This is a genomic window from Caulobacter sp. SRI_008, from assembly GCF_057586355.1.
In genome coordinates, this window is sequence record NZ_JBYCZS010000022.1 from 1 (window position 1) to 108,414 (window position 108,414).

Here is a 108,414-nt window from a genome sequence, read left to right on the forward strand (position 1 = left end):
GCGTTCACCGGCAGGTTCTTGTGGCCCAGGATCACGCCCGGCAGGGTCTCGACCTCGACGTCTTTCAGGCTATCGCGCTGGATCTGGGCGAAGTTCCTGACCTGGGTCTGGGCGAACTCGATGTCCTTCAGGTCGCGATCCGACAGCTGGTCGAGGCAGCCTTGAATCTCGGCCGGCGACAGGCGGTAGCTCTCGCGGTCCCAGCCGTCGAACTTCGTCGACAGCTCGCGCACCGCCGCATCGCCCCGCGCCGCCACGTCGGCGAGGATCCCCTCCACCGTCTCGCGCACCGCACGGTCCGCCGCCGCCACAACACCCGCGTCCGCACCGCTCTTCAACCACTTCGCCATGGCGTGTTCCTCGTCCTAGTTCTCTTGGTCGGCCAAGCCGTTGACGATGCTGGTAGGACCCGCCGGAGCCGGCGGCAAAACGTCTTTATCGTGGGCAGGTATCGCCCCCGCCGTCAGCCGCCGAAGACCCCATCGACGCCGGCGTTTCCCGCCGCGGCGTCGATCGGCGCCAGGGCGGTCACCGTGATCGGCCAGGCCAGCAGCGGAACGATGTCGCGCCGATAATCGGCGAAATAGCCGGCCGCCCGATGGGCCTCCAGCGCGGCCTGATCGTCATAGACCTCGTGCAGCAGGAAGCCGGCCTCGGTGCGGAAGAGGTCGTAGCGGCGGCAACCCGGCTCGGCCCGCGTGAAGCCGACCATGCGTCGCAGCACGGTCTCGACTTGCGCCTCCTGGCCGGGCAGCGGCGCGAAGGCCGCCTGGATCGCAACACGGGTCTCCATTGGGCTCATGACGCGCCGATCCCGCGCAGGGCGGCGGCGACGAAGGCCTCGGTCGAACCGTCGTGGGCGAAGCCGGTGGCCTGAGCGGCGGCGGCGGTCAGCGGCGGCAGGCGGCCGAACTGAGCCTCCAGGGGCGCGTCGGGAACATAGGTCACCAGCGCCGGGTCGGCCCCGGTGCGCGCGACAATGGCGTCGACCATCTCGCCGAAGACCAGGCGCAGGGCCGGCAGGGTCACGGCCCGGGTGGTCGGCATGGCCGCGCCGTCCAGGCCGGCGGCGTGGACGAGATTGGCCGCGCAGCGCTCGACCGACATCGCCCAGATCGTCGCCTCGCGGGACACCGGAACCGTGAACGGCTTGCCGGCGGCCAGGGCGTGGAACACCTCGCTCATGAAGGCCGACTTCATGCCGCTGGGGCCGAGGGGTCGGGCGAGGATCCCCGGCAGGCGCACGCTGACGGCGTCGAGCGCGCCGCGTCGGGTCAGGTCGGCCAGGGCGATCTCGACCATCAGCTTGTGGGCGCCGTAGGTCATGGCCGGCGACAGCGGGGTGCCGTCGTCGACCTGGTCGGGCAAGGGCGCGCCGAACACGGCGATGGTGCTGGTGAAGACCACGCGGGGAACGTTGCCGTCCGCCGCCACGGCCTCGATCAGGTCGAGCGTGGCGTCGAGATTGATCCGCCGCGACAGGGCCGGATCCTGCTCGGCCGTTCCGCCCATGACCCCGGCCAGGTGGAAGAGGACATCCGCCCCCTGCCCCGTCGCCCGGGCGCGGATGGACGGATCGGCAAGGTCGCCCTCGACGAGTTCGGCGTCCGGGCCAGCGAGGCCGGGCGGCAACCGCGCATCCAGCAGGACGAGACGGTCGAAGCGGCCCTGGGCTCGCAGCTGCCTGACGAGTTCCTGGCCGACGAAGCCGCCGGCCCCGGTGATGATCGCTCTCATGCCGCCCTCACCAGTAGATCAGCGGCTGACCCGCGACGGGGCTGCGGAAGAACGGGATGGTCGAGCCGCGCAGGGAGCCCAGATAGACCGTCTTCAGGTCGTGGCCGCCGAAGGTCAGACTGGCCATCCACGGCGCCAGGGTCCCGGTCGCGCCGGCCATCAGCTCGGGCGTCACCCGCCCCTCCTCCCAGGCCTTGTCGAGCGCCGCCGTCCCGACCGGATCGCCGTCGTCGAGCAGGGTGACGAGGTCACCCTCCGGCGTGATGGCGATCAGGCGATCGGCCATGATCAGGGTGCTCCAGAGATTGCCGTAGGCGTCGAAGGCGATCCCGTCGCAGAAGCCGCCGACATTGCTGGGGCCGAAGGTCTCGCGATGGCTCAGCGCGCCGTCGGCCTCGACCTTGAAGCGGGTGATCTTGCGGGCCGTGGTCTCGGCGACGTAGAGCCACTCCTCCTTCGGATCGAAGCGCAGCTCGTTGGTCCCGCACAGGCCGTCGGCGACGATGCGCACGCCGCGCTCGTCGATCAGGGCGATGTAGCCGTCGGTGCTCATGGTCTCGACGTGACGGGTCCAGGGCACCATCTGGGTCGTCACGGTCAGCCACAGACGCCCCTTGCTGTCGCGGGTGACGAAGTTGGCCTTGCCCAGCGGCCGGCCCTCGATGTTGTCGAGGATGACGCTGCTCTTGCCGTCACGGGTCATCCGCTCCAGGCGGTCGGTTCCGAAGTTGGCGATCAGGAAGTCGCCGTTCGTATCGAAAGTCAGGCCGTTGGGCAGTGAGCCCTGGGTGTTGACGAACCGATCCTCGAACGAGCCGCCGCCCAGCTCCTCGGGCTGCGCCTGGGAGATGATGGTCTGGGCGCCGTCGGGATCGATGCGCACCACCCCGCCGCGGGCGTCGGCCGACCACAGGGTCCCGTCGCGTTCGGCCAGGATGCATTCGGGCCGTTGCAGGTCCTTGCCGACGAAGCCGATGGCGGCGCGATCGACGCGCCAGTCGCGAAGGGGATTGTCGGGACGCAAGGCGAACTCCTGAAGCTTGGGCGCAAGGCCGCGGACGGCGCGAGCATAGGCGCGCCGTTGCGGACGGCTCGGCGTTTGTGTGGATAGGTCCTATCGGCGCGGCGCGCTCAGGCGCCGGCGATCTCGTCCTCGGGTAGCGCCAAGGCCGGACGCTCCAGCGACGGATGGCCCGCGTGACGCTTGAGCTGTTCGATCAGCCAGCGCAGGGCCAGATCCTGGCTGCTGGAACGGTGCCACTGGATCGACTGACGGATCGGCGGGATGTCGACCGGCGACTCGTGGATCACCAGCGGCAGGTGCTTGGCGGCCTGTTCGGCGAGGCGCCGCTGCACCGTGGCGATGCGGTTGGTGCCGACCACCAGGCCGGGCACGGCCGTGAACGACGGCGCGACGATCTCGATCCGGCGACGCACCTGCTGGGTCTGGAGGAAGTATTCCTCGAAGGCCGGCAGGCGGGCCTTGCCGAACTGCACCGACACGTGGCCGAGCCCGAAGTAGAGCGTGCGGTCGAGCTTTTCCTTGATCTCGGTGTTGCCGCTCCAGGCGACGACCACATAGTCATCCTCGAAGAACCGGCTCTTGGGATGGTTCTCGCTGAGGGCGTGGTCGAGGGTGATCAGGAGATCGATCTCCCGACGCTCCAGGTGCTCGCCCGGCCGGTCATCGAGCTGGACGAGTTCGACGGTGATGTCCGGCGCCTGCTGCGAGATCGCCTGCAAGGCGCCCGACAGCATCACCGCCAGGGCGTAGTCAGAGGCCGTGACGGTGAACTTGCGGTCGGAGGTGGCCGGATCGAAGCTCGGCTTGGTGGTGATGGTCGACTTGATCTGCAACAGCACGCCGCGCACCGGCTCGGCCAGGGCCTCGCCGCGCGGGGTGAGCACCATCTTGCGGCCGGTGTTGACCAGCAGTTCGTCGCCGAAGAAGTCGCGAAGACGCCCGAGCGCGCCGCTCATCGCCGACTGGGACAGGCACAGGCGCTCGGCGGCGGCCGAGACGTTGCGCTCGTCCAGCAGGGCGTCCAGGGCCACGAGGAGGTTGAGGTCGAGCCGCTCGAAACGCATCAGGCCGCCTCGTCTTCGCTGGCTTCGGGACTGAAGCGCACCGGCACGAACCAGTGGTCGTAGGCGATCGGATAGATCATCGCGGATACGGACGCTGTGTCCGTCGCGGGAACGGGCGCGGCCAGCATGGCCAGGGCGCGCCAGATGAACTGCGCCATATGATGTTCCTCCCTAAGCCGGTCTGTCGCCAGCTTTGGTATCGACGCTATCGATACCCCCTCCATCGCCCAAATCGAAAGAACGGATTTCAGCTATCGGCGCCACCGATAGCCTTTGCCGCGCCGTAACATCGATCAGCCGCGCGGCGGCGAGCTATCGGCCAAATGGCTTTGCCGGCGCCCACGCCCTTCGCGCAGGTTCGCTCCAGCCTGACAACGACAAGAGGGGAAACACCAGGATGGCTTCCGCTTCGCTGCGCCGCGTTCCGCGCGCCTTGACCCATGTTCTGCTGGCCGGGGCGGCCCTGCTGGCGATCTCGACGGCCCCCGTCGCGGCGCTGGCCAGGGTCGATGCGCCGCCCGCCGCGCAGCTCACCGCCGACGACTACCGGCTGCTGCATCCGGGGGTCTATACCGACCGCGAGGCCCCGCTGGTCGCCAAGTACTTCGCCGACAATCAGGCCCTGAAGGATCGCGGCCCGATCGACGTCAAGGCGCTGGTCGCCGGGACCCTGCCCAAGGACACGCCGGGCCTGGGCCCCGTGATCAAGGTCACCGAGGACTGGGTCCGCTACAACAACAGGAAGTACGACCCCGACAGCGCGCTGCGCAACGACGCGGCCTATGCGCGCTCGCTGGGCTACGAGGACATCCTGGCCTATCCGACCTTCGGCGCGCACGACGACAGCTACATGGCGCCGTGGCCGCCCGGCGCGCGCGACAAGCTGCTGGTCAGCGAGCTGAACCACAGCGTCACCAACCTGGCCCCGATCTATCCGGGCGACACGCTGTACCTAGTCATGAACGAGCGGACGGTGCTGGACCTGACGCCGCAGCAGGGCTCGATCACCCGCAACATCGTCATCCAGACCAAGGGCGAGGTCTTCAACCAGAAGGGCGTGAAGGTCAGCGACGTGATCTTCCGCGTCACCGAGAACGTGAAGGTGGCCAAGCCGGGCAAGGAGCCCAAGGACCGCTCGTTCCCGGTGATCTGGCAGGCCCCGGATTGGTTCAGGCGGCCGGCCCACGTCTACACCGACCAGGACTGGGCCTTCATCAAGGACGTCTGGTCCAAGGAGACGCGTCGCGGGGCCGCGCCGCTGTACTGGGACGACGTCAAGGTGGGCGACAAGCCGGCCTGGACGCTGGACGGGCCGATCGAGGTCTCGGTCGCGCCGATCCCGCCGTGGGGCATGGGCGCGGGCGGCAGCCGCACCCTCAAGCGCGAGATCATGGACCCGAAGCTCGCCAAGGGCCTGATCCGCGGCGAGAAGGACGGCATCTGGCGCCTGCCCAACCGCGCCGACTACGTGCCCGTCCCGCCGCCGAGCCCAGTGATCCCCGGCGCTCCGACGCTGGACGGCGGCATCGACACCACCAACATCCACAAGGAAGGCGCCAAGCGCGCGCCGCTGGTCAACTATCTGGGCCGAGACCTGGCCATCCGGGCGCTGACCAACTGGGCCGGCGACCGGGCGTGGCTGGAGAACATCCGCTGGACCATCATGGACCCGCGCGGCATGGCCGATGTCGGCGACCCCGTCCCGTCCGATCCGCTGGCCGAGCACTTCCTCGACCGCGTGCCGTCGATGAAGGGCCGTTACGTCAACACCCACGGCCTGACCCAGGACGTGGCGATCGTGAAGTCGGAAGTGGTCGGCAAGTACGTCAAGGACGGCAAGCCGATGGTCGACCTCGTCTGGTGGGTCGAGACCATCGACGGCTACATCTTCGAGGAAGGCATGGCGACCTACCGGCTGGCCCTGAAGCCCTAATCGCTTTTTCAGGCATGACGACTGGCGGCGGCGGTCCCTGACGGGGCCGCCGCCGTCTTCGTTTGGCCCCGCCGATAGCAGGTATTCTCCCTACGGCTTTCACAGAACGACGTGCGTCGAGTTAGCGTCGCCGCAGGCTCGCCATGCCGCCCCTCGGGCGAACTGGAACGAAGCCCAAGGAGCGCCGGATCGACGGCGCCATCGGGAGGAACAATCGAAATGCGACCCTGCACCGGCCAGGGGAGAGCGCTGCTGCTCGCCTCGACGACCGCCCTCGCCCTCATGTCGGCCAGTCCGCTGATGGCCCAGACCGCCAAGCCGTCCGCCGCCGACGAACAGCCCGTCCAGCTGGACGACATCATCGTCACGGCCGAACGCTCCGAGGTGGCCATCCAGGACGCGCCGCTGGCGGTCTCGGCCATCGGCGCGGCGGACCTGCAAAAGCGCCAGATCAACAGCATCGAGGCCCTGGCCTCGTCGATCCCCAATGTCAGTTTCGGCCGGGCGGTCGGCATCGCCCGTATCGCCATCCGCGGCGTGGGCCTGGACACCACCACGCCGGGCAGCGAGGGGCGTGTCGCCTATCACCTGGACGGGGTTTATCTCAGCCGCCCGACCATCGCGCTGGGCACCTTCTTCGACGTGGCGCGGGTGGAGGTGGTGCGTGGGCCGCAGGGTACGCTCTACGGCCGCAACGCCACCGGCGGGGCGGTGAACGTCATCACCCAGGATCCGGAGAAGGACTTCGGCGGCTACGCCCGCGTGGCGCTGGGCAACTACAATCTGGTGCGGGCCGAGGGCGCGGTCAGCGCGCCGCTGAGCGACGCCGTCAGCCTGCGGCTGGCCGTGCAGAAGGTCGATCGCGACGGCTACGGCCGCAACATCCACACCGGCAACGACGTCGACGACGAGCACACCGCCGCCGCGCGGGTGAAGCTGCTGATCGAGCCCAACGACGACTTCAGGAACGTAGCCTCGCTCGACTACTACACGGCCGATGACGCCAACTATCACTACCACTACCTGGCCCAGGGCAATCCGACGCTGGCGCCTCTGGCCTTCCGCCTGGGCGGGACCACCGCGCCCAACGCCCGCGACACCAATAACGACACCGACACCCACAACCGCCGCAAGGTCTGGGGCTTCGGCAACCAGCTGGACTGGACGCTGGGGCCGGCGACCCTGTCGTCGGTGACCGGATATCGCGAGAGCAAGACCCAGTTCCTCAGCGACGCCGACAACACCACCCTGCTGCTGGCCAACCTCTACAACCGCGAGATTTCCAGCCAGCTGAGCCAGGAGCTGCGGCTGTCGGGCAAGAGCGAGCGGTTCGACTGGCTGGTCGGGGCCTACTACTTCCACGAGGACATCAACGGCGTGAACGGCTTTTCGCCGATGTCGCGGGCCCTGGTCGGCGGGGCGATGACGCCAGCGATCGGCGCGGCCTTCGGCGGGCTGCAGAAGACGACGTCCTACGCCGCCTTCGGCCAGGCGACCTGGCGAGCGACCGACAAGCTCGCCCTGATCGTCGGCCTGCGCTGGAGCAAGGACAGGAAGGCGCTGGACGAATATTCGGTGGTCAATCTGGCCACGGACTATCCAGGCCTGCCGCCCAACCAGTTCCCGACCCCGACCAAGCTGCAGCGCAATTCGTGGTCGTCGCTGACGCCCCGGGTGACGCTGGAATACGCCTTCACCCCGGACGTGAAGGCCTATGCGACCTATGCCGAGGGCTTCAAGGGCGGCGGCTATTCGGTGGGAAGCGTCGCCAGTCCCTATCAGCCCGAGAAGCTCAAGGACTACGAGGCGGGGCTGAAGGCCGAATGGTTCGACCGCCGCCTGCGCACCAACCTTTCGGCCTTCTTCTACGACTACAGCAACCTGCAGGTTCAGAAGGTGCTGGCCACCGGCACCTTCTTCGAGAACGCGGCCAAGGCCGAGATCCGCGGGATCGAGCTGGAGTCGAGCCTGCTGGCGACGCAGAACCTGCGCATCGACCTGAATGGCGCGCTGCTGCATTCGGAGTACACCGAGTTCCAGACCTCGGACCCGTCGCGCAGCTATCTCGGCGTGCTGAACCTGGCGGGCAACCGCATCGCCCAGGCCCCGCCCTATTCGGCCACCCTGGCGGTGCAGTACGGCCTGCCGACGGGCTTCGGCGACTGGACCTTCCGGGCGGAGTCGATCTGGGTCGGCAAGGTCTATTTCAACCAGTTCAACCGCGACGTCCTCTCGCAGGACGCCCACAACAAGCTGAACGCCTTCGTCACCTGGGTCCGGCCGGCCGGGAACTGGACGGTGACGGCCTATGGCCGAAACCTCACCGACGAGACCCTGATCGCCACGGCCGTGACCAGCAATCCGCTGCTGACCACGCCGGTGCTGGGCACCTTCGAGCCGCCGCGCACCTTCGGCGTCGAGATCGGCTACCGCTTCTGACGAGTCGCCGGGAGGGGCGGACTGTCCCTCCCGGCGTTCGTGTCGCTACTCGGCGGCCGCCAGCGTGGCGGCGTAGCGGTTGGCGGGGACGTCGATGCCCAGGCTCTCGCGGAAGGTCGTCCCTTCGTAGTCGGTGCGGAACAGGCCGCGCGCCTGGAGGATCGGCACCACCAGTTCGACGAAGGCCTCCAGCTGGCCCGGCAGGCTTTCGAACAGCACGAAGCCGTCGGAGGCGCGGCTTTCGAACCAGGCCTGCAGGCTGTCGGCGACCTGTTCGGGCGCGCCGACGAAATGGCCGCGCGGCGTGGCGAAGCGCAGGGCCGTCTCGCGCAGGGTGAGGTTGTCGGCCTTCACGGCGGCGACGATGCGGGTGACCGAGCTCTGGTTGGAATTGGCCCCGAACTCGGCGGCCTCCAGCGGGAACGGACCGTCGGGATCGTGCTGGCTGAAGTCGTACTCGTTGAACGGCCGGGCCAGCATGGAGAGCGCGTTGTCGAGCGAAACGAGTTCGGTCAGTTCCTTGTAGAGCGCCTCGGCCTCCTGCGCCGTCCTGCCGACCACCGGGCGGGCGGCGGGCAGGACATGCAACTGGTCCGGATCGCGACCATAGCCGGCGGCGCGGGCCTTGATGTCCTTGTAGTAGGCCTGGGCGGCGTCGAGGTCCTCGTGCGAGACGAAGATGGCGTCGGCGCGCTTGGCGGCGAAGGCCTTGCCGTCCTCCGAGGCGCCGGCCTGGAAGATCACCGGCTGGCCCTGGGGCGAGCGGCTGATGTTCAGCGGCCCCTTCACCGAGAAGAACTCGCCCTTGTGATCGAGGGTATGGAGCTTCTTGGGATCGAAGAACTCGCCGCCGGCCTTGTCGAAGGTCAGGGCGTCGTCCTCCCAGCTGTCCCAGAGGCCTTGGACGACGTCGAGATACTCGCCGGCCAGGCGGTAGCGGACGTCGTGGGCGTAGTGCTTCTCGCGGCTGTAGTTGGCGGCGCTGCCTTCGAGCCAGGACGTGACGACGTTCCAGCCGGCGCGGCCGCCGCTGATGTGGTCAAGCGAGGAGAACTGGCGGGCGACGTTGAACGGCTCGCTGTAGCTGACCGTCAGGGTGCCCACGAGGCCGATGTTGTCGGTGGCGCCGGCCAGGGCCGACAGGATGGTCAGCGGCTCGAAGCGGTTCAGATAGTGCGGGCTCGACTTCTCGGTGATGTAGACGCTGTCGGCGACGAACAGGAAATCGAACTTGCCGGCCTCGGCCACCTGGGCCTGGCGCTTGTAGAACGAAAAGTCGGTGCTGGCGCCAGGATGGGCGTCCGGGTGGCGCCAGTCGCCCCAGCCGGGGCCGACCCCGTGCAGGATGAAGCCGAGCTTGAGTTGACGGGGCTGGGACATCGGGGCCGTTCCGTTGGCTGAAGGTGACGCAGCCTGCTTACGAAGCCCCCTGCCCGCGATCCAACGAGATGGTCTCAAGCCACTGATCAGGCTTGGAAATATGGAACCTCGCCCTTGATCGTCACCCGCTCGACGACGCGCTCCACCGGCCAGTAGTCGAGCACGGCGTAGTGCTGGGTGGCGCGGTTGTCCCAGAAGACGATGGCGTTCGGGCTCCAGCGGAAGCGCACCTGGTATTCGGGCGACTTCACGCGGTCGAGCAGTTCGGCCAGCAGGGCGGCGGCCTCGTCCTCGGGCAGGCCGAGGATCCGCGTCGTGAAGACCTTGTTGACGAAGAGGTGCGGCTGCCCGGTCTCGGGATGGGTGCGCACCACCGGATGGCTCTGGGGCGGATAGGCCGCGCGCAGTTCCTGCCGCTTGGCCTCGTCGATGCGGTAGCCGTAGCTCTGCAGGATATCGTGCTCGGCCTGCAGGCCCGCCAGCTTGTCCTTCAGCGGCTGGGGCAGGTCGGCATAGATGGCGGCGGTGTCGGCGAACAGGGTGTCGCCGCCCGACGGCGGCAGGGTGCGGGCGCGCAGGACCCCGCCCATCGACGGCGCGGGGCGGAAGGTGACGTCGGTGTGCCACTTGTTGGCCGCCCGCACGATCGGGACGATGGCCTCGCGCAGCTTCATGCCGTCGGCCGCCTCGATGTGCAGGATCTCGGGAAAGCCCGGCACGTGGGCGGTGACCGGATGGCCCTCCAGATCGCCGAAATAGCGGCCAAAGCGAACGTGGTCCTCATGGCTGATGTCCTGGTCGCGGAAGAACACCACCTTGTGGCGCAGCAGGGCCGCGCGGATCGCCGCGACGATCTCGGGCTCCAGGGGCCTGGTCAGGTCGAGTCCGGAGATCTCGGCGCCCAGCACCGGTCCGGCGGGGGTGACCGTGAGGCCGGCATAGTCTGGCGCATCGCCCGCTGAGATCGGGGTCAAGGCGTTCATGGCGTCCTCCCACGGACATCGCCGCTTAGAGAACGACGTTATCCTACTGTAGGCATGGGATTTGGAAGGGCTCAAGTGCGAGCGAGTCCTTCTCCCCTTGCGGGAGAAGGTGGCGGCGAAGCCGTCGGATGAGGGGTCTCTCAGATGGGAGACGCCCCGCCCGGCCTGACCGCTGCACGCGGCGTTGAGTTCTGAGAGACCCCTCACCCGACCCTGCTCCGCAGGGCCACCCTCTCCCGCAAGGGGAGAGGGATCGGTTGCTGACTCACACCACCGCCGGCGCCGGGGTCAGGGCGCGGACGGCGGCGATGATGGGGTCGGCTTCGGTGCGGGCCAGCCAGTCGGGGCTGACGTCGGCGAAGCGGACGAGGCCGGCGCGGTCGATGACCACCACGGCCGGCTGCGGCAGTTCCCAGGTTCCGGTGCCGGTGACGTCGCCTATGAAGGTTCCCTTGGCGCGCTGGGCGTCCTGGCTGGCCTGGTCGGCGGTGTAGAGGATCCCAAACCGGCGGCCCAGCGCGTTGCCGAGGTCGGCGGCGACCTTGTAGCTGAGGCCGTGCCGCGTGCGGATCTCGCCCAGGCGCTCGGGCACCTGCGGGCTGACGGCGACCAGGGTCGCCCCGATCGCCTTCAGGGCCGGGGCCAGGGTCTCTTCATAGTAGGGCAAGGCGATGTTGCAGGCCGGGCAGCCGGCGAAGCGGAAGAAGATCAGCACCGCCGGGCCCTTGGCGGTCAGGCCTTCCAGGGTCAGGTCGCCGCCCTCGACGTCCTTCAGGACGAAGGGGGCGACCTTGTCGCCGACCTTCACCCAGGCGTCGCGATCGGCCGCCTCGACCAGCCGGGCGCGCTGGTCGATGTTGATCTTCAGCGCGGCCGGCTCCCAGGTGCGGACGCGTTCGGCATGCAGAGCGGCCAGGCGCTCGCGCAGGGTCTGATGGCTCATGAAATCCTCCCTTTGTGGTGTGTGGGGCTCATCCGGCGACGGTTCCGTTGAACGAGCGGTCGAAGGCGGCGGCCGGGTCGAGGGTCGAGGTGATCGCCCCGGCGCCGCGGAAGTGGTCGAGCACGGCCCGGGCCTCGGTCACCGAACCGTCGTCGATCGGCACGGGGGCGAAGCGGTAGTAGCGGACGGTGTACTGGGCCACGTCCAGCGACAGGCCCGTCTCCTTGGACAGCACGGCGGCGAAGGCGTCGGGATTGTCGATCGCCCAGCGCCGCGCCCTGGCCAGGCGGCGAAGGAAGTCGTCGATCTGCGGCCGCTTGGTCTCGATCGCCTTGAGGCTGGCGGCCTCGTAGCCCGCGCCGAGCAGGATCCCCTCGCCGTCGACCAGGATCCGGGCGCTGTCGTGCAGGCGGGCCAGGGCGACGTAGGAGCCCCAGGTCACCCAGGCGTCGATCGAGCCGGCGGTGAAGGCGGCCTTGGCGTCGCCCGGGCTGAGGAAGACCAGCGAGATGTCGGACGGCTTCAGGCCGGCCTGCTCGATCACCCGCAGCAGCAGGTAGTGGCCGATCGAGCCGCGCCCCGTGGCGATCTTCTTGCCCTTCAGGTCGGCGGGCGCGCGGATCGGCGAGTCCTTGGGGACCAGGATGGCGGTCGCCCCGCCGCCGCTGCGGGCGGCCTGGACGGCCTTGATCTTGGCCCCGCTGGCGTAGGCGAAGAGGAACGGCGCGTCGCCGGCCTCGCCCAGGTCCACCGCCCCCGCGCCCAGGGCCTCGAGCAGAGGCTGGGCGGCGGGGAATTCGCTCCATTCGATCTTGTAGGGAACGCCTTCGAGGGCGCCCGAGGCGATCAGCACGGCCTTGGTGCCGCCGCGCTGGCTGCCGACCTTGAGCGGCGCGGCCGCATCGCCCTTGCCGCAGGCCGAAAGACCCGCCGAGAGACCGGCGAGCGCGCCGAGACCGATGATGAGCTGGCGTCTTTGCATGCCGCCCTCCCCTTAGAAGCGTTGGGTCAGGCGGGCGTAGTAGTAGCCGCCGGTGATGCCGAAGGGCGAGAACAGGCCGAACTGCAGGGTGCCCTGGTCGGCGTTGACGATGCCGATCTTGTCGGGGTGCTGATCGAACAGGTTGTTGGCCCCGATGGCGATGTTGGTGGTCGGCCGCACGTCCCAGGCGATGTCGAGATCGGCCACCCACTTGGGACTGAAGGTGCGGTCGAGGCTCGCCGAGGTGCCGGCCTCGGTATATTCGCCGTAGCGGGTGGTCCGCAGGCTGGCGCTGAGCGTCTGGCGGCTCCAGACCGCGCCCAGCACGACCTTCTCGCGCGGCGTGCCGCGGGTTAGGTCCGATATCTTCTGGCGGTCGAACAGCACCAGGCTGGGGTTAACCGCCTTGAGGATGGCCGGGGTCTCGATGACGTCGCGGACCTTGGTCTTGTTGAAGGCGTAGGCGGCGTTGAGGTTCAGCTTGCCGGCCGAGCCCAGGTCGAGGCCGTACTCGGCCACGAAGTCGACGCCCGTCGTCCGGGTCGAGACGGCGTTGGTGTAGTAGGTCGCCGTCAGGCCCTGCGGGAAGCGGGCCAGCAGGCCGACCAGCGCCGCCTGCGACTGCAGCTGGGTCACCGACAGGTCGAGGTTGCTGGTGTCGACGATGCGGTCGTCGATGTCGATCTGATAGGCGTCCAGCGTCAGGCGCAGGCGGGCCAGGGGCTCGGCGGTGATCCCGAAGCTGTAGTTGGTCGAGGTTTCTGGCTTCAGCGGCGTCGCGCCCAGGGCCTTGGCCTCGGCGCTGTCGGTGCGCAGCACCTTGGTCGGATAGGTCAGATATTCGCCGGGCGTGCAGGCGGCGCCGCGGAAGGTGTTGTTGGGCGCGGCCGGGCACAGGCTGCCGGAGATGGTCGAGGTGGCGAAGATGCTCTGGCCCAGCGACGGGGCGCGGAAGCCGTTGCTGACCGTGGCGCGCAGGGCGTAGCCGGGCAGGAACTCCCAGCGGGTGGTCAGCTTGCCGCTGGTCGTCTCGCCGACATCGCCGGTGTAGCGCTCGTGACGGAGCGCGGCGCCGACGTACCAGTTTTCCGTCAGATCGGTCCCGAGGTCGGCGTAGACGGCGTAGGAATGGCGCGAGGTCGAGCCCGCGTCTTCCGGCGCGGTGCCGGCGTAGGACGAAAGGCCAGGGTTCGGGCGCAGGCCGGCGAAGGGCTGGCCGGCGGGGATCACGTAGTCGCCGACAATGTACGAAGCCTCGTCGCCGGCCTCGATCAGGAAGTGCTCGTAGCGGTGCTCCAGGCCCCACGACACCTGCAGCGGATGCGGCAGGACGCCGGCGAACTCCCGCGTGACGTCGAGGTTGTTGGTCCACTGCTGGAACTGGTGGGTCGACAGGTGGAAATAGGTCGGGCTGTCGGGGCCGAGCGTGGCGTTCAGGGTGTTCTCGCCGTCGAGCTGGGCGTGATCCTGGGCGAAGGTGGTCGAGGCGTCCCACGACCAGCCGGCCTTTTCGCCGCGCGCGCCGAAGCTGGTCTGCCAGTCGAGCTCGAAGATCCGCCGCAGGGCGTTGAAGCCGTTGGGATAGACCTCGGGCAGCGAGTTGCGGTTCAGCGGCCGGCCGGCGGTGACGCCGGTGACGGGCGCCAGGTTGGGCAGGAAGCTGCCGGTGACCTTCTTCGACGCGCGGTGACTGACCGTGCCGCTGGAATAGAGCGTCAGGTCGCGCCAGGGCAGTTCGGCGTTGTAGGCCGTGGCGATGATGTCTTCCTCGCCTGGGCCGTAGCTGGCGCCCCAGTAGTAGCGGTCTGCGGTGGCGTCGCGGGCGTCGGGGGTGACAGTGGTCACGCCGCCGGTGGTGGTGACGGTGGGCTGGTAGAGGTACTGGGCGCGGGACGGCACGGCGCGCGAGGCGGCCTCGTTGTTCTTCCAGTTGATCGCCAGCTGCAGGAAGCCGCCGTCCTCGCCCAGCGGGCGGGCCCAGGTCAGGCTGGCGGCGCGGGTGTCGCCGTCGCCCAGATAGTTCTGGCCGCCGGTATAGGAAAACTCGCCGCCTTCCGTCCCCTTCTTGAGGATGATGTTGACGACGCCGGCGATGGCGTCCGAGCCGTACTGGGCCGAGGCGCCGTCGCGCAGCACCTCGATGCGCTCGATGGCCGAGGCCGGGATCAGGTCCAGGTCGACGGGCACACCGCCGCGGCCGACGCGGGCCAGGTTGTTGATCAGCGAGGTGGTGTGGCGGCGCTTGCCGTTGACCAGGAACAGGGCCTGGTCGCCGTTGAGGCCGCGCAGGGTGATGGCCCGCACCGTCCACGAGGTGCCGCCGCCGTTGACGCCCGGCAGGTTGAACGACGGGATCAGGGTGTTGAGCACTTCCTTGAGACCGGTCTTGCCGGTGGCGGTGAGCTGCTCGGACGAGATGACGTCGATGGGCGCGGGACTGTCGGCGACGGTGCGGCGCACGCCGCGCACCCCGGTGACGACGACGCCGTCCACGGAGTCGACCGCGGCGTCGGGCGCATCGACGGTGGGGATCGGCTCGGCGGCCAGGGCCGCGCCCGAGGCGCAGGCCAGCAGCAGGCCGGCGAAGGCAGAGCGTGTGACGGTCTTGGAAACCGGGGTCTGGGAAACACGAGTCAAAAAGCTATCCCCCGCGCGGTGATCCGCGTCGTTGCATGGTCTTGAAGAGAAGAAGGTCGTGGGCGGTCCGGCGGACGTCAGGCGAGGACCGGGCCGACGGACGGGCGGCGCTGGTCGCGGACGACGCTCATGGGGAACCTCCATCTCGCCGACACGAGGCGGTCAGCGGAGGCGAACATGGCGAGCGCGCCCAAACCGGGCGAACGAGTATTTCTCCGAAAGAATTCAGAGATTTATATATCGCGATACGCAATAATCGGCATTTGCGGAACACATAGTCGCCGGGGTTGTCGCGATGTTTCAGCGGCGCCGGACGAAACCATCAGCGGGGCTCGACAGCGCCCTTGCGCGACGCTTGAGGATCGTCGAAACAAACACCTACCTATTTTGTAGAGTTTTATCCCGATGACATCGCGTCCCGTGATCGCCGTGGTCGGCGCCGGCTTCAGCGGCGTCATGACCGCCCTGCACCTGCTGCGGGACGGCGCGGGCGCGCGGGTCGTCCTGCTGGAGCGGCGCAGCCCCGTGGGCCTGGGCGCGGCCTACGCCACGCATAATCCCAGCCACCGGCTCAACGTGCGGGCCGGCAACATGAGCGCCTGGCCTGACCGGCCGGGCGACTTCACCGCCTGGCTGCGCGGCCAGGGACTGGAGGTCGGGGCCGGCGACTTCGCCACGCGCGGTGACTACGGCCGCTATCTGCAGAGCCTGCTGGCCGACGCGGTCGCCGGGCCGGAGGCCGCGGGCCGGCTGATCGTCGCGCCCGACGAGGTGGTGGGCCTGGAGCCCGGCGGCGACGGCTGGCGGCTGACGACGGCCATGGGCCGGCCGATCCTGGCCAACGCCGTGGTCCTGGCCCTGGGCAATCCGCCGCCCTGCCGGCCGGCCGGCGTCGACGAGGCCCTGGCCGCCTCGCCCGCCTATGTCGCCGATCCCTGGCGCTGGGATCCGAAGGCCCTGCCGCAGGGGCCGGTGCTGCTGCTCGGCACGGGCCTGACCATGATCGACGTAGCGCTGAGCCTGGAAGACGCCATGCCCGGCCGTTCGATCATCGCCCTGTCACGCCGGGGCCTGACGCCGCGCGAGCACGAGGGCGAGCCGCCCGAACACCCGCCGCTGCCGCCCTCCCCCGACCTCAGCCCGCATGCGGCACTGGAATGGCTGAAGCGGACGGCGGCCGTGCATGGCTGGCGGACGGCGGTCGACGCCCTGCGGCCGGCGACCCAGGACCTGTGGCGCGGCTGGAGCGTGGCGCGCAAGCAGGCCTTCCTGCGCCACGCGCGGCCGTTCTGGGACGTGCACCGCCATCGCCTGTCGCCCGAGGTGGCCGCGCGGGTGGCCAATCTGCGCCAGTCCCGCCGCCTGAAGGTCGCCGCCGGCAAGATCGTGCGCCTGGCCGAGAGGCCGGACGGCCGCGTCGAAGGCGCCTGGCGGCCGCGCGGCGAGATGGACGCCCAGCCGTTCGTCGTCAGCGCGGTGATCAACGCCACCGGCCCCACCGGCGACGTGACCCGTTCGCGCGATCCGCTGGTCCTCGACCTGATCCGCCGGGGTTTGGCGCGTTCCGATCCGATGCGGCTGGGTCTCGACGTCGATCCCGACAATCGCCTGCTCGACGTTTCCGGCGTGGCGGCGCCCAGCCTGTTCGCGGTCGGCCCGGTGACGCGCGGCGCCTGGTGGGAGATCAACGCCGTACCCGACATCCGCGGCCAGGCGGCGCAGGTGGCGACGGCGGTGCTGGGCGCGGTGGGTTAGGCCGTATCGACTGGCCTACCCGGTCGGAAAAGCAGCCCCCTACTGCCGCTTCCCTCGCCCTCGTGGCGAGGGCCCATGCCCGCGACCGCTCAGACCCAAGCCATTCTGCAAAAATCTGAGCAGGCTGAACCATGGATCCTGGGCACGAGGCCCAGGAAGGCGATTGTTAGCGCTGGAGAAAATGCGCCAGTTCGTGGATCTCGACCCGCCCCAGCTCCAAATACGAAAAACCCCCGCCGGCGGACCGACGGGGGTTTTTCAGCAAGTAAGCTCTGAAGCTTACGCGCCGCCCGGGAAGCGGAACGGAACCTTCACGGTGCCGGTCTTGGCGCCCATCGGCAGCTTCTCGGCGATGCACATGGCCGCCTTGTCGAAGCCCTTGCCGGCCGCGCTGTTGTCGACGACCTTGCAGCCCGAGAGCTTGCCCGCGTCGGCGGTGCACTCGAGCATCACCTGAGCGGCGTCCTTGGTGTTGGCGAATTGCTGCAGGCAGCGGCCCATCTGGTCTTCGAAACCACCGGCGGCCGAAGCAGCCGAAGCGACGAAGAAGCTGCCGGCCATAGCCGCTGCGAAAGCGATCGAGAATTTCATAGCCGCCCATCCCTCCTGGCGAAAACTTGATGGGAGGGTTTTCGCAGGAGGCCGCTAACGAAGAACCAAGGTTCGCGGTTAATCTTTTCTGAAAATGATTAATGTGCGCCCGAGGCTTTCGGACAGCGTCTCAGAGCTCCAGGGCCGCCGTGTGGATCAGCTCCGAGAGCTTGGCGATCGACGGGTGCGGCGCGGGACCGGTCCGACGAACATAGGCCACTTTCGGCAGGCTCGGTAAAGCCCCCTCGGCGATGGGCTGGGCCTCCGGGCGGAACAGGCTGGTGCGGCAGGTCACCGCCAGGCCCGACTGGACCGCGGCGCGCAGGGCCGAGAGGCTCGGCGTCTCCAGGGCCACGCGATACGAGCGTCCTTCCCGCTCCAGCGCCGCCAGGGCCGCGTCGCGGAACCGGCACGGGGCCTCCAGGATCGCCAGCGGCAGCACGTCCTGCTGGGCGAGGTCGGGCTCGCCGTGCCAGACCATGGGCACGGTGCGGGCGGCGGCCGGGTCGTCATAGGCGCCCATGCACAGGATGACGTCCAGGCGATCGCTGCGCAGCAGTTCCAGCAGTTCCGGCGAGCCGGCCACCCGCACCTGCAGCTGGGTGTCGGGATTGAGCTGGGCGAAACGGGCCAGCACGCCCGACAGCAGGGTCTCGGCGAAGTCCTGCACCAGCCCCACCCGCGCCGGCCCGGCCAGGGCGTCGCCGGTCAGGGCCACGACGGCGCGGTCGTTGAGGGCGAGGATGTCGCGGGCGTGGCCCAGCAGGGTCTGGCCGGCCGGGGTCAGCGACAAGCGCCGTCCCTCGCGGTGGAACAGCGGCGTCAGCACGGTCTCCTCCAGCCGCTTCATCTGCAGGCTGAGCGCCGACTGGGTGACGAAGACACGCTCGGTGGCGCGCAGCATCGACCCGCTGTCGACGATGGCCACGAAGCTGCGGAGAAGTTCGGTCGGAAGGTTGGTCGGCATCTGGCGTCCCGTCTGACCCCGTTGAGGAACTCTAATAAGACCCCTGAGGATAAGTCTATTGATCGAGTAGGAATTCAGCGTCCATCTCTGTGAAGCAACGGCGCCCCCGCCGCAACGGTCACAGCGATGGAAGCGACCCGATGTCTTTGGCGATCGCCGATAGAATTTCTCTAGCGAGACCATTCCCCAAGGGGTGGCGATGGCCTCGCCTCTCCCGTGCGCGGTGGCTATCTCCGGTCGTGCTTCTGGCCTTGTGGGAGTTGGGTTCGCGCTTCGGCCTGATCCCCGAACGGGTGCTGGCCGCGCCCTCGACGGTGGCTGAAACCTTCTGGGCGCTGACGGTCTCGGGCGAGCTTCCCTCCAACCTGCTGGTGTCGCTGGCTCGCGCCGCCGCCGGCCTGGCGATCGCCCTGGCCGTCGCCGTGAGTCTGGGCCTGCTGGCCGGCCTGTCGCGTTGGGGCGAGACCGTCGTCGACCCGCTGATGCAGATCAAGCGGACCATCCCGTCCCTGGCCCTGACCCCGCTGTTCATCGTCTGGTTCGGCATCGGCGAGACGCCGAAGATCGCCCTGATCGCCGTGGCGACGACCTTCCCGATCTATCTGAACCTCTTCGCCGGGGTGCGCGGCATCGACGTGCGGCTGGTCGAGGCCGCCCGCAGCTTCGGCCTGTCAGGCTGGAGCCTGGTGCGCGAGGTGATCCTGCCCGGCGCCCTGCCCTCGTTCTTCGTCGGCCTGCGCTACGCCCTGGGCGTCTCGGTGCTGGTGCTGGTGGTGGCCGAGCAGATCAACGCCCAGGCCGGCCTTGGCCACCTGATCAACAACGCCCGCGACTTCATGCGCACCGACATCATCGTCGTCTGCCTGCTCGTCTACGCCCTGCTCGGCCTTGGCGCCGACGCCCTCGTTCGCACGCTGGAGCGCCGCGCTCTGGCCTGGCGCCCCAGCCTCGTGGAGCAATGACCATGGTCCAGCCGCGCATCCGCCGCCGCGCTTTCGACACCGCCGCCGTCCCGGCCGCCGCCCCCTCGGCCTCGCCGTCGATCGCCCCCGCCGTGAAATTGAACGGCTTCGTCCGCCAGTTCGGCGAGAACCGGGTCATCGACGGCCTGGATCTCTCGATCGCTCCGGGCGAATTCGTCGCCCTGCTGGGCGCCAGCGGCTCGGGCAAGACCACCCTGCTGCGCACCCTGGCGGGGCTCGATCCCGTCGGCGACCAGGACGTCACGACGCCCAGCACCCGCGCCGTGGTGTTCCAGGACGCCCGCCTGCTGCCGTGGAAGAAGGTCTGGCGCAACGTCGCGCTGGGCCTGAAGGACCCAAGCTTTAAGAAGGGGGACGTCCGGGCCCGCGCCGAGGCGGCGCTGAAGGAGGTCGGCCTCGGCCATCGCCTCGACGCGTGGCCCTCCACCCTCTCCGGCGGCGAGGCCCAGCGCACGGCCCTGGCCCGCGCCCTCGTACGCGAGCCGGGTCTTCTGCTGCTCGACGAGCCGTTCGCGGCCCTAGACGCCCTGACCCGGCTGAAGATGCACGACCTGGTGCTGAACCTTTGGAACGAGCACAAGCCCGCCGTCCTGCTGGTCACCCACGACGTGGACGAGGCCATTTCGCTGGCCGACCGCGTGCTGGTGCTGAACAAGGGCCGGATCGCCGCCGAGGAGCACATCGCCCTGGAGCGCCCGCGCGCGCCGGACGCCCGCTTCCAGGCCATCCGTCGCCGCCTGCTCGGCCACCTCGGCGTCGAGGCCCCGGCTCCGCATGAGGGCGCTCTGATCGCCTTCCCGACCGGCGAGGCCGTGCAGTGAGCACCGCCGCCGCTCGTCGCCTAGAACCTGCCGCCCGCCTGCCCGACCTCGACGCCGTGCTGCCGGGCCTGACGCAAGCCTTCGCCGCCACCGCTGGTCGCCACGACCGCGAAGCCAGCTTTCCCTTCGCCAACTTCCAGGCCCTGCACGAGGCCGGGCTGCTGGCCCTGACCGCCCCGGCGCGTCTGGGCGGGCTGGAGAGCGACCTGCCCACCGCCCTGAAGGTGGTTTCCGCCGTCGCCCGGGGCGAGCCGGCCACGGCGCTGGTGCTGGTCATGCAGTACCTGTTCCACGCCTCCGTCGAAGGGCGCTCGGGCTGGCCCGAGCACCTGAAGCAACGGGTGATCGGCGACGCCGTCGAGAACGGCGCCCTGATAAACGCCCTGCGGGTCGAGCCCGACCTGGGCACGCCGGCGCGCGGCGGCCTGCCGGCCACCATCGCCCGCCGCACGCCGGAAGGCTGGCGGATCAGCGGCCGCAAGATCTACTCCACCGGCTCCAGCGCCCTGACCTGGTTCGTGGTCTGGGCCCGCAGCGACGACGCAGAACCCCTGGTCGGCGGCTGGCTGGTGCGCGCCGACAGCCCCGGCGTGATCATCGAGGAGACCTGGGATCACCTGGGCCTGCGCGCCAGCGCCAGCCACGACGTGATCTTCGAGGACGTGCTGGTGCCGCTGGACCACGCCCTGGACCCGCAGCCCCCGGGCGCCCCGCCGCCCTACTCGCCGGTGTTCGGAACCTGGTCGTCGGTGCTGACGGCGGCGATCTACGACGCCGTGGCCCGCGCCGCTCGCGACTGGCTGGCCGACTTCCTGATCGCCCGCAAGCCGGCCAACCTGGGCGCAAGCCTCTCCACCCTGCCCCGCTTCCAGGAAGCCTTGGGCGAGATCGACAGCCTGCTCTTCGCCAACCGCGTGCTGCTGGACAGCGCCGCGCGAGGCGACACGGCCGCCAGCGAGAGCGGCCTCGTCAAGCACCTGGTCACCGAGAACGCCATCACCGTGGTCGAGAAGGCCCTGAAGCTGACCGGCAATCCGGGCCTGACCCGCGCCAACCCGCTGGAGCGCCATCACCGCGACGTGCTGTGCGGCCGGGTGCACACGCCCCAGGCCGACGTGGTGCTGACCGGCGCGGGCAAGCTCGCCTTCGCTTCCCGGGAGGCCCTGGCATGAGCCGTCTGGTCGTCGCCAGCCAACTGCCCGAGGTGTTCAACACCGTCTTCGCCCAGCATGCGGCGGACGCGGAGATCGTGTCCGTACCCCCGGGGCTGACCACGCCCCTGCCGCAGGACGCCAAGGTCCTGGTGGCCGCGCCGTTCCGCAAGGCCGGCGGCGTGCTGCCGGCCAAGGCGCCGCCGGGCTGGCCGTTCGACGTGCGCTGGGTGCAACTGGTGTCGGTGGGCATCGACTTCTATCCGGACTGGCTGTTCGACGGTCCGGTGGTGACCTCGGCGCGCGGCTCTTCCGCCGTCGCCCTGGCCGAGTTCGCCCTGGCGGCGATCCTGGCCGAGGCCAAGCGCCTGCCGGAGATCTGGATCGACAAGGCCGAGCGCTGGGCGCCGCAGCCGCTGAAGCTGATCTCGGGCACGACCCTGGGCCTGGTGGGTTTCGGCGCCATCGGCGAGGCCCTGGCCCCGCGCGCCCAGGCCCTGGGCCTGAACGTCATCGCCACCCGCCGCTCGGACAAGCCGATCCCGGTGGCCGGCGTAGAGCGCGTGGCGGACCTGAAGACCCTGTTCGCTCGTAGCGACCACGTGGTGCTGGCCGCTCCGGCGACGCCGGAGACCGAGCGCCTGATCGGCCGCGAGGTGCTGGCCGCCGCCAAGCCCGGCCTGCACCTGATCAACATCGCCCGCGGGGCGCTGATCGACGACGACGCCCTGTTGGCGGCGCTAGACGACGGCCGGGTGTCGCGCGCCAGCCTGGACGTGACCTTCCCCGAGCCCCTGACCGACGGCCACCCCTTCTACGGCCATCCCAAGGTTCGGCTCTCGCCCCACACCTCGGTGCACACGCCCGACACCCGCATCAACCTGGCGACCAGCTTCGCCCAGAACCTCGCCCGCTTCCGCGCCGGCGCGCCCCTGGCCGACGTCGTCGACCTGTCGCGCGGCTACTGACAACAAGGACCCTTCGCGATGACCGCGATCCCCGCCGCCCGCAGCTTCACCGCCGCTGGCCCGCATCCCGCCAAGATCGAGAGCGTGCTGCCGCCGTTCGGCTCGAAAGAGATCCCGCAGCAGCCGACGATCGAGCTCGAGCGGCTCTATCGCAAGCAGCGCCTGGCCGCCGGCTATCGGCTGTTCGGCCGCTACGGCTTCGACATGGGCGGGGCCGGCCATATCACCGCGCGCGACCCCGAGCTGACCGACCACTTCTGGGTCAATCCGCTGGGCGTGCACTTCTCGCGCATCAAGGTTTCGGACCTGATGTTGGTCAGCCACGCCGGCGAGATCGTGCAGCCGCCGGCCAAGGCCCCGGCCCGCCTGAACCGCGCCGCCTTCGCCATCCACTCGCAGCTGCACGAGGCCCGGCCCGACGTGATCGCCGCGGCCCACTCGCACTCGCTGTACGGCAAGGCCTGGTCGGCGTTGGGACGCCTGCTCGATCCGCTGACCCAGGACTCGGCGGCCTTCTATGACGACCACGCCCTGTTCGAGGAGTTTTCGGGCGTGGTGCTGGACACCAGCGAGGGCCAGAAGATCGCCAAGGCGCTGGGTCCCAAGAAGGCGGTGATCCTGCAGAACCACGGGATCCTCACCGTCGGCCAGTCGGTGGAGGCCGCCGTCTGGCGCTACCTCGCGCTCGAAAACGCCTGCCAAGCGCAGCTGCTGGCCGAGGCCGCCGGCCCGACCAAGCCGATGTCGCCGGAGGTGGCCAAGCACACCGCCGGCCAGGTCGGCACCGAACTGGGCGGCCTGTGGTCGTTCCAGCCCTACTGGGACATCGTCACCGAAGAAGAGCCGGACCTGTTCGACTGATGACCGGCATCTCCCTGTCCCGCCGCGACCTGATGTCGGGCGGCCTTTCGATCGCGGGCCTGTCGCTGGCCGGCTTCACCACCGTCAACCTGGCCGCCTGCTCGCCCAAGGGCGGGGACAAGGCCGGCTCGCTGGCCGACCTGACGCTGAGGGTCGCCACCTATCGCGGCAATCCAGAAAGCTTCTTCGGCGAGGCCGGCATCGCCGACCCGCCCTACAAGCTGGCCCGCACCCAGTTCGCCGGCGGCAACCTGATCGCCGAGGCGATCAACGCCCGGGCGCTGGACTTCGGCGGCATGAGCGAGATCCCGCCGATCTTCGTCGCCGCCCAGCCGGGCAACCAGGTGCGCATCGTCGGCGTGCTGAAGGGCGACGTGAACAACCAGGTGCTGCTGGTCCCCAAGGGCTCGCCGGCCCGGGACTTCAAGGACCTGAAGGGCAAGCGCATCGGCTATGTGAAGGCCACGACCTCGCACTACATCCTGCTGCGCCTGTTGCAGGAGGCCGGCCTGGCCTGGAGCGACATCCAGCCGGTGGCGCTGAGCCCGCAGGACGGTCTTGCGGCCTTCCAGAGCGGGGCGCTGGACGCCTGGGTGATCTACGGCGTCATCGTCTACCAGGCGCGCGAGGCCGGGGCGCGGGTGCTGCGCACGGCGCTGGGCATCCTCTCGGGCAACTACCTGATCACGGCCGCCAAGGAGGCGCTGGACGATCCGCTGCGGCTGCAGGCCATCGGCGACTATGTCAGCCGCTACAAGAAGGTTTTCGACTGGATCAACGCCGACGGCGAGCGCTGGGCGCGGGTGCGGGAACAGGCGACGGGGGTCAAGGCGGCCTACTACGCCCAGGAGTTCAAGGAGCGTTCCTCGCCCTACATCCTCGAACCGATCAGCGAAGCGGCCATCGCCTCCGAACAGGCCGTGGCCGACACCTTCGCCGCCGCCAAGATCATTCCCGGAGCCGTCGACGTGCGGCCGCTGTGGGATGACCGGCTCTCATCGTTCCTCAAGTAATGTCGAGTTCTGCAAATATATCCGATGACCTCGGACGATATGAGCAGAGCTATCCGCTCGATCATTTTATATTCGTTGAGATGAGAGGCGGCGCGACGGCAAATCCCCACCGAACAAGTCGGGGATAAATTCGTGCGAACCTTCAAGCTTCAACTTCTCGCCTTCACTTCCGGCCTCGTCTTCGCTAGCGGAGCCTGGGCCGGCGGGGCCTTGGCCGCCGAACCGGCGCCGACCGCCAATGCTGACGATGCGGCCTCCCCCGCCGTCGAGCAGGTGATCGTCACCGCCGAGCGCCGCGCCACCGACCTGCAGAAGACCGCGATCGCCATCTCGGCCTTCGGCTCGCAGGTGCTGGCCGACCGCAAGGTCGACAGCATCCGCGACCTGTCGGGCCAGATCCCGAACTTCAGCATCAGCCGCGTCACCATCAGCCACACCACCCAGACCTATGCGCTGCGCGGCGTTGGCGAGGCCGACCCGATCCAGGAGCCGGTGCTGGCCGTCTATGTCGACGACGTCTACATCCCCCGCCAGATCGGTTCGATGGTCGAGTTCAACGACCTGGAGCGCATCGAGGTGCTGCGCGGCCCGCAAGGCACGCTCTACGGCCGCAACTCCAGCGCCGGCGCCCTGCGCATCATCACCCGCGATCCGGGCCAGGAATTCCGCGCCAAGGCCGAGGTGGGCCTGGGCAGCTATGGCGCCGTCGACGTGCGCGCCCTGGTCGAGGGACCGATCGTCGCCGACAAGCTGTCGGGCAGCTTCTCCTACATCCACCACAAGCGCGACGGGGTGACCTTCGACCCGACGCTGAACCACGACGTCAACCGCATCGATCTCGACGCCTACCGCGCCAAGCTGCGCTGGACGCCGACCGAGAAGCTGGACGTGCTGTTCACGCTGAACGCCCTGCGCGACCGCAGCGACAGCCGCAGCTACGTGCCGGTCACCCAGCCGAACGGCGAATTCAACAACCGCTATTCCTACTCGGAGGTCGAGCCCAAGCAGGACCTCGACCAGATCAGCGGCTCGATCCGCGTCCAGTACGCCCTGAGCGACCATCTGAAGCTGAAGTCGATCACGGCCTACGGCGGCTTCAACCTGAACCCGGTCTATTACGACAACGACGGCCAGGCGGCGCTGATCCAGAAGAACCTGATCCACTACAACGACCAGTACGCCACCCAGGAAATCCAGCTGAACGGCGACTTCGGCAAGCTGACCTTCACCAGCGGCCTGTTCTACCTGCATGAGCGGTTCTTCGTGCAGCGCGACGGCTACAGCCGCAGAAGCGCGACGGTCACCGATCCGGTGACGACGCCCAGCAACTACGGCTTCGCCCGGGCCCACAACATCACCAACACCGACGCCTACGCCCTGTTCGGCGAGGCGACCTATGCGGTGACCGACCGCCTCAGCGTCACCGGCGGCCTGCGCTGGACCAACGAGGAGAAGGAATTCACCTTCGACAACAAGGTGCTGAACCTGGCCGGCCAGGTCACCGGCCAGTCGATCGCCGGAACCGCCGACAAGACCTTCTCGGCGATCACGCCGAAGCTGTCGGTGCAGTACCAGTGGACGCCGGCCGTCCTGCAGTACGCGACCTATTCCAAGGGCTTCAAGTCGGGCGGCTTCGACAACCGGGCCACGCGCCTGGACCTGGCCACCCGCCCCTTCGCGCCGGAAGACGTCAACACCTACGAGACCGGCCTGAAGACCGAACTGTTCGACCGCCGGGCGCGGGTGAACCTGGCGGCCTTCTACAACGACTACGAAAACCTGCAGGTCAGCTACAGCGACCCGGCCTATCCGGGCAATTCGATCCGCGGCAACGCCGGCGAGGCCCACACCTACGGCGTCGAGCTGGAAAGCGACGTGCGCGCCACCGAGCGCCTGAGCCTGCAAGGCTCGGTCGGCTGGCTGTACGCCGTCTACGACACCTACAAGAACGCCGGCGGGGTGGGCGTGAACGCCGACGGCCACCGCCTGCTGAACTCGCCGCGCTGGAGCCTGTCGGGCGGCGTGACCTGGGACGTGCCGGTCCAGGTTCCTGGCTCGATCCGCGCCAACCTCAACGCCCAATGGCAGACCAAGACCTACTTCAGCGCCCTGCAACGGCCGCAGGACGAGGCGCCCGCCCAGGGCTTCCTCAACGGCACGATCACCTGGACCGCGCCCAACCCGCAGTGGGCCGTGCAGCTGTCGGGCCGCAACCTGCTGGACAGCGACAAGCCGGTGACCTCGACCTACACGCCGGCCACCGGGGTCTATTACAAGAACTATCCCGATCCGCGGACCTGGCTGGTCACGCTGAAGTACGCGCTGTGATCCGATGACCGGCGCGCCCAACCTCACTCGCCTGGCCAGCTTCGTCGGAGACCTCGGCGCCCTGCTCGACCGCACGGGCGACGAGGCGGAGATCCTGCGCGAGGGGGGCGGCCTGCTGGCCGCCCTGATCGCCACGGACGACTGGCTGCCGGACGCCTACGCCGTCCCGAACCCGGCCCGCTATCAGCAGTACCTGCTGCATTGCGACAGCCGCGAGCGGTTCAGCGTGGTCAGCTTCGTCTGGGGGCCGGGCCAGGCGACGCCGGTCCACGACCACACGGTCTGGGGCCTGGTCGGCGTGCTGCGCGGGGCCGAGCTGTCGCAAGCCTACCACCGCGACGGCGAAGCCGTGGTTCCGCACGGGCCGTTCCACCGGCTGGAGCGCGGCGAGGTCGAGGCCGTGTCTCCCACCGTCGGCGACGTGCACCGGGTCACCAACGCCTTCGACGACAGGCCCTCGATCAGCATCCACGTCTACGGGGCCAATATCGGAGCGGTGCGCCGCTCGACCTACGACGCCGACGGACGGAGAAAGCCCTTCGTCTCCGGCTACTCCAACGACACCCTCCCCAACCTGTGGGACCGCTCCAAGCCGGTCCCCGCCGAGGCCGCGCCATGACCCTGCCCGTCGTCACGCCCCGCGAAGTCCGCCAGGACCTGATCGCCCGCCGTGAGATCGCCCTTCTGGACCTGCGCGAGGAAGACCCCTTCGCCAAGGCCCACCCGCTGTTCGCCTCGCAGCTGCCGCTCAGCCGGCTGGAGGTCGAGATCCTCGATCGCGTGCCCCGCAAGGAGACGCGGATCGTGCTCTACGACAACGGCGAGGGCCTGGTCTCGCCGGCCGGCAAGCGGCTGGCGGCCCTGGGCTACACCAATGTCCAGGCGCTGAAGGGCGGGCTGCAGGGCTGGACCGGCGCCGGCTACGAGCTGTTCCAGGACGTCAATTCCTACAGCAAGGCGTTCGGCGAACTGGTCGAGGCGCGCCGCCACACCCCTTCCCTGCCCGCCCAAGAGGTGCAGGCCCGCATCGACGCCAAGGCCGATCAGGTGATCCTCGACGCCCGCCGGTTCGAGGAATACGCGGTGATGAGCATCCCGGGCGGGGTGAGCACCCCGGGCGCCGAGCTGGTGCTGCGCGCCAGGGAGCTGGCGCCCGATCCCTCGACCACCATCATCGTCAACTGCGCGGGCCGCACCCGCAGCCTGATCGGCGCCCAGTCGCTGGTCAACGCCGGGGTGCCCAACCCCGTCTTCGCCCTGCGCAACGGCACGATCGGCTGGACCCTGGCCCAGCAGAGCCTGGAGCACGGCCAGAGCCGCAAGTTCCCAGACGTCTCGACCCAGACCCTGGAAGAGGCCCGCGCCAAGGCGCGCGACGTGGCCTATCGCGCCGGCGTGCGCCGGATCGACGCCGAGGGGCTCGCTGACCTGGCCACCGACCGCAAGCGCACCCTCTACCGCTTCGACGTGCGCACGCCCGACGAGTACGCCAAGGGCCACCTGCCCGGCTTCCGCAGCGCGCCGGGCGGCCAGCTGGTGCAGGAGACCGACGTCTTCGCCCCCGTGCGCGGCGGCCGCATCGTGCTGGCCGACGACCTCGGGCCCCGCGCCGACATGACCGCCTCGTGGCTGGCCCAGCTGGGCTGGGAGACCTACGTGCTGGAGGACGGTTTCGAGGGCGAGTTGGCCACCGGCGCCTGGAAGCCTTCGGAGCCCCCGCACCTGCCGGTGGTCGAGACCATCCTGCCCCGCGCCCTCTCCGAAGCGCTGGCCGAAGACAGCGTCGTGGTGCTGGACCTCGCGCCCAGCCCGGCCCACCGCAAGGGCCACGTGCCCGGCGCCTGGTTCGCCATCCGCGCCCAGCTGGCCGAGGCCCTGGAGCGCGTGCCTGAAGGCAAGCCGATCGTCCTGACCTCGCCCGACGGCGTGCTGGCCCGCCTGGCCGCGCCGGAACTGGAGGACATCGCCGACCAGCCCGTCCGCGTGCTCGACGGCGGCACGGCCGCCTGGGTCGCCGCCGGCCGCGCGCTGGAGACGGGCCTGGCCCGCGCCGCCAGCGATCCGACCGACGTCTACAAGCGCCCCTACGAGGGCACCGACAACGCCGCCGAGGCCATGCAGGCCTATCTCGACTGGGAATTCGGCCTGGTCGACCAGCTGGCCCGCGACGGGTCGCACGGCTTCTTCGTGATCTGAGGTCCAGCCCCATGCCCCTGACCCTCTATATCGCTCCCGGCAGCTCCTCCCTGGCCCCGCTCGTGGCGCTGGAGGAGATCGGCGTCGCCTACGAGGTCCAGCGCCTGGATCTCGCCGCCGGCGACCAGCGCAAGCCCGACTACCTGAAGGTCAATCCCAAGGGCCGGGTGCCGACCCTGGCGGTCGATGGCGAACCGGTCACCGAGGTGCTGGCGATCCTGACCTATCTGGCCCACCGCTACCCGCACAGCGAGCTCTTGCCGCTGCTGGAGCCGCTGAAGCTGGCCCACGCCTACGAGGTGATGAGCTGGTTCGCCAGCACGGTGCACGTGGCCTTCGCCCAGATCGCCCGGCCCGAACGCTACGCCGACGACGAGGCGGTGAAGGCCGCCCTGGCCACGCCCGGCGAGGCCCGCTTCGCCCGCACCCTGGCCGACATCGAGCGCCTGGCCCAGGCGCCCGGTCCGTGGCTGCTGGGCGAGCACTTCAGCGCCGTCGACGCCTACGCCCTGGTGATCTGGCGCTGGGGCGAGCGCCGGCAGATCGACCTTTCCGCCTATCCCGCCTGGAGCGCCAAGGCCGCCCGCGCCTTCGCCCGCCCGTCCGTCGTCCGCGCCCTGCGCAAGGAGACGGCCCAGGCGACCACCCACGCCATCTGACCTCCCTCTTCTCGAACCCTCAGGAGCATCCCCCATGAGCGTCGAATTCATCGGTATCATCCACACCCAGAACGTCTCGGAAATCCACCCGCCGGCCGGCCCGGTCATCGACGTCGACTATGTCGAGAAGATCGCCCGCGCCCATGACGAGGGCGGCTTCGACCGCGCCCTCGTCGCCTTCCACTCGACCGGCCCGGAAAGCCAGCTGGTGGTGGCCCACGCGGCTTCCGTGACCAAGAACCTGAAGTTCATGATCGCCCATCGCCCGGGCTTCACTGCCCCGACCCTGGCGGCGCGACAGCTGGCGACGCTCGACCACTTCACCGGCGGCCGGGTGGCGGTGCACATCATCACCGGCGGTTCGGACGAGGAACTAGCCAAGGACGGCGACCACCTGACCAAGGACGAGCGCTACGCCCGCACCAGCGAATATCTCGACATCGTCCGCGCCGAATGGACCAGCGAAAAGCCGTTCGACTACAAGGGCGAATACTATCAGGTCGACCAGGGCTTCGGCGCGGTGAAGCCGCTGCGCGCGCCCCAGATCCCGGTCTATTTCGGCGGCTCGTCGGAAGCGGCGATTCCGGTGGCCGGCAAGCACGCCGACATCTTCGCGCTCTGGGGTGAAACCCAGGCCCAGGTCGCCGAGACCATCGCCCGGGTGCGCCACGCCGCCGCCAAGCACGGCCGCCAGGTGAAGTTCTCGCTGTCGCTGCGCCCGATCATCGCCGACACCGAAGAGGCCGCCTGGGCGCGCGCCGACGAGATCGTGGCCAAGGCCAAGGCCATCCGCGAGGCCGCCGGCCTGCCGACCAGCGGCCACCGTCCGCCCAACGCCGGCTCGCAGCGCCTGCTGGACGCGGCCGCGCAAGGGTCCCGCCTCGACAAGCGACTGTGGACGGGCGTGGCCGCCGTCACCGGCGCGGCCGGCAACTCGACGGGCCTGGTCGGCACGCCGCAGCAGGTGGCCGAGGCCCTGCTCGACTACTACGACCTGGGCGTCACCACCTTCCTGATCCGCGGCTTCGATCCCGTGGAGGACGCCATCGCCTACGGCCGCGACCTGCTGCCGCTGGTGCGCAAGCTGGTGGCCGAGCGCGAAGCCCAGATCGAGGCCCAACCCGCGGCGGCGGCCAGCTGATGGCCCGCTACGACGCCGCGGCGGCGGGGGAAGCCCCAGCCGCCACTTTCACGGACGTGCTGGCGCACCTCGCGAGCGGCGTCGCCATCGTCTCCTGCTGGGACGGCGAGGCGCCGCGCGGCCTGCTGGTCAGCTCGATCACCGGGCTTTCCGTCGAGCCGCCGCGCTTCCTGTTCTGCGTGCGCAAGGAGGCGGGCTGTCACGACGCCCTCCTCCGCCGCCCCGCCCTGTCGGTGTCGCTGCTGGCGGCGGACGACAAGGAAGAGGCCCTGCGCTTCGCCAGCGGGTCGCGGGCGGCCGAGCGGTTCGCGCCGGAGCGCTGGCGGCTGCAGCCCGGCGCGCCGCCCGCCTTCCGGGGCGGCATCGCGCGGGCCGAATGCTTCGTCGACGCGGTGATCGACACCGGCAGCCACTCGGTCTTCATCGTCGAGGCCGAACGCTTCGCCTTCACGCCGGCCGCGCCCCTGGTGGCGTGGAACCGGGGACTGGCGTCGCTAGGCGGAGTGGGAGCCGACTCCCAATAGGTCGTCATCCCGGAAGCCTCGAAGAGGCTATCCGGGACCCAGGGGACTGGGCGCCGCGACTAGGTTCTCCGCCCAGGCGGTGGCAACCGCATTGCCGTCGCCCCTGGGTCCCGGCTCTTCGCTTCGCTACGGCCGGGATGACGAAGTTTTTGAGCTAAAATTCTGTTTTAAATACAAAAAAGCCCCGCCAGGCGATCCACCTGGCGGGGCTTCTTCATGTGCGCTGGATCACTCCGCCGCGGCGGGCAGCTCCCGGGCCGACGCCAGGGCCTGATCGAGGTCGGCCAGGATGTCGTCGATGTGCTCCAGACCCACCGACAGGCGCACATAGCCGTCGGAGACGCCGGTGGCGGCCTGGTCCTCGGGGCTGAGCTGGGAGTGGGTGGTCGAGGCCGGATGGATGGCCAGGCTCCGCGCGTCGCCGATATTGGCCACGTGGTAGAACAGCTTCAGGCTGTCGATGAACCGCCGCCCGGCCTCGCGCCCGCCGGCCAGCTCGAAGCCGACCAAGCCGCCGTAGCCGCCTGAGAGATACCGGTCGGCGCGCTGGCGGCGCAGGCCGTCCTGGGCCGAGGGGTGGATCACCCGGATCACATCGGGATGGTTGGCCAGATGGTCGGCGACCGCCTGGGCGTTCTGCGAATGGCGCTCGATGCGCAGCGGCAGGGTCTCCAGCCCTTGCAGGATCTGGAAGGCGTTGAACGGCGACAGGGCCGAGCCGAGGTCGCGCAGCAGCACGGTGCGGGCCCGCAAGATGTAGGCGATCGGCCCCAGCGGCTTGGCCGCCTCGCTCCAGACCGCGCCATGATAGCTGGGGTCGAGGGTGTTGAGCGTCGGCTGGCGCTCGGGATGGGCCTGCCAGTCGAAATTGCCGCCGTCGATGATCACCCCGCCGATCGAGGTGCCGTGGCCGCCGATATATTTGGTGGTCGAATAGACGACGATCGCCGCGCCGTGCTCCAGCGGCCTGGCCAGCAGGGGCGCGGCGGTGTTGTCGACGATCAGCGGCACGCCCAGCTTGCGGCCGATGGCGGCGACTTCGGCGATCGGAAAGACCGTCAGCTTCGGATTGGGCAGGGTCTCGGCGTAATAGGCCCGCGTGCGCTCGTCGGTGGCGCGGGCGAAGGCCTCGGGATCCTCCGGATCGACGAAGCGGACCTCGATCCCCTGGTCGCGCAGGGTGTTGGCGAACAGGTTCCAGGTGCCGCCATAGAGGTCGGTGGAGCTGACGATGTTGTCGCCGGCCCGGGCGAGGTTCTGGATGGCGAAGGCGGAAGCCGCCTGGCCCGAGGCCACGGCCAGGGCGGCGACCCCGCCTTCGAGGGCGGCTAGGCGCTGCTCGAGGATGTCGATCGTCGGGTTGCCGATGCGGGTATAGATATTGCCCAGCTGGCGCAAGGCGAACAGGTCGGCTGCGTGGTCGGCGCTCTGGAACTGGTAGGACGTGGTCTGGTAGATCGGCGGAGCCACCGCGCCGGTGGTCGGATCGGCCCGCCAGCCAGCGTGCAGGGCCAGGGTTTCGGGGTGCGGCTTGCGGTCGGACATCGGCTTCTCCTGAAGCTTTTTCACGTCGATGCCGAAAACCTAGACCCGCCTCCGCGCCGTCCGCACGGCCGATAATCTCGCCGCACGGGCAGAAAAACTCTCACCGAAGGTTGCGGGCGCGGCAAACACGCCTTGATGCTCAAGCGCGGCTCAACACGCCGGATGAGCCCCGCCAAACATCACCGATCGCAATAGAACGAACGCAATTACTCATAAGCCTGAACGCGACAAAAACTTATCCCTGAGACAATTCGATAAGTCATAAAAATCAACAGCGAACGAGACTTGTGAAGATTGGCCGGGAGAACAACGACAAGCCGCTGTAGTTTTTCTGAATACCGAGAGCGGTAGCCGGCGCCCAGCAATGGCCTTGGGAGCGACGCAAGCCGACGCTTCCTTCTTTGGCGACTTCCCCGCGTTCACTCATGGCCGCCGCTTCGGCGGCGGCCGCTTTTAGGGGGAGGTTCATTCAGGGGCGTTTCCGGTCTTGGTCAGTCGTCGTTCGTTCATCACCCGCGCGTTCTCCCTGGGCGGTTTCGCCGCCGGCTATGCGGCCCTGCAGGGCCTGGGCCTGACATCCAGCGCCTTCGCTCAAGAAGCGCCGGACCTGCCGCGCGACTTCGGCAAGGGCCGCTCGGTCGTCGTGCTGGGCGCCGGGATCGCGGGCTTGGTCGCGGCCTATGAACTGGAGCGCGCCGGCTTTTCGGTGACCGTCGTCGAGGCCCGCGAACGGGTCGGCGGTCGCAACTGGACGATCCGTGGCGGCGACCGCGTCGAGACCATCGATCGTCCCAGCCAGACCGCCGGCTTCTCGCCCGGCCTCTATTTCAACGCCGGCCCCGCCCGCCTGCCCAGCCATCACCAGGGCGTGCTGTCCTACGCCAAGGCCCTGGGCGTGCCGCTGGAGGTGGAGGTCAATTCCAGCCGCAGCAGCCTGATCCAGTCGGACGCGTCGTTCGGCGGCAAGCCCGTGCAGCAGCGCCAGGCGATCAACGACCTGCGCGGCGGCCTCTCGGAACTGCTGGCCAAGGCGACGCGCGGCGGCGGCCTCGACCAGGAGCTGACCGCGCCGGACAAGGAACGGCTGCTGGCCTTCCTGAAGACCTATGGCGACCTCGACGCCGGCGGCGCCTACAAGGGCTCGGAACGCTCGGGCTATGTGACGACGCCCGGCGCGGCCGACCAGCGGGGCGTGGCCCGCCCGCCGCTGCCCCTGCGCGACCTGCTGGCCGACGAGGCCCTGCCCTACGCCCTGTTCGAGGAGAACATCCTCATGCAGGCGACCATGCTGGAGCCCACGGGCGGCATGGACGCCATTCCCAAGGCTTTGTACAAAGCGCTGAAAGGCCCGGTGCTGCTGGGCGCCGAGGTCACGGCCTTCCGCCAGACGCCGAAGATCGCCGAGGTGGCGATCCGCGACCGCAAGAGCGGCGCGGCCCGCAAGCTGACCGCCGACTATCTGGTCGTCACCGTGCCGCTGCCGATCCTGGCCAGGATAGCCACCGATCTGCCGGCCGAGGTCACCGCCGCCATCGCCGGCGCCAGATACGACAACGCCACCAAGGTGGCCTTCGACGCCCCGCGCTTCTGGGAGGCCGAGCAGATCTATGGCGGGCTGTCGTTCGTCGGCGGCGAGACCACGCTGGTCTGGTATCCCAGCGCCGGCTTCCACCAGCCGCGCGGCCTGCTGGTCGGCGCCTACACGGTCGGCGCGCCGGCCCGCGCCTTCCAGGCCCGAAGCTTCGACGAGCAGGTGGCCCTGACCCGCGCGGCGATCGACAAGCTGCACCCTGGCAAGGGTCGCGAGCCGACCGCGCCGCTGGTGATCGACTGGAACCGCCAGGCCTTCAACCTCGGCCCGTGGATCCACTGGGAGGGCGACGGCAACGACCCGGCCGCCTATCGCCTGCTCAACCAGCCCCAGGGCCGGATCTTCCTGTCCGGCGCCCATCTTTCGCAGCTGCCCAGCTGGCAGGAGGGCGGCGTCGCCGCCGCTCGCCGCACGGTCGGCCTGATCGCCCAGCGCGTCCGCGCCGACGGGCTCACCCTTTCCCGAACGGAGACCCATCCATGATCCGCAAGCTCGCCTTCGCCCTTGTTCTGACCGCCGCCTTCGCGGCGGGCTCGGCAAACGCCGCCGAGATCCGCCGCGCGCCGTCGTCGGGCGCGATCGCCATCACCCCGTCGGTGGCCGTGCCGGCCGGAACCGAGTTGGTTTTCCTGAGCGGCGCCCTGCCGACCATCGCCGACAAGGCCAAGCCCGGCGACACCGAGGCCCAGACCCGCTCGGTACTGTCGAAGCTGGAGGCGGCGCTGAAGGCCGAAGGCCTGGGCCATGGCGACGTGGTCAAGGCCACCGTCTTCCTGGTCGGCGACCCGGCCAAGGGCGGTGAGATCGATTTTCCCGGCCTCAACAAGGCCTGGAGCGAGGTCTTCGGCACCGCCGCCCAGCCCAACAAACCCGCGCGCAGCACGGTGAAGGTGGCGGGGCTCGTTCTGCCCGGCGCCCTGGTCGAGATCGAATTCGTCGCCGCCAAGGTCCGCTGACCAAACCCGCGACGTAACAGCACCCGCCGCGCGACGGGGGCCGCTTTCCCGGCCGATCGCGCACCTTTCCCAACAATCTGAACTTTCATCGGGGGATAAGATGAAAACCCAAATTCTGGGCGCGTCCGCGCTCGCCTTGTCGCTGGCGGTCTGGGGGACGGCCTTCGCCGATCCGGTCGCGCCGGAACCCGCGCCGGACGCCGCCTCGGTCGAGGGCGTGATCGTCACCGGCACGCGCCAGACCGGCGTCCGCGCGGTCGACAGCCCGGCGCCCGTGCAGGTGATCGCCGAGGAAGCCCTGGCCCGCACCGGCCAGCCCGACCTGCGCCTGGCGCTCAGCAACCTGGTGCCGTCGTTCACCGCCCAGGCCTTCGGCGGCGACGCGGCCAACCTGACCCTGTCGGCGCGCCTGCGGGGGCTGAGCGCCAACCACACCCTGGTGCTGATCAACGGCAAGCGCCGCCACGGCACCGCCAACCTCGCCGTACTGGCGGGCGCCTATCAGGGCTCGGCGGGGGCCGACCTCAACTTCATCCCGACCGCCTCGATCGAGCGCATCGAGGTGCTGACCGACGGCGCGGCGGCTCAGTACGGCACCGACGCCATCGCCGGGGTGATCAACATCATCCTCAAGGACGCCGACCACGGCGGCAGCGCCTCGGCCACTGGCGGCGCCTACTACAAGAACGACGGCGAGACCTACAGCCTGTCGGCCAACGCCGGCTTCGCGCCGGCGCCGGGCGCCTATGTCAACGTGACGCTGGAGAACCGCTTCCACGACTTCAGCTTCAGCGGCAATCCCGACGCGCGGGTGACCTCGACCTCGGCGGTGACGGCAAATCCCACCTGGCCCTCGGCCCTGTCGGGCTATCCGTACGTGAACCAGATCGCCGGCGACGCCCGCTACCAGCTGAACGTCGGCACGGCCTCGGCGGGCTGGAAGGCCAGCGAGGCGGTCGAGGTCTACGCCTTCGGCACCTACGGCGTGAAGAAGGCCACGGCCTACGAGAACTATCGCCTGCCCAACCGCCTGCCGGCCGTCTACCCCAAGGGCTTCAGCCCTCGCCTGGAGACGCTGGAAAAGGACGGCGCCCTGACCGGCGGGATCAAGGGCCAGGTCTTCGGCGGCTGGCGCTATGACCTGTCCAGCACCTACGGTCGCGACGACCACGAGGTGCGGGTGCGCAACTCGGCCAATATCCAGCTCTATACCGACACCGGCGCGACACCGACCGACTTCCACGCCGGCGACTTCATCTTCAGCCAGTGGACCAACAACCTGGACCTCAGCCGCGAGTTCGAGGTCGGCTGGGCCTCGCCGCTGACGCTGGCCCTGGGGTTGGAGCAGCGCAACGAGACCTACGAGATCAAGGCCGGCGACTACGCCTCGCGCTACAAGTCGGGCTCGCAGTCCTATCCGGGCTTCGCCCTGACCGACGCCGGCGAGCACGACCGCGACAGCTGGGCGGCCTATGCCGACCTGGCCGTCTCGCCAGTCGAGAACCTGAAGCTGGATTTCGCCGTGCGCCACGAGGACTTCAGCGACTTCGGCTCGGCCGACATCGCCAAGCTGACCGGTCGCTACGACTTCACCCCGGCCTTCGCGGTGCGCGGCACGGTCAGCACCGGCTTCCGGGCGCCGACCCTGGCCGAGCTCTACTATTCGGCCACCAACGTCTCGCCGACCACCGCCTTCGTGCAGCTGGCGCCGGGATCGGCCGGGGCCAAGCTGCTGGGCGTCGACGGCCTGGATCCGGAGAAGTCGACCAATCTCAGCGTCGGCATCGTGGCCGAGCCCCTGCCCCGCGTATCCCTGACCATCGACGCCTACCAGATCGAGATCGAGGACCGCATCGTCGGCAGCGGCGCGCTCTACGGCAAGATCAGCGGGACGGTGGTCAACGCGGCCATCACCAACGCCATCGCCGCCAACGGCAACGTGCTGGATCCGTCGGTCGGCACCACCGGCATCAACCTGTTCTCCAACGGCCTGGACACCCGCACCCGCGGCGCCGAGGCCCTGGCTGCGACCTGGACCGACTTGGGCGCGTTCGGCAAGATCGACTGGACCCTGGGCGTCAACGTCAACCAGACCAAGGTCACCCGCATCGCCTCCCCGCCCTCGGGCCTGGGCGGGTCGGTGCTCTACGACAAGGCCGCCATCGCGTTCCTCGAGCACGCCTCGCCGCGCTACAAGGCCAACCTTTCGGCGGTCTACACGAACGACCGCTGGACGGTGAACCTCGTCAACACCCTGTACGGCAAGGCCTGGGCCTACACCAACGTCAACGGGACCTACTTCAAGGACGAGATCAAGTCGCACCTGATCACCGACCTGGAGCTGTCCTATCGCGTCACCGACGGGCTGAAGGTGGCGCTGGGGGCCAACAACCTGTTCGACGTCTATCCCGAGGAACTGAACGCCGCCGGCACGGCCGCATCGGTCGCGGCCGGCAATCCGGGGGTGGCGAAGTATCCCAGCTTCTCGCCGTTCGGGATCAACGGCGGCTACTACTACGCCCGCGTCACCTACGACTTCTGACGTCGGCCCCGCCCCGGACGCGGCTTGCGTCCAGGGCGGGATCGTCCGGAGCAAGCCGGGGCGAGATCGCGCAAGCGCGGCGGCGGACTTGGGTGCATGGTGGGCTCGACGCCCGCACCAGGAAGGCCGGTTCGATGAGCTGCTCGCACCTTTCGACCATCGTCGTCGTCACGCCCAGCGCCGACGGCTGCGAGGAATGCCTGAAAACCGGCGGCTGGTGGGTGCACCTGCGCCTGTGCCGCGCCTGCGGACACGTCGGCTGCTGCGACCAGTCGCCCGGCAAGCACGCCACCGGCCACTTCAAGGCGACCGGCCACCCGATCATCGAAGGCTACGACCCGCCCGAGGGCTGGGGCTGGTGCTATGTCGACGAGGTGTCGTTCGATCTGAGCGCGTACAAGACGCCGCATCCCCGGCCGATCAAGCGGTGGGTGGAGGGCTAGCCGCCTCGTAAAGCTGTGAGCGAGGCTCAGAACTGCGCCGACAGCCCGACCTTCACCTGTCGGCCGATGGAATCGCGATCATTGCGACCATAGCCGGAGGCCGGTTGGCCGTCGCCGAGCCGCGCCCGAGGACGGGCGTCGAACAGGTTTTCGACCTCGAACTCGACGCTCAGGCCGCGATTGCGCCGCCGGGCGACGGCGTCCGTCTTCGGGCTCTCTGTCGCCGGGACCGCGCGAGCCAACCTGTAGCTGAGCCTCAGGCTGACAGTGGCGAAGTCGGCGGTGACCAGATCGCTGGCGTCGTCGCGTCCGCTGCTGGCGCGGATGCGATAGCCCTCGCTCCAATTGGCGTTGGCGCTCAGGCTCCAGGGCTTGCGCCGGGCGTTGACGCTGACCTGCAGGGTGTGCGGCGACGAGCCCCCGCCGTCTCCGGCCATGCGGTCCATCCGCGGCAGGCCCGCGCGGATGGTGGTGACGTCGCTGAGCGTCCAGGTCTGGCTGACCGACACCTGCATCGAGCTGGTCACCGGGTCCGCAACGGGAAGGCTGAAGTTGAAGTTGGCCGATACCGAGCTCGATGCCGCCGATTCGATGTTGATTGGCCGCTGGTCGATGCTCAGCAGCTTGCCGTCCGCGTCGCGCTGGAAGCGGTCGGGAAAGGCCGCCTCCACCTCGGCGGTCGTGGTCGGCAGCGAGCCTATGCCGTCGATCGTCTCGTTGCGCTGATAGCTGGCGTTGCCGACCAGCCTCCAGGCGGTGAAGGGGCCGCTCGACGCGCCCAGCGTGACCCCGTCGCGCTTGGGAGCCCGAAGGTCGGGATTGCCGCCGGTCAACGGCAGCACCTCCACCGACTGACCGGTGCGGAAGTCGTAGACGGTGGTCGGATTGCCATAGGCCGTCGGCGCGTAGCGCTGCTCGTCCGAAGGCGCGTCGCTGGATCGTGACCATGTGCCGTCGAAGTTTAGGCGGCTGAACGGCGCCCAAGAGAAATTGCCGCCGACATTGCTGCCGTGGCCGGTGTCCGAAATCCTCTGGCCGAGGCTGAGCCTGGACGAGACGACGCCCACGCGGCGGCGGCGGCCGGTCTCCTCGCCGTTCGTGATCTTCAGGAGCGGAACGGTCAGGCGGACGTCCAGATTCTCGCTGCCGCTCGACCGCTTGGAAACGCTTTCGCGTTCGGTTTCGGACCACGAGCGCGCCGCGCGCACCGAGACCGTCGTTCTGACGGCGCCCGCGGGCAGCCTCAGCAGTTTGCGGTTGGCGTTCAGGCTCAGATTGACCGACCGGTTGTCCGATGACGATGTCGTCGCGCCGTTGATGTCCGAGTGCGATATCCGGCCGGAGGCCTGCGTCTGCACCGACCAGCCCGACGCCTCGCGGCTAAGCCCGGTATTGACGTTGACGCCACGGCTTCGATTGCGCGAGGCGATCTGGTCTTCCTCGGTTCCCGAGGTGAAGTGGCTTTCTTGCGCCTGCACAGCGCTGCGGATCGATCCGCGCCACTGTCCCAGCGACCGGGTCAGGCCGTATTCCGCGCTGGCGCTCCGAGACTGCGAGCGCAGGGTCGCGCCGGTGCTGTCGGGATGCGCCTCCAGATAATCCGGCCGCTCATTGGCCCGCAGCGAGCTGGTGTTCGACGCCCGAACGCCGCTCTGGTTGGTGTCGAGATCATTAATGCGCGCGCGGCGCAGGCTGCCCGACAGGGTGGCGGTCTCGCCGGCCGTCGGCGTGCTGCCGTTCAGGACGCCGTCATAACTCTGGAAGCGCTTCTGCAGGACGATGTTGACGATCTTGCGGGTCGGATCACCGTCGGCATAGACCTCGCCCGCCCCGGGCGGCAGCACCTCCACCCGCATCAGGGCGTCGGGCGGAAAGCTCTTGAACACGTCGGCGTCGGCGAGGCGCTGGCCGTTGACGATCACCACGGGCGCGGTCTGCCCGCCATAGCGCTCGTTCACCTGGTTGATGACGTCGCCGATGTTCGTCGCGAGCAGGGCGTCGATCTCGGCCTCGCCGAGTTCGTGCTGCGGCGTGAACTCGGTCGCGCCGCGGCGGGCGGTCACTTCAACGCCCTCGACCAGGGTCGGACCAGTGTCGCCGGAAGAGGCGGCGCCGGCCTGGTCGGCCGCGGTCGATGGATCCGAAGGCGTCGCCTGAACGGCGTCGGGAATCACGGCGACCACAAGCAACGAGAACATGTTGCCCTGCTTACCTAGAATTGTGCGCCGCGCTACAGTCTTGTGAGCCGGGAGAGGGCCGAAGTCCCGGACTGGGCGATGCGCGCCCAGTGGCGGATCGCTTCCGCAAGCAAGTGGACAGAGCCCCTACCGCGCCCGCACTTCCTCCAGATGCCGGTGGATGGCCGAGACCACGACCGAGCCCTCGCCCACTCCGGCCGCCACGCGCTTGATCGAGCCCGAGCGCACGTCGCCGACGGCGTAGATGCCCAGCTTTTCGGTCTCGTAGGCCGAACGGGCGCCGGCGACGCCGCTTTCGCCGGTCAGGACGAAGCCCTGCTGGTCGAGATCGAAGCAGCCGGCCAGCCAGTCGGTGTTGGGCTGGGCGCCGATCATCACGAACAGGGCGCCGGCGTCGACGAGCGTCTCCTCGCCCGTCTTGCGGTCGGTCCAGCCGATGCGGCGCAGGGTGCGGTCGCCCTCCAGGCGGGTGACCTCGCTGAACGGATGCAGGGTGATGCGGGCCGAGCTTTCGATGCGCTGGACCAGATAGTCCGACATCGTCGCCGCCAGCCCCTCGCCGCGCACCAGCATGTGCACGTGACCGACGGTGCGGGAGAGGAACATCGCCGCCTGGCCGGCCGAATTGCCGCCGCCGACCACGACGACCGACTGTCCGCGACAGAGGTCGGACTCCATGGCCGTGGCCGCATAGTGGATCGCCTGGCCGTCGAAGCGGTCATAGTCGGGCACGTCGAGCTTGCGGTAGCGGGCGCCCGAGGCGATCACCACCGACAGGGCCTGCAGGGTCTGGCCGTCCTCGAGCTTCAGCCGGTAGGGATGGCTTTCGCAGTCGACGCCGACCACGGCCCGCGACACCGCCAGCCGGGCGCCGAACTTCTGGGCCTGGACCTGGGCGCGGCCGGCCAGGGCCTGGCCGGAGATCCCCGTCGGGAAGCCCAGATAGTTCTCGATCTTGGAGCTGGCCCCGGCTTGGCCGCCGGGCGCCAGGCCCTCGATGATCACCGTGGAGAGGCCCTCGGAGGCCGCGTAGGTCGCCGCCGACAGGCCCGCCGGACCGGCCCCGACCACGGCGACGTCGAACACCTGGTCGGGATCGAAGCGCTCGGTCATGCCCAGGCGGTCGGCCAGGACGGTGGTCTCGGGATTGAGCATCACCACCCTGTCGGGCGTGACCACCGCCGGCAGGTCGCCCAGGGTCAGGCCGTGCTGGCCAAGGCAGCTGGAGGCGTCCGGATCGTTGTCGGCGTCGACCAGCCGCAGGGGATAGCCGTTGCGCACCGCGAAGCGCTCGATGCGCAGGGTGTCAGGATCGTCTGGCCGGCCGATCAGCACGATGCCGACCTGGCCGTGATGCAGGAAGCCCATCCGCCGCAGGATGAAGGCCCGCATGATGATCTCGCCGATGTCGGGCTCGGCGGCCATCATGTGGGCGACGTCCTTGTGAGCGACGCGCACCACCCGGCCGGGCGCCACCACCACCGCCCCGACCAGCAGGGCGCGAGCGCTGACCTGGTCGAGCTCGCCGCTGAACTGGCCCGGACCATGGACGGTGATGATCTCGTCGTCGCCGACCTCGCCGGTGCGGGTGATGCCGACCTTGCCTTCGAGCACCAGGAAGAAATCGGCGCGGCGGTCGCCGCGGCGGAACAGCACCTGGCCGGGGACGATGACCTCCTCGACGCCGTAGGCCGCCAGCCGCTCGGTCTGCTCCGGCGTCAGCACAGGAAAGATCTGGGCTGTGCGGGCGTAGGGATCGTCGGCGGCGAGCGGCTTGGTCATGGGAACTTCCTGGCGGCGAGGCTCTAGTTCGGGGGACGTCCCTGGACGGCGTCTTGAACGGAAACGGCGGAACCGGCCGGATGGCCATGGGGGATCACCGCGACGAAGGCCGCAAGGGCGAACATGGCCGCGGCGGCCGTGCTGACGGCCAGTTTCTGGATGTCGGTCACGACGAAGCCTCTTGGAGGGTGACGGCGCCGCCCGCGCGGGCGGACGGCGCCGGGGCCTCAGGCCTGCAGGAAGGCCAGCAGGTCCTGGTTGAACTGATCCTTATGGGTGACGACCAGGGCGTGGGGTGCGCCCGTATAGACCTTGAGGACCGAGCCGGGGATCAGGGCGTGGGCCAGCTGGCCGGTGGCGGCCAGGGGCACGACCTGGTCGTCGTCGCCGTGCACGACCAGGGTCGGAACCGTGAACTTCACGACGTCGGGACGGAAGTCGGTCTCGGAGAAGGCCGTGACGCAGTCATGGGTGGCCTTGATCGAGCCCTGCATGGCGATTTGCAGGGTCTGGGCCAGCAAGGCCGGCGAAGCGGCTTGCGGGTGGTGGTTCGTGCCGTAGAACAGCGCCCCGAACTTGTCGATGAAGTCGGCCCGGTCGGCCAGGACGCCGTTGCGGATCCAGTCGAACACCGACTTGTCGACGCCTTCGGGGTGGTCGTCGGTCTTGCCGAAGATCGGGGTGACGGCGCTGATCAGGGCCGCCTTGGCCACGCGGCCGGTCCCATGCTTGCCGATGTAGCGGGCCACGTCGCCGCCGCCCATCGAGAAGCCGACCAGGGTGACGTCCCTGACGTCGAGATGGTCGAGCACGGCGGCGATGTCGTCGGCGAAGGTGTCGTAGTCGTAGCCTTCCCACGGCTGGCTGGAACGACCGAAGCCCCGGCGGTCATGGGCGATCACGCGGAAGCCGCGCGAGGCCAGGAACATCATCTGATATTCCCACATGTCGGCGCTGAGCGGCCAGCCGTGGCTGAAGAACACGACCGGACCGGCGCCCCAGTCCTTGAAGTAGATCTCGGCGCCGTCGGGCGTGGTGATGGTCGGCATGGGAACTCCGCGGGCTTCATGGAACTCAAGGCGAGCCCGGCGGGCCGCCCGGCCGGCGGCGCTCGCCGACGACGGGGGAACGCTAGGGGCCGAGCCCCCTCGCCGCTTGCACTCCATGCCGGTGTTTAGGCTCCAGGCGCCGTGAAGCCTTCGACGACGGCCCCGCGCCGCAACGCCCGGCAAAACCCCGGTCGAAACGTTCAAACGCCGAATGCGCCAGGGTTCTGGACACGAAAAAGCGCTCCCCCGGCAGCCGGGAGAGCGCTCGATGATGTCGGCAGGAAGGGTTCAGGCGCGGTCGCGGCGGCCGGCCTCGAACAGGAACCAGACGCGCTTTTCGGTCTCGTCGATCCAGTTCTCCAGCAGGCTGGCGGTGGCGATGTCGCCGTGCTCGTCGCAGGCGTTGTGGGCGGCGCGCATGGCGGCGGCCAGGGCGCCGTTGTCGTCGCGCAGCTCGGCCAGCATGTCGTTCGGCTCCACATAGTCGGCGTCGTTGTCGAGCACGCGCTGGCTGCGGGCGATGTGGCCGATCGAGCGCAGGGTCGTGCCGCCCAGCTTGCGCACGCGCTCGGCGATCGGGTCGGTCATGGCGTAGAGCTCGTCGCCCTGCTCGTCGAACATCAGGTGGTAGTCACGGAAGTGCGGGCCCGAGACGTGCCAGTGGAAGTTCTTGGTCTTGATGTAGAGCGCGAAGACGTCGGCCAGCAGCGCGGTCAGGGCGGCCGAGATGTCCTTGGCGGCGGCCTCGCCCAGGCCCGTGGGCGTGGTCAGCGGAGCCAGGCGGCGCGAGCGGGCGGTTTCGATGTCCATGGGTCTCTCTCCTGGAAGGATCTTTGGCGTCATCCTGACGCCGGACGGGAAGGATCTCTTGGCGATGCGCGGCGCCGGCTTGTACGGCCGCGCTCTTTCGGACGGTTCGAGCTGACGCGCCGCGATGCTGGGTTTCGACAAGACGTCTCGCGGCGGCGTGTTCACGCAGGGCGCATGCGCCACGAACCATCCTCGCCGAACGCTCCGCCCCTCGGCTCAGGCCCGCTTGAGCGAACCCGTGACCAGGGCGCGGCTCCACGGGCGGTTCTCGCGCCGCCAGGCATGGGGCGTCTGGCCGGTGTGACGGCGGAAGAGCCGCGTCAGGTGGGCCTGGTCGGCCAGGCCGCAGACGGCGGCGATATGGGCCAGGCTCTCGGCGGTTTCCAGCATCAGGCCCTGGGCGTGCTCCAGCCGGCAGCGCATGATCCAGGCGTGCGGGGTCTCGCCGGTGCTGACCTTGAAGGCCCGGCAGAAGTAGCTGGCGCTGAGCCCGACCAGGGCCGCCAGGGTCTCGACGTGCAGGCTGCCGTCGAGATTGGCCTCGACATGGGCGGCGACGGCGCGGATCTGCCAGCCGGCGAGCCCGCCCCTGGCCGGACCGCTGGCCCGGGCCGGGAAATGGGGCAGGAAGCTGCGCGCCTCGCCGGGAGGCGCCAGCACCGCGGCCAGGCGGTCGAGCATCGCGCGCGCCGAGCCGAGGTCGTCCTCCAGGGCGGCCCGCGCCTGCTCCAGCAGCCAGATCGCCTGAGGCGGGCTGGAGGCGGACGCGCTGGACGGGGGTGCACTAAAAGGGGCGGTTTGGGTCTCGATGGTGCGCAACATGGGTCCGGCCTCCTGCCGCCTCTGATGACCGCAACCTTAGAGACGCCCCATGACATCGGGACACCGAACGGACGTAGGCCGGGCGTACCGACTTGGTTGGCGCTCCCCAGACCTTGGTATGGGGTCCCGGCGAAGGCGGAAGCCGGGCTATGAAGTTTGCCATGCTCGCCCAGCCCTTCCCTTCGCCCGATAGCTCGCCGTTCGGACGCCGCCTACGGCTGGGCGGGGCGGCCGCGATCGCCGCCGCCGTCTTCGTGGTCGACACCTTCACGCCGCTGTCGAGCGCGGTGGCGGTGCTCTACGTGCTGGTCCTGCTGCTGGTCGGCGAGGACCTGCCGGGCCGGCGGCTGTGGGCCGTGACCCTGGCCTGCGCCGCCCTGGCCACGACCAGCTTCGCCGTCGCCCACGGCCGTGCGCCGCACCTTGCCCCCACCCTGCGGCTGCTGGTCAGCCTGGCGGCCCTGGGCGTGGCGGCCTTCCTCACCGGACGCAACCAGCAGGCCCGCCGGACCCTGAGCCTCAGCGAGGCCCGCTACCGGACGATCTTCAACACCCTGGCGGTGTCGATCTGGGAGCATGACTTCCGGCCGGTGCAGGCCGCCCTCGACGCCATCCGCGCCCAGGGCGTGACGGATCTGGCCGACCACCTGGCGCGGCATCCCGAGCTCGTTCGCCAGATCAAGGCCAGCGTCCGTATCACCGACGTCAACGCCACGGCCCTGACCATGATGGGCGTGACCGACAAGGCCGACTTCTTCGACCGGCTGGACGAGCTGCTGCCCGAGACCGACCAGACCTTCGCCCAGTTCCTGGTCGCCTTCGGCGAGGGCCGGCGCAGCTTCGAGACCGAGACGGTGGTGCGCAGCCGCACCGGCGAGTTGATCCCGGTGATCGTGGCGCTGAACTTCCCGGCCGACGCCCGGGGGCTGGACCGGGTGCAGGCCTCGATCGTCAACCTGACCGAACGCCGGCGGCTGCAGGAACGGCTGGACCGGGCCCGCGCCGAGCTGGAGCACGCCCTGCGGGCGGCGACCCTGGGCGTGCTGTCGGCCTCGATCGCCCATGAGGTCAACCAGCCGCTGGCGGCGATATCCAACGCCGCCGGCGCGGCCCAGCGCTGGCTCGACCGCGACACGCCCGACCTCGACGAGGCCAAGGACGCCGTCGCCGACGTGGTGACCGCCGCCGCCCACGCCGCCGAGGTGGTGCGCGGCATCCGCGGCCTGATCGCCCAAGCCCCGGCCGAACGGGAGCCCCTAAAGGTGGACGGCCTGCTGACCGCCTCGACCAGGTTCGTGGCCCGCGAGGTCGCCGAGCACGGCGTCGAACTTGTCCTGGAGGCTCAGGCCGGCGAGACGGTAGTCCACGGCGACCGAGTGGTGCTGCAGCAGGCCCTGGTCAACCTGATGCTCAACGGCGTGCAGGCCATGGCGGGCGGCGCGGTGCGACGCCTCTCGGTGCGCTCGACCCGCGAGGGCGACGAGGCGGTGATCGAGATCATCGACACCGGCCCGGGCTTCTCGCCCGAAACGGCCGAGCGGGCCTTCGACGCCTTCTACACGACCAAGTCCGGCGGCATGGGCCTGGGCCTGGCCATCTGCCACTCGGCGGTCGCCGCCCACGACGGGCGGATCGCGATCCTGCCGAGCGACCAGGGTGCGCGGATCGAAATCCGGCTGCCGGCGGCGGGTTAGAGGCATTGTGGTCCGCGCGGATCACGGCATAGCTTGAGGCCATGCCGTCCGACGCCCTTTCCCGCCTGCCGCCACCCGCTCGCCTGCGTGAGGTGATGCAGGCGCTCGCCGCGCTCGATGCGATCTTCTGCCCGGAGTGGGAGTATCGCTACTTCTCCTTCGACTCCCGTTGGGGCGAAGGCGAGGCCATGGGGTCGATCCGCAACGGCCAGGGCGACGACCTCTTCGTGCTGTTCAACGCGGCGGGGGCCTTCATCAAAGGCCTCGATCACGAACTCTGGGAGGCGCAGGACGATCCGCACGCCCTCTACCGCCGCGTGCCGCCCGCTTTCGCGAGCGGCGTCGCCGAGCCCGCCTTCTCGCCCGATCACGCGACCTTCTGCTGCTGGCGCGCCTTCGATGACGAAGCCTGGGGCTACGCGAGCCTGCCGTCGCTAGGAGGTGACGACGGATCCTACTGGCTGCTCGGCATGCTGAACGGCGATCCGGCGACCTATCTGGACTTCGCGCGCAGCTATTACGAGGTCGAGGTGGACGCAGATCTGGTCGCCCAGGTTCACCAGCGCACGCCGATCACGCCCGGGCTGGCGACGGCGCTCAATCCGGAGATCGATTTCGAGGCGCTGCGGGTCCATCTGGCGGAAATCGACTATCCCGTCGCGGCGGATCAGGGCTGATCGACATTCGCCATTTGAGATGAGAACTACGCAGCGCGGTGGCCCCTACCCCGCCGCGCGCTCGCGCTCCAGCGCCTCGGCCATGCGCACCAGCTCCGCGAAGGAGCCGGCCTGCATCTTCTTCATCAGGCTGCCGCGGTGGAGCTTGACGGTGATCTCCTGGAGGCCGAGCTCACCGGCGACCTGCTTGTTGAGCAGGCCGGTTGTGACCAGGGTCATGACCTGCTGTTCGCGCGGGGTCAGGCCGTCGAAGCGGGCCTTCACCTCGGCGACGTCGCGGGCCAGTTCGCGGCGTTTTCCATCCTTGGCCAGGGCGGCGGTGACGGCGTCGATGACGTCCTGGTCGCGGAAAGGCTTGGCGAGGAAATCGACCGCCCCGGCCTTCATGGCCCGCACGGTCATCGGCACGTCGGCATGGCCGGTCATGACGATGACGGGCGCGCGCACCCGGCGGGCGGCCAGGGCTTCCTGGAGGTCGAGGCCGCTCATCTTGGGCATGCGCACATCGACGAGGATGCAGCAGGCGCTGTCGGGCATCGGCGCATCCAGCAGCGCCTGGGCCGAGGCGTAGAGCGCCGTCTGCAGGCCGACCGAGCGGAACAGCTTGTCCATCGAGCCGCGAAACAGCTCGTTGTCGTCGACGATCACCACGGTCTGGACCGCTTCTTCCGCCTGCCGTTCCGCCTTGGCCATCCCCGCCTCCACCAAGCTAAGCTGGGGCCCCCGCCCCGTTTCTGACAAGCGCCGCCTCAGGCCTCGTCGAGCATCGTCTTCAAGCTGGCCTCGATCCGGTCGGGCGCACAGGGCTTTTCGAGAAAGTCCCGGGCGCCGGCCGCCAGGGCCTGGTCGCGCATGTCCGGAAAGGCCGTGACCACCACCACCGGCAGGTCAGGATGGCTGCCCCGCAGGCGGCGCAGCAGGTCGAGACCCGAAATCTCGGGCATGTGGATGTCGGTGACGACCACGGCCCAGGTCTCCGGCCCGGAGGCCAGGAAGCTCGCCGCCGAGCCGAACACGCCGACCTCCAGCCCGAAGGAGCGGATCAGCCGCGCCAGGCCGGAACGGACAAGGGCGTCGTCGTCGATGACGGCGATGGCGCGCCGGCGGGACATGGCGTTTCTCTAAGCACGCCCGGAACTTGGACGCTGACGGGGAAGCCTTAGCCCCCTCGCCCTGGCGGCGACACCCATACAGTAGTTTAGGCGCGGGGCTCAGATGCTGGGTTGGGGTGCCTCGAAGCTGCGTGGCTCGCCCCGGTCGATCGGGCTCGGCGGACGCGGGACGGCGCCGCTGCGGACAGGGGCCGGCGCGGCCAGACCGTCGTGGGCGAAGTCGTCGACGGCGATCACCTCGGCCACGGCCTTGTCGGCGGCGTCGAGGGCGGCGGCCTCGTCGGCGGTGATCAGGCCCTGCTCCCAGGCGAGGCGACGGTCGCGGACCTTGGCGGCCTTCAGGCGGTCGTGGATCGGCTGGGTGGCGACCACGCGCTCGAAGGCGTCGATTAGCTGGCCGACCGCCTCGTCCTTGCCGCCGACATAGACGTTCTCGACCAGGCGGTCGCGGGTGTCGGAAGGATGGATCAGCAGCTCGGCGCAGACGCGGGTGAGGTTGTCGGACGGTCCACGACGACGGGCGCCGAACGGCAGGATGGCGGCGCGCAGCAGCCAGCCGGCCAGGCGGTTGGGCAGGTTGGCGAACAGCTCGTCGAAGCGCTGCTCGATGGTGGCGAAGGCGGTGTCGGCGCACCAGTGCAGCAACGGGAAGTCGGCGTCCTGGCGGCCCTCGTCCTCCCAGCGCTTCAGCGCGCCGGATAGGAAATAGAGCTCCGACAAGATGTCGCCCAACCGCGCCGACAGCATCTCGCGGCGCTTGAGGTCGCCGCCCAGGGTCAGCAGCGCGATGTCGGACGCCAGGGCGAAGGCGGCGCTGTAGCGGCCCATCTGGCGGTAGAAGCGAGTGGCGCGACCGGCGTCTGGAACCGGCGAGAGCGCGCCGCCCGTCCAACTGCGGGCCACCGTGCGCAGGCCGTTGCGAAGGCTGTGGGCGACGTGCTTCCAGAAGGCTTCGTCGAAGCGGTCCAGGTCCTGCTCGCCGATCGCCAGGATCTCTTCGAGCATGTAGGGGTGCGCGCGGATCGCGCCCTGGCCGAAGACCATCAGGCTGCGGGTCAGGATGTTGGCCCCCTCGACGGTGATGCCGACCGGCACGGCGCGATACTGGGCGCCCATGTAGTTGCGCGGCCCCTCGATGATCGCCTTGCCGCCGTGCACGTCCATGGCGTCGTTGACGACGATCCGCATGCGCTCGGTGGCGCCAGACTTCAGCAGGGCCGAGATCACCGACGGGTGGTGGCCCAGATCCAGGCCCGTGCAGGTCAGGCGGCGGGCACCGTCGACGAGATAGGCGTTGCCGGCGATGCGGGCCAGGCGTTCCTGCACGCCCTCGAACTTGCCGATCGGCACGTTGAACTGGCTGCGCACCCGGGCGTAGGCGCCGGTGGTCAGGGCGCTGAAGGCGGCCGCGGCGCCCGACAGGGCCGGCAGCGAGATGCCGCGCCCAGCCGCCAGGGCCGTCATCAGCATCTTCCACCCCTGCCCGGCCCGCTCGGCGCCGCCGATCACCAGGTCCATGGGGATGAAGACGTCCTTGCCCCAGTTGGGACCGTTCTGGAAGGTCTGGAAGGCCGGCAGGTGGCGGCGGCCGATCTCGACGCCGGGCGTGGTGGTCGGGACGAGCGCGCAGGTGATGCCGACGTCCTCGTCGCCGCCCAGATAGCCGTCGGGATCGCGCAGCTTGAAGGCCAGGCCCAGCACCGTGCAGACGGGTCCCAGGGTGATGTAACGCTTGTGCCAATTCAGGCGGACGCCCAGCACCTCGCGGCCTTCCCAGGTTCCCCGGCAGACCACGCCCTCGTCGATCATCGCCCCGGCGTCGGAGCCGGCCTCGGGACTGGTTAGGCCGAAGGCAGGCACCTCGCGGCCGTCGGCCAGGCGGGGCAGCCAGTGGTCCTGCTGGGCCTTGGTGCCGAAGCGCAGGATCAGCTCGCCCGGGCCGAGCGAGTTGGGCACCATCGTCGTCACCGCCGCCGACACCGAGCGGGTGGCGATGCGGCGGACGATCTCGGCATGGCCGAAGGCCGAAAAGCCGAGGCCGCCGTATTCTTTCGGGATGATCATCCCGAAGAACTTCTGCTCCTTCAGGAAGGTCCAGACCTGCGGCGGCAGATCGCGCGTCTTCCAGGTCATGGTCCAGTCGTCGAGCATGGCGCAGAGCTGCTCGACCGGGCCGTCCATGAAGGCCTGCTCGTCGGGGCGCAGATGGGGCTTGGGGAACGACAGCAGTTCGTTCCAGTCGGGATCGCCGGTGAAGAGGGCCGCGTCCCACCAGGTGTCGCCAGCGTCGATGGCGTCGCGCTCGGTCTGCGACAGGGCCGGCATCACGCCTTGCGCCCACTGGAAGATCGGCCGGGTGAGGAGATCCCGGCGCAGGGAGGAGAAGCTGGTCATGACGCCCGCCTTGGTTACTGGTCGGGGGTCAAACGCGTTTCTAAGCCTGAGCGATCCTTCTCCCCTTGCAGGAGAAGGATCAGTGGGGGTAGCCGCCGACTTCCTTCTCGTCGTCGATGACCCGGCCGGTTCCGGTCTTCACCTGGCGGAGGATGCGCAGGTCGATGGCGTCGCGATCCCAGGGCCTGGCGCCGGCCGTGGCCAGGATCGTCGCTTCGACCCTGTCGGCCGGCAGGGGCTTGAAGGCCTTAGGCCACAGCGGCGCCCGCGCCAGCCGGCGGACCGTCGGCAAAGGCGTCGTCGGCAGCACCCGCAGCTCCGGCATCGGGCGGCCGTCGGCGTAAGACGCCCGGTTGTCGCGGGCGTAGAGGTCGAGGTCGCCCTGGCCTTCGACGATCAGGAACGGCAGGTCGGGCCGGGTCGAGGCGCCGCCCTTGACGACGTTGCCGACCAGGGCCAGCTGGCCGACCTGCCAGGCGCGGCCCTCCCACTCCGGCGCGTTGAGGGCGTAGTGCATGGCCCGCGTGCCCGGGTCGTAGACCAGGTTGTTGGCCGAGACGGCGTGGACCGCGCCCTTGAACAGCTGATTGCGCTCCAGATTGTGGGCGTAAAGGTTGCCGACGATCAGCACCTCGGTCGCGTTGTCGTGGATCAGGGTGCCCTTGGAATGCTCACCCTTCACGTGGCTGGCGTGGGACAGGCCCTCGGCGACGATGTTGTTGCTGAAGGTGATACGGCGGGAGGTCCCGTTCCGCCAGGCCTGCACCGTGTCGCCGCCGTCGAAGCGCGGGCCGGAGGCCGAGAGGTTCTCGTCGGTGGCCCAGGCGATCGAGCAGTGGTCGACGACCACGTCATGGGCCTTCCAGCAGGTGATGCCGTCGACCTCCCAGCCGCTGCGGTCGGGGGCGCCGTCGCGGCCGGCGCGGACCCGCAGGTGGCGCAGAACGACGTCATGGCTCTGCACCTCGATCCCGCCGCGGATGAAGGTGATCCCCGGCGACGGCGCGGTCTCGCCGGCGACGGTGAGGAAGGGCTCACGGATACGGATGCTCTTGCGGGCGAGGTCGATCACCCCGGCGACGTCGAACACCACCTTGCGCGGGCCGGACGCCTCGACGGCGGCGCGGAACGAGCCGGGGCCGTCGGAGGCCAGGGTGGTGACGCGGATGACCCGGCCGCCCTCCCCGCCCCGGGCGCTGGCCCAGCCGGCGGACGCAAGGTCGGGCGCCTTGGCGTGGGCGGCGGCGGGCAGCAGCAGTCCGGCGCCCGCTGCGGCCAGCAGGGTCCGGCGGTCGATCGATGTCAGGTCGCGCATGGTCATCGCCCCATTCCCCCCGAACTGAAAAAGAAGCGGCGGAGGACCGCAAGGGTCCTCCGCCCAAGCCGCCTTCGAGCCCTGGGGGGACAGCCGAAGGGGACGGCCGCCGCGCGGAGGGGCGCGGACGGCCAGTGGTTCAGGCGCCGCTAGTACTTGTAGCGAACGCCGATCCGGTAGTTGGGGCCGCTGCCGCCGTAGGAGAGGATCACCGGGTCAGTGAAGGTGAAGCGCTCGGACTTCTCGTCGGTGATGTTCAGCGCCTCGAAGGTGATGGCGACCTGCTTGAGCGGCTGGTAGCGCATCGAGAAGTCGACGTTCATCGTCGATTTCGCCCCGTCGAACTCGTTGATCAGCGGGCCGTCGCAAGCCGAGCCGTTGGCCTGCAGGCCCGGGTCGCAGTTGCCGGCCCCGACCGGGTACTTGGTGTAGTACTCGTCGCGCTGGGCCATCGAGACGCGGGCGTTGAACTTCTTGGTCTCGTAATAGACCGTGAAGTTGACCCCCTTGGGCGAAGCGCCGAGCCAGGGGCCGGTGCCGTAGACCGGCGCCTTGGTCACCGCGCCGGTGGTGGCGTTCACCGCGCCTGGATCCAGGATGTACTTCAGCTCGGTGTCGAGCTTGGTGACGTTGAACTGGACGCCGAGGTTCTTGAAGTACCAGGGCAGGAAGGTGAAATCCTGCTGGTAGCTGAACTCGAAGCCCTGCAGCACCCCGCCCGGTGCGTCGCGGACCTGGCGGGCCAGCATCACATTGTCGGCGTCGATATAGGCGCGGCGGAAGACGTCACCGCCGGTCTCGCCGGGGAACTGAGCCCGCAGTTGGGCGATGGCGTCGGCGTCGAGGAAGGCCGACAGCGGGGCCTCGTAGAAGACGGTCTGCGGGTAGGAGTCGATGTCCTTGCGGAAGTAGCCCAGGCTGATCAGGCCGCCCTTGGCGAAGTACCATTCGGCCGCCACGTCGAACGCCTTGCCGCGGAACGGCGAGAGCTTGGGATTGCCGACGGTGAGCGTGCCGCCGGTGACCGAGCCGTCGCCCGGGATGCTGACCCCGGTGATGGCCGGCGACAGGTTGCCCAGCAGCGGACGGGCCATGACCTTGGCGGCGGCGAAGCGGATATAGAGGTTGTCCCAGGCCTCCCAGGTCAGGTTCCCGGACGGCAGGGTGTCGCTGTACTTGTTCTCGCCGGTGATGCGGCGGCCGGCCGTGGTCTCGCCGGCGGACTCGACCTCGGTTTCCGCCTGGCGCACGCCGATGTTGCCGAACAGGCGCCGGCCGCCCCAGACCTCGTAGTTGAAGCCGAACTGGGCGTAGTAGGCGAGGTTCTTCTCGGCCACCTCGAACGAGGCCGAGCGGTTGCGCTTCCGGGTGATGCGGAAGTCGCCGTACTTGTTGATGCAGTTGCAGGTGAAGCCGAAGACCTTGTCGAAGGCTTCCAGGCTGGGGGCGAAGAAGCGGGTCGTCGAGCCGGCCGGCACGTCGAGGCCCTGGCCGAATTCGATCACCTGGCCCAGCGAGGCGACGCTGACGCCGGCTTCCTTTTCGGTGGGGTTCAGGAGGTCGTTGTTGCGCTCGTACTGGTCGGTCGAGAACTCGTACTTGCGGCCGGTGACGCCGAACTTCAGGGTCCAGTGCTCATCGACCTCGTAGGTCACGTCGCCCTTGATCCCATTGTAGGTGTTCAGGGTGTTGCGCGTGTAGTTGCGCATCCCTGAGAAGCCCTTGACGATGCCCCACTTGGTGGGGTCGGCGGCGTCGAAGCCTACGTCAAAGCGCGGCATGCCCTTGGCGCCCCGCTCGTCGAAGATGAAGGCCTCCTGGGCGTCCATGTAGTTGAACTCGACCAGGGTGCCCTGGTTCTTGTTCTCCGAGCGCGAGGCGCCGTAGGCGACCACGGCCTTGAGTTTGTCGCTGAACTCGTGGGTCAGCTCGGCCGAGACCTGGCGGAAGTCGGTGGTGTAGGCGCCGCGGTCGGCGCCCGAGCGCCAGTCGACGTTTCCGAGTTTCAGATATTCGGCGTTCTGGCCGACCACCTCGGCGTCGAGCAGCTTGACCGACGGGCGGCCGATCAGGTCGCCCCGGAACGGCAGGGACGTGGCCGAGCCGGCGTAACCGGGCGAGGACGGGTTGGTGTAGTACTCGTAGGGATCCAGGTTGTAAGGGTTGTAGCTGTAGGCGTAGCCGCTGACCGGGGTCGAACCGTAGAGCTGCTGGCCGCAGTCCTGGCCGGGGTTGAGGTCGGTCTCGGCCGTGAAGGTGCAGCCGCCGGGATAGAGGGCGCGGCGCTGGGCGTCGGTCATGGCGCTGCCGGCGCGGGCCGTGGCGGTCGGGGTGTTGGCCCCGTACTGGTAGCTGGCGTTGGTGTTGTTGCGGTTCAGCCCGACCGGCGAGAGCTGGTAGTTGGTGCTAACGCTCTCGAACCGCGAATAAAGGCCGTCGACCGACAGCTTGGTGCGCGGGCCGATCTCGAACTGGAACGAGCCGGTCAGGCCCAGGCGCTCGGTCTCGACGTCGCGCTGGGCGATCGAGGGCAAAGCCGGAAAGCGGATCAGACTGTCGTTGCAGCCCGGCGAGACCGGGGTCAGGGTCGCCACCGACTGGGCCGCGGCGGCGGCGCAGTTGGGATAGAGCTTGGCGTAGGCGGCAGGGTCCGAGCCGGTCAGTTCCGCATAGGCGGCCGGATTGGCGATCGGATTGTAGTAGTTGGCCGGATTGGCCTTGTAGGCGTCGAGCGCGGCCCCAGTCAGGGTGGTCGGGATCAGGGCGGTGAACACCGTGCCGGTGGGCGCGGCGAAGCCGGCGCGGCCGGGCAGTTCGTCGCCGGTCCAGGTCGAGCCGCGATAGGTGTAGTCGGCCGAACCGCCGCCCCGGGCGTAGGTGTCGTCCTCCGAGGTGCGCTTGGCGTAGGCGGCCGACAGCAGCAGACCCATACGGCCGTCGAACCAGCGGTTGGACACCAGGCCCGTGATGCGCGGGCTGTGCTTCTTGCCGTTCTCGTAATAGCTGTCCTCGGCCGACAGGGCGAAGGCGCTCTTCTTGTAGTCGAAGGGCCGGCCGGTGATCAGGTCGACCGTGGCGCCCAGCGAGCCTTCGTCGGCCTCGGCCGAGGAGGACTTGCGCACCCGCACCGAGCTGAACAGCTCCGAGGCGAAGGCGTTGAAGTCGAAGGCGCGCGAGCGGTTGGGGCTGGCGCCGGAGTCGTTGGCCGCGCCGGTCGACAGGGCCTCCATGTTGTTGATCCGTACACGGCTGAAGTCGCCCGACAGGCCGCGCACGCTGATCGTGCGGCCCTCGCCGTTGTCGCGGTCGATCGAGATGCCCGGCAGGCGCTGGAGGGACTCGGCGAGGTTGGAATCGGGGAAGTCGGCGATGTCCTCGGCGTTGATGGCGTCGAGCATAACGTCGGAGTTCTTCTTGGTGTCGATGGCGCTTCGCAGCGCGGCGCGATAGCCGGTGACGACCACCTCGCTGACGGCGTTGTCGGTGATCGGCTGGTCGGCTGCCGGCTTCGCCGGCGCCTGGGCCATGGCGAACGCGGGGCTCAGCAGCACAGCCAGCGAAGCGCCGGCCAACAGCCGCGCCCGCGGCGCAGCCTTGTTCTGAATAGTCATTTCCCTTTTCCCTCCCATTATGGATCGCGCCCTTGGACGCGTCGGATTTGGCGCAAGCGCTCCCGTGCGCCGCGCCAGGGGCGCGGCGGCGGGAAGGCCGTTGCTGATCTCTTGGTGTGGTCTCGGACGGCCGGCGGACCGGCCGTCAGGTCAGGCTCTACGCACTAGACATCGTCGCTCACCCTCCTGGGCTCGTGATCGGATCGGCGGCCAGCCAGTCCAGGGCGTTGCTCAGCCAGCGGGCCTGGAGCGGCGGGGCCATGTCGGGAAGCCGGTGGACCAGCGCGCGCATCACTCCCTTGCGGGCGATCAGGCTGGCCGCGCCATTGCGGCGGTCGTGGTCGCGGCTGTAGGCGGCGATGACCTCGACGCCCTCCCCGTCCACGATCAGGCCATTCGAGGGCTGGCCCTCGACCTGGTGCAGCACGCTCATGGCGCGATCGGCGGGGATCCCGGCGAAGGTCGGGTGGGACCGGACGTAGTTCCAGTTGCCCATCCAAGGCGCGCGCAGGCCGCCGACCTGGCCGCCGTAGGTGAAGAGGCCAAGGCTCGCGAGCTGCCGCGCGACGCCTTCGGCCAGGCCGTCTTCCTGCACCACGGCCAGCAGCGGAGTTCCGGCGGCGACGGCGGCCAGCACGTCGGCGGGCAGTTCGCCGAGCACCAGTTCGACCTTCTCGCCCTTCTTGGGCTGGGCCTCGAGGCCGGTCTGCTCGCCGACCTGACGGCGGACGATCTCGTCGGCCTTCAGGCCCGAGGCGACGATCCCGTCGTAGCGGACGCCGGGCTTGAAGTCCTCGACCGCGACGCCGGGCTGCTTCTCCAGTTGGACGCGCAGGCTCTTGGCGACGCCTGAGACGGCGAGCTTCAGCTTACGGCGCGGCGCGCCGTGCGGTGCGGCGAACCAGATCTCGCGGTCGGAAACCACCTCGCCCGAACCCGCCAGCACCAGACGGATCACGTGCCGCCCTTCCCGCTCGAAGGCCGGGGTGCGGACGCTTTCGGCGACCAGCCAGGACAAGCGGTCAGGTTCGTGGGCTGGGGCAGGCCAGCGTCCCGCCGCCCGTTCGGCGCCGTCAGGACCGATCACGCTCAACACCAACTCGCCGCTCACCGGCCTGCCGGTGTCGTTGAACAGCCAGAGGTCCAGCTCTGCCGCCTCGCCCGGCGCATAGGCCAGCTTTCGGGGCTTGGCGACGGCCAGGGCCGGCCGCAGGCTCTGGCTCATCAGGGCCGGATCGGCCTTGAAGCCGCGCAGCACGTCGACGATGCCCGAATGGTTCTCGATCGCCGTGCTTTCCCAGCCGGAGATGGCGGCGACGTCGACCGTCTCGCCCAGGCGGATGTTCTCCAGGTAGTTGCGCCAGGCCTCGTAGGCCTTGGCGCCGACCGACAGGAACAGAGCCTCGGTCGTGGGGAAGGCCTTGCGGAAACTCCAGCGGTCGAGGAAGGCGCTGGTCGCCCCGACGATCGCCTTGTGGTCTTCGAGGTCGTAGCTCTTGCCGCCTTTGGCCAGGATCTCCGCGACCATGGCCACGTGGTTGTCGGCGACGGCGCAGCCCTGCATCTCGCCGAACTCGACGATGAACGGCTTGCCGGTCTGGCGGTGGATGTAGTCGTCCTTGGACGCGTAGAAGCGGTCGTACCACTGGTCGCCGGCGCCCTGGTGCTCCACCCACCAGCCGCCCCATTCCTCGACGTCCGAGCGGTAGTAGTGGTCGTCGTAAGGCAGGTACATGGCCTGGGCCGCGCCGCGCTTGACGAAGCCGTCGTTGAGGATGACCGCGCGGCTGGGGTCGAGGTCGTGCATGGCTTTCAGCACGTGCTGCACGTCGGGATTGGCGAGGTTGGCGCCGATCTCGTTCTGAAGAGTGTAGTGGGCCAGCGACGGGTGCGAGCGGAAGGCGCGCACCATGGCCTGGCACTTTTCGACCATGAACTGGCGGCTGAAGGCGTCGGCGGGGGGCAGGGTCTCGCCGGGCTTGAGGTCGCGGCCGATGGCGTGGCGGCCGCCGCCGGGCTCCATCACCCGCAGCAGGCCCATCTCGTCCATGGCCTGGAAGACCTCGGGCTTGCCGACGTTGCGGTGGAAATGCAGCGCGTTGAGGCCCAGCGTCCGGGCGGAGGTCACCTCGCGACGGGCGAGGTCCTTGGTCGGCCACAGGCCGTTGAAGCCCCAATAGCCCCAGGAGATCGCCGAATAGAGCCGGATGCGGCGACCGTTCAGCCGCAGCAGGGCGTTGGTCCCCACGCCCTCGACGCCGAACCAGCGGAAGCCGAAGCGGACCTCGCGGGTGTCGATGTCACGCCTGGTCTCGGCCCAGGACAGACGCAGACGATGCAGGCGCGGCGTGTCGAGGTCCCAGAGATCGGCCTTGGGCGCGGTCACCGAGAAGCGGACGCGCAGGCGGCGGCCGCCTTCGAGGACTTCGATGTCTTCCAGCTTGATATCGGCGGCGACGGGCACGCCCTTGTCGTCGACGAGGGTCGCCGAGGCCTTGGCGCGCAAGGCCTGCGGGCTCGCGACGGGCTTTTCCAGCACCACGTCCATGAAGGCCGTGACGGTGCGCGGCTGCGGCGTGTTCAGCACCCAGGCGTCGTCGATGCGCGCCGTCAGCGGATGGACGCTCAGCGTCAGGCCGCGATCGAGACCGCCGAAGCCGTGGGAGGCGAACAGCTTCACCTTCCCCCAGGCCATGGTGGTGCTGTCGCGCCAGTCGAAGCGGCCGCCGGGATTGGTGATGCGGATGGAGAGGCGATTGGCCTGTCCCGGCTGCATCGCCGTCGTCAGGTCGCAGGCGAAGGGCAGCTCCGACATGATCGAATAGCCGACCAGCCGCTCGTTCAGGAACACCTCGGCCCGCAGCCGCGCGCCGCGTAGGTTCAGCAAGACGCGCTTGCCCTTGGCGGAGGCGGGGACGTCGATCGACCGCGACCACCAGGACACGCCCTTGTAGGCGCCGTAGCGGGGCACGTCGTCGTCCTCAGCGTAGCGGTACTCGTCGGCGCCGTAGGGACGCGAGGCGAACCTGCCCCAGAAGTGCTCCTCGACCGTGGTCGGCAGGCTGACGGTGATGGCGTCCGCCGCCTTCAGCGCGGTCCAGCCGCCGGTCGGCGGATTGATGGGCAGGGTCGGCAGATCAACGGCGCTGGGCAGGTGCAGCACGTCGTCCTTCCACGGCGCGGCCTGGTCGATCCACAGGCTCCAGCCCTCGTCGGGCACGGCCAGGAGGTCGGCGGCCGAGGCGGGCGCGGCCATCCCCGTCGCGGCGAGACCCGCGCCGCCGGCGGCCAGGAAGGAACGGCGATCGAGCTTCACGGCAGCACCTTGCGGCCGGAGACGTCGAGACGGGCTGCGACACCGGCGGGCTTGGCGAGACCCGGACGCGAGACGGGCTGACCGCCGCCGATCCAGAGGTCGACGGGGCCGACCTCGACCGAACGCACGCCCGCCGCATCGACGACGCTGAGGGCCGAGCGATCGAGATCGAAGGTCAGGGTCTTGGTCTCACCGGCCTTCAGCGCCACGCGCTGGAAGCCCTTCAGCGACCGGACCGGCGCGCCGGCGCCGCCCCGCGAAACATAGAGCTGGGCCACCTCGTCGCCGTCTCGCTGGCCGGCGTTAGTGACGTCCACCGAGACCTTGAGCCCCTCGCCGGCCTTGACGCTCCTGGCCAGTTTCGGCTGGCCGTACTTGAAGGTCGTGAAGCTCAGGCCATGGCCGAACGGATAGAGCGCCTCGCCGCCGAAATAGCGGTAGGTGCGGCCGGCCATGCCGTAGTCCTTGAACGGCGGGAGCTGGTCGGCCGAGCGGTAGAAGGTCAGCGGCAGGCGGCCGGACGGGTTGAAGTCGCCAGCGATCAGGCCGGCCACCGCATGGCCACCCTCGCCGCCCGGATACCAGGCCTCGACGATAGCCGGCAGCTTCTCGTCCGCCCAGTTCACGGCCATGGCCGAGCCGTTCATCAGCACCAGCACCACCGGCTTGCCGCTGACCTGCAGGCCTTCCAGCAGCGCCTCCTGCGGCGCGGGCAGGTCGATGCGGGTACGGTCGCCGCCGGCGAAGCCCGGGGCGCGAACCGACATCTCCTCGCCCTCTAGCTTGGCGGTCAGGCCGCCGACGAACAGCACGAGGTCGGCGTCCCTGGCCGCGGCGATCGCGGCTTCGGCGCCCTGGCTGGGACGGCTCCAGGTCAGGCGCTGGTCGCCGCGGTCGCCGTCCTGCCAGGCCTCGACGGTGATGGCGTGAGCCTGGCCGGCGGTCAGGGCGACGGCGCCCTCCGGCGTGGCGTCGGCCGGACGCTTCCAGGCGTCGACCACGACCTTGCCGTCGACGATCACCCGATAGCCGCCCTCGCCGCGCAGGGTGAAGCGGTGGACGCCGGTCTCGGTCGGCTTGAGATAGCCGCTCCAACGCGTTGACGTCTGGCGCCTTTCCCGCTGCGGCCGCCCCCAGGCGAGCTGGACGTTGGCGGCGGCGTCGATCTTGGCGGCGCCGGCTAGCTCCAGGCCCTGGAAGGTCTCGACCTTGACGCCCTTGGCCACGCAGGCGGCGTCGGCGCAGAGGACGTCATTGGGCAGGGTCGCCATCGGCGCGCCGACCAGGCCCGTGCCCTCGACATAGGTGACCTGGGCGTCCGGATAGCGGGCGCGGATGCCGGCCAGCACGGTCACGGGCTTGGAGGGCGTGCCGTTGTAGTTGCCGACCAGGGCGTCGAGGCTGTCGGCGTTGGGGCCGATAATGGCGATGCGCTTGGGCGCGGCCTTCAGCGGCAGCAGGCCGTCGTTCTTGAGCAGCACCATCGAGGCCTGGGCCGTCTTCAGCGACAGGGCGCGGTTGGCCGGGGTGTCGTTGTCGGCCCGGGTGATCGCGGCGTAGGGGCCGCTGGCCGGAGGGTCGAAGAGGCCCAGCTTGATGCGGGCCACGAACAGGCGGCGGACGGCCTGGTCGAGCTCGGCCTCGCTCATCAGCCCGGTCTTCACCGCCTCGACGATCGGGCCGATCTCGGCGCTCTTGTCGGCCCCGAACTCGGCGCAGATCAGGTCGGTCCCGGCCTTGACGCTGACGGCCACGGCCTGGGCCGGCGTCTTCACGTAGCTGTGCGAGGTCGGCAGGAAGACGTCGGCGATGGCGGCGCAGTCGGAGACGACGTGACCCTTGAAGCCCCACTTGCCGCGCAGGGTGTCCTTCAGCAGGACGTCGCTGGCGCAGGCGGGCACGCCGTCGACGGCGTTGTAGGCGCACATCACGGCCTCGACCTTGCCCTGCTTCACCAGGGCCTCGAAGGCCGGCAGGTAGGTGTCGGCGAGGTCGTGTCTAGAAGGGTGGATATCGTCGTGGTGGCGGTCGGCCTCGGGACCGCTGTGCACGGCGAAGTGCTTGGCGGTGGCGGCGGTCTTGTAGTGGGCCGGGTCGGGGCCTTGCAGCCCCTCGACGAAGGCCACGCCGAAGGCGGCGGTCAGGTGCGGGTCCTCGCCCCAGGTCTCCTGACCCCGGCCCCAGCGCGGATCGCGGAAGATGTTGATGTTGGGCGACCAGACGGTCAGGCCGCGATACTGGGCGACCGCGCCGTCGGGGCCGCGCTTGTCGAGATACTTGGCGCGGAACTCGGTGGCGATGGTGTCGGCCACGTCGTGGATCAGGGGGACGTCCCAGGTGGCGGCCATGCCGATGGCCTGCGGGAAGACCGTGGCCTCGCCGGCCCGCGCGACGCCGTGCAGGCCCTCGCTCCACCAGTTGTAGGCGGGAACGCCCAGGCGCGGGATGGCCGGAGCAGCATGCTTCAGCTGGCCGGCCTTCTCCTCCAGGGTCATGCGCGAGACGAGGTCGGTGGCGCGGATTTCGGGCGAGAGGCTCACGTCATGGAAGGCGTCGGCGGCGAACGCGGCGGCGGGCGCCGTAGCCAGCGCCAGGGTGAGCATGGAGACGAGGCCGAAGCGACGGCCGGGAACGGAAACACGCATCAAACATCGCCTCGGGAAGAATTCAGGTCGCGCAGCAGCTTGCGGTCGGGACGCCAGACGACGGCGCGTTCTCCGCCCAGGTCGGCGCGGGCGCCACTGGAGGGATTGACCAGGCCGTAGCGGCGCTTGTCACGGATTTCGAAACGGCCAAGACCCGGCAGTTCGACGGCCTTGCCCTCGAGCAGGGCCTGGCGGATCTGGCGGCACAGCGAGCGGGTCAGCATGTCGCCGACATCTGTCTGGAAGGCGCGGCCGATGTCGAAGACGGGCTCCTCGGCGGGCCGGGCTTCGGCCTCGGCGCGGCCGTCCGGCGACGCTTGCGAGTCGCGTGCAGAGCTGTTCATGGCGCCGCCTCCCCTTCCCAATCGCGGCCTTTGTCGGCCGTCTCGCCCGGATAGCCACCGGTGTCATGATTGAAATAAGCATGTCGCAATCACGACGAAAAGCGAAAAAGGTACCGGTAACTTAAATAATTGCAGGAAATTTCAGCAAGTTTTCACCTGACCACGAACGACGTTTCCGCCTTGCCGATCCGCACAAGAAAATCGCGGCAGGTGCATATTTTTTGCCGCGCATTGATCCTGCGGACATTCGCCAGCATCGTCCGCCCACCGGCCAGAACCGGGTGATTGGGGAGGCCCCGTGTCGAGGGCGGAGCGGCCAGAGGCTCGCGACAAATCCGAGCTGTGGGGGGCCGAGCTGTGGAAAGACCGGTCGGCCTATCGCCACGCCTACGCCCAGGACTGGAGCGACCTGTGCGCCTTCCTGCGCGCGCGCTTCGGCGGCGGCCCGCCCGATCCCGAAGATGTTGCGCAGCAGGCCTTCCTGAAGCTGGGCGAGCGGCCGTCGGACCGGGCGCTGGAAAGCCCCCGGGCCTTCGTGTTCCGCGTCGCCATCAACCTGGCCCTCGACGGCCGGCGCAGCCGCCAGCGGACGGCCCGGCTGCTGGACGTCTCGGCCCCGGCCCTGGAGCCGGACGAACCGCCGGACGTCGAACGGGCACTGATCGCCCGAGACGACCTGAAGCTGCTGGAAAAGGTGGTGGCCGGCCTGCCCGAGCGCCATCGCCGCTATCTGGCCGCCAACCGCATCGAGGGGCTGAGCTTCGCCGAGATCGGTCGCCGCGAGGGGGTCTCCGAGGCCCTGGTGCGCAAGACCATCGACGAAGCCGCCGCCGTCTGCCAGCGCGCCCTGGCGCGCGGCGTCATCGACTATAGAGGCCTGTCCCGTGAACGCAGCCGTCGATCCTGACTCGCCGATCGGGCGGGAGGCCCGGGCCTGGGCCCTGGCGGTGCTGGGCGAGCCGTTCCCGCCCGAGCGCTCGGCCCAGCTGCGCGCCTGGCTGGACGCCGATCCCGCGCATGTCCGCGCCTATGAGGAAGCTGAGGCGCTGCTGCTGGCGCTGGGCCAGGTGCAGGCGCTGGGCCAGGTGCAGGCGCTGAAGAGGCCCTCCCCTCGCCGCGTTATGGTCGGCTGGATCGCCGCCGGCGCGGCCCTGGCGGCCTGCCTGGTCACGGCTCTGGTGCTGGCGCCGCCGCCCGCGCCGTTCGAGGCCGGGACCGTCGTCCGGCAGGTGGCGCTTAAGGACGGCAGCACGGCAGTGCTCGCGCCGGGCGCGCGACTGGCCCAGGCCTCGCGCTGGAACGATCGGGGCTATGTGCTGGAACGCGGCGAGGCCTTCTTCGCGGTGCGCAAGGCCGACGGCCGTCGCTTCCAGGTGGCGGTGGGCGGCGCGCAGGTCGAGGTGCTGGGCACCCGCTTCGACACCCGGGCCGGGGCCGGCGGCCAGGTGCGGGTGGCGGTCGAGGAAGGCCGGGTGGCGGTCTACCAGGGTCGCGAGCGCCGCCAGGTCGCGCGGCTGGGGGCCGGCGACTACGTGCAGATCGACGGCGGCCGCGCGCAGACTGGCAAGCTGGCCGCGCCTGCCGAGGCCGCCGTCTGGCGAAGCGGACGCCTGGCCTATGCCGACGCGCCGCTGGGCGACGTGGTCGCCGATCTGGCGGCGCGGGGCCACGCGGTGCGTGCGACGCCGCGTGCGGCCGCCTTGCGGATCACCGCCAGCTTCCAGCTCGACCAGGCCGACCGCTTCGTCGCCAGCCTACCGGAAATCCTGCCGGTCGGCGTGCGGGTCGCGGCCGACGGAAGCCGCACGATCGACGCGACGAAATGAGGATCGCGCCCGCGATCGGCGCGCTGGCGGTCGCGGGGCTGGTCGCCACGCCGGCCCATTCAGCGCCGCCTGAACGGCGCTTCTCCTTCGACCAGCCGGCCCAGTCGCTAGCGACGGCGCTGCTGGCGGTGGCGGCCAAGACCGGCGCGCCGATCGCCGCCCCCGCCACCCTGACCGCCGGCCGGCGCGCGCCGGCACTTTCCGGATCGATGTCGCTGGACCAGGCGATGCGGGCCCTTCTGGCGGGTTCGGACCTCGACTTCACGATCTCGACGGGCGGGGTCGTGGCGCTGAGGCGGCGCAGCGAGGTGGTGGTCACCTCGCCCGTCGCCCCCCGCCCGTCCCCTCCGACGATCGAGACGGAAGAGTTGATCACCGTCTCGGCGATCAGCGTAGTGGCCCGGCCGCTGGCCGAACCGGCGCAGGACGCCGCCCGCGACGCGCCTGGCCAGGTGGACGTGCTGCTGGAGGAACAGCTGCGGAGCGCCGGCGCCCTTGGCCTGGCCGACGCCCTGCGGCAGATCCCCGGCGTGGCGGCCGGACCGGAGGCCGGCGAGGCCCGCCAGATCGCCGTGCGCGGGGTGGGCGGCCGCTTCACCCGGGTGCGCGTCAACGGCATGGAGACCCTGGCGACCTTCGGGGCCAGCAACGCCATCGGCGGCACCAATCGCGGCCGAGCCTTCGACTACAACGTCTTCGCCGCCGACCTCTTCAAGCAGGTCCGCCTGCAGAAGACCGCCTCGGCCGACCTCGACGAGGGCTCGCTGGGCGCGACGGTCGACATGCGCACCCGCTCGCCGCTGGAGTTGCCCAGGCGGCACGCGATGCTGGTGGCCGAGGCCGGCTACCAAACGCTGTCGGATCGCGGCCGGCCTCGGGTGTCGGCGGTGCTGTCGGGGCGCGACGACGCGAGCCGGTTGGGCGTGCTGGTCTCGGCCGCCTATTCCGGACGCTCGACGCTGGAGGCCGGGGCCAGCGCCGGTCAGTGGGAGACGGGAGACGCCGTCGCACCGGGCTTCGGCGCCGCCTTGGCCCCGCTGGACCTGGGCGCCGTCAACGCCGCCCTGCACGCCCGCATCCCGCGCCTGGAACTGGTCGAGATCGACCAGCAGCGCCTGGGCCTGACCGGCTCGCTGGAGTGGCGGCCCAGCGATGCGACACGCATCGCGCTGGACGTGATCTACGCCGAGCTGCGCTCGAACCGGCGCGAGAACCTGCTGGAGAGCTTCACCTTCCGCACCCCGGGGGTCTGCGGCGCGCCGGCCGATCCGCGCTGCGGGCTGAACGCGGTGACGGTGACGAGCGCCGACATCGTCATGTACGGCGGCCGCAAGCCGGTGCTGATCGCCGGCCGCTTCGACGGGGTGGACGTGCGCTCCGAGGCTCGGCGGGACGAGCTGAGCACCGTCTTCCGCCAGACCACGCTGGCGGCCAGCCATCGCTTCCGGGAGGGCGTCGAGGGTCGGGTGCTGCTGGGCTTCAGCCGCTCGGACTTCAGCAATCCGGTGCAGCAGACGCTCTATCTGGAGCAGTTCGACGTCGATGGCTTCGCCTACGACTTCTCCGACGGCGACCGGCCGGCCCTGAGCTTCGGCGACGCGGCTCTCACCACGCCCGGCGCTTGGACCGCCAGCGAGTTCCGCTCCGATCCCAACTGGGTGGACAACAGCTACCGGTCGCTGGCGATGGACCTGGAGGACCGCACGGGCCCGATCGACTGGCGCGTGGGCGTGCTGGCCAAGACCTATCGCACCGTCGGGGCGGCGCGGATGCGCTCGGACGGCGGCATCGGCAACGTCAACAGCGTGCTGCCCGGCGGCCTTTCGGGCTTGTCGGTGGCCGACTATGCGCGGCTGGTCGGCCAAGGCGTGGACTTCGGCGTTACGGGCGCCCCCAGCCAATGGCTGGCCTTCGACGTGGCGCGGGCGCTGGCGGCCGCCTGCCCCGACGCGGCCTGCTACCAGACCGGCCCCGGCCCGGTGGCGGCGCTGAACTACGCGGTGACCGAGCGGGCCGACGCGCTCTACCTGCAACTGGCCGTGCCGCGCGACGCGGGCCGAAGGGTCTGGGGCGAGGCCGGGGTGCGGGCGGTGCGCACCGGCATCGAGGCCGGCGGCCTGGACGTGGCGCCCGACGCCGGCCTGCGCTGGACAACGGCGTCGAACGCCTACTGGTCGGCCTTGCCGTCGATGAACCTGGCCTGGAGCGCCGCGCCGGACGTCGTGGTGCGGTTCGGCGCGGCGCGGGTCATGGTGCGGCCCGACCTGATCAGCCTGCGGCCCGGCGTGGGGCTGTCGACCACCGGGGCCAAGACCGCCTCGTCGGGCAATCCGAACCTGCGGCCGACGCGGGCCGACGCCTTCGACCTGTCGGTGGACTGGCGGCCCAGGCCCGGCCTGGAGGTCAAGGCGGCGGTCTATCGGAAGAACATCGCCACCACCGTGCAGTCGACGACGACCCGGCCCGCGCCGTTCGCCGCCAATCCGTTCGGCCTTCCCGACAGCGTGGCGGCGGCGGCCTGCGGGGCGGCGCTGGACTGCTCGCCGAGCTTGCCGATCTGGCAGTTCTCGCGGCCGATCAACACCGGACCCGGGCGCCTGACCGGGGCAGAGGCCTCGTTCCGCGCCGCTCTCGCCGAGCATTGGACGCTGCAGGGCGCGGGCGCCTACACCCGCACGATGGTGCGGCTGCTCGACCAGACCGGCGCCTGGGTGGACATGCAGGACGCCCTGGGCGCGCCGCGCCTGGCGGCCAACCTGGCGCTGGCCTACCAGCGGCCCGGCCTGGAGGCGCGGGTCGCGCTCAGCCATCGCGGCCGCTACATCGCCACCATCCCCGCCCCGAACGGCGGCGACGTGGACGGGGTGGATCCGCTGACCACGCTGGACGCCGCTGCGCGGCTGGAACTGTCGTCGAGCCTGACCCTGACGGCGGAAGCCTCCAACCTGGCCGGCGCGCCGCAGCGGCAGTTCAGCGACCGCACGCTGATCCCGACCTATCGCCACGATACGGGGCGGGAGCTGCGGGTGGGGTTGCGGTGGCGGATGTGAGGGGCGCCTCTACCGATACCGGTAGAACCGCACCCGCTGGATCTGGAACTGGTCGGGCGACAGGCGGATGTGCCGGCCCTGGTGGGTCTGGTCGCCGTTGAGCAGGCGGCCGGGGATCCAGCGGCCCTGGTCGTCGAACACGCCCTCCTCGGCGCGGTCGATGCCGGCCAGCGGCGGCCCCTTCCCCGCCCCGGCGAAGGTGACGACGATGCCCCGCCCGGCGATCAGGTAGTCCTCGGGACCGACCTGGATGATCAGGCCGCCGTGGGTCGCCGGCTTTTGGGCGGCCTTGGGCGTCCAGGGATCGATGAAGCCGACCTCGAAGCGGTAGTCGCCCATCACCTTGCTGACGGGGGCGTCCTGCACCGTCCCGTCCTCCAGCACGCGCGGCTTGAAGCCGGCCATCGTCCCTTTGCCCTGGGCGGCCAGCAGGGCCGGCGTCAGCTGGCGCAGGACCGCGTAGGCGTCGGTTATGGCCTTCTGCTCGTCGGCGTTGACGCTCTCGATGGCGAAGGGCGAGAAGCCCAGGGCGTCGAGGTTTCCGAAGGCGTAGAAGGCGTTGGCCGGGGTTTCCGGGGCGCTGGCGTTGTTGGCTTCAGGGATGAACAGCGCGTTGTCGGGCCGCACGAACCGGGCGGCCAGGTCGCTGAAGTTCGGGAAATAGATGTCGGGCGATAGCAGATCCAGGCTCGGCGCGCCGGCCTTCCAGACGTCGAGCAGGTGCGGCAGCGGCCCGCCGCTGGGGTATTCGCCGGGCTTCTTGCCAGTGCGGTTCAGGGCGGCGTTGACGTACATCGGCAGCGGATACGCGGCCTTGCCGGCGGCCGTGACGGCCTCGGTGTAGCGGGCGTAGGACCAGGCGGTGAACACCTCCTGCCCGGCCTCGTCGGCGCCGAAGACGGCGGCCCAGGCGCCCTTGTCCTTGCTTCCGTTGCGCTTCCAGAGGTCGCGCAGTTCCGGCTCGACGGCCTCGCCGCCTGTCTTCAGGCGCTGGATCAGGGCGGCCGGGACCTCGCCGGCATAGGCCTTGTCGGCGGCCGGGCCGTGTTCGCGGGCCGAGGGCAGCATGCCGATCTCGTTCTCGACCTGGACCATCAGCACGGTGTTTCGATCGGCGTCGACCGCCTTCAGGTGGGCCAGCAGGGCGGCGTAGGCCCGGGCGTCGGCCTTGCGGGTGTCATCGGAGAAGGCCGACAGGATCTCGACGCTCGAACCGTCCTGCGCCCGCACGCGGGGGAAGCGAGCCTGGTCCCGCTTCACCCAGGCTGGGACGTAGGTCGACATGCTGTTCTTCCAGGCCCCGAACCACAGCAGGACGAGCTTGATGTCCTGGGCGCGGGCGTCGGCGATCAAATCATCGACGCTGGAGAAGTCGTAGACGCCCTCCTTCGGCTCGACCAGCTCCCAGGAGACGGGGGCGAGCACGGTGTTGAGGTTCATCGCCTTCAGGCGCGGCCAGTGGCGGGCCATGTAGGCGCGACTGGAGGCGCTGGAGTTACCGAGCTCGCCGCCGAGCACCAGCATCGGCTTGCCGTCGACGACCAGGCGGGCGCTGGTTCCATGCTTTTCGAGGCGAGGGATCTCGGCGGAGGCGATTTGCGCCGCCAGCAGCGCGACGGCGGCCGCGCCCGCCCCGAACCAGGTCTTCAAGCCCCTCACCCACGCCTCCCGCCAACGCTCTTTGTTACCGCTAGCATTCGGACGACGGAGACCGGCTTGTCAACGAGAAGTCATACCAATCGCAAGAATGGTCCGACCAATCTGTGCAGCTAAGCCGGAACGGCGGCCCGCGCCGCCGCGCCCAGCAGGCCGGCCTTGTCGAGATAGAGGTCGTGCGGCGGCATGCCGGCCACGCGCTCGTTGATGGCCGAGCGGATCATGCCGACGCGCCGGCGCAGCTCGTCCGACGAGATGGTGTCGGCGACGGCGTGGTAGTCTTCCGGGATCAGCCCCTGCCCCGCCAGTATGGCGAACCAGTTGGTCTCCTTGAACAACTCCTGCTGGCCGACCAGCACCTCGCCGCGGCTACGGAACACCTCCAGCCGCTGGGTCAGGCTGTCGGGCGGGACCATGGCCTGGCACCAGCGCCAGAACTCGGTGTCGTCGCGCTCGGTGACCTTGTAGTGGGCGATGATGAAGTCGCGGACCTGCTCGTATTCCAGCGACATCTCGCGATTGAACTTGTCGACCACCCACGGGTCGAAGCCGGTCTTGGGGAACAGGGCCAGCAGCTTGGCGATCGCGGCCTGGACCAGGTGAATGCTGGTCGACTCCAGCGGCTCCAGGAAGCCGCTCGACAGGCCGATGGCCAGGACGTTGCCGATCCAGCTCTTGCGGCGGCGGCCGGCGGTGAACTTCAGGACCTTGGCGTCGGCGAGAGCCGCGCCGTCCAGGCGCTCGCCCAGCAGCCGCACAGCCTCGTCCTCGGCGATGAAGGCGTCGCTGAACACGTAGCCGTTGCCGGTGCGGTGCTGCAGCGGGATCCGCCACTGCCAGCCAGCCTCACGGGCGGTGGCGCGGGTGTAGGGGGTCAGCTCGCCGGCCCGCGCGCAGGGCATGGCGGCGGCGCGGTTGCAGGGCAGCCACTGGCTCCAGTCGTCGTAGCCGGCGCCGAGGGTCTCCTCGATCAGCAGGCCCCGGAAGCCCGAGCAATCGACGAAGAAGTCGCCCTCGATCGTACGGCCGTCGTCGAGCACCAGACGCGAGACATGGCCGCTTTCCCCGTCGCGTTCGACGCCCGAGATCTTGCCCTCGGCGCGGACCACGCCCCGGGCCTCGGCGTAGCGGCGCAGGAAGGCCGCGTAGAGCGCCGCGTCGAACTGGAAGGCGTAGTTGATCTTGGGCAGGGTCGCGAGACTCTGGGGCGGGGCGCGCAGGAACCGCCCGGCCTTGGCGGCCAGGGACTCGGCGTTGAAAAGGCTGTGGTCGGTCTGGCCGCTCTCGCGGGCCCAGCGCAGCCAGAAGTGCTGGAAGCCGACGCCGTCCATGTCGGCGCCGTAAAGGCCGAACGGGTGGAAGTAGCTGTGGCCGCGCTTGCGCCAGTCGACGAACTCGATGCCCAGCTTGAAGGTGGCGTTGGTCTCGCGGATGAAGACGTCCTCGTCGAGACCCAGCACCTTGTTGAAGAGCAGGATCATCGGGATGGTCGCCTCGCCCACTCCGACGGTGCCGATCTGCTCGGACTCCACCAGGGTGATCGAATAGCGCTGCGTGCCGACGACTTGGGACAGGGCGGCGGCCGTCATCCAGCCGGCGGTGCCGCCGCCGACGACCACGATGTTGCGGACAGCTTGGGTCACGTGAACCTCAGGGGCGCGGGAGCGGCCGGGGCAGGACGCGGCGCGAGGGCCGCGAGCCTGGCCTCCAGCGGGCGCATCTGGCCCACCTCAACAGCGATGCGGCGCAGGATGGTCTGGAAGACCTGGATCTGCTCGGCCTCGGCGACGCCCTCGGCCAGGGGATCGTGGGCCTGAGGGATCAGGCCGTGACCGATCATGCAGGCGGCCCAGTTGGCGGCCTGATAGGCCTCGTCCTCGCGGGCCGGCACGACGCCACGGACGGAAAACAGGCGCAGCTTGGCGGCCAGGTCGGCCGGCGGTTCGACCGCGCGGACGGCCTCCCACGGCGTGCCGCTGCGCTTGGCGAGGCGATAGTGCATGGCCTGGAAGTCGCGCAGGCTGGCGGCGTGGGCGCGCACGGCGGCGTTGTAGGCGCCTGCCTCCGGCCCGCCGGCGGCGTCGACCGGGAACAGCGTCACCAGATGCGAGATCGCCGCCTGCAGGCTGTAGAGCGGACCGGCGTCCGACGGGTCGAGGGCGACCGCCGCCTCGCCCACGGCCACGCAGTTGCCGATCCATGGACGGGTCTGGACGCCGGGCGACAGGGTCAAGGGCTCGCCCGCCCGCCAGCCCAGGGCCGAGACGGCCTGGGCCCGGCGCAGCATGGCCTCGCCGTCAGTCGTACGGGAGTCATAGACCGCCAGGCCCGCCGTGCGGTCCAGCAGCGGATAGAGCCCGATCCAGCCGCCGTCGACGGCCTCGATGTGGGCGAAGGCCGGCGCTGGGCTGAGGCGACGCCCGGCCAGCGGCAGGACGCGGTCGAAGGGCAGCCAGTCTCTCCAGGACTCGAACCCCGCGCCCGGCATCTGGCCGATCAGGGCGCCGTCGCCGGCGTCGATGAACAGGTCGCCGGCGACCCGCGTCCCGGTCTCCAGCACGACGGCGGCGATCAGGTCGCCCGTGCGCTCGATCTGCGTGACCGCGCCCTGGTCGACGGCGACGCCGGCCGCCAGGGCGTGGTGGCGCAGCAGCGCCGCATAGGCCGTGGCGTCAACATGCAGGCCGACGCCGGGGACGGACAGCCGACCTGGGTCATCGCCCTCGACGATGCGACCCTGCTTGGCGGCGGCCGCGCCGAGCGAGAAGTCCTCCAGCGCCGCCTGCAGGCCGCGCCGGCGGGCCAGCACCCAGTGGTGGGTGAAGTCGACATAGTCGATCGACTGGCCGTGGGTGTCGTAGGGGTGCAGGAAGGCCGTCCCGTCGCCGGCGAAGCCCGCGAACCTCTGGCCCAGCGAGGGCACCGCGCCGCAGCGCCGCGCCACCTCGGCCTCCGACAGGCCCAGCAGCTGGTGCAGGTTGCCCAGCGCCGGCACGCCGGCGTGCGACAGGCCGGGCGTCGGTGCTCCGGTCTCGACCACGCTGACGGAAAGCCCGCCGGCCCCGAAGGCGCGGCGCAGGGCCAGGGCGGTCAGCCACGGGGTGGTTCCCCGGCCGACGACGACGACGGTCTTCACCGGCCCGCTCACGCCATGGCCTCCGCGGCGGCGCGGGCGGGGATGGCGCAATGGCGGTCGATGAACTCGGCGTGGCTGGGCATGGCCGGAACCCGGCGGGCGATGGCCGCGCGCTGGCGCTCCAGCTCGGCCAGGGTCTGGGCCAGGGGCGCGTTGTCGGCCATGGGATCATAGCCCTGCGGCGTCACCCCCTGCCCCAGCAGCACCGAGATCCAGCTGGGCATGGCGAACAGGCCGTCACGATAGTTGGGCGCATGGCCGCGATGGCGGAACAGCTCCAGCTTATCGCGCAGGCTGTCGGGGATCGGCATCTCGCGGCACTGCTTCCACAGCGTCCCGTCGGTGCGGGTGTTGGCGTGGTAGTGCAGGATGAGGAAGTCGCGCACCCGGTCGTATTCCATGTCGACCCGGCGGTTGAAGTCCTCGACGAGGGCCGGCTCGACCCGCTTGCCGGGGAAGAGCTTCAGCAGGTTCATGACCGCGATCTGGATCAGATAGATGCTGGTCGACTCCAGGGGTTCGAGGAAGCCGCTCGACAGGCCGGCGGCCATGACGTTGCGGATCCAGGAGGCGGTGCGGCGGCCGGCCTTGAACTTGATCGGGCGCGGATCGTCGAGGGCCTCGCCGTCGAGATTGGCCAGCAGGACGGCGGCGGCCTCGTCGTCGCTGATGTGGGCGCTGGAATAGACGTAGCCGTTGCCGGTGCGGTGCTGCAGCGGAATACGCCACTGCCAGCCGGCCTCGCGGGCGGTCGAGCGGGTGAAGGGCGTGAAGCGGCCGGCGCGGGCGCAGGGCACGGCCCAGGCCCGGTCGCAGGGCAGCCAGTGGGTCCAGTCCTCGAACGGACTGTTCAGGGTCTGGCCGATCAGCAGGCCGCGAAAGCCGGTGCAGTCGACGAAGAAGTCGCCCTTGATCACCTCGCCCGAGGCCAGGGTGATCGAGGCGACGTCGCCGCTCGCGCCGTCCAGGGTGACATCGACGACCTTGCCCTCGGTGCGCTTGAGGCCCCGGCTCTCGGCCACCTTGCGCAGGAACTTCGCATAGAGGCTGGCGTCGAAATGGTAGGCGTAGCTGTAGGTGGAATCGATGGCCTCGGGGTTCGGATTGGGAAACTCGAAGCGGTCGGCGCGCGAAGCGGCGATGGCGTAGGAGAAGTCCTCGATGTCGAACTCGTGGCCCGCCAGCCGCGCCCGGTTCCACTGGTGATGGAAGCCCGCGCCGCCGATCGACTGGCCGTGCACGCCGAAGGGGTGATGGTAGTTCGAGCCCTTGAAGCCCCAGTCGAGGAATTCGATGCCCAGCTTGAAGGTGCCGTTAGTCGCCCGCAGCATCTCGACCTCGTCGATACCGACGAAGCGGTTGTAGTCGCGCATGGCGGGGATGGTGGCCTCGCCCACCCCGACGGTGGCGATATCATCGGACTCGACCAGGCGAACCCGAGCCTGATGCGGCCGCAGGCCGCTGACCAGGGCGGTCGCCACCATCCAGCCGGCCGTGCCGCCACCGACGATGACGATCTCAAGAGGCGTATTGGCTTCCATGACCGACGGACTTCCTCCCCAGGAACCGGCCCTGAAGTTCGCCGCCCCCAGGCCGTTTGTCTCGCAAAATCGAAGGGGCGGACCGATGGCCCGCCCCTCCTTGATCGCCGCTAGTACTTGAAGCGGAAGGTCAGCAGGTAACGCTGGTCCGTACGGTTCCAGGCGTTGTCCTTGAGCAGGCCGCCGGCGTCGGCGTCGGTGACCTGCTGCTTGAGCACCGACTCGGTGTTCAGCAGGTTGCTGCCCTGCAGGCTGATCTCGAGGTTGTCGGTAGCCCGGTAACGGATCGAGGCGTCGAGATAGCCGGCGTCGTCCTGCCAGATCGGATAGAGCAGGCAGCAGTCCATGGCCGTCAGCAGGTACTTGGAGCGCCAGTTGTAGGCGGCGCGCAGGGCCCAGCGGCCTTTCTCGTACATGCCCACGACGTTGTAGGAGTACTTCGAGAGGCCCTCGAGGCTGTCCACCCGGATGGCGCCAGCGGACTGCGAGATGCCGCCGCCGCTGGTGTTGGAACTGCCGTTGCCCGAGGCGTTGGTCAGGTTCTGGTTCTTGACGCCCTTGTTTTCCAGGTAGGTGAAGTTGGCCTGGATGCCCAGCCCGTCGAAGGGCGCGGGCAAGAAGTCGAAGTAGCGCTGGTAGGCCACTTCCGCACCGCGGATCTTGGCGCCGTCGCCGTTCATCGGGCCACGGGTGAAGACCGAGCGGGTCACGCCGTTGTTGGTGACGTCCTGGTAGAAGCCGCCGTATTGGATGTAGTCGTTGAACTTCTTGTAGAAGAGCGCGACCGTCAGCGAGCCGACTTCCGAGAAGTAGTGCTCGAGGCTGATGTCGATCTGGTCGGCCGTCATCGGCTTCAGGTACGGATTGTAGGCGTCGGCCGTGTACTGGACGTTGGCGGCGGTGATCGTGCCGGCCGAGTCCTTGACCCACAACGGATCGCTGAGGTTGGTCGTGCTCGGCAGCGTCGCGCTGATCTTCAGGTACTTCTTCATGTAGCCGATGTCGGGACGCGACATGGCCCGCGAGATGGCCAGGCGAACCTGCCATTCGTCGTTGAGGTCTACCTTCAGGTTGAAGCTCGGCAGCACGTTGCGGTGCTTGGCGTTGGCCGAACCGGTGGTGCCGCCGCCGCTGGCGAACTTGAAGTCGTCGGCCGAGACGTAGCAGCCCATGGTCTTGGGCAGATAGGGAATGTTCAGCGGCAGGCCCGTGATCGGGTCGGTCGGCGGCGCGTTGGTGCCGCAGGTCTGCGAGGTCAGCGTCGACATGTCGGCGTAGATCGTCGCGCCGTTGCTGGTGTTCTTGGTCTCGACATAGCGGACGCCGAGATTGCCGCTGACCGGGAAGCCGAACACCGTGTGGTCGCCGCCGCCGAACTTCAGCATGGCGTAGACGGCCTGGGTCTTTTCCTCGACGTCGGCGATTTCCTCGGGGAGGTAGCAGTTGGTCTCGCCGGCGCGGTAGCAGACCGCGTTCCACTTCGACGAGCCGACGCCGGTGTTGGCGTAGCCGAACGCCTTCTGCAGCGCGGCCAGGTCCTTGACCACGTCCATGCTGGTGAAGGTCAGCAGGCCCGAGTTCAGGACGTTGCCGTCGAAGATGTTGTTGAAGCTACGCACGTCGGTGAGGTTCGGCGACCAGCCGCTGAACGTGGTGTTGGCGGTCGCCGCGTCGCAGTCGCCGTTGACGTTGGTGGCCGAGGCCGTGCGATCAGCGTTGTACCAGAGGTAGTCGGTGCTGTTGACGCCGCGGTTGTCGCAGCCCCAGGCGTTGGCGATGCCGCCCCAGTTATAGGCGCTCCAGCGGACGGTCTGCTCGCGGTCGGCATAGCGGGCGCCGACCTTCAGCGTGTTCAGCCAACCGTCGCCGAGGTCGTAGTTGGCGTCGAAGCGCAGCGCCAGCTGCTCGCCCTCGCTGTCTTCCAGGTGGTTGTTGACGTTGTTGAAGCGCCAGGCGTTCGGGTTGCCCAGCCCCCCGGCGGCGTAGTTGATGTTGGTGCCCGGCAGGAAGGTCATCTTCGGATGATCGCCGGTCGCGTCGATCTGCAGGTTGCCATAGGCCACCATGCCGACGTCGGCGTCGTAGTTGTGAACGCTGGCGTCGACCTTCTGGACGTCGAAGTTGAAGCGCAGGCGCTCGGTGGCCTCCCACTTCAGATTGAACGACAGATCCTGGGTGGACTGCTTGTTGTAGTTGTAGCGGGTGTCGGTCGAGATTTCCGCGCCGCGCTGCTCGGCCACGCAGTCCGTGCGGCCGGTCCAGCCGTAGCAGGGGTCGATGACCGGCTGGCCGGTCGAGGTCTGGCCGATCAGGTAGCCGGCCCAGTCGGGGCTGGCCGAGGTGGTGTTGCCGACCCAGCCCAGCGGCGAGGTCATGATGCCGCTTTCGAAGTTGCCTTCGTCGTCGAAGGTGAACTTCGAGCCCGAAGCCGGCGACAGCCAGCTGCTGGCGTTGCTGATCACCATCCGCGGGTCTTGGGCGTAGAGGCTGAAGGCGCTGCCCTGGACGGAGCGCTCGTTCCAGACGTTCTCGTAGCTGGACTTGTTGTACTGGACGGTGGCCAGGAACTTGTGGTCGTTGTCCTGCCACTGGCCGGCCGCCGAGATCCCGTTGCGGGTGCGGTCGAACTCGGTGTGGGCCAGGCGGTACCACGACGGGATGTACTTCTTGCCCGCGCCATAGGCGGCGGTGTCCTCGAAGACCCCCATGCGGCCGTACTGGGCGCTTTCGGAGATCGTGTTCAGCTCGGAGTGCGAGCCGTTCACCATCAGGCCGAACTCGCCGATCTCGGTCTCCCAGCGGTTGCTGTAGATGCCCGAGATTTCCGGCGTCAGCTGCTCGGACAGGGTGCCGTAGTTCAGCGAGGTGGTCAGGCCGATCGTGCGGCCAGCGCTGTCAAAAGGCAGACGCGTACGCAGATTGATGCTGCCGGCGATGCCGCCTTCGATCAGTTCGGCCGTCTGGTTCTTGTAGGTGTCGACGCCGCCCATCAGTTCGGGCGAGACGTCGCCCCAGGACAGGCCGCGCGAGGAGTTGGCGCTGAAGGTGTCGCGACCGTTGAACTCCGAGCGCACCTGCGACAGGCCGCGGACGATGACGCCCGAGGGCTCGGCCGAGAAGTGGGTGGTGTCGCTGGTCGAGGCGTAGCGGTTGACGGTGATGCCCGGCACGCGCTGCAGCGCTTCGGCGACCGACTTGTCGGGGAACGCGCCGATGTCGTTGGCGGTGATGGAGTCGACGATCGTGTCGGCGTCGCGCTTGATCTGCTGGGCCGACTTCAGCGCGGCGCGCTGGCCGGTGACGATGACGACGTCGACAGCGTTGTCTTCGACGGCGTCGGAAGGCGAGGCCTGGGATGCAGCCGGAGCGGTCGACACCGTCTCCTGCGCCAAGGCCGGCGCCGCGCTCAGCAGCACCGCGACCGAAGCGCCGCCCATCCATCCGGCCATGCGGATTCGCGTGGTTCTCATAGCTCGTCCCCTCCCAGGTCGCGCCGTGGGCGCGTCCCCTCAAGTTTCCAGGGCTTTCGCCTTGGCAATGACGGCGTTCGCCGCCGATGTATGGGAAGCCTTGGCCAAGCATGCTCGGCGTCGCGCTTCCTCCCGTCGCGCCCGTCTCAACGCGGGCGCTTATCGTTTCATAACCGCAGCAAATGTCCGCGCGCCAGCATTTTATAAAATTATTTTGTTTAATCGGCGAGCCTTGCCAACCGCTGTTGCCTGACAGACACATTCCGCCTTCCGTACGCCCCGCCGAAGGGTGACGACCTTCGAGGGGGAGGCTTCGCCAGTGAAACAGATCCGCGAATCGAACGCGACCTCTCCGGAGGCGCTCGCGGCTCTGACGGCCGCCGCCGAGCCGGTCGTCATCCGGGGTCTGGCCGCGCACTGGCCGGTGGTCGAGGCCGGCCGCCAGGGCCACGTCGCCCTGTTCGACTACCTGTCGCGCTTCGACTCCGGCCAGACGGTCGGCACGGTCTTCGCCCCCGCCGAGGCGGGCGGCCGGCTGTTCTACGGCGACACCCTGTTCGACATGAACTTCCGCAGCGGCCGGGCGCGGCTGGGCAAGACCTTCTCGTTCCTGGCCCAGTACGCCGCCAGCGGCGAGCAGGAGGCCCTGGCCGCCCAGTCGGTGCCGACCTGGAACGCCCTGCCAGGTTTCGCCGAGGCCAATCCCCTGCCCTTGCTGGGTCCCGAGATCGAGCCGCGGGTGTGGATCGGCAACCGAGTCATCGTCGCGGCCCACAACGACCCGTACGAGAACATCGCCTGCGTCGTCGCCGGCCGTCGCCGCTTCACCCTGTTCCCGCCCGACCAGGTCGAGAACCTCTATATCGGGCCGTTCGAGCGCACGCCGGCCGGCGCGACCATCAGCCTGGTGGAGTTCGAGAACCCGGACCTGGAGCGCTTCCCCCGCTTCGCCCAGGCGCTGGAGGCGGCCCAGACCGTCGAGCTGGAAGCCGGCGACGCGATCTACGTGCCGTACCTGTGGTGGCACCACGTGCGCTCGCTCGATCCGGTCAACATGCTGGTGAACTACTGGTGGCCCGCCCACAACCAGGGCCGGGGCGCGCCGCGCGACGCGTTCATGCACGCCATGCTGACCCTGCGCGGCCTGCCCCCGGCCCACCGCCAGGCCTGGAAGGCGATGTTCGACCACTACGTGTTCCGCACCGAGGGCGACGCGGCCGACCATCTGCCGGTGGAGGCGCGCGGCATACTGGGCGACCTCGACGAGATCGCCGGCCGTGAACTGCTGACCATCCTGTCGCGCGTGCTGGCCGAGTCTGCGGCGGCCAAGAAGGGCTAGCGGCAGCCCGCGAACACCCGCGACCTGCGCGCCGTCTCGCCCACCCCGCCCGGACCTCGGAAGAACCGCTGGCCCCAGGGCGTCAGCCGGCGGCCGTCGAAGCGTTGGACGAGGTCGAGGTCGGCGACCTCGGGGGCGTTGCCCGACCACGACCAGGCCAGGTAGCCGACGCCCATGGCGTTCGACAGGCGGAAGATGGCCTCCTCGTCGACCGGCTCGCCCCGGTGGTCGGGCCCGAACTCGCCGACGATCAGCGGCAGGCGCGCGTCGGCGAAGGCCTGGAGGTAGGCTCGCACGGCCTCGCCCGTCCCGTAGGCCTCGTACATGTGGACGTCGAAGACGAGGGCCTTCAGCGGATCGGCGGCGAAGAGCTCGGCGGCATGATCGCGCATGGTTCCGGAGCGGTCCTGGCCATAGTCGTGGGCGTCGATCACCAGAGCGTGGCGCAGGCCCGCCGCGCGCAGGGCGATCACCGCCGTGCGGTGGGCCTCCAGCCATTGAACGCCTGTGGTGGTTCCGGCCGTCGGCTCGTTGCCGATATTGACCAGGACGTAGTCCTCCTGGCCGCGCAGCACGGGGGCCAGGCTCACCCAATAGGCCACGGCCGAGCCAATATGGGCGGCCTTGGGCTCCAGACCGTAGCCGGTGGTGTCGTGGACCTCGAGGATGACGACCTGACCGGCGCGACGGGCCTTGGCGATGATCCGGCGAACGGTCGAAGGCGAGGTGCGCCGCCAGCGCGTGCCGTCGCTCAGCACCACCCGCACCGTGTTGGAGCCCAGGGCCGCAGACTCGCGGATCGCTTTGCCCGTGGCCCTGGGCCGCCAGGCGTGGGGAAGATTGACGCCGCGCGCTGTGAAGACGTCGCCGCAGGCGTCGACCAGCTTGCCGTCGCGCACGGAGAAACCGGCCAGGGCCGGACTCGCCGCCGAGATCACCGCCAGCGCCGCTACGGCCGCCGCCCATCGCGCGATCCTCGCCCTCACCCGATCGTCTCCCCCCAATTGGTTGGGCCGGACCGTGACGATGGCGCTTCGCCGGCGCAAGGGATAAAAGAAAGGGACTTTGCTTATTGCCGCCGCCCGCCGGAGGGTCGCCCAGGCGCCGCCTTGTCGGCCAAGTCGGTTTCGTTATTCGTCCCGCAGGTGCTAAGCCAGACCTCAGATGAGCCAGTCGCCCAAAAGCCCCGCCCGCAAGACCTCGCAAGCCGGCCCCAGCCTGTCGGGCACGAACCTGGAGCGGGCGGGCGACTACAATCAGCGCGTCACCCTGCAGTCGATCCGCATCGGCGGCGCCAAGACCAAGCCCGAGATCGCCGCCCTGACCGGGCTGACGGTGCCGGCCATCACCAACATCACCAAGCGCCTCCTCGACGACGGCCTGATCCTGGAGGCCGGCAAGCTGCACGGCGGCCGGGGCCAGCCGGCCATGACCCTGGCGGTCAATCCGGACGGCTGCTTCTCGATCGGCCTCAACATCGACCGCGACCACGTCACCATCCTGCTGCTGGACTTCGCCGGCCAGGTGCGGGCGCGCTCGACCTGGGAAGTGGCCTTCGCCGGGCCGGACGCCGTGGTCGAGTTCTTCGAGACCAACTGGAACGCCTTCCTCAAGACCGAGGGCGTGCAGGCCGAGCGGATCATCGGCGTGGGCGTGGCCATGCCCGACGACATGGCCCGCGTGGACCTGCCCCACCGCCCCGCCGAGTACGGGGCCTGGAACAGCACCGACGTGCGCGAACTGCTGTCGCGCCGCCACGACCTGCCGGTCACCGTCGAGAACGACGCCGCCGCCGCGGCCCTGGGCGAGCTGCACTTCGGTCACGGCCTGAACGCGCCGAGCTTCTTCTACGTGCTGGTGACCTCGGGCCTGGGCGGGGGCCTGGTGGTCGAGGGCGAGTATTTCCGGGGCGCGCAAGGGCGCAGCGGCGAGCTGGGCTTCCTGCCGGTGACCTCGCCGCGCATCGACGTGGCGACGCTGCAGGAGGCGGTGTCGCTGTCGGCCCTGGCCCAGTTCCTGGAGAACAACGGCGTCGTCATCAGCGCCCCGGGCGAGCTGGAGACCTTGCCGGCCGAGGGCCAGGCGATGGTCGAGGCCTGGATCGACCTGGCCGCCGACCTGCTGACCGGGCCTATGGTCGCCGTCAGCTGCCTGATCAACCCGCAGGCCGTCTATGTGGGCGGCCGCCTGCCCGAGACCCTGGTCGATCGCCTGGCCGAAGCCCTGAACGCCAAGCTGGCCGCCGTGCCCGGCGTGCCGTCGCTGGCCCCGGTGCAGCGCGCGGCCCTGGCGGCCGACGCCCCGGCCATGGGCGCGGCCATCCTGCCGATCATCGAGCGCCTGCTGCCCTCGCGCGCGGCCCTGCAGAAGACCTGAGAGTTCAGATGTCCGTAGAGATCGACGACCGCCTCGCCGCCGCCGCCTTCCGCCGGCTGGTCGAGCACCTGCAACTGCGCACCGACGCCCAGAACGTCGACCTGATGGGCCTGGCCGGCTTCTGCCGCAACTGCCTGGCCGACTGGGTGCACGAGGCTTCGGAAGGCGCGATCGACAAGGACCAGGCCCGCGAGGCGATCTACGGCATGCCGCAGGCCGAGTGGAAGGCCAGGCACCAGGCGCCGGCGAGCCCGGAGCAGCTGGCCCGCATGGACGCCAGCGTGGCGCTGAACAAGCAGCTGCGGGGCGAGGGCTAGGGTTCTCTTTCCCTCTCTTTCCCTCTCTGTCCCCGGCTCCGATTTCCCCCGCGAAGGCGGGGGCCCAAGCCGAGTCCAGGGTCGTGCGCCGCGTTCGACCGGCTACCGCAGCTTGGATCCCCGCCTTCGCGGGGATGCTCGGAGTATTGGAGCGACGCTCCTAGCGATCTAGCCCCCCCAGCGCCGCCTTCACCGCCGCCAGGGCGACGGGCTCCATCACCGCGTAGCCGTCCTGCGTCGGATGGACCTGATCGTAGGCCAGGCCCGGCTTCATGCCCGCGCGGCCGTCGTCCATCACCGCCGTATAGTCGGCGAACACCGCCCCCTGCTCGGCCGCGAAAGCCTTGATCCAGGCATTGAGGCGCGGGATCTCGACGTCGGGATGCAGGGCCGGCTTCCAGGGATAGATGGCCGCCGGGGTGATCGAGCCGACGATCACGCGGATACCCGCCGCCTTGGCCAGGGCGACCATGGCCGAGAGGTTGTTGCGTGTCGCGACGGGGTCGAACGGACCGGTGTTGCCGGCGATATCGTTCGTTCCGGCCAGGATGTGCACCGCCGCCGGCTTGAGCGCGACGACGTCGGGCGTGAACCGCAGCAGCATCTGCGGCGTCGTCTGACCGCCGATGCCGCGCCCGATGAAGCCGTTGGTCTCGAAGAAGCTTGGCCGCGCGTCCTTCCAGCCCTGGGTGATCGAGTCGCCGATGAACACACAGCGCCGCCGCTGCGCCGGCAGGGCCGTGTCGGCGAGGTTGGCGTCGCGGTAGCGGGCCAGCCACGGCCAGTCGGTGTGGAGCCGGACCTCCTCCTCGCTCGGTGGGGTCTGGGCAAGGGCGACGCCAGGCAGGCCCAGCCCCGAAAAGGCAAGGCCGGCTGTGAGCAGCAGGCGGCGGTTCATCGGACGGTCTCCACGCGGGGCTTCACGTTCCAGCCGCGCAGGGCGACCTTGGCTCCCTTGGCCTTGCTCGCCGGGAAGCGGATCTCGACCGTGCGGGTCTCGCCCGGCAGCAGCGAGACGTAGTTGTCGGAATAGTAGGCCGGCAGGATCCCGTCGCCCTTGGCGTCCACCAGGGTCAGCTTGGCGTTCAGGGCCGGAGCCTCGCCAGTGTTGGCCAGGGTGACGGCGACCAGCCCCTCCCCGTTCGCGGCCTTGCCGGCCTTGGTCGCAAGGCTCACCGGCTGGGCCGGCATGCCGGCGAGCCGGCGCTCGCCAGCGTCGTCCTGGCCGATCCAGTAGAGGTTGCGCGACAGCACCGCGCCGTCGGCGGCGGTCAGGTCGAGGCGGACCACGGCCGCCTCCCCGGCCTTCAGGCCAAGGTCGAGCGTCCGGCCAGGCGTCACGGCGTTGGCGGCGGCGTCGACCACGTCGGTCCGGTCGGAGAGCACCTTGCCCGACAGGTCGAGCACCCGGGTGCGCAGGCTCGCGCCCGCCACCGGCGCGGTCGTGTTGTTGACCACCGCCAGAGCGTGGTCGGCCAGGCTCATCTGCGCATGGACGCGCTCCGAAGCCGCCTTGGTTCCGTAGAAGGCGCCGTGGGTGTCGTAGTCGTGGCTGAGGATCTGCCACATGGTCGAAGGCCAGGCGGGCTGGGTCATCCACAGCAGGCGGCCCGAAGACTTGGTCCAGAGCTCCTGGTTCATGCCCTCGAACATCGCCCGGTGGGTCTCGTAGTTCATCAGCTGGGCCTTGCGCTCGAAGTCCTCGAGGCTGGTCGGCGCGCCGAGCTTCCTGGCCATGGCGTCGATGAAGGTTTTGGTCGCGCCGTTACCGGTGGGGTGCCAGTCGTGATAGGCCCAGGTGTCGCTGATCGGCCAGCGGTCGGGCGCGGGCACGGCGGCCTGGAAGGCTTCCAGGGTCGGGAACGACGGCGTGCCGACCTCGACCGAGAAGCCCTTGGCGTGGTCGCTGAAATAGGTCTCGGGCTCCCGGTAGTTGTAGGGGCCGCTGTTCTGCAGGTTCACGCGGTTGGAGCTGCCGGTGTACCAGCGCGTGCCGTCCAGATCGTGGACCAGGGCCTCCAGTCCCTCGTTGAGGATCGGCTGCGGCACCCCCTCGTTGCGGCCGAACCACAGGGCGATCGAGGGGTGGTTGCGGTAGCGCGCGATGACATCGGCGGCGTTGTTGAGGAACAGCGGCACGTCCTGCGGCTCGAGCTGGTAGTCCTGGGTCGAGGCCCAGAAGTCGTTGAGCACCAAGAGGCCGTACTCGTCGGCCAGGTCGTAGAACGGCTCCTCGGTGTTCTGGCCCACCCAGTTGCGGATGGTGTTGAGGCCAGCCTCCTTGTGCAGGCGGAAATAGGGTTCGAGGCGCTCGCGCTCGATGCGCTTGCGCCAATCGTCCGTGCCCCAGTTGCCGCCGCGCGCGGCGATCTTCACGCCGTTGACCTTGAGCACGAGGTACGGGGCCAGGCCCGTCTCGGGCACGTCCTTGACGGCTTCCGAGGCGTCGCCTTGGGCGGTCAGCGAGGTCGCCCAGCCGTCGACCACCTTGCGGATGCCCTCGTGGGAGCCGTCGGTGACGTCCTGGCCGAGCTGCCGGGCCTTGCTGAAGTCCACCTCGACGCGGCGCAGGTGGCCGGACGGGTTCATCAGCGACAGTTCGTAGGTGATCTGGCGGATGCCGAACCGCAGGCGCTTCTCGTCCGAGGCCTGGCCGTCGACGGCGGCGGTCAGGACCAGGTCGTGCAGGGCCTGGTCGCCATAGCCGTTGGGCCACCAGAGCTTGGGGTTGGTCACGGCCAGTTGCGGGAATTCGGCGGGGGTCAGACGGACGGTGGAGGCGCCAGGCGCGACCGTCACGGTCTTGCTGACCCGGACGCCGTCGAAGGCGGCCGTCACCGTGGTCTGGACCGGATGGTCCGACAGGTTCTCGACCGGCGCGACGATCTCGACCTCGGCGACGCTGTTGTCAGCTTTGGGCAAGGTGGTGACCACCTGCGGATCGCCCAGCCGCGCATCACCGGAGGCTTCCAGCACCACGTCCTGCCACAGGCCGGTGTTGCGGTCGCGGACGCTGGGGATCCAGTCCCAGCCCTCGCTGGCGACGAAGGTCGGGCCGTCCAGGGCCATCATGCCGCCGTTCTCGCCGACCCCGGCGGTCAGGGATTCCTCGTGCGCCAGGCCCGGATGGGTCGGCGGCGAGACCTTCACCGCCAGGACGTTGCCGGTCGGCTTCAGCTTGCCGGCCACGTCGAAGCGGCCGCGCACGAAGGCGCCCTTCATGTCGCCCAGCTTTTCGCCGTTAAGCCACACCTCGGCGGCGTAGTTGACGCCCTTGAAAGTCAGGCGCGGACGCTTGCCGGCCGTTGCGGCTGGCGCGTCGAAGGTGGTGCGGTACCAGTAGGCCTGCTTGTTCAGGCTCTCGGGGATGGCGGTGTTGTTGAGGCCGTAGTCGGGGTCGGGATAGACGCCGCGATCGACCAGGGTGGTCAGGACCGTGCCGGGCACGGTGGCCGCGTACCAGGCCTTGGCGTCGAAACCAGGAGAGGTGATCGCCTCGCCGCCCTCGGCGACCTTGGGCGCCTCGACCAGGCTCCAGCGCTTCAGGGTCCAGGCGCCGGGGCCGGCCTCGACCAGGGCCGGACCGGCATAGGCGGGCTTGGCGACGGGGGCCGAGATCGCGCCCTTGCCCTGGGGCCGGGTCCAGGCCTCCTGCGGGCTGACCTGGCCGTACATCTGGCGCACCTGGACTGGCCAGGTCGGGCTGCCGGTCTCGAAGACGGTCAGCGGATCGGGCTTGCGGGCGGCCAGCGCCTTGATCTCGTCGGCCGACAGGGCGCGAGCCTCGGCGCGGAAGCCCGCCACCTGGCCGGCGAAGGGCGCGAAGCCCGGCGCCTTGCGCGGACCGAGGGCGACGAGCGCGGGCGTGGCGGCGGCGGGCGCCGTCCCCTGCCCGGCCGGTTTGCCATCGACATAGAGCGTGACCTTGGCGCCGTCCGAGACGGCGGCGACGAAGCGCCAGTCGCCGGGCCTGGGCGCCTCGCCGCCCTTGGTCTGAGTTCTGGCGGCCACGGCGGCGAAACCGTCCGGGCCGACCGCCAGGAAGCGGCCGCTGGCCGGATCGCCGATACCGGCGACCAGGGCCGGGGCGACCGGCGGCTCGGAGACCCTGACCCAGGCCGACAGCGACCAGGGCGCGCCGGCCGGCAGCGCCTGGCCCTCGCTGGCGCCCGCCAGCGGACGCGACAGCCCGTCGCCGCCGGCCGGGAAGTCGGCGTTGTAGGGCCCCCAAGATTGGGCGAGCGCGGTCGAGGCCATCAGGGCCAGGGCGCAGCCGGCGAGAAGGCCAGGCTTCAAGACGGACTTCGAGCGGGTCGTCATTTCCGTTTCCTCCTCCGCGCGCGGCTTGGTCGCCGCTTGTCGCCAGATGTTCTAGGGCCGGGTCAGGAACCGGCAGGCCGCCTCGCCGCCCTGCTCCGCCCTCGGCCCGTCAGGGGCGAAGACGAGGCGGCGGGCCGCGCCGTCCTCGGCTGGCCAGGGCGGCAGGCCGGCGGCGTTGGGATCTCCCGTCCGAGCGAAAGCGGCCCAATAGGCCTGCATCGGCGGGCGGCCCGGCGCGGGCCGGTCGAATACATTGGTCAGTTCCGAACCATGGCCGACGGCCGCCTGCCCCGGCGGCGGAACGGCCAGCTCGTAGCGCCAGACCTTGCCGCCGGCCTTGGCGCGCAGGGCGGCGACCGAGACGGCCGGGCAGCGGAACATGCGGTCGGCAGCCAGTTGCAGCACGGCGTCGCCGCGCAGCGGATCGGCGGCCGGCGGCGGGTCTCGGTCGAGCCCGTAGACTCCAAGCACCTGCGGCGCCCGTGCGCCGAACGTTTCCGCGACCCACTCCCTCGCCTGCTTCGGATCGCCGCCGAACAGAGCGATCTCACGGGCGCTGGAGCCGACGATCATCGGCTTGACGGCCGGGTCGCTCAGCAGCGCCTCGGGCGCCTTGGGCAGCACGGCGCCGTCGACCACCGCCTGGGTCCAGATGAAGCCTTGGTCGTCGATCGGCGCCTTCAGGTCTTCGGCGGCCTTGAGCAGGTCGGGCCCCGAGACCTTGCGCAGGTCGGCCAGCGATCCCGCACCGACGCCCCTGGCCAACTGCAGGCCGATCGCCTCGTTCTGTTTCAAGGTGCGTGGCGCGAAGCCGAAGCCCGGCGGGCCGCTCTGCAGGATCCCCCGCGCGAACAGGCCCCGGGCCTGGGGCGACAGCATGACGAGGCCAACGTCCTGGCCGCCGGCCGAGTGGCCGAACAGGGTGACGTTGCCGGGGTCGCCGCCGAACGCGGCGGCGTTGTCGTGAACCCAGCGCAGGGCCGCGATCAGGTCCATCAGGGCGTAGTTGCCCGACGCCCCGCCCTGCTCGCGGGTCAGGCCTGGATGCGACAGGAAGCCGAAGACGCCCAGGCGGTACTGCACGCTGACCAGGATGACGCCCTGGTCGACCAGGCTCGACTCCACCGTCCCCGCGCCGGAGCCGGCGTGGTTGGCCCCGCCATGCACCCAGACCATCACCGGCAGGCGCGCGCCCGCGGCGTGTTTCGGAACCCGGATGTCGAGATAGAGGCAGTCCTCGCTGCCCCGTGCGGCGTCGGCGGCGTTCCAGCCGCGCGAGGTCTGGAGGCAGGCGGGACCGGACTTCAAGGCGATGCGCTCGCCGGTCCAGGCTGGCAGCGGTCTCGGCGCTTTCCAGCGCAGGTCGCCGACCGGCGGACGGGCGAAGGGAACGCCGAGAAAGGCCGTGCTTCCGTCCGCGCGCTGCTCGCCGACCAGGACGCCGACCTTGGTCGAGACCCGCGCCGGTTCTGCGGCCGCTTGGGTTGCCAGCGCTGTCAGCAGCGCCGCGAAAAGGAGGCGGGGCATCCGCATCGGGCGATCCCTCCTCCTGGCGCCGTCAGGCGGCGACATCGCTGGACCAGTCGGCCTGGTTCCACAGCCGGGCCGCGCCTCGCACGCCCGAGGAGTCGCCCCAGCGCGCCTTGACGATGCGACTCTCCCAGCGGTCGGTGAAGACGTGCGGTCCCACCAGGCCCGGCAGGCGCTCATACAGCACGTCGACATTGGACATGCCGCCGCCCAGCACGAAGACGTCTGGATCGACGATGTCGGCGATCACCGCCAGGCCGCGGGCCAGGCGATCGAGATAGCGGTCGAGGGCGGCCTGGGCGACCGGGTCGCCGCCGGCGGCGGCCTCGACGATCGCCGCACCGCTGAGATCGGCGCCGCCGTGCTCGCGGAAGTCGCGGCGGAAGCCGGTGCCCGAAATCCAGGTCTCCAGACAGCCATGACGGCCGCACCAGCACTGCGGACCGGGGTTTTCCTCGGCCTTGGGCCAGGGCAGCGGGACGTGGCCCCACTCGCCGCCGACGCCGTTGCCGCCCTCGACCAGCTTGCCGTCGACGACGAGGCCGCCGCCGCAGCCGGTGCCGATGATCACCGCGAAGGTCACCCGCGCGCCAGCTGCCGCGCCGTCGGTGGCCTCGGACAGGGCCAGGCAGTTGGCGTCGTTGGCCAGGCGCACCGGGCGATCGAGCGCGGCCTCCAGGTCCTCGCGGAACCGGCGGCCGTTCAGGTAGGTGGTGTTGGCGTTGCGCACGAGGCCGGTGCGCGGCGACACCGAGCCCGGGGCGCCGACCCCGATCGTGCCGCGGCCGCCGGCCGCCTGCTCGGTGCGGGCCACCAGGTCGCGCACGGCGGCCAGAGCGCTGTCGTAGTCGCCAGGCGTAGGGGTGCGGAGGGTCGAAAGCACGCGACCGTCAGACGACAGGGCGGTCGCCTCGATCTTGGTTCCGCCGAAATCGATCCCGATCTGGATCACCCAATACTCCCTGTCGCACGCTCGGCGACTGCGCGCCGACACATATTCCGCCGATGGCTTACCCTGCGTCCGCTGGGCGCGCCATAATTAAAAAACGCTTTTTATTTATTCATAAAGTCACGGCGAGACCGTGACCATGACCACGCCGTGCGGCGCGACCTGCGCCGCGTAGCCGCCCTTGCGCGGGCCCAGGTCCTTCCCCGCCCACAGATCACGAACTCTGCCAGACAGAGTAGCGGGATAGTCGAGCATCGACCAGTCCACCCGCACCTCCGCCGGCGCGGCGCCGCGATTGAGCAGCACCACCGCCCGGCCGCCGCCCTTCAGCGGCCGCGCCCAGACCTCCAGGTCGCCCTGCCTGGACACCCGTCGCGCCTGGGCGCCGAGCGGGTCCTGATCGACGGCGATGACTTCCTTGTTGGTCAGGATCGCCTTGGTGTCGGCGTCCATGTGGCCGATGTCGTTGCCGGCGATCAGCGGCGCGGCCAGCATGGCCCACAGGCTGAAATGCGCGCGGTACTCTTCGGTGGTCATGCCCCCGTTGCCGACCTCGAGCATGTCGGGATCGTTCCAGTGGCCGGGTTTTGCGTAGGGATGGAGCTCGGCCTGCTTGTCGAGGATGTTGAGCATCCCCAGGCTGTAGCCCTTCACGCCCTCCCAGGCGTCGTAGATGTCGCCGGTGGTGCGCCAGAGGTTACCCACCTGGGCGCCCCACAGCCACGGCTTCGAGCCGCCCCACTCGCAGATCGAGAAGACGATGTCCCGGCCCGTGGCCTGCAGCGCGGCCGACATGATGTAGTAGGACGACTGCGCATCCTGCGTGCCGGCCATGCACCAGTCGTACTTCAGGTAGTCAACGCCCCAAGCGGCGTACTGGCGGGCGTCCTGGTATTCGTAGCCGCGGCTGCCGGGCCGGCCGGCGCAGGTCTTCAGGCCGGCGTCGGAATAGATGCCGAACTTCAGGCCCTTGGCGTGGATGTAGTCGCCCAGGGCCTTCATGCCGCTCGGGAAACGCTTGGGATCGGGCTGGATGTCGCCGCGCGTGTCGCGCTCGCCGTGCCAGCAGTCGTCGATGACCACGTAGTCGTAGCCGGCGTCCTTCATGCCCGACGAGACCATGGCGTCGGCCATGCGCTTGATCAGGGTCTCGTCGACGTTGCAGCCGAACCTGTTCCAGCTGTTCCAGCCCATCGGCGGGGTGCGGGCCAAGCCGTTGTCGGGCAGCGGCGGCGGCGGATCGTCGGCCAGGGCCGGCGCGGCGGCGAACAGCAGGGAGGCGGCCGCCAGGGTCGAGACGAGGCGCTTCATGGGCTCACGCGGAAAGGAAAAGAAGAAGGAAGACGGTCCGCCGATCCCTTGGCTCCCGCGTGCAGGAAATATGGGAAAGGCGCGGGTGGATCGACGGACCGCGAGGCGACGAAGGCCTCAGTCGTTACTGCGGGAAGATCGGTTGCGCGTGGACGCGCCAGGGCTGCGCCTGAAAGTCATGGTTCCCTCCCGGATCCTGGAGCGGCGTCGAGGCCGCGTCCGGATCGCTTGAGAACGAAGTCATCACGTTCCGCGGGGGCGCGTCAATAGAATAAATAAATTTGCTTTTGTTTTTAGCGGTACCATTCTCAACGCACGTAGACGACGCCCACCCGCAGGCTGCGCGGCGCGTCGTAGCTGGTGATCCCATCGCCGGTGCGGCCGGTGGCGACCTGCGCGTCGAAGGCGTTGCGCAGCTCGACCTCCAGACGGGTCGCCGTATTGACGGCGTAGCGGGCCGAGAGGTTCAGCGTCGTGGCGGCTTGCAGGCGACGGGTGTTGAGGTCGTCGTCGAACCGCGCGCCCTCGTGGCGGGCGGCGAGGAAGAGGTCGAGGCGCTCGGCGGCCTTCCACTCCAGACCGGCTGAGACCGCCAGGCGTGGAGCCTGGGCGGGGCGCTTGCCGGTCAGTTGCGGGGCGTCCGATCCGCCATCGACCTCGGCCCGGGTCGCCATCACCGCGCCGGTCAGGGCGAGGCGTTCGGAGAGATGGGCTCGGCCTTCCAGCTCCAGGCCCACCGCGTCGATGCGGCCGACGTTCTGGCGCTGGCGCAGCACGCCGCCGGCCGGGATGAAACCGGCCGTCGGGAAGGTGGCCGGCCCCGTCCCGATGGTGACATTGGCCACCGGATCGTCGAGGCGGTTGAGGAACAGGGTGGCGGTCAGACTCCCCGCCCGCCCCCCGACGCCGCCGCCAGCCTCGACGCCGTAGAGGCGCTCCGGCTTCAAGGCGGCGTTGGCCTCGGTGACGTCGTTGCCGACCCGGAACGGGCGATGCAGCTCGTTGAGGGTGGGCGGGCGAAAGCCGGCATAGGCGGCGGCGCGCAGGAAGCCGGGGCCAAGATCGCGGCGCAGGCCGACGCGGCCGGTGGGCGTGGTCGCGCTGCGGCCGGCGGGCGTCTCGTCGAGGGTGGCCGCGCCGGTCTGGGCGTCGAACTCGCGGCGGCGGGCGTCGAAGGCGCGCCAGTGGTCCAGGCGCAGGTCGCCGGTGGCCAGCCAGGGGCCGGAGGTCCAGCTGGCGTCGGCATAGATGCCGGCCGTGGTGGTGCGGCCGCCGGCCTCGCGCAGGCGGGTGAACTGGCCGGACATGTAGCGGAAGCGCTCGTGGGTCTCGCCCTCGGCGGCGCGAACGTCGGCGCCCAGTTCCCACTCCAGCGGCCCGCGCACGCCGCGCAGGGCGGCGTTGAAGCCAAAGCCGTAGGCGGGCGTCTCGTACTGGTCGTTGGCCGGGGTGGTCGAGGCGCGGCCGGTCGCGACCGCGACGGAGCGGTTCTGCAGGTCGCTGACCAGGGTCCAGGCCTGGAGCCGCCAGCCCTTGCGGTCCGGCGACGGAGCCTGCGCCAAGGTCAGGCTGGCCTGGGCGCCGCGCGAGCGGGCGTCGGCGCCGAACAAGCCCGAGCGGCGGTTCTCGTCATGGACGGCGACGCGGGCGGCCAGGGCCGGACCTGCGGCAAGACGCGTGTCGTAGCGCAGGGCCGCCGACCAGGCTTGCATGGCCAGGGGCTCATCGGCCGCGCCGCGTCCCTCGCGGACCGGGGTCCAGCCGTCGGAGCGCTCGGCCGAGACGCTGGCCAGGATCCCAGCGGCCCCGGCGGTGACCGCCGCGCGGCCGTAGCCTAGCCCGCCGGCCTCGGCGCTGGCCTCCAGCACCTCGGCGCCGCCGTCGCGGCCCGTGAGGGCGACGACGCCGGTCAGGGCCCCCGCGCCATAGGCCTGGGCCCCGGCGCCGCGGACGATGCGGACGTCCTGGATCGTCTCGGACGGGAGGCCGCCCCAGATCACCCAGCCGCCGAACGGATCGTTCTGCGGCACGCCGTCGAGGGTGACCAGCGCCCGCCCGGCGCCGGATGGGGCGATGGCCCGCAGCGACAAGCCCTGGGTGGTCGGATTGGCCGCCAGGCTGGAGGTGCGCCGAAACAGCGAGACGCCCGGCGCCCGCGCCAGCTGCTCGTCGAGCCGGGTCGAGCGGGCCCAGGCCGGGTCAGCCAGGGTCGAGATGGCGAAGGCCCCCTCCCCCGCCGACGGCGGCAGGCGCGCGCCGGTCACGATGACTTCGGAAACGGGTGTCGCCTCGATGGGGGCGTCGAACATGGCGGCTCCAGGGCGGCGAAAGACTCGGGTCGGACTATAGCCGCTCGGCGCGGAGAAACGCCCGTGTCGGCGAAAGGGCTTCGGCGTCATCAATCCGTTTTGAAATCGTCGCATAAGCCACGCGCCGGCCAGGGCTGGCCGTACGACCTGTCCGAACGACCTTGGGGGATCCGCACAATGACCCATCTTCGCGCCAGCGCCGCCGTCGGCGTGCTCGCCTTCCTGCTCGGCGCCGGATCCGCCCTCGCCGAGGCCCCGGCCGTCGCGCCGGCCGTCTCGACCGCCCCGACCACCGAAGGCGGCGCCAACGGCGTGGCCCTGCTGCGCAATCCGGCCGCGCCCGAGAAGAGCCTGATCGCCGCCACCGGCGAAGGCGGCGGGCTGGAGCTCTACGGCCTCGATGGCCAGCGGGTCGGCGCGATCGCCGGCGGCGAGGTCTACGGCGTCGATGTGCGCGAGCACGAGGGCAAGCCGCTGGTGGCGCTGCTCGACCGCAAGGGCGGCCGCCTGCGCCTGGCCGCCTACGACTTCGCCACCGGCCAGGCCGCCAATCTCGACGCCAAGCCGCTGACCCTCGACTACGCCGGCGAAGGCGTCTGCCTGTGGCGCGGGTCGCGTGACCGCTCGCTCTACGCCTTCACCCTGGGCGTGGCCGGCCAGATGGACCAGTGGCTGCTGTTCCCCACCGCCGACGGCAAGCTGGACGGCCGCATCGTGCGCCGCCTGCACCTGTCGTCCGAGGCCAAGTACTGCGTCGCCGACGACGTGACCGGCGCGCTCTATGTCGCCCAGGAAGCGGTCGGCATCTGGCGTTACGCCGCCGATCCGGAATCCGATCCGGTCCCGACCCTGATCGACGCCAACCGCCTGGGCCAGATCGCCGGCGAGGTGGCGGGCCTGGCCTTGGTCGACGGCGGGCAGAACGCCCGCTTCCTGGTCGCCGCCAACGCCACGGCCGGCGACTACGCCGTCTACGATCGCTCCCAGGACGACGCCTTCACCGGCCTGTTCCGCATCCAGGCCGACCAGCAGAACGCCGTCGAGAACCCGTCGGGCCTGTTCGCCCTGCGCGCCCCCCTGGGCGATCGCCTGCCCGCCGGCGCCCTGCTGGTCGCCGACGACCGCAAGTCGGGCGCGAACATGAAGGTCGTGTCGTGGGCCGACGTGGCCGCCGGGCTCAAGCTGGCCACGGGCGACGCGGCCGGCTCCAGGCCCAAGGCCGACTTCGCCGTGGTCCGCCCGACCATGGAGACCACGCCGGTCGCCCATGACGGCGACGCCGCCGACGATCCGGCCATCTGGGCCAACCCGGCCGATCCGGCCAAGAGCGCCATCATCGCCACCGACAAGAAGGGCGGCCTGCTGGTCTACGATCTGGCCGGCAAGCCCTTGCAGTACCTGGCCGACGGCAAGATGAACAATGTCGACCTGCGGTCCGGCTTCAAGCTGGGCGGCAAGGATGTGATCCTGGTCACGGCCAGCGACCGCACCCACAAGTCGATCGCCATCTACACGCTGGACCCGGCGACCCGGCAGCTGACCTCGGTCGCCGACGGCGTGCAGGCCACGGGGCTTTCGGACCCCTATGGCCTCTGCATGTACCGCGGCAAAAAGGGTGCGACCTACGTCTTCATCAGCGATCCCGACGGTCTGGTGCGGCAGTGGAAGCTGGTCGCCCAGCCCAACGGCAAGGTCCGCGCCGTCCAGGTGCGCGACGTGAAGTTCGACACCCAGACCGAGGGCTGCGTCGCCGACGACGAGACCGGCGCGCTCTACGTGGCCGAAGAGGACGTCGCCCTGTGGCGGCTGGGCGCCGAGCCATCGGACAACCGCCCGCCCAAGGCCGTCGACCGCGTGGCCGCCAACCCGGCCCTGAAGGACGACCTGGAAGGCGTCGGCATCTACGCCCAGCCGGGCGGCAAGGGCTTCATCGTCGTCTCCAGCCAGGGCAACGACAGCTACGCCGTCTATCGCCGCGAGGGCGACAACGCCTATGTCGGCAGCTTCTCGGTCGTGGCCGACGGGGCCAAGGGGATCGACGGGATCTCCGAGACCGACGGCCTGGAAGTGACCAGCGCCTCGCTGGGCGCGGGCCTGGAAGGCGGCGCCTTCGTCGCCCAGGACGGCCGCAACGTCTTCCCGCCCGAGCACCAGAACTTCAAGCTCGTGCCGTGGTCGGCGATCGCCGGGGCGCTGGGGCTGGAGTAGGCGTCAGGCCCGGCCGCCTCGGAAGGAACCTCCCCCCATGGGGGAGGCGATCGCGCAGCGATCGGTGGGGGGAGTTGGTGCGGGATCGGCCAACGCCTCGAAAGCTGAAAACGGCCCCCACCGGCCTTCGGCCGCCTCCCCCAGAGGGGGAGGTTCCCCCTCAGTCGCTCTGCGACAGCTCCCCCAGAGGGGGAGCATCTGAATGCGCGAACCAAGATCCTCCCCCTCTGGGGGAGGTGGCCCGGAGGGCCGGAGGGGGCAGGCACGGCTTCTCAACCTCTCGCGCGAATGCGCTGAGTTGATCGGAGAGGGCGCGGGGCGTCCGGGCCTCGCCCGGAGTTGTGAGTTTGAATACCGTTTCGACGAAGCTGGACGCCCCGCGCGATCGTTCTTGACCTCAGGCCGGGGCGCGCGGGCCTTTTCCGCCCTTCACCCCCTTCGGCATCCGCCTTCCCCGGAACCGGGCTGTAAGCTTCGCTAGCCATCGCGTGCAGACAGAAGGCGCCGGAGCGGACCCTCGGACGGGCGGGAGCCTATGACAGGCAAGCTCCCGATGGATGGGTTTACGTCCCCCACCCTCATTTAAGCCTGGCCCGGCCCTGCTCACGCAGCTCCGGCGGCCCCGCTCGATCGCATCCACGTCGCACGCTTCGGGCCGGATCCTTGCGCCCTCTCCCTGCGACGGGACGGGGTCCATTATGCAGCGGGTTTCAGCGCGTCTGATCCAGAGCGCTGAGAAAGTTGCAAGGGGTTGGATTGGTTGGGGTCTTCGGAGCGGTCGTCGGGGATAGACGCTCGCCAATCCCCGTACGCAGACCCCCAACCGTAAAATCCCCGCGAAAGCGGGGACCCAGGCTTTTTCTGCAACCCACGGCGCTCGACGATAAAACACCTGGGTCCCCGCTTTCGCGGGGATTTTACGGGAGGGAGGTGGAAACGCCCCGCCCGAATACTATCACATTATGGGAGCCGCACTCACAAAATGAGTAGCCAACCCTCCAGATCACCCTATGGTCTGACCAATTCGACCAAGCTGCCTGACAGCGAAGCGATCTGGAGGAAGCTCATGCGGCTGGCGTCGCTGCTCATCGGTCTGGTTGTCGCCGTGTTCGCCCTGCCCGCCTGGGCGCAGGAGGCCTGGGTCACCGACAAGGCCTCGCGCGGCGCCTTCCAGATCGCCGGCGCCGAGATCCTCTATTCGCAAGGCGACGATCCGCTCGTCGGCCTGGCGGTCCAGGACCTGCACGACGACCTGGCGGCCGTCACCGGCAAGACCCCTCGCCTCTCGACGGATGCGCCCCAGGGCCGGACGGCGATCCTGGTCGGGACGCTGGGCAAGAGCCCGCTGATCGACGGCCTCGTGCGCGACAGGAAACTGAAGGTCGACGACCTGCGCGGCCGTTGGGAGGGCTTCCTGATCACCGTGGTCGACAACCCCGCGCCCGGTCTCGACCGCGCCCTGGTGATCGCCGGAGGCGACCGAAGGGGTACGGCCTATGGCGTCTACGACCTGAGCCGCGCCATCGGCGTCTCGCCGTGGACCTGGTGGGCCGATGTTCGGCCGAGCAGGCGCAGAGCGCTTTACGTCGCCGCCGATGCCCGCCGCGTCGAGGCGCCGTCGGTGAAGTACCGCGGGATCTTCATCAACGACGAGGACTGGGGCCTGCAGCCGTGGGCGGCCAGGACCTTCGACCCGGCCTATGGCGACATCGGCCCCAAGACCTATGAGAAGGTGTTCCAGCTGCTGCTGCGGCTGAAGGCCAACACCCTGTGGCCGGCCATGCACGAGGTCAGCAAGCCGTTCAACGCCGACCCGGCCAACGCCGCCCTGGCCGACCGCTGGGGGATCGTCATGGGCTCGTCCCACGCCGAGCCAATGCTGCGCAACAATGTCGGCGAGTGGAAGGCGGGCGCGGAGGCCTACAACTACGCGGCCAATCCGGACGGCGTGCTCGACTACTGGCGCCAGCGGGTGAAGGCCAACGGCGGCTACGAGAACATCTACACCCTGGGCATGCGGGGCATCCACGACTCCGGCATGGTCGGCGGCGGCGACATCGACGGCCAGCGGACGCTGCTGGAGAAGATCATCGCCGACCAGCGCGGCCTGATCCGCGACCATGTCGACCCCAAGGTCGAGACCGTTCCGCAGGCCTTCACCGCCTACAAGGAGGTGCTGGACGTCTATCGCTCGGGCCTGAAGATTCCGGAGGACGTGACGCTGGTCTGGCCGGACGACAATTTCGGCTACATCCGCCAGCTGCCCGATGCCGAAGAACGCAAGCGGTCGGGCGGATCGGGCGTCTACTACCACCTGTCCTATCTGGGCGCGCCGCTGTCGCACCTGTGGCTGTCGACCACGCCGCCGGCCCTGGTGATCGAGGAGATGGGCCGGGCCTGGGACCTGGATGCGCGCAGGCTGTGGATCGCCAATGTCGGCGACATCAAGCCGGCGGAGCTTGGCACGCAGCTGTTCCTCGACATGGCCTGGGACGTGGACGGGGTGCGCAAGGCCGGCGCGCACGGCTACGAGGCGCGGTTCGCTCGCGAGGTGTTCGGAGCCGAGCGCGCCGAGGCGATCGCCGGGATCCTGGCCGAGCACCATCAGCTGAACTTCGAGCGCAAGCCCGAGCACCTGCAATGGTTCTGGGGCCGGGGCGCGAGCCCGCGCTCCAGCCCGCTGTCGGTGGCGCAGGCGGACGCGCGGCTGGCGCGGTTCGACGCCCTGGTCGCGCAGCTGGACCGCGAGGGCGCGAAGATCCCCGCCGAGCAGCGCGACGCCTGGTTCGAACTGGTGGACTATCCGGTGCGGGCGGCCGCGGCGGCCAACCACCGGTTCTTCGACGCCGAGGCCTTCGACCGGCTGATCGCCAGCCGGCCCGAGGAAGCCCGCCGCCGCGCCGACAAGGCCCGGGCGGCGGACGCGGAGATCGCTGTTCTCACCCGCCGCTACAACAACGAGATCGCCGGGGGAAAGTGGCGCGGCATCCTGTCGGTCGAGCCGGCCGACGGCCAGTGGACCTCGTTCCGGCAGAAGCCGTTCGTCGCCCCGGCGGCGGACGCGACCGCGCCGCGCCTGGCGCCCTTCCCGCCGACCGACACCGACGTGATCGTGGTCGAGGCCGAGACGGCGCACGGCGCCGGCTGGCGGCGGCTGGACAGCGTGGGGCGTGGCGGGGCGGTGATGGTGGCGGGGGTGGTGACCGAGCCGTCGCGGACGCTCGCGCAGCCGGGGCCGGCGCTGGACTATGCGATCACCCTGCCGGCCGGCGCCTGGTCGCTGGACCTCGATTTGCTGCCGACCTTCCCGCTGAACGGCCAGACAGCGCTGCGGCTGGCGGTGTCGGCGGACGGCGGCGCGCCTGTGGAGGTCGCGGCATCGCGCAAGGTCGGCGACAAGGCCTGGGCCGAGGGGGTGCTGGACGGGCGGGTGCGGGTGTCGTCGGGCGTGACGCTATGCGGCGGCGCGCGGACGGTGCGGGTCGCGCAGTTGGATCCGGGCGTGGCGCTGGACGCGCTGGTGTTTAGGCCGGCGGCGGGCTGTCGGTAGCCCTTCTCCCATAGGGAGAAGGTGGCCTGCGAAGCAGGTCGGATGAGGGGTTAGGGACCGAAGACGGCGTGCCGGCACGCCGGCTGGCGGCGTACCCCCTCACCCTCCCACGCTTCGCGCGGGCCCCTCCCTCTCCCTATGGGAGAGGGTCAATAAGAGGCCTCGAACACCTCGAAGTCCCGCTCCAGCTTCCATTGCAGCTGCGCCTTCGGGTTCGCGCCCAGGAACGCCTCGCAGGCCTTGCCCGGCTTGGCGCATTCGGCCGCCCCGCGCAGGCTTTTGCCCGGGACGAAGGCGTATTCCAGGCTGTCGCGGGCGATGGCCTTGAGGTCGCGATAGGTCAGGCCCTGCTCGGTGGCGGCGCGCAGATATTCGTTGGTCAGGTCGATGCGCGAGACGCCTTCGTCGTCGGTCGACAGCACCACCGGCACGCCGGCCTTGCGGTAGAGGTGCAGCGGGTGATCCGCGCCCTTTACGCCCAGGATGACGTCGTTGCTGGTCAGGTTGATCTCGACGGCGATCTTGTCGCGAGCCATGCGCTTGAGCAGGTCTCGCGCCTCGGCCTCGTGGGCGATGTCGACGCCGTGGCCGATGCGCGCCGAGCCGGCCACCTCGACCGCCTCGCGGATGTGGAACGACAGGTCGCGCGGCGGGACCAGGCCCAGGGTCAGCTCGCCGGCGTGCAGCGACAGCTTCACCTTCGGATAGCGGGCGTGCAGGTAGCCCAGCATCCGCATGTGCAGGCGGTAGTCGGCCAGGGAGGTCGGGTTGTCCTCGGGGGCGACGATGTTGACCCCGACGAAGCGCGGGTCGCCGTCGGCCAGGGCGAAGGCGGCCGTCAGCTGGGCGAAGACCACCTGCGGCGGCAGGATCCGCACGGCGAAGGCCTGGTAGCCCAGCGCCACGGCGCAGGCGCCCTGGCGCGGCTTCTGGGTCTGGCAGCCCAGGCGGCGGTCGGACTGGGCCTCGGCCGCGTCCATCTCGGCGCGGACCTTGGCGACGAGGTCGGGTATGCCCGGCTCCAGGGCGGCGAAGGCCTTGTCGAAGTCGCCGTCCCAGGTCTCGTTCCGGACCTTGTTGACCAGGTCGTAGATGGCGCCGGGGTTCACCGAGGTCTCGACATAGCCGACATGGTCGCCGGCGGCGTATTCGCGGACCACCGCCAGCATGGCCGGCAGGTTGTTCTCGGTCACCGCCCCGAAGCGGCCGAAGGTCGAGAAGAACTGGTCGTGGCCGGAGGCCTGGGCGCCGTCAGCGCCGGGGTTGTAGTTCAGCATCGACAGCGAGTTGAGCGCCCGGGCGTAGAGGGCCGGATCGGCCTTGGCCAGGCCGCGCGCCGGCTTGCGGCCGGGCGCGTCGCACGGCCCGCTGGCCAGGGCCGGCTGGACGTCGGTGGTCACGCACAGGCCGTCGGCGTCGGCCCAGGCCAGGAAGTCCTCGGCGTAGGGGGTTCCCGACAGGTGGTTGTGCAGGTCGCCGCCCTTGGGCATGGCCTGGAGGAACAGGCGCAGGGCGGCGCGGTTCTTCAGCGCCGCGTCGAAGGCGGCCGATGCGCGCGCCTCGGCGGAGGGCGCGGGCGGAGCCGCCAGAGCGGGCGCCAGGGCGGACGAGAGCGTCAACAGCCCGGCCGCCATGGCGAGTCCACTCGCCAGCAACTTCATTCGCGCGCGCATCGACCGCCCCCTGATCCTTTCCGCCTACCGACGATGATTTGCGGCGTTTGGCAAATCAAGCGCGGCGGAAAGGACCGGACGGCGTCGCTCGCGGCTAGAGGTTCAGCAGCGGGAACCGCTCGGCCGCGCGGGCGGAGACCGAGGCGTCGGCCGAAAGGCCCAGACCCGCGCCGGCGCCCAGTAGCCAGCCAGTCAGCAGCAGGCCAAGGCCCGCATGGAAGGTCTGCAGGGTCTCGCGCAGGCCCTCGGCGCCGGGCTTGGTGAGGTCGAAATCGGCCTGGCCGACCGCGCCGCCGTCGATGCTGCTGGTCCAGCCGGTGGCCGAAGCGTCGTCCTCGTGGATCACCAGGCCGTCGTCATGGGCGGCGTCCAGGGCATAGCCATTGCCGCCCAGGGTGACGGAGAAGTCGCCCTTGGTCTGCTCGCTGACCCCGTCGATGACGATCGCCTGGTCGCCGCGGGTGACCACCACCTGCTCGGCGTAGGTCATGTTGTTCCAGCTGGAGGTCTCGGTGTTGATGGTGATCTTCGTGCCGTTCTCGAGCTGGAAGGTGGTCGTGCCCCAGAAGTCGCCGATGTGCTCGCCGTTGTAGCTGACATGGGGGTCGCCCCAGACGCGGGTGGCGTTGCCGTCGGCGTCGCGCACGACGATCTCGGAATTGGCTTCGTTGATCGACAGGGTGTAGCCGTCGCCGATGTCGATCTCGGCCTTGCCCTCGCCGGGCATGGTGGCGGTGAAGGGCTGCTGGGCGGGCGCGGGCTGGAACAGGCCGGCGACGATGGCGCCCAGGGTGAACTGCATGGCGCCGAAGCTTCCCAGCGACTTGCCGAGCTCGGCCCCGATCCCGGTCAGGATCGCGCTGTTGATCGCCGTGCTCAGCGACCCGTTGATGGTGGTCATCGCTCCTACCCTCTCTCATCGCCGCCATGCGGCCTGCGACGAAAGGTGGCGCCGAGCGGGGCAGTCGAGATAGCTGGGGCGTACCCCATCAGGGAAAACCCTAGCTCAGGTTTTTCCTCACCCCTTCCCGTCCAGCGCCCGCAGCACCTGCAGGATCGTCGAGGGCCGGGCGCCGATCTCGTTGAGGAGCAGCTGAACGAGCCCCGTCAGCATGGCCAGGACCACCGCCGTGGCGATCCACGACTTGATGGCCAGGCCCAGGGAGAAGACATTGAGTTGCGGGGCGTAGCGGTTGATCAGGCCAAGTCCGCCGTCGACCAGGTAGAGCACGATCAGGGCCGGGGTCGACAGCATCACCGCCATCACCATCAGCCGCGAGAACTCGCCCTCGAACAGGGAAAGGCTGCGCAAGGACAGCATCGGGGTCAGGCTGCCGATCGGCCAGATGGCGTAGCTGTCGAGGATCACCCCGACCATCAGCAGCAGGCCGCCCGAGAACATGAAGACGAAGTTGGCCAGGCGGCCGAGGAACTCGCCGGTCAGCGAGGTCTGGTGGCCGCTCAAGGGATCGACGACCTGGGCCATGGTCGCCCCGACCTTGGCGTCGATGATCTGGCCGGCCGCCTCCAGGGCCCACAGCATCGTCCCGAAGAAGAAGCCGATGACCAGGCCGATCACCGCCTCCTTGCCGAAGATCAGGATCCACTGGACCGTCGGCAGCTCCATCTGGGCGACCTGCGGCTGGAGGGTGATGACGATGATCCCGAAGGCCAGGAAGATCGAGTTGCGCACCAGAGCCGGCACGGTCTCGGGCGACAAGAGCGGCAGCAGCATGAAGGCCGCCGCCACCCGGGTCGCGCCGACCGCGAGCACCATGGTGTTGGAGAAGATCGCGCCCAGCCAGTCGGGCGTGTTCATCGGCGGACCATGGCCGGGAACTCGGTGAACACCCGGTCGCCGAAGCGATAGAGCGTGCCGCCCAGCAGGCTGGCGGTGACGAAGATGGTCAGGACAATGGCGAAGAACTTGGCCGCGTACTGCAGGGTCTGCTCCTGCAGCTGGGTGGCCGACTGGATCACCGCCACCAGCAGGCCGACCAGCGAGGCGGCGACGATCGGCGGGGCCGACAGGATCAGCACCAGCCACAGGGCCTGGTTGACGAGCTCGATGGCCTGGGCGTTCAGCATGGCGCGGCCCTCCTCAGGTGTAGGACAGCACGAGGCCGTGGGCGAGCTTCACCCAGCCGTCGATCAGCACGAACAGCAGAAGCTTGAACGGCAGCGACACCGTGGTCGGCGACAGCATCATCATGCCCATGGCCAGCAGGATGTTGGACACCACGAGATCGATGATCAGGAACGGCAGGAAGATCAGGAAGCCGATCTGGAAGGCGGCGGCCAGCTCCGAGACGGTGAAGGCCGGGACGACGACGATGAAGTCGCGCTGGGTCAGGGCGCGGGCCTTTTCCGGGCCGTTGATGCGCTGGGCGGTCTTCAGGAAGAAGGCGCGCTCGCGGGGCGTCGAATGCTTGATCAGGAACTCGCGCAGCGGCTCCTTGGCCTTGTCGGCATAGGTGAACAGCGCCTGAGTGTCGCTGCTGACGGCGGCGATCGGTTTGACGCCCTGGTTGGCGGCCGCCATCTGCTGGCCGACCGGATACATGACGTAGAGCGTCAGGATCAAAGCCAGGCCGTTGAGCACGATGTTGGGCGGCACCTGCTGCAGGCCCAGCGCATTGCGCAGCAGGCTGAGCGTGACGACGATCTTGGTGAAAGAGGTGACCATCACCGCCACGAACGGCGCCAGCGCCAGCAGGATGACGGTGATGAGGGCCGACCCGGGCGAGAACTGCGAGAGGTCCATCTGCGCTCAGCCCTCGCCGCCTATGGTTTCCACCAGCACGCCCCAGGCCTCGCCGACCGGCACGAGACGGCCGCGCGCGATCGGGCGGCCGCCGGCCAGCAGCACGGCGGGGGCGTCCTCGCGCGGGCCGGCCAGGACGACGGTCGCGCCGGGCCGCAGGCCCGACAGCTCCGACAGCGGCAGGCTGGCCTCGCCCAGCAGCACCTTCAGCGGCACGGGCAGGTCGGCGGGCGCGACCGGCGCGGCGTCGGTGGGAACCTCGTCCGTGGGGACGACGGCGATGTCGAGCGGCGGCGGGGCCATGGCGCTCTCCTCGATGGCGTTGAGCGTGAAGCGATGGTGGGAAAGGTCGAACCGGCCGACGAGGCGGCGGTCGAACAGGGTCAGGGTGGCCAGGCCCGGGCGCGAGGCCGACAGCGGGGTCAGCACGATGTCGCCGGGACGCAGGGAGGCGGCGGTGGCCGCCGGCAGCTCCGGGCCGTCCAGCACCAGCGGGCCGGCGGCGGGCACGGCCAGGTGCGCGCCGGGCGCCCAGGGATCGAAGATCGGCTCGGGCCAGGCGCGGGCGGCCTGAGGATCGACGGCCAGGACCAGCCGGGCGAAGGGCGCGCCGTCCTGGGCCAGGGCTTCGATCGACAGGGCCAGCAGGCCGTCGGGCGCCTGGGCCTCGACGCCCAGGGGCGCCAGGCTCTCGGTGGTCGCCGCCTCGATAGCCGCCACGACCGGCTCGACGCGGTCGAGGCCGATCAGCAGCTCGGCGTCGTCGGCCAGGGCGAAGGCGGCGCCGGCGAGCTCGCGGATCGCCAGACGCTGGCCGGCTTCGAACAGGATCCAGGGTCCGGGACCGAGCTCGGGGTCCAGCGAAACCCGGGTGACGAGGCCCGGCGCGCGCAGGGCGGCCAGCACGGCCAGGGCGCGGTTGCGGGCGACGAGGTCGGAGAGGTCGACGGCGGGACCCTCCCCCGCTTCAAGGTCGAGGAAGGCGCTCATGCGTCGTCGTCCACGCTGCCGGTGACGGCCATGCGCACCAGCCGGGTCAGGCTGACGGCCTCCATCTTGGCCATGATCCGCGAGCGGTGCAGCTCGACGGTCTTGGGGCTGATGCCCAGCTCGTAGGCGATGACCTTGTTGACCTTACCGGCCACCACCAGGGCCATGACCTCGCGTTCGCGGTCGGTGAGACCGGCGACGCGCCGGGCGTAGGCCTCCTGGCCAGGCGAGACGACGGGCCGGACCTGGGCGAAGGCGCGTTCGAGCGCGGCCTCCAGGGCGGCCTCCTGGAAGGGCTTTTCCAGGAAGGTGACGGCGCCCTTCTGCATGGCCTCGACCGCCAGGGGCACGTCGCCGTGGCCGGTCATGAAGATCACCGGCCGCTGGCAGCCGCGGGCCTTCAGGGCGTCGAGCAGCTCCAATCCCGACATGTCGGGCATGCGCACGTCCAGCAGCAGGCAGGCGTCGGCCGGCGGCTCGCCGGCGTCGAGGAAGGCCCGGGCGCCGTCGAAGGTGGAGACGGCGTAGCCCAGGCTCTCCAGCCACCAGGCGGCGGACTGGCGGAACTCGCCGTGGTCGTCGACGAGGCAGACCGCGCCCAGAGGGTTCGGCGGGGCGGCGGCCTCCGGCGTGGATGTCGAGGGGGTAGTCATGGCTCCTCCTGGCGCGCCGCGGGCAGCGCGATGTGGAATACGGTCCCCCCCTCGGGATCCGGGGCGTGCCAGAGCCGCCCGCGATGCAGTTCGACGATGGATCGGCAGATCCCTAAGCCCACCCCCATGCCGCCGGGCTTGGTCGAGAAGAACGGCGAGAACATCTTGTCGGCGGCGGCCGCGTCGACGCCCGGGCCGCTGTCGGCGACGGTCAGCTCGACCATGCGGTCGGAGCCTTCCATGGGCCCAGCGGCGATGGTCAGGCGGCGGGGGCCGGGCCGGCCGCGCATGGCGTCCAGCCCGTTGCGAGCCAGGTTGACCAGCACCTGCTGGATCATCACCGCATCGCCCAGCACCGGCGGCAGGGCGTCGAAGCGCGCGCGGGCGACGACCTTGTCGCGGGCGATCTCCCAGTCGAGCAGGTCGAGCGTGGCGCGGACCAGCCGGGGCAGATCCAGCGGCTCGACCTGGGGCTGGCGCTGCTCGACGAAGGAGCGCATGCGCTGGATGACGCCCGAGGCGTAGAGCGCCTGCTCGGCGGCGCGATCGAGGGCCTCGACGCCCTCCTCCTTCGCCAGCGCCCCGCGCGACAGCCGCGCCTTCAGTCCCCGGGCGATGTTGGCGATCGAGCCGATGGGCTGGTTCAGCTCGTGGGCGATCATGGTCGCCATCTCGCCCACCGACATGACGCGCGAGGTCAGCAGCAGGCGTTCGCGATCGGCCAGGCGCCGGGCCTCGGCCTGTCGGCGCTCGGCGGCGCTGGAGAGGATCAGGTGGATGCGGCCGTCGCCGGCGACGGTGCGCGCCTCGAAGGCCTGGCCGTCGAGGTCGAGCGGGTGCAACCCGCCCTCCCCGCGCTGGGCCGCCTCGACCGCCGCCAGCAGGCCGCCGGACGGGGTCTGGCCGGGCGCGAGCCCCGCCGTCAGCCGGGCGAAGGCCGCCGTTCGCCAGGCCAGGCGTGGCGAGGCCGCGTCCTCGAAGGCGGCGACGGCGAGATCGAGCGCCTCCAGGGCCTGCGCCTCGGGCGACGGGGCCAGCAGGGCGGCCAGACCGGTCATACGGGTCTCCCGCCGGCTAGGGAAAACCCGACTGGCGGCGGCGCGTTGATCTTCGTATCGAGAGACTGAAGGAGTTCGCCATGTCCGCCAGCCGCATCGACGCCCCGTCCGTTTCCGGCGTCTGGAGCCACGGCCTTTCGGGGATTTCCCCGGCCGGCGAGCCCTCGCGCGCCCAGGCCTTCGGCGACTTCTCCGGCTTCTCGCGCCAGGACGGCCGCATCGGCCTGTCGGGCGCCTCGCGCGACCTGGACGATACGGCCCGCGCCGTCGCCGACCGCCTCACCGACGCCCGCGACAACGGCTTCGTCTGACGCTAGCGTCGGGGCGTGACCGCCGACCGCATCCTCAAATCCGAGCCCGACTGGTTCGGCGCCGCCCAGGCCCTGGTCGAGGGCTTGCAGGGCCAGCCGAGCCTGGACCGGCGCGTCGATGTGCTGGAGCGCGTCTGCACCGATCTGGGCGATGCGCTCTACCCCGGCTTCGCCAAGCTGCTGGCGGCCGTGGCCCATTTCGGCGAGCCGGACGTCAAGGCGCTGGTCGCCGACACCCTGGCCCAGGCCCTGCTGACCGCCCGCCTGCCCGCCGCGCGCGTGCCGGCCTGGGGCGCGGGCGGCTTCTCCAGCTTCGGGGTTGGCGGACCGTTGCTGAGCAACAGCCGCAAGGTCGGCCCGCTGGAGTTTCTGTGCGTCTGGCTGGTGCGCGATATCGCCGACGCGCCGCTGGACGCCGAGGCCTTCGAGACGGCGGCGACCTATCTGCTGGATCTCGTCTCGGCCTCGCCCAAGGCGGCCAGCCTCTACATCGACAAGCTGCGCGCCGACGCCGCCGACCCGACCGAGGGCCTGCACAACGCCCAGAGCCGCCGGCTGATCGAGATCCTCGCCGACCGCTGGGCGGCGGGGGATCTGCCGGCCGAGGTGGCCCGCGCCGTGGCTCGGGCGGCGGAAGCTGATCGGGGGCGGTTCGGGCTGCCTCTTCGATAGGACTGGCGGGCCGAAAACCTCGCCCTTCGACAAGCTCAGGGTGAGGTTTTCTACTGCAACGTCCGCAATGGACCTCACCCTGAGCCTGTCGAAGGGCGAGGTCCACGCAACTGGCTGCTCAGGGCCGCTGCTCACCGCACCCTCCGGATCAGGCTTTCCGGATCCAGGCCGTCATCGGCCTCGACGAAGAGGTCGGCCAGGGCCAGTCCCCGCACCTCCAGCCGCTTGCGCAGGGCCTCCAGGGCTTTGGTCACCTCGGGCGTGGCGTCCGGCCGGGCCGCCAAGGTCAAGGAGACCGCGCCGTCGGGGCCGCGCGCCAGGCCAAGGCCCGTCAGCAGCGAGTTCTTGTCGGCCAGACCCAGGGCCAGCGCCTTGCGGTCGCCGCCGGCGGCGATCCAGGCCTGGTCCATGGCCGCGGCGAAGGCCTCGATCTCGGCGGCGCTGGCCGTGGCCGGCCCCGTCACGGGGATGTCGACCGACTCGCCGCCTTGGCGGGTCAGGGCCGCGATGGCGTCGACACCCGTGGGCTCGGAGGCGGAAGCCAGGTCCTTGAACTCGCGGGCCGGACCCAGCAGGGCGGAAAGGTCGACGCTCGCCCCCTCCTCCTTCTCCTCGCGCTCGGCCTCCTTCTGGCGCTCGGCGCGGGCCGGCTGACGGGCGACGGGCTCGCGACGGTCGGCGGCCTGCTGCAGGGCGGCCTGGAACTCGGCGCCGCGCCAGGGCGCAGCCTGATCGGACGAGGACGACCGCTGGCTGGACGGGCTGGAACGATCGGACGGGGCGCTGTCACGGATGGCGGTCATAGGGTTCTCCTCAGGGCGCCGGCGTCCTCGATCTCCAGCTGCTCGCGGGCCTCGCGGTCGGCGGCGACCAGGGCGCGGGCGAGATCCAGGCGGCCGCTCATGGCGTCGAAGCGGCCCTGGGCGCGGGCGAGGTCGCGCAGGGCGACGGCGAGATCCTCGCGGGCCAGATCCAGGGCCACGGCCTCCTGGTCGCGCAGGCGCTGGTCGGCGTCGCGGGCCGTGGCGATCGCCTCACGCCGCACCAGGGCGGCCTCGATCAGGTGGGCCGCGCCGGACAGGCCGCCGGCGAACCAGTCGTCGAGCTGGGCCTTGGCCAGGTCGTGGGCGGCGATCGCCCGGTCGCGGGCTTCCAGCGCCATGACGGCGTCGGCGACCTTGCGGCGGGCCTGCGCGGCCTCGCGCATGGCCTTCTCGACGCGGCGCTCGCGCAGCTTGACGACGGGGGTCAGGGCCTGGACCTGGACGCGGGCGGCGCTCATGCGGCCGTCTCCATCAGGGCGGCCAGGGCCTGGTCGAAGGCGACGGCGTCGTGCGCGTCCTGGCGCAGCAGACTGGTGATGGCGGCGCGACGGGCGATGGCCTCGTCGGCCAGCGGGTCGCCGCCGGGCTTGTACTCGCCGATCTGGAGCAGGAACTCGATCTCGGCGTACTTGGCCATCCAGCCCCGCACCTTCGAGGCGGCGGCCTGCTGCTCCGGACCCGTGACGCGCGGGAAGACCCGGCTGAGGCTGGCGGCGACGTCGATGGCCGGATAGTGGCCGGCCTGGCCGAGCTTCCGGGACAGATAGATGTGGCCGTCGAGGATCGAGCGGACTTCCTCGCCGACCGGGTCGCCGCCCTCCTCGTCCTCGATCAGCACGGTGTAGAAGGCGGTGATCGTCCCTCCCTCTATCGAGCCCGCCCTTTCAAAGAGGCGAGGCAGCTCGGCGAAGACCGACGGCGGAAAGCCCCGGCGCACGGCCGGCTCGCCCACCGACAGGCCGATCTCGCGCAGGGCGCGGGCGAAGCGGGTGACGCTGTCCATCTGCAGCATGACGCGGCGGCCCTCGGCCCGGAACCCTTCGGCGATGGCGGTGGCGACGTGGGCGGCGCGCACCCGCTCCATGGCCGGGCGGTCGGAGGTCGAGACGATGACCACCGAGCGGGCCAGGCCCTCCGGCCCCAGGCAGTCGTCGAGGAACTCACGCACCTCCCGCCCGCGTTCGCCGATCAGGGCGATGACGTTGACGTCGCTGCGGGCGTGGCGGGCGAACATGCCCAGCAGGGTCGACTTGCCGCCGCCGGCCATGGCGAACAGGCCCACGCGCTGGCCCTCGCCCGTGGTCAGCAAGGCGTCGACGCTCCGCACGCCGGTGGCGAAGGGCCTGGCGATCGGCGGACGGGCCAGCGGATTGGGGGCCTCGCCATAGACCGGGAACGGCCGCAGCAGGCCGGTGATGGGGCCCAGACCATCGAGCGGCTCGCCATGGGCGTCGAGCACCCGGCCCAGCAGCCCCTCGCCAACGCCGATCTCGCTGCGACGCGGACCGGCCACGACCTCGGCGTCGACCGCCACGCCCTCCAGCCGCGCAAGGGGCGTCAGGATCGCCGCCCCGCCGTCGAGGCCGACCACCTGGGCCTTGACCGCATGGCCGCCGGCCCGGTCGACGATCTCGCACTCCTGGCCGATGCGCACGTCCAGGCCCGTGGCGCGGACGGTGGTGCCGAAGGCCTGGGCCACGCGGCCGCGCCGCTCGACGGTGCGGGCGCCGCGCAGGACCTCGCGCAGGCGGGCGTCGGTATCGGCGTCGAGGCTCATGCGGCGGCCTCGCCAGCGGGGACGGCGAACACCGCTTCAAGGGCCCGCAGCTGGGTTTCGAGTCCGGCGTGGGTGCGGCCGGACGGAGTGTCGAGCACGCAGTCGCCGGCCGGCAGGTCAGGGTCGCCGACCACCTCTATGCGGGCGTCGATCGACCACAGGCGGCGGGTCACCGCGCCGGCCGCTTCGGGGGCGACGCGGACGCGGATCGGCTCTTCGGGCAGCAGGTCGCGGGCGGCCTGCTCGGCCAGGGCGGCCAGCACCTCGTCGGACGCCAGACCGGCGGCGATGCGGCGGACGATGTCCAGCGCCAGGGCGCCGGCGCTGCTTCGCAGGCGATCGCGTTCGAGCTGGAGGGCGGCGTGGACACCGGCCAGCACCTGGGCGGTCTCGCGGGCGGCGGCGGCGGTTCCCTCGGCGTGGCCCTGGGCGAAGCCGTCGCGCAGGGCGGCCTCGCGGGTCGCCTGGCGCAGGGCGTCGAGGGCGGCGGTCAGCTCAGCCGCGTCGCGCACCGCGCCGACGTCCTCGCGGCGGATCACCGGCTGGTCGGTCAGCAGCGCGGCCGAGGGACCCGAGGAAAGCAGCAGATAGGTCATGCGGCGACCTCCAGCGCGCCGGCCTCGAAGGCCATGAAAAGTCCCCGCGCGACGTGGGCCGCGCCGCGTCCGCGCTCGGGATCGAGCGCTAGGGGAACGACGTCGAAGAGATCGCGCAGGCGGACAACGGCGGCGGGTCGGTCGGCGACCTCGGCCAGCAGCACGGCCGCGCCGAGCGCCACGAACGTCGCGTCGTCGGCCAGGGCGGCGTCCGCCTGAGGGATGGCGGGCGCGAGGCCCGGGGGCGAGGCAAGAACGGCGTCCAGGGCCGGCTCGCCGATC

Annotated in this window: 84 protein-coding genes and 1 pseudogene; 31 read left to right on the forward strand and 54 right to left on the reverse strand. The window is 70.1% G+C overall.

Translation table 11 applies throughout. The features are described from left to right. The 6 genes from AC2YHT_RS18745 to AC2YHT_RS18770 form a co-directional block, all read right to left on the reverse strand. The coding region (locus tag AC2YHT_RS18745; protein WP_487291369.1) for a histidinol dehydrogenase at positions 1 to 350 on the reverse strand (350 nt) is incomplete at its 3' end. Between the two features lie 113 nt (positions 351 to 463). Then, complete coding sequence (locus AC2YHT_RS18750) at positions 464 to 793, reverse strand: putative quinol monooxygenase (protein WP_487291370.1); 330 nt, start codon at positions 791 to 793, stop codon at positions 464 to 466. Positions 794 to 798: 5 nt separating this feature from the next. Beyond that, positions 799 to 1,737 (reverse strand): NAD-dependent epimerase/dehydratase family protein, encoded by a 939-nt coding sequence (locus AC2YHT_RS18755; protein ID WP_487291372.1) that lies wholly within the window; start codon positions 1,735 to 1,737, stop codon positions 799 to 801. Positions 1,738 to 1,744: 7 nt separating this feature from the next. Next, complete coding sequence (locus tag AC2YHT_RS18760; RefSeq protein WP_487291374.1) at positions 1,745 to 2,761, reverse strand: SMP-30/gluconolactonase/LRE family protein; 1,017 nt, start codon at positions 2,759 to 2,761, stop codon at positions 1,745 to 1,747. A gap of 107 nt (positions 2,762 to 2,868) precedes the next feature. Then, positions 2,869 to 3,825: a LysR family transcriptional regulator gene (locus tag AC2YHT_RS18765; RefSeq protein WP_487291376.1), complete on the reverse strand. Its 957-nt coding sequence runs from the start codon at positions 3,823 to 3,825 to the stop codon at positions 2,869 to 2,871. Next, entirely contained in the window at positions 3,825 to 3,983 is a 159-nt protein-coding gene (locus tag AC2YHT_RS18770) for a hypothetical protein (RefSeq protein ID WP_158285873.1), read from the reverse strand. Before AC2YHT_RS18770 ends, AC2YHT_RS18765 begins: the two co-directional genes overlap by 1 nt. A 239-nt stretch (positions 3,984 to 4,222) precedes the next feature. On the opposite strand from AC2YHT_RS18770, the gene AC2YHT_RS18775 reads away from it, so the two are divergent. Together AC2YHT_RS18775 and AC2YHT_RS18780 are read left to right on the forward strand one after the other, a co-directional pair. Then, entirely contained in the window at positions 4,223 to 5,758 is a 1,536-nt protein-coding gene (locus tag AC2YHT_RS18775; RefSeq protein ID WP_487291378.1) for a hypothetical protein, read from the forward strand. Positions 5,759 to 5,977: 219 nt separating this feature from the next. Further along, a complete protein-coding gene (locus tag AC2YHT_RS18780; RefSeq protein WP_487291379.1) occupies positions 5,978 to 8,197 on the forward strand; it encodes a TonB-dependent receptor in 2,220 nt (739 codons plus the stop codon). Between the two features lie 45 nt (positions 8,198 to 8,242). Here AC2YHT_RS18780 and AC2YHT_RS18785 read toward each other — a convergent pair whose 3' ends face one another. The 5 genes from AC2YHT_RS18785 to AC2YHT_RS18805 form a co-directional block, all read right to left on the reverse strand. After that, a complete protein-coding gene (locus tag AC2YHT_RS18785; protein WP_487291381.1) occupies positions 8,243 to 9,577 on the reverse strand; it encodes an LLM class flavin-dependent oxidoreductase in 1,335 nt (444 codons plus the stop codon). 86 nt (positions 9,578 to 9,663) lie between these two features. Next, positions 9,664 to 10,560: a TauD/TfdA dioxygenase family protein gene (locus tag AC2YHT_RS18790; RefSeq protein WP_487291383.1), complete on the reverse strand. Its 897-nt coding sequence runs from the start codon at positions 10,558 to 10,560 to the stop codon at positions 9,664 to 9,666. Positions 10,561 to 10,825: 265 nt separating this feature from the next. After that, the gene (locus tag AC2YHT_RS18795; protein WP_487291385.1) at positions 10,826 to 11,503 is read right to left on the reverse strand and encodes a peroxiredoxin-like family protein; all 678 of its coding nucleotides are present in this window, start codon (positions 11,501 to 11,503) and stop codon (positions 10,826 to 10,828) included. A 28-nt stretch (positions 11,504 to 11,531) separates the two neighbouring features. Continuing rightward, complete coding sequence (locus tag AC2YHT_RS18800; RefSeq protein WP_487291387.1) at positions 11,532 to 12,485, reverse strand: ABC transporter substrate-binding protein; 954 nt, start codon at positions 12,483 to 12,485, stop codon at positions 11,532 to 11,534. 12 nt (positions 12,486 to 12,497) lie between these two features. After that, positions 12,498 to 15,122, reverse strand: coding sequence for a TonB-dependent receptor plug domain-containing protein (locus AC2YHT_RS18805; protein WP_487291388.1), 2,625 nt, complete (start codon positions 15,120 to 15,122; stop codon positions 12,498 to 12,500). 405 nt (positions 15,123 to 15,527) lie between these two features. Between AC2YHT_RS18805 and AC2YHT_RS18810 the strand changes: the two genes are divergently transcribed. Continuing rightward, positions 15,528 to 16,877 carry an FAD/NAD(P)-binding protein gene (locus AC2YHT_RS18810; protein ID WP_487291390.1) on the forward strand — a complete coding sequence of 450 codons (1,350 nt, stop codon included), beginning with the start codon at positions 15,528 to 15,530 and terminating at the stop codon, positions 16,875 to 16,877. A gap of 279 nt (positions 16,878 to 17,156) precedes the next feature. Here the strand turns inward: AC2YHT_RS18810 and AC2YHT_RS18815 are convergent, their stop codons facing one another. Continuing rightward, on the reverse strand, positions 17,157 to 17,468 hold the full coding sequence (locus tag AC2YHT_RS18815) for a hypothetical protein (protein ID WP_487291392.1): 312 nt from the start codon (positions 17,466 to 17,468) through the stop codon (positions 17,157 to 17,159). 130 nt (positions 17,469 to 17,598) lie between these two features. Beyond that, complete coding sequence (locus AC2YHT_RS18820; RefSeq protein ID WP_487291394.1) at positions 17,599 to 18,435, reverse strand: LysR substrate-binding domain-containing protein; 837 nt, start codon at positions 18,433 to 18,435, stop codon at positions 17,599 to 17,601. A 239-nt stretch (positions 18,436 to 18,674) separates the two neighbouring features. On the opposite strand from AC2YHT_RS18820, the gene AC2YHT_RS18825 reads away from it, so the two are divergent. The 12 genes from AC2YHT_RS18825 to AC2YHT_RS18880 all read left to right on the forward strand — a co-directional run bounded on the left by AC2YHT_RS18825 (position 18,675) and on the right by AC2YHT_RS18880 (position 31,080). Further along, positions 18,675 to 19,397: an ABC transporter permease subunit gene (locus AC2YHT_RS18825; RefSeq protein WP_487291396.1), complete on the forward strand. Its 723-nt coding sequence runs from the start codon at positions 18,675 to 18,677 to the stop codon at positions 19,395 to 19,397. After that, positions 19,394 to 20,239 (forward strand): ABC transporter ATP-binding protein, encoded by an 846-nt coding sequence (locus AC2YHT_RS18830; RefSeq protein ID WP_487291397.1) that lies wholly within the window; start codon positions 19,394 to 19,396, stop codon positions 20,237 to 20,239. The genes AC2YHT_RS18825 and AC2YHT_RS18830 overlap by 4 nt, the downstream gene beginning before the upstream one ends. Continuing rightward, the gene (locus AC2YHT_RS18835; protein ID WP_487291399.1) at positions 20,236 to 21,411 is read left to right on the forward strand and encodes an acyl-CoA dehydrogenase family protein; all 1,176 of its coding nucleotides are present in this window, start codon (positions 20,236 to 20,238) and stop codon (positions 21,409 to 21,411) included. The genes AC2YHT_RS18830 and AC2YHT_RS18835 overlap by 4 nt, the downstream gene beginning before the upstream one ends. Then, a complete protein-coding gene (locus tag AC2YHT_RS18840) occupies positions 21,408 to 22,358 on the forward strand; it encodes a D-isomer specific 2-hydroxyacid dehydrogenase family protein (RefSeq protein ID WP_487291400.1) in 951 nt (316 codons plus the stop codon). Before AC2YHT_RS18835 ends, AC2YHT_RS18840 begins: the two co-directional genes overlap by 4 nt. 18 nt (positions 22,359 to 22,376) lie before the next feature. After that, positions 22,377 to 23,219, forward strand: a complete 843-nt coding sequence (locus AC2YHT_RS18845) for a class II aldolase/adducin family protein (RefSeq protein WP_487291402.1) — start codon at positions 22,377 to 22,379, stop codon at positions 23,217 to 23,219. Further along, positions 23,219 to 24,232, forward strand: coding sequence for an ABC transporter substrate-binding protein (locus tag AC2YHT_RS18850; protein WP_487291404.1), 1,014 nt, complete (start codon positions 23,219 to 23,221; stop codon positions 24,230 to 24,232). Before AC2YHT_RS18845 ends, AC2YHT_RS18850 begins: the two co-directional genes overlap by 1 nt. A 132-nt stretch (positions 24,233 to 24,364) precedes the next feature. Further along, positions 24,365 to 26,560: a TonB-dependent receptor gene (locus AC2YHT_RS18855; protein ID WP_487291406.1), complete on the forward strand. Its 2,196-nt coding sequence runs from the start codon at positions 24,365 to 24,367 to the stop codon at positions 26,558 to 26,560. A gap of 4 nt (positions 26,561 to 26,564) precedes the next feature. After that, positions 26,565 to 27,179 (forward strand): cysteine dioxygenase family protein, encoded by a 615-nt coding sequence (locus AC2YHT_RS18860; RefSeq protein WP_487291407.1) that lies wholly within the window; start codon positions 26,565 to 26,567, stop codon positions 27,177 to 27,179. Beyond that, positions 27,176 to 28,756, forward strand: coding sequence for a rhodanese-like domain-containing protein (locus AC2YHT_RS18865; protein ID WP_487291409.1), 1,581 nt, complete (start codon positions 27,176 to 27,178; stop codon positions 28,754 to 28,756). The genes AC2YHT_RS18860 and AC2YHT_RS18865 overlap by 4 nt, the downstream gene beginning before the upstream one ends. 11 nt (positions 28,757 to 28,767) lie before the next feature. Beyond that, positions 28,768 to 29,415, forward strand: coding sequence for a glutathione S-transferase family protein (locus AC2YHT_RS18870; protein WP_487291410.1), 648 nt, complete (start codon positions 28,768 to 28,770; stop codon positions 29,413 to 29,415). A gap of 34 nt (positions 29,416 to 29,449) precedes the next feature. Beyond that, on the forward strand, positions 29,450 to 30,556 hold the full coding sequence (locus AC2YHT_RS18875) for an LLM class flavin-dependent oxidoreductase (protein WP_487291412.1): 1,107 nt from the start codon (positions 29,450 to 29,452) through the stop codon (positions 30,554 to 30,556). Then, on the forward strand, positions 30,556 to 31,080 hold the full coding sequence (locus AC2YHT_RS18880; RefSeq protein WP_487291414.1) for a flavin reductase family protein: 525 nt from the start codon (positions 30,556 to 30,558) through the stop codon (positions 31,078 to 31,080). Before AC2YHT_RS18875 ends, AC2YHT_RS18880 begins: the two co-directional genes overlap by 1 nt. A gap of 228 nt (positions 31,081 to 31,308) precedes the next feature. Here the strand turns inward: AC2YHT_RS18880 and AC2YHT_RS18885 are convergent, their stop codons facing one another. Beyond that, complete coding sequence (locus AC2YHT_RS18885; RefSeq protein ID WP_487291416.1) at positions 31,309 to 32,625, reverse strand: O-acetylhomoserine aminocarboxypropyltransferase/cysteine synthase family protein; 1,317 nt, start codon at positions 32,623 to 32,625, stop codon at positions 31,309 to 31,311. Positions 32,626 to 33,112: 487 nt separating this feature from the next. On the opposite strand from AC2YHT_RS18885, the gene AC2YHT_RS18890 reads away from it, so the two are divergent. The 4 genes from AC2YHT_RS18890 (at position 33,113) to AC2YHT_RS18905 (ending at position 38,157) form a co-directional block, all read left to right on the forward strand. Next, positions 33,113 to 34,699, forward strand: coding sequence for a flavin monoamine oxidase family protein (locus tag AC2YHT_RS18890; protein ID WP_487291417.1), 1,587 nt, complete (start codon positions 33,113 to 33,115; stop codon positions 34,697 to 34,699). Beyond that, positions 34,696 to 35,172, forward strand: coding sequence for a Rid family hydrolase (locus AC2YHT_RS18895; protein WP_487291419.1), 477 nt, complete (start codon positions 34,696 to 34,698; stop codon positions 35,170 to 35,172). Before AC2YHT_RS18890 ends, AC2YHT_RS18895 begins: the two co-directional genes overlap by 4 nt. Before the next feature lie 100 nt (positions 35,173 to 35,272). After that, positions 35,273 to 37,714: a TonB-dependent receptor plug domain-containing protein gene (locus AC2YHT_RS18900; protein WP_487291420.1), complete on the forward strand. Its 2,442-nt coding sequence runs from the start codon at positions 35,273 to 35,275 to the stop codon at positions 37,712 to 37,714. A 134-nt stretch (positions 37,715 to 37,848) separates the two neighbouring features. Beyond that, a complete protein-coding gene (locus AC2YHT_RS18905) occupies positions 37,849 to 38,157 on the forward strand; it encodes a UBP-type zinc finger domain-containing protein (protein ID WP_487291422.1) in 309 nt (102 codons plus the stop codon). Between the two features lie 26 nt (positions 38,158 to 38,183). Here the strand turns inward: AC2YHT_RS18905 and AC2YHT_RS18910 are convergent, their stop codons facing one another. The 6 genes from AC2YHT_RS18910 to AC2YHT_RS18935 form a co-directional block, all read right to left on the reverse strand. Then, entirely contained in the window at positions 38,184 to 40,355 is a 2,172-nt protein-coding gene (locus tag AC2YHT_RS18910) for a porin family protein (protein WP_487291424.1), read from the reverse strand. A 126-nt stretch (positions 40,356 to 40,481) separates the two neighbouring features. Next, positions 40,482 to 42,137, reverse strand: a complete 1,656-nt coding sequence (locus AC2YHT_RS18915) for an FAD-dependent oxidoreductase (RefSeq protein ID WP_487291426.1) — start codon at positions 42,135 to 42,137, stop codon at positions 40,482 to 40,484. 23 nt (positions 42,138 to 42,160) lie between these two features. Further along, entirely contained in the window at positions 42,161 to 42,307 is a 147-nt protein-coding gene (locus AC2YHT_RS18920) for a hypothetical protein (RefSeq protein ID WP_158285879.1), read from the reverse strand. A gap of 57 nt (positions 42,308 to 42,364) precedes the next feature. Continuing rightward, positions 42,365 to 43,186, reverse strand: a complete 822-nt coding sequence (locus tag AC2YHT_RS18925) for an alpha/beta fold hydrolase (RefSeq protein ID WP_487291428.1) — start codon at positions 43,184 to 43,186, stop codon at positions 42,365 to 42,367. 288 nt (positions 43,187 to 43,474) lie between these two features. Next, complete coding sequence (locus AC2YHT_RS18930) at positions 43,475 to 43,996, reverse strand: Dps family protein (protein WP_487291430.1); 522 nt, start codon at positions 43,994 to 43,996, stop codon at positions 43,475 to 43,477. Between the two features lie 216 nt (positions 43,997 to 44,212). Beyond that, positions 44,213 to 44,818 carry a helix-turn-helix transcriptional regulator gene (locus tag AC2YHT_RS18935; RefSeq protein ID WP_487291432.1) on the reverse strand — a complete coding sequence of 202 codons (606 nt, stop codon included), beginning with the start codon at positions 44,816 to 44,818 and terminating at the stop codon, positions 44,213 to 44,215. Between the two features lie 161 nt (positions 44,819 to 44,979). On the opposite strand from AC2YHT_RS18935, the gene AC2YHT_RS18940 reads away from it, so the two are divergent. Further along, on the forward strand, positions 44,980 to 46,512 hold the full coding sequence (locus tag AC2YHT_RS18940) for a sensor histidine kinase (protein WP_487291434.1): 1,533 nt from the start codon (positions 44,980 to 44,982) through the stop codon (positions 46,510 to 46,512). A gap of 41 nt (positions 46,513 to 46,553) precedes the next feature. Then, positions 46,554 to 47,189 carry a hypothetical protein gene (locus AC2YHT_RS18945; protein WP_487291435.1) on the forward strand — a complete coding sequence of 212 codons (636 nt, stop codon included), beginning with the start codon at positions 46,554 to 46,556 and terminating at the stop codon, positions 47,187 to 47,189. Between the two features lie 45 nt (positions 47,190 to 47,234). Here AC2YHT_RS18945 and AC2YHT_RS18950 read toward each other — a convergent pair whose 3' ends face one another. The 8 genes from AC2YHT_RS18950 to AC2YHT_RS18985 all read right to left on the reverse strand — a co-directional run bounded on the left by AC2YHT_RS18950 (position 47,235) and on the right by AC2YHT_RS18985 (position 61,926). Further along, positions 47,235 to 47,882: a response regulator transcription factor gene (locus tag AC2YHT_RS18950; protein ID WP_487291437.1), complete on the reverse strand. Its 648-nt coding sequence runs from the start codon at positions 47,880 to 47,882 to the stop codon at positions 47,235 to 47,237. Positions 47,883 to 47,938: 56 nt separating this feature from the next. Beyond that, the gene (locus AC2YHT_RS18955) at positions 47,939 to 48,301 is read right to left on the reverse strand and encodes a response regulator transcription factor (RefSeq protein WP_487291439.1); all 363 of its coding nucleotides are present in this window, start codon (positions 48,299 to 48,301) and stop codon (positions 47,939 to 47,941) included. A gap of 99 nt (positions 48,302 to 48,400) precedes the next feature. Beyond that, positions 48,401 to 50,695, reverse strand: coding sequence for an acyl-CoA dehydrogenase (locus AC2YHT_RS18960; RefSeq protein ID WP_487291441.1), 2,295 nt, complete (start codon positions 50,693 to 50,695; stop codon positions 48,401 to 48,403). Between the two features lie 79 nt (positions 50,696 to 50,774). Then, the gene (locus AC2YHT_RS18965; protein ID WP_487291443.1) at positions 50,775 to 52,010 is read right to left on the reverse strand and encodes a pectate lyase family protein; all 1,236 of its coding nucleotides are present in this window, start codon (positions 52,008 to 52,010) and stop codon (positions 50,775 to 50,777) included. Positions 52,011 to 52,159: 149 nt separating this feature from the next. Then, positions 52,160 to 55,621, reverse strand: coding sequence for a TonB-dependent receptor domain-containing protein (locus AC2YHT_RS18970; RefSeq protein WP_487291445.1), 3,462 nt, complete (start codon positions 55,619 to 55,621; stop codon positions 52,160 to 52,162). 178 nt (positions 55,622 to 55,799) lie between these two features. Next, positions 55,800 to 58,937, reverse strand: a complete 3,138-nt coding sequence (locus tag AC2YHT_RS18975; protein ID WP_487291446.1) for a glycoside hydrolase family 2 TIM barrel-domain containing protein — start codon at positions 58,935 to 58,937, stop codon at positions 55,800 to 55,802. Further along, positions 58,934 to 61,582, reverse strand: coding sequence for a glycoside hydrolase family 3 protein (locus tag AC2YHT_RS18980; protein ID WP_487291448.1), 2,649 nt, complete (start codon positions 61,580 to 61,582; stop codon positions 58,934 to 58,936). Before AC2YHT_RS18980 ends, AC2YHT_RS18975 begins: the two co-directional genes overlap by 4 nt. Next, complete coding sequence (locus AC2YHT_RS18985) at positions 61,582 to 61,926, reverse strand: HU family DNA-binding protein (protein WP_487291450.1); 345 nt, start codon at positions 61,924 to 61,926, stop codon at positions 61,582 to 61,584. Before AC2YHT_RS18985 ends, AC2YHT_RS18980 begins: the two co-directional genes overlap by 1 nt. Before the next feature lie 298 nt (positions 61,927 to 62,224). Between AC2YHT_RS18985 and AC2YHT_RS18990 the strand changes: the two genes are divergently transcribed. From AC2YHT_RS18990 to AC2YHT_RS19000, 3 genes are read left to right on the forward strand one after another with little or no spacing between them, the layout of a single operon-like run. Beyond that, the gene (locus AC2YHT_RS18990) at positions 62,225 to 62,833 is read left to right on the forward strand and encodes an RNA polymerase sigma factor (RefSeq protein ID WP_487291452.1); all 609 of its coding nucleotides are present in this window, start codon (positions 62,225 to 62,227) and stop codon (positions 62,831 to 62,833) included. Beyond that, a complete protein-coding gene (locus AC2YHT_RS18995; RefSeq protein ID WP_487291454.1) occupies positions 62,811 to 63,752 on the forward strand; it encodes a FecR family protein in 942 nt (313 codons plus the stop codon). The genes AC2YHT_RS18990 and AC2YHT_RS18995 overlap by 23 nt, the downstream gene beginning before the upstream one ends. After that, positions 63,749 to 66,802 (forward strand): TonB-dependent receptor, encoded by a 3,054-nt coding sequence (locus tag AC2YHT_RS19000; RefSeq protein WP_487291455.1) that lies wholly within the window; start codon positions 63,749 to 63,751, stop codon positions 66,800 to 66,802. Before AC2YHT_RS18995 ends, AC2YHT_RS19000 begins: the two co-directional genes overlap by 4 nt. 9 nt (positions 66,803 to 66,811) lie before the next feature. Here AC2YHT_RS19000 and AC2YHT_RS19005 read toward each other — a convergent pair whose 3' ends face one another. The 5 genes from AC2YHT_RS19005 to AC2YHT_RS19025 all read right to left on the reverse strand — a co-directional run bounded on the left by AC2YHT_RS19005 (position 66,812) and on the right by AC2YHT_RS19025 (position 76,605). Beyond that, entirely contained in the window at positions 66,812 to 68,461 is a 1,650-nt protein-coding gene (locus AC2YHT_RS19005) for a GH35 family beta-galactosidase (RefSeq protein WP_487291457.1), read from the reverse strand. A 110-nt stretch (positions 68,462 to 68,571) separates the two neighbouring features. Continuing rightward, entirely contained in the window at positions 68,572 to 70,101 is a 1,530-nt protein-coding gene (locus AC2YHT_RS19010) for a tryptophan halogenase family protein (RefSeq protein WP_487291459.1), read from the reverse strand. Then, on the reverse strand, positions 70,098 to 71,606 hold the full coding sequence (locus AC2YHT_RS19015) for a tryptophan 7-halogenase (RefSeq protein ID WP_487291461.1): 1,509 nt from the start codon (positions 71,604 to 71,606) through the stop codon (positions 70,098 to 70,100). The genes AC2YHT_RS19010 and AC2YHT_RS19015 overlap by 4 nt, the downstream gene beginning before the upstream one ends. Next, positions 71,603 to 73,135, reverse strand: coding sequence for a tryptophan halogenase family protein (locus AC2YHT_RS19020; protein WP_487291463.1), 1,533 nt, complete (start codon positions 73,133 to 73,135; stop codon positions 71,603 to 71,605). The genes AC2YHT_RS19015 and AC2YHT_RS19020 overlap by 4 nt, the downstream gene beginning before the upstream one ends. A 110-nt stretch (positions 73,136 to 73,245) precedes the next feature. Beyond that, a complete protein-coding gene (locus AC2YHT_RS19025; RefSeq protein ID WP_487291465.1) occupies positions 73,246 to 76,605 on the reverse strand; it encodes a TonB-dependent receptor in 3,360 nt (1,119 codons plus the stop codon). 319 nt (positions 76,606 to 76,924) lie between these two features. On the opposite strand from AC2YHT_RS19025, the gene AC2YHT_RS19030 reads away from it, so the two are divergent. Next, positions 76,925 to 77,944, forward strand: coding sequence for a cupin-like domain-containing protein (locus tag AC2YHT_RS19030; protein WP_487291467.1), 1,020 nt, complete (start codon positions 76,925 to 76,927; stop codon positions 77,942 to 77,944). Here AC2YHT_RS19030 and AC2YHT_RS19035 read toward each other — a convergent pair. Beyond that, a complete protein-coding gene (locus AC2YHT_RS19035) occupies positions 77,941 to 78,930 on the reverse strand; it encodes a cellulase family glycosylhydrolase (RefSeq protein WP_487291469.1) in 990 nt (329 codons plus the stop codon). The genes AC2YHT_RS19030 and AC2YHT_RS19035 overlap by 4 nt on opposite strands. A gap of 178 nt (positions 78,931 to 79,108) precedes the next feature. On the opposite strand from AC2YHT_RS19035, the gene AC2YHT_RS19040 reads away from it, so the two are divergent. Both AC2YHT_RS19040 and AC2YHT_RS19045 read left to right on the forward strand, forming a co-directional pair. Continuing rightward, on the forward strand, positions 79,109 to 80,320 hold the full coding sequence (locus AC2YHT_RS19040; RefSeq protein ID WP_487291471.1) for an ROK family transcriptional regulator: 1,212 nt from the start codon (positions 79,109 to 79,111) through the stop codon (positions 80,318 to 80,320). 8 nt (positions 80,321 to 80,328) lie between these two features. Then, a complete protein-coding gene (locus tag AC2YHT_RS19045) occupies positions 80,329 to 80,637 on the forward strand; it encodes a DUF1244 domain-containing protein (protein WP_487291473.1) in 309 nt (102 codons plus the stop codon). Positions 80,638 to 80,797: 160 nt separating this feature from the next. On the opposite strand, the gene AC2YHT_RS19050 is transcribed toward AC2YHT_RS19045, so the two are convergent. The 6 genes from AC2YHT_RS19050 to AC2YHT_RS19075 all read right to left on the reverse strand — a co-directional run bounded on the left by AC2YHT_RS19050 (position 80,798) and on the right by AC2YHT_RS19075 (position 91,056). Next, positions 80,798 to 81,535 (reverse strand): SGNH/GDSL hydrolase family protein, encoded by a 738-nt coding sequence (locus AC2YHT_RS19050; RefSeq protein ID WP_487291474.1) that lies wholly within the window; start codon positions 81,533 to 81,535, stop codon positions 80,798 to 80,800. After that, on the reverse strand, positions 81,532 to 84,957 hold the full coding sequence (locus AC2YHT_RS19055) for a glycosyl hydrolase 2 galactose-binding domain-containing protein (RefSeq protein WP_487291476.1): 3,426 nt from the start codon (positions 84,955 to 84,957) through the stop codon (positions 81,532 to 81,534). The genes AC2YHT_RS19050 and AC2YHT_RS19055 overlap by 4 nt, the downstream gene beginning before the upstream one ends. A gap of 51 nt (positions 84,958 to 85,008) precedes the next feature. Continuing rightward, positions 85,009 to 86,484, reverse strand: a complete 1,476-nt coding sequence (locus tag AC2YHT_RS19060; protein ID WP_487291478.1) for a carboxylesterase/lipase family protein — start codon at positions 86,482 to 86,484, stop codon at positions 85,009 to 85,011. 31 nt (positions 86,485 to 86,515) lie between these two features. Beyond that, entirely contained in the window at positions 86,516 to 87,439 is a 924-nt protein-coding gene (locus tag AC2YHT_RS19065; RefSeq protein ID WP_487291480.1) for an ROK family protein, read from the reverse strand. Between the two features lie 117 nt (positions 87,440 to 87,556). Continuing rightward, positions 87,557 to 88,747: a glycoside hydrolase family 27 protein gene (locus AC2YHT_RS19070; RefSeq protein WP_487291482.1), complete on the reverse strand. Its 1,191-nt coding sequence runs from the start codon at positions 88,745 to 88,747 to the stop codon at positions 87,557 to 87,559. Positions 88,748 to 89,055: 308 nt separating this feature from the next. Next, positions 89,056 to 91,056 (reverse strand): TonB-dependent receptor, encoded by a 2,001-nt coding sequence (locus AC2YHT_RS19075; RefSeq protein ID WP_487291483.1) that lies wholly within the window; start codon positions 91,054 to 91,056, stop codon positions 89,056 to 89,058. 177 nt (positions 91,057 to 91,233) lie between these two features. Here AC2YHT_RS19075 and AC2YHT_RS19080 point away from each other — a divergent pair, with 177 nt between their 5' ends. Then, entirely contained in the window at positions 91,234 to 93,264 is a 2,031-nt protein-coding gene (locus tag AC2YHT_RS19080) for a phytase (RefSeq protein ID WP_487291485.1), read from the forward strand. A gap of 1,066 nt (positions 93,265 to 94,330) precedes the next feature. Then, complete coding sequence (locus AC2YHT_RS19085) at positions 94,331 to 96,814, forward strand: glycosyl hydrolase 115 family protein (RefSeq protein ID WP_487291487.1); 2,484 nt, start codon at positions 94,331 to 94,333, stop codon at positions 96,812 to 96,814. Positions 96,815 to 96,963: 149 nt separating this feature from the next. On the opposite strand, the gene AC2YHT_RS19090 is transcribed toward AC2YHT_RS19085, so the two are convergent. From AC2YHT_RS19090 to AC2YHT_RS19125, 8 genes are all read right to left on the reverse strand, one after another. Continuing rightward, complete coding sequence (locus tag AC2YHT_RS19090; RefSeq protein WP_487291489.1) at positions 96,964 to 98,433, reverse strand: adenosine deaminase family protein; 1,470 nt, start codon at positions 98,431 to 98,433, stop codon at positions 96,964 to 96,966. 148 nt (positions 98,434 to 98,581) lie between these two features. Beyond that, positions 98,582 to 99,388 carry a DUF1521 domain-containing protein gene (locus AC2YHT_RS19095; RefSeq protein WP_487291491.1) on the reverse strand — a complete coding sequence of 269 codons (807 nt, stop codon included), beginning with the start codon at positions 99,386 to 99,388 and terminating at the stop codon, positions 98,582 to 98,584. A gap of 117 nt (positions 99,389 to 99,505) precedes the next feature. Beyond that, complete coding sequence (gene sctT, locus AC2YHT_RS19100) at positions 99,506 to 100,306, reverse strand: type III secretion system export apparatus subunit SctT (RefSeq protein ID WP_487291492.1); 801 nt, start codon at positions 100,304 to 100,306, stop codon at positions 99,506 to 99,508. After that, positions 100,303 to 100,575: a type III secretion system export apparatus subunit SctS gene (gene sctS, locus AC2YHT_RS19105; RefSeq protein ID WP_110119753.1), complete on the reverse strand. Its 273-nt coding sequence runs from the start codon at positions 100,573 to 100,575 to the stop codon at positions 100,303 to 100,305. The genes sctT and sctS overlap by 4 nt, the downstream gene beginning before the upstream one ends. 13 nt (positions 100,576 to 100,588) lie before the next feature. Continuing rightward, positions 100,589 to 101,251 (reverse strand): type III secretion system export apparatus subunit SctR, encoded by a 663-nt coding sequence (gene sctR / locus AC2YHT_RS19110; RefSeq protein ID WP_487291494.1) that lies wholly within the window; start codon positions 101,249 to 101,251, stop codon positions 100,589 to 100,591. Between the two features lie 6 nt (positions 101,252 to 101,257). Beyond that, a complete protein-coding gene (locus tag AC2YHT_RS19115; protein WP_487291496.1) occupies positions 101,258 to 102,241 on the reverse strand; it encodes a FliM/FliN family flagellar motor switch protein in 984 nt (327 codons plus the stop codon). Next, the gene (locus tag AC2YHT_RS19120; protein WP_487291498.1) at positions 102,238 to 102,894 is read right to left on the reverse strand and encodes a response regulator transcription factor; all 657 of its coding nucleotides are present in this window, start codon (positions 102,892 to 102,894) and stop codon (positions 102,238 to 102,240) included. The genes AC2YHT_RS19115 and AC2YHT_RS19120 overlap by 4 nt, the downstream gene beginning before the upstream one ends. Next, positions 102,891 to 103,952, reverse strand: a complete 1,062-nt coding sequence (locus AC2YHT_RS19125) for a sensor histidine kinase (protein WP_487291500.1) — start codon at positions 103,950 to 103,952, stop codon at positions 102,891 to 102,893. The genes AC2YHT_RS19120 and AC2YHT_RS19125 overlap by 4 nt, the downstream gene beginning before the upstream one ends. 80 nt (positions 103,953 to 104,032) lie before the next feature. On the opposite strand from AC2YHT_RS19125, the gene AC2YHT_RS19130 reads away from it, so the two are divergent. Next, the gene (locus AC2YHT_RS19130; protein ID WP_487291502.1) at positions 104,033 to 104,263 is read left to right on the forward strand and encodes a hypothetical protein; all 231 of its coding nucleotides are present in this window, start codon (positions 104,033 to 104,035) and stop codon (positions 104,261 to 104,263) included. 15 nt (positions 104,264 to 104,278) lie between these two features. Then, positions 104,279 to 104,935 (forward strand): hypothetical protein, encoded by a 657-nt coding sequence (locus AC2YHT_RS19135; protein ID WP_487291504.1) that lies wholly within the window; start codon positions 104,279 to 104,281, stop codon positions 104,933 to 104,935. Between the two features lie 13 nt (positions 104,936 to 104,948). Here AC2YHT_RS19135 and AC2YHT_RS19140 read toward each other — a convergent pair. From AC2YHT_RS19140 to AC2YHT_RS19165, 6 genes and pseudogenes are all read right to left on the reverse strand, one after another. Further along, positions 104,949 to 105,041, reverse strand: a pseudogene (locus AC2YHT_RS19140) (hypothetical protein); the annotation flags it as partial. A 25-nt stretch (positions 105,042 to 105,066) separates the two neighbouring features. Beyond that, complete coding sequence (locus AC2YHT_RS19145; protein ID WP_487291505.1) at positions 105,067 to 105,738, reverse strand: hypothetical protein; 672 nt, start codon at positions 105,736 to 105,738, stop codon at positions 105,067 to 105,069. After that, positions 105,735 to 106,217 (reverse strand): hypothetical protein, encoded by a 483-nt coding sequence (locus AC2YHT_RS19150; protein WP_487291506.1) that lies wholly within the window; start codon positions 106,215 to 106,217, stop codon positions 105,735 to 105,737. The genes AC2YHT_RS19145 and AC2YHT_RS19150 overlap by 4 nt, the downstream gene beginning before the upstream one ends. Beyond that, positions 106,214 to 107,536 carry a FliI/YscN family ATPase gene (locus tag AC2YHT_RS19155; protein WP_487291507.1) on the reverse strand — a complete coding sequence of 441 codons (1,323 nt, stop codon included), beginning with the start codon at positions 107,534 to 107,536 and terminating at the stop codon, positions 106,214 to 106,216. The genes AC2YHT_RS19150 and AC2YHT_RS19155 overlap by 4 nt, the downstream gene beginning before the upstream one ends. After that, positions 107,533 to 108,132, reverse strand: a complete 600-nt coding sequence (locus tag AC2YHT_RS19160; protein ID WP_487291508.1) for a FliH/SctL family protein — start codon at positions 108,130 to 108,132, stop codon at positions 107,533 to 107,535. The genes AC2YHT_RS19155 and AC2YHT_RS19160 overlap by 4 nt, the downstream gene beginning before the upstream one ends. Beyond that, a partial coding sequence (locus tag AC2YHT_RS19165; RefSeq protein WP_487291509.1) for a hypothetical protein occupies positions 108,129 to 108,414 on the reverse strand: 286 nt, incomplete at its 5' end. The genes AC2YHT_RS19160 and AC2YHT_RS19165, both read right to left, overlap by 4 nt.

Coding starts and splice junctions, on each gene's coding strand:
- AC2YHT_RS18750 (WP_487291370.1), bottom strand. CDS start 793: ATGGAGACCCGTGTTGCGATCCAGGCGGCCTTCGCGCCGCTGCCCGGC.
- AC2YHT_RS18755 (WP_487291372.1), bottom strand. CDS start 1,737: ATGAGAGCGATCATCACCGGGGCCGGCGGCTTCGTCGGCCAGGAACTC.
- AC2YHT_RS18765 (WP_487291376.1), bottom strand. CDS start 3,825: ATGCGTTTCGAGCGGCTCGACCTCAACCTCCTCGTGGCCCTGGACGCC.
- AC2YHT_RS18770 (WP_158285873.1), bottom strand. CDS start 3,983: ATGGCGCAGTTCATCTGGCGCGCCCTGGCCATGCTGGCCGCGCCCGTT.
- AC2YHT_RS18775 (WP_487291378.1), top strand. CDS start 4,223: ATGGCTTCCGCTTCGCTGCGCCGCGTTCCGCGCGCCTTGACCCATGTT.
- AC2YHT_RS18780 (WP_487291379.1), top strand. CDS start 5,978: ATGCGACCCTGCACCGGCCAGGGGAGAGCGCTGCTGCTCGCCTCGACG.
- AC2YHT_RS18785 (WP_487291381.1), bottom strand. CDS start 9,577: ATGTCCCAGCCCCGTCAACTCAAGCTCGGCTTCATCCTGCACGGGGTC.
- AC2YHT_RS18790 (WP_487291383.1), bottom strand. CDS start 10,560: ATGAACGCCTTGACCCCGATCTCAGCGGGCGATGCGCCAGACTATGCC.
- AC2YHT_RS18795 (WP_487291385.1), bottom strand. CDS start 11,503: ATGAGCCATCAGACCCTGCGCGAGCGCCTGGCCGCTCTGCATGCCGAA.
- AC2YHT_RS18800 (WP_487291387.1), bottom strand. CDS start 12,485: ATGCAAAGACGCCAGCTCATCATCGGTCTCGGCGCGCTCGCCGGTCTC.
- AC2YHT_RS18810 (WP_487291390.1), top strand. CDS start 15,528: ATGACATCGCGTCCCGTGATCGCCGTGGTCGGCGCCGGCTTCAGCGGC.
- AC2YHT_RS18815 (WP_487291392.1), bottom strand. CDS start 17,468: ATGAAATTCTCGATCGCTTTCGCAGCGGCTATGGCCGGCAGCTTCTTC.
- AC2YHT_RS18820 (WP_487291394.1), bottom strand. CDS start 18,435: ATGCCGACCAACCTTCCGACCGAACTTCTCCGCAGCTTCGTGGCCATC.
- AC2YHT_RS18830 (WP_487291397.1), top strand. CDS start 19,394: ATGACCATGGTCCAGCCGCGCATCCGCCGCCGCGCTTTCGACACCGCC.
- AC2YHT_RS18840 (WP_487291400.1), top strand. CDS start 21,408: ATGAGCCGTCTGGTCGTCGCCAGCCAACTGCCCGAGGTGTTCAACACC.
- AC2YHT_RS18845 (WP_487291402.1), top strand. CDS start 22,377: ATGACCGCGATCCCCGCCGCCCGCAGCTTCACCGCCGCTGGCCCGCAT.
- AC2YHT_RS18850 (WP_487291404.1), top strand. CDS start 23,219: ATGACCGGCATCTCCCTGTCCCGCCGCGACCTGATGTCGGGCGGCCTT.
- AC2YHT_RS18860 (WP_487291407.1), top strand. CDS start 26,565: ATGACCGGCGCGCCCAACCTCACTCGCCTGGCCAGCTTCGTCGGAGAC.
- AC2YHT_RS18865 (WP_487291409.1), top strand. CDS start 27,176: ATGACCCTGCCCGTCGTCACGCCCCGCGAAGTCCGCCAGGACCTGATC.
- AC2YHT_RS18870 (WP_487291410.1), top strand. CDS start 28,768: ATGCCCCTGACCCTCTATATCGCTCCCGGCAGCTCCTCCCTGGCCCCG.
- AC2YHT_RS18875 (WP_487291412.1), top strand. CDS start 29,450: ATGAGCGTCGAATTCATCGGTATCATCCACACCCAGAACGTCTCGGAA.
- AC2YHT_RS18880 (WP_487291414.1), top strand. CDS start 30,556: ATGGCCCGCTACGACGCCGCGGCGGCGGGGGAAGCCCCAGCCGCCACT.
- AC2YHT_RS18885 (WP_487291416.1), bottom strand. CDS start 32,625: ATGTCCGACCGCAAGCCGCACCCCGAAACCCTGGCCCTGCACGCTGGC.
- AC2YHT_RS18895 (WP_487291419.1), top strand. CDS start 34,696: ATGATCCGCAAGCTCGCCTTCGCCCTTGTTCTGACCGCCGCCTTCGCG.
- AC2YHT_RS18900 (WP_487291420.1), top strand. CDS start 35,273: ATGAAAACCCAAATTCTGGGCGCGTCCGCGCTCGCCTTGTCGCTGGCG.
- AC2YHT_RS18905 (WP_487291422.1), top strand. CDS start 37,849: ATGAGCTGCTCGCACCTTTCGACCATCGTCGTCGTCACGCCCAGCGCC.
- AC2YHT_RS18910 (WP_487291424.1), bottom strand. CDS start 40,355: ATGTTCTCGTTGCTTGTGGTCGCCGTGATTCCCGACGCCGTTCAGGCG.
- AC2YHT_RS18915 (WP_487291426.1), bottom strand. CDS start 42,137: ATGACCAAGCCGCTCGCCGCCGACGATCCCTACGCCCGCACAGCCCAG.
- AC2YHT_RS18925 (WP_487291428.1), bottom strand. CDS start 43,186: ATGCCGACCATCACCACGCCCGACGGCGCCGAGATCTACTTCAAGGAC.
- AC2YHT_RS18930 (WP_487291430.1), bottom strand. CDS start 43,996: ATGGACATCGAAACCGCCCGCTCGCGCCGCCTGGCTCCGCTGACCACG.
- AC2YHT_RS18935 (WP_487291432.1), bottom strand. CDS start 44,818: ATGTTGCGCACCATCGAGACCCAAACCGCCCCTTTTAGTGCACCCCCG.
- AC2YHT_RS18940 (WP_487291434.1), top strand. CDS start 44,980: ATGCTCGCCCAGCCCTTCCCTTCGCCCGATAGCTCGCCGTTCGGACGC.
- AC2YHT_RS18945 (WP_487291435.1), top strand. CDS start 46,554: ATGCCGTCCGACGCCCTTTCCCGCCTGCCGCCACCCGCTCGCCTGCGT.
- AC2YHT_RS18950 (WP_487291437.1), bottom strand. CDS start 47,882: ATGGCCAAGGCGGAACGGCAGGCGGAAGAAGCGGTCCAGACCGTGGTG.
- AC2YHT_RS18955 (WP_487291439.1), bottom strand. CDS start 48,301: ATGTCCCGCCGGCGCGCCATCGCCGTCATCGACGACGACGCCCTTGTC.
- AC2YHT_RS18960 (WP_487291441.1), bottom strand. CDS start 50,695: ATGACCAGCTTCTCCTCCCTGCGCCGGGATCTCCTCACCCGGCCGATC.
- AC2YHT_RS18965 (WP_487291443.1), bottom strand. CDS start 52,010: ATGCGCGACCTGACATCGATCGACCGCCGGACCCTGCTGGCCGCAGCG.
- AC2YHT_RS18970 (WP_487291445.1), bottom strand. CDS start 55,621: ATGACTATTCAGAACAAGGCTGCGCCGCGGGCGCGGCTGTTGGCCGGC.
- AC2YHT_RS18980 (WP_487291448.1), bottom strand. CDS start 61,582: ATGCGTGTTTCCGTTCCCGGCCGTCGCTTCGGCCTCGTCTCCATGCTC.
- AC2YHT_RS18985 (WP_487291450.1), bottom strand. CDS start 61,926: ATGAACAGCTCTGCACGCGACTCGCAAGCGTCGCCGGACGGCCGCGCC.
- AC2YHT_RS19000 (WP_487291455.1), top strand. CDS start 63,749: ATGAGGATCGCGCCCGCGATCGGCGCGCTGGCGGTCGCGGGGCTGGTC.
- AC2YHT_RS19020 (WP_487291463.1), bottom strand. CDS start 73,135: ATGGAAGCCAATACGCCTCTTGAGATCGTCATCGTCGGTGGCGGCACG.
- AC2YHT_RS19025 (WP_487291465.1), bottom strand. CDS start 76,605: ATGAGAACCACGCGAATCCGCATGGCCGGATGGATGGGCGGCGCTTCG.
- AC2YHT_RS19040 (WP_487291471.1), top strand. CDS start 79,109: ATGAGCCAGTCGCCCAAAAGCCCCGCCCGCAAGACCTCGCAAGCCGGC.
- AC2YHT_RS19045 (WP_487291473.1), top strand. CDS start 80,329: ATGTCCGTAGAGATCGACGACCGCCTCGCCGCCGCCGCCTTCCGCCGG.
- AC2YHT_RS19050 (WP_487291474.1), bottom strand. CDS start 81,535: ATGAACCGCCGCCTGCTGCTCACAGCCGGCCTTGCCTTTTCGGGGCTG.
- AC2YHT_RS19055 (WP_487291476.1), bottom strand. CDS start 84,957: ATGACGACCCGCTCGAAGTCCGTCTTGAAGCCTGGCCTTCTCGCCGGC.
- AC2YHT_RS19060 (WP_487291478.1), bottom strand. CDS start 86,484: ATGCCCCGCCTCCTTTTCGCGGCGCTGCTGACAGCGCTGGCAACCCAA.
- AC2YHT_RS19070 (WP_487291482.1), bottom strand. CDS start 88,747: ATGAAGCGCCTCGTCTCGACCCTGGCGGCCGCCTCCCTGCTGTTCGCC.
- AC2YHT_RS19075 (WP_487291483.1), bottom strand. CDS start 91,056: ATGTTCGACGCCCCCATCGAGGCGACACCCGTTTCCGAAGTCATCGTG.
- AC2YHT_RS19080 (WP_487291485.1), top strand. CDS start 91,234: ATGACCCATCTTCGCGCCAGCGCCGCCGTCGGCGTGCTCGCCTTCCTG.
- AC2YHT_RS19085 (WP_487291487.1), top strand. CDS start 94,331: ATGCGGCTGGCGTCGCTGCTCATCGGTCTGGTTGTCGCCGTGTTCGCC.
- AC2YHT_RS19095 (WP_487291491.1), bottom strand. CDS start 99,388: ATGACCACCATCAACGGGTCGCTGAGCACGGCGATCAACAGCGCGATC.
- sctT (WP_487291492.1), bottom strand. CDS start 100,306: ATGAACACGCCCGACTGGCTGGGCGCGATCTTCTCCAACACCATGGTG.
- sctS (WP_110119753.1), bottom strand. CDS start 100,575: ATGCTGAACGCCCAGGCCATCGAGCTCGTCAACCAGGCCCTGTGGCTG.
- sctR (WP_487291494.1), bottom strand. CDS start 101,251: ATGGACCTCTCGCAGTTCTCGCCCGGGTCGGCCCTCATCACCGTCATC.
- AC2YHT_RS19115 (WP_487291496.1), bottom strand. CDS start 102,241: ATGAGCGCCTTCCTCGACCTTGAAGCGGGGGAGGGTCCCGCCGTCGAC.
- AC2YHT_RS19120 (WP_487291498.1), bottom strand. CDS start 102,894: ATGACTACCCCCTCGACATCCACGCCGGAGGCCGCCGCCCCGCCGAAC.
- AC2YHT_RS19125 (WP_487291500.1), bottom strand. CDS start 103,952: ATGACCGGTCTGGCCGCCCTGCTGGCCCCGTCGCCCGAGGCGCAGGCC.
- AC2YHT_RS19130 (WP_487291502.1), top strand. CDS start 104,033: ATGTCCGCCAGCCGCATCGACGCCCCGTCCGTTTCCGGCGTCTGGAGC.
- AC2YHT_RS19145 (WP_487291505.1), bottom strand. CDS start 105,738: ATGACCGCCATCCGTGACAGCGCCCCGTCCGATCGTTCCAGCCCGTCC.
- AC2YHT_RS19150 (WP_487291506.1), bottom strand. CDS start 106,217: ATGAGCGCCGCCCGCGTCCAGGTCCAGGCCCTGACCCCCGTCGTCAAG.
- AC2YHT_RS19155 (WP_487291507.1), bottom strand. CDS start 107,536: ATGAGCCTCGACGCCGATACCGACGCCCGCCTGCGCGAGGTCCTGCGC.
- AC2YHT_RS19160 (WP_487291508.1), bottom strand. CDS start 108,132: ATGACCTATCTGCTGCTTTCCTCGGGTCCCTCGGCCGCGCTGCTGACC.